The sequence below is a fragment of the Variovorax sp. ISS6 genome, assembly GCF_056523145.1.
Window position 1 is genome coordinate 1664692 of sequence record NZ_JAWRZC010000001.1, and the last position, 114850, is coordinate 1779541.

At 70.1% G+C, this 114850-nt stretch carries 90 protein-coding genes and 5 tRNA genes (2 of these 95 running past the window's edge); 62 read left to right on the forward strand and 33 right to left on the reverse strand.

The window, feature by feature from the left end:
- From tssM to AC1HIL_RS07790, 20 genes are all read left to right on the forward strand, one after another.
- Positions 1-2156, forward strand: partial view of a type VI secretion system membrane subunit TssM gene (tssM, locus tag AC1HIL_RS07695; protein WP_479671514.1) — the 3' portion only. Its footprint begins 1447 nt before the window's first position; 2156 of the gene's 3603 nt are visible here — the last part of the coding sequence; the start codon falls outside the window, past its left edge; its stop codon occupies positions 2154-2156.
- Positions 2153-2782, forward strand: coding sequence for a type VI secretion system-associated protein TagF (gene tagF / locus AC1HIL_RS07700; RefSeq protein WP_479671515.1), 630 nt, complete (start codon positions 2153-2155; stop codon positions 2780-2782). Before tssM ends, tagF begins: the two co-directional genes overlap by 4 nt.
- A 653-nt stretch (positions 2783-3435) precedes the next feature.
- A complete protein-coding gene (locus AC1HIL_RS07705) occupies positions 3436-5361 on the forward strand; it encodes a protein kinase domain-containing protein (protein WP_479671516.1) in 1926 nt (641 codons plus the stop codon).
- A 54-nt stretch (positions 5362-5415) separates the two neighbouring features.
- Positions 5416-7023 (forward strand): murein transglycosylase A, encoded by a 1608-nt coding sequence (gene mltA / locus AC1HIL_RS07710; RefSeq protein WP_057599026.1) that lies wholly within the window; start codon positions 5416-5418, stop codon positions 7021-7023.
- 52 nt (positions 7024-7075) lie between these two features.
- Entirely contained in the window at positions 7076-7825 is a 750-nt protein-coding gene (locus tag AC1HIL_RS07715) for a hypothetical protein (protein ID WP_057596830.1), read from the forward strand.
- A gap of 27 nt (positions 7826-7852) precedes the next feature.
- Positions 7853-8995, forward strand: a complete 1143-nt coding sequence (locus AC1HIL_RS07720; protein WP_479671517.1) for a hypothetical protein — start codon at positions 7853-7855, stop codon at positions 8993-8995.
- Positions 8992-11031, forward strand: coding sequence for a caspase family protein (locus tag AC1HIL_RS07725; protein WP_479671518.1), 2040 nt, complete (start codon positions 8992-8994; stop codon positions 11029-11031). Before AC1HIL_RS07720 ends, AC1HIL_RS07725 begins: the two co-directional genes overlap by 4 nt.
- A 25-nt stretch (positions 11032-11056) precedes the next feature.
- A complete protein-coding gene (locus AC1HIL_RS07730) occupies positions 11057-11620 on the forward strand; it encodes a type VI secretion system tube protein Hcp (RefSeq protein ID WP_057596833.1) in 564 nt (187 codons plus the stop codon).
- A complete protein-coding gene (locus tag AC1HIL_RS07735; protein ID WP_479671519.1) occupies positions 11617-12474 on the forward strand; it encodes a type VI secretion system accessory protein TagJ in 858 nt (285 codons plus the stop codon). The genes AC1HIL_RS07730 and AC1HIL_RS07735 overlap by 4 nt, the downstream gene beginning before the upstream one ends.
- Positions 12467-12982 carry a type VI secretion system baseplate subunit TssE gene (gene tssE / locus AC1HIL_RS07740; protein WP_296735959.1) on the forward strand — a complete coding sequence of 172 codons (516 nt, stop codon included), beginning with the start codon at positions 12467-12469 and terminating at the stop codon, positions 12980-12982. Before AC1HIL_RS07735 ends, tssE begins: the two co-directional genes overlap by 8 nt.
- 2 nt (positions 12983-12984) lie before the next feature.
- Positions 12985-14880: a type VI secretion system baseplate subunit TssF gene (tssF, locus tag AC1HIL_RS07745; protein WP_413761585.1), complete on the forward strand. Its 1896-nt coding sequence runs from the start codon at positions 12985-12987 to the stop codon at positions 14878-14880.
- 26 nt (positions 14881-14906) lie between these two features.
- Complete coding sequence (gene tssG / locus AC1HIL_RS07750) at positions 14907-15959, forward strand: type VI secretion system baseplate subunit TssG (protein WP_261217127.1); 1053 nt, start codon at positions 14907-14909, stop codon at positions 15957-15959.
- A 40-nt stretch (positions 15960-15999) separates the two neighbouring features.
- A complete protein-coding gene (gene tssH / locus AC1HIL_RS07755; RefSeq protein WP_479671520.1) occupies positions 16000-18684 on the forward strand; it encodes a type VI secretion system ATPase TssH in 2685 nt (894 codons plus the stop codon).
- A 22-nt stretch (positions 18685-18706) separates the two neighbouring features.
- Positions 18707-21523: a type VI secretion system Vgr family protein gene (locus AC1HIL_RS07760; RefSeq protein WP_082322073.1), complete on the forward strand. Its 2817-nt coding sequence runs from the start codon at positions 18707-18709 to the stop codon at positions 21521-21523.
- A 26-nt stretch (positions 21524-21549) separates the two neighbouring features.
- The gene (locus tag AC1HIL_RS07765) at positions 21550-24144 is read left to right on the forward strand and encodes a DUF2169 family type VI secretion system accessory protein (protein WP_479671521.1); all 2595 of its coding nucleotides are present in this window, start codon (positions 21550-21552) and stop codon (positions 24142-24144) included.
- A 13-nt stretch (positions 24145-24157) separates the two neighbouring features.
- Positions 24158-25210 (forward strand): pentapeptide repeat-containing protein, encoded by a 1053-nt coding sequence (locus tag AC1HIL_RS07770; protein WP_057596839.1) that lies wholly within the window; start codon positions 24158-24160, stop codon positions 25208-25210.
- 60 nt (positions 25211-25270) lie between these two features.
- Positions 25271-25966 (forward strand): DUF3540 domain-containing protein, encoded by a 696-nt coding sequence (locus tag AC1HIL_RS07775; protein ID WP_057596840.1) that lies wholly within the window; start codon positions 25271-25273, stop codon positions 25964-25966.
- A 6-nt stretch (positions 25967-25972) separates the two neighbouring features.
- Entirely contained in the window at positions 25973-26368 is a 396-nt protein-coding gene (locus tag AC1HIL_RS07780; protein ID WP_057596841.1) for a DUF4150 domain-containing protein, read from the forward strand.
- 128 nt (positions 26369-26496) lie between these two features.
- Positions 26497-28194: a type VI secretion system-associated FHA domain protein TagH gene (gene tagH, locus AC1HIL_RS07785; protein WP_479671522.1), complete on the forward strand. Its 1698-nt coding sequence runs from the start codon at positions 26497-26499 to the stop codon at positions 28192-28194.
- Between the two features lie 64 nt (positions 28195-28258).
- Complete coding sequence (locus tag AC1HIL_RS07790; protein ID WP_479671523.1) at positions 28259-29080, forward strand: PP2C family protein-serine/threonine phosphatase; 822 nt, start codon at positions 28259-28261, stop codon at positions 29078-29080.
- Here the strand turns inward: AC1HIL_RS07790 and AC1HIL_RS07795 are convergent.
- The 5 genes from AC1HIL_RS07795 to tssA form a co-directional block, all read right to left on the reverse strand.
- Positions 29077-29673 (reverse strand): hypothetical protein, encoded by a 597-nt coding sequence (locus AC1HIL_RS07795; protein WP_261217092.1) that lies wholly within the window; start codon positions 29671-29673, stop codon positions 29077-29079. The two genes, AC1HIL_RS07790 and AC1HIL_RS07795, sit on opposite strands and share 4 nt — an antisense overlap.
- Positions 29674-29761: 88 nt before the next feature.
- Positions 29762-30244, reverse strand: coding sequence for an Hcp family type VI secretion system effector (locus AC1HIL_RS07800; RefSeq protein WP_057596788.1), 483 nt, complete (start codon positions 30242-30244; stop codon positions 29762-29764).
- Between the two features lie 133 nt (positions 30245-30377).
- Positions 30378-31871 (reverse strand): type VI secretion system contractile sheath large subunit, encoded by a 1494-nt coding sequence (gene tssC / locus AC1HIL_RS07805; protein ID WP_057596789.1) that lies wholly within the window; start codon positions 31869-31871, stop codon positions 30378-30380.
- Positions 31872-31921: 50 nt separating this feature from the next.
- Entirely contained in the window at positions 31922-32440 is a 519-nt protein-coding gene (gene tssB / locus AC1HIL_RS07810; protein WP_057596790.1) for a type VI secretion system contractile sheath small subunit, read from the reverse strand.
- 83 nt (positions 32441-32523) lie between these two features.
- Positions 32524-33558, reverse strand: coding sequence for a type VI secretion system protein TssA (tssA, locus tag AC1HIL_RS07815; protein ID WP_057596791.1), 1035 nt, complete (start codon positions 33556-33558; stop codon positions 32524-32526).
- Positions 33559-33671: 113 nt separating this feature from the next.
- Here tssA and tssJ point away from each other — a divergent pair, with 113 nt between their 5' ends.
- Entirely contained in the window at positions 33672-34172 is a 501-nt protein-coding gene (tssJ, locus tag AC1HIL_RS07820; RefSeq protein WP_479671524.1) for a type VI secretion system lipoprotein TssJ, read from the forward strand.
- Positions 34173-34201: 29 nt separating this feature from the next.
- Here tssJ and AC1HIL_RS07825 read toward each other — a convergent pair whose 3' ends face one another.
- Both AC1HIL_RS07825 and AC1HIL_RS07830 read right to left on the reverse strand, forming a co-directional pair.
- Positions 34202-35398 (reverse strand): type VI secretion protein IcmF/TssM N-terminal domain-containing protein, encoded by a 1197-nt coding sequence (locus tag AC1HIL_RS07825; RefSeq protein ID WP_422098167.1) that lies wholly within the window; start codon positions 35396-35398, stop codon positions 34202-34204.
- Between the two features lie 16 nt (positions 35399-35414).
- Positions 35415-36746, reverse strand: a complete 1332-nt coding sequence (locus tag AC1HIL_RS07830; protein ID WP_057596794.1) for a DotU family type IV/VI secretion system protein — start codon at positions 36744-36746, stop codon at positions 35415-35417.
- 248 nt (positions 36747-36994) lie between these two features.
- On the opposite strand from AC1HIL_RS07830, the gene AC1HIL_RS07835 reads away from it, so the two are divergent.
- A complete protein-coding gene (locus AC1HIL_RS07835) occupies positions 36995-37684 on the forward strand; it encodes a response regulator transcription factor (RefSeq protein WP_057596795.1) in 690 nt (229 codons plus the stop codon).
- Between the two features lie 36 nt (positions 37685-37720).
- On the opposite strand, the gene AC1HIL_RS07840 is transcribed toward AC1HIL_RS07835, so the two are convergent.
- Entirely contained in the window at positions 37721-39532 is a 1812-nt protein-coding gene (locus tag AC1HIL_RS07840; RefSeq protein ID WP_479671525.1) for an acyclic terpene utilization AtuA family protein, read from the reverse strand.
- A gap of 154 nt (positions 39533-39686) precedes the next feature.
- On the opposite strand from AC1HIL_RS07840, the gene AC1HIL_RS07845 reads away from it, so the two are divergent.
- From AC1HIL_RS07845 to AC1HIL_RS07875, 7 genes are all read left to right on the forward strand, one after another.
- Positions 39687-40862, forward strand: coding sequence for an acyl-CoA dehydrogenase family protein (locus AC1HIL_RS07845; RefSeq protein WP_479671526.1), 1176 nt, complete (start codon positions 39687-39689; stop codon positions 40860-40862).
- 24 nt (positions 40863-40886) lie between these two features.
- Positions 40887-41720, forward strand: coding sequence for a TIGR03084 family metal-binding protein (locus tag AC1HIL_RS07850; protein ID WP_479671527.1), 834 nt, complete (start codon positions 40887-40889; stop codon positions 41718-41720).
- Entirely contained in the window at positions 41717-42610 is an 894-nt protein-coding gene (locus AC1HIL_RS07855; protein WP_479671528.1) for a phosphatidylglycerol lysyltransferase domain-containing protein, read from the forward strand. The genes AC1HIL_RS07850 and AC1HIL_RS07855 overlap by 4 nt, the downstream gene beginning before the upstream one ends.
- A gap of 67 nt (positions 42611-42677) precedes the next feature.
- The gene (locus tag AC1HIL_RS07860) at positions 42678-43586 is read left to right on the forward strand and encodes an amidohydrolase family protein (protein ID WP_479671529.1); all 909 of its coding nucleotides are present in this window, start codon (positions 42678-42680) and stop codon (positions 43584-43586) included.
- A 70-nt stretch (positions 43587-43656) separates the two neighbouring features.
- Positions 43657-45279: an acyl-CoA carboxylase subunit beta gene (locus AC1HIL_RS07865; protein WP_479671530.1), complete on the forward strand. Its 1623-nt coding sequence runs from the start codon at positions 43657-43659 to the stop codon at positions 45277-45279.
- Between the two features lie 17 nt (positions 45280-45296).
- The gene (locus AC1HIL_RS07870; protein ID WP_479671531.1) at positions 45297-47270 is read left to right on the forward strand and encodes an acetyl/propionyl/methylcrotonyl-CoA carboxylase subunit alpha; all 1974 of its coding nucleotides are present in this window, start codon (positions 45297-45299) and stop codon (positions 47268-47270) included.
- A complete protein-coding gene (locus AC1HIL_RS07875) occupies positions 47267-48043 on the forward strand; it encodes an enoyl-CoA hydratase/isomerase family protein (RefSeq protein WP_479671532.1) in 777 nt (258 codons plus the stop codon). The genes AC1HIL_RS07870 and AC1HIL_RS07875 overlap by 4 nt, the downstream gene beginning before the upstream one ends.
- Before the next feature lie 25 nt (positions 48044-48068).
- Here AC1HIL_RS07875 and AC1HIL_RS07880 read toward each other — a convergent pair whose 3' ends face one another.
- Entirely contained in the window at positions 48069-48962 is an 894-nt protein-coding gene (locus AC1HIL_RS07880; RefSeq protein WP_413761574.1) for a LysR substrate-binding domain-containing protein, read from the reverse strand.
- A 109-nt stretch (positions 48963-49071) separates the two neighbouring features.
- Here AC1HIL_RS07880 and AC1HIL_RS07885 point away from each other — a divergent pair, with 109 nt between their 5' ends.
- Together AC1HIL_RS07885 and AC1HIL_RS07890 are read left to right on the forward strand one after the other, a co-directional pair.
- The gene (locus AC1HIL_RS07885; RefSeq protein WP_479671533.1) at positions 49072-50061 is read left to right on the forward strand and encodes an ornithine cyclodeaminase family protein; all 990 of its coding nucleotides are present in this window, start codon (positions 49072-49074) and stop codon (positions 50059-50061) included.
- A 55-nt stretch (positions 50062-50116) separates the two neighbouring features.
- A complete protein-coding gene (locus tag AC1HIL_RS07890; protein ID WP_479671534.1) occupies positions 50117-50845 on the forward strand; it encodes a phosphoglycolate phosphatase in 729 nt (242 codons plus the stop codon).
- A 15-nt stretch (positions 50846-50860) separates the two neighbouring features.
- Here AC1HIL_RS07890 and AC1HIL_RS07895 read toward each other — a convergent pair whose 3' ends face one another.
- Positions 50861-51490, reverse strand: a complete 630-nt coding sequence (locus AC1HIL_RS07895; protein WP_479671535.1) for a chalcone isomerase family protein — start codon at positions 51488-51490, stop codon at positions 50861-50863.
- 340 nt (positions 51491-51830) lie between these two features.
- On the opposite strand from AC1HIL_RS07895, the gene trpE reads away from it, so the two are divergent.
- The 27 genes from trpE (at position 51831) to AC1HIL_RS08030 (ending at position 78834) form a co-directional block, all read left to right on the forward strand.
- The gene (gene trpE, locus AC1HIL_RS07900) at positions 51831-53333 is read left to right on the forward strand and encodes an anthranilate synthase component I (protein WP_479671536.1); all 1503 of its coding nucleotides are present in this window, start codon (positions 51831-51833) and stop codon (positions 53331-53333) included.
- Positions 53330-53722, forward strand: coding sequence for a GxxExxY protein (locus tag AC1HIL_RS07905; protein WP_209542402.1), 393 nt, complete (start codon positions 53330-53332; stop codon positions 53720-53722). Before trpE ends, AC1HIL_RS07905 begins: the two co-directional genes overlap by 4 nt.
- Positions 53719-54303, forward strand: coding sequence for an anthranilate synthase component II (locus tag AC1HIL_RS07910; protein WP_057597579.1), 585 nt, complete (start codon positions 53719-53721; stop codon positions 54301-54303). Before AC1HIL_RS07905 ends, AC1HIL_RS07910 begins: the two co-directional genes overlap by 4 nt.
- Before the next feature lie 4 nt (positions 54304-54307).
- On the forward strand, positions 54308-55366 hold the full coding sequence (ltaE, locus tag AC1HIL_RS07915; protein WP_479671537.1) for a low-specificity L-threonine aldolase: 1059 nt from the start codon (positions 54308-54310) through the stop codon (positions 55364-55366).
- Between the two features lie 27 nt (positions 55367-55393).
- Positions 55394-56053 carry a LysE family translocator gene (locus AC1HIL_RS07920; RefSeq protein WP_479671538.1) on the forward strand — a complete coding sequence of 220 codons (660 nt, stop codon included), beginning with the start codon at positions 55394-55396 and terminating at the stop codon, positions 56051-56053.
- 21 nt (positions 56054-56074) lie between these two features.
- Positions 56075-57097 (forward strand): anthranilate phosphoribosyltransferase, encoded by a 1023-nt coding sequence (gene trpD / locus AC1HIL_RS07925; RefSeq protein ID WP_261217018.1) that lies wholly within the window; start codon positions 56075-56077, stop codon positions 57095-57097.
- A 32-nt stretch (positions 57098-57129) separates the two neighbouring features.
- Positions 57130-57930 carry an indole-3-glycerol phosphate synthase TrpC gene (trpC, locus tag AC1HIL_RS07930; protein ID WP_057597585.1) on the forward strand — a complete coding sequence of 267 codons (801 nt, stop codon included), beginning with the start codon at positions 57130-57132 and terminating at the stop codon, positions 57928-57930.
- Entirely contained in the window at positions 57927-58634 is a 708-nt protein-coding gene (locus AC1HIL_RS07935) for a uracil-DNA glycosylase (RefSeq protein WP_057597588.1), read from the forward strand. Before trpC ends, AC1HIL_RS07935 begins: the two co-directional genes overlap by 4 nt.
- Positions 58635-58744: 110 nt before the next feature.
- Positions 58745-58830 (forward strand) — tRNA-Tyr (locus AC1HIL_RS07940).
- Between the two features lie 65 nt (positions 58831-58895).
- Positions 58896-58969 (forward strand) — tRNA-Gly (locus AC1HIL_RS07945).
- 31 nt (positions 58970-59000) lie between these two features.
- Positions 59001-59075 (forward strand) — tRNA-Thr (locus tag AC1HIL_RS07950).
- A gap of 77 nt (positions 59076-59152) precedes the next feature.
- Entirely contained in the window at positions 59153-60346 is a 1194-nt protein-coding gene (gene tuf / locus AC1HIL_RS07955) for an elongation factor Tu (protein WP_093356177.1), read from the forward strand.
- 18 nt (positions 60347-60364) lie between these two features.
- Positions 60365-60440: transfer RNA gene (locus AC1HIL_RS07960), tRNA-Trp, on the forward strand.
- Positions 60441-60575: 135 nt separating this feature from the next.
- A complete protein-coding gene (gene secE, locus AC1HIL_RS07965; protein ID WP_057596631.1) occupies positions 60576-60959 on the forward strand; it encodes a preprotein translocase subunit SecE in 384 nt (127 codons plus the stop codon).
- Positions 60960-60965: 6 nt separating this feature from the next.
- Positions 60966-61568: a transcription termination/antitermination protein NusG gene (gene nusG / locus AC1HIL_RS07970; RefSeq protein WP_064262260.1), complete on the forward strand. Its 603-nt coding sequence runs from the start codon at positions 60966-60968 to the stop codon at positions 61566-61568.
- 137 nt (positions 61569-61705) lie between these two features.
- A complete protein-coding gene (rplK, locus tag AC1HIL_RS07975) occupies positions 61706-62137 on the forward strand; it encodes a 50S ribosomal protein L11 (RefSeq protein ID WP_479671539.1) in 432 nt (143 codons plus the stop codon).
- Entirely contained in the window at positions 62138-62836 is a 699-nt protein-coding gene (gene rplA / locus AC1HIL_RS07980) for a 50S ribosomal protein L1 (protein ID WP_057596630.1), read from the forward strand.
- A gap of 298 nt (positions 62837-63134) precedes the next feature.
- The gene (gene rplJ / locus AC1HIL_RS07985; protein ID WP_057596629.1) at positions 63135-63668 is read left to right on the forward strand and encodes a 50S ribosomal protein L10; all 534 of its coding nucleotides are present in this window, start codon (positions 63135-63137) and stop codon (positions 63666-63668) included.
- A 50-nt stretch (positions 63669-63718) separates the two neighbouring features.
- The gene (rplL, locus tag AC1HIL_RS07990) at positions 63719-64096 is read left to right on the forward strand and encodes a 50S ribosomal protein L7/L12 (RefSeq protein ID WP_057596628.1); all 378 of its coding nucleotides are present in this window, start codon (positions 63719-63721) and stop codon (positions 64094-64096) included.
- Between the two features lie 301 nt (positions 64097-64397).
- A complete protein-coding gene (gene rpoB / locus AC1HIL_RS07995) occupies positions 64398-68522 on the forward strand; it encodes a DNA-directed RNA polymerase subunit beta (RefSeq protein ID WP_057596627.1) in 4125 nt (1374 codons plus the stop codon).
- A 19-nt stretch (positions 68523-68541) separates the two neighbouring features.
- Positions 68542-72771 (forward strand): DNA-directed RNA polymerase subunit beta', encoded by a 4230-nt coding sequence (gene rpoC / locus AC1HIL_RS08000; RefSeq protein ID WP_057596626.1) that lies wholly within the window; start codon positions 68542-68544, stop codon positions 72769-72771.
- A 136-nt stretch (positions 72772-72907) separates the two neighbouring features.
- On the forward strand, positions 72908-73528 hold the full coding sequence (locus AC1HIL_RS08005; protein WP_261216429.1) for a LemA family protein: 621 nt from the start codon (positions 72908-72910) through the stop codon (positions 73526-73528).
- A gap of 71 nt (positions 73529-73599) precedes the next feature.
- Positions 73600-74970: a 16S rRNA (cytosine(967)-C(5))-methyltransferase RsmB gene (gene rsmB, locus AC1HIL_RS08010; protein ID WP_409976594.1), complete on the forward strand. Its 1371-nt coding sequence runs from the start codon at positions 73600-73602 to the stop codon at positions 74968-74970.
- On the forward strand, positions 74951-75589 hold the full coding sequence (locus tag AC1HIL_RS08015) for a DUF4390 domain-containing protein (RefSeq protein ID WP_057596624.1): 639 nt from the start codon (positions 74951-74953) through the stop codon (positions 75587-75589). The genes rsmB and AC1HIL_RS08015 overlap by 20 nt, the downstream gene beginning before the upstream one ends.
- Positions 75586-77901, forward strand: coding sequence for a sensor histidine kinase (locus tag AC1HIL_RS08020; protein WP_479671540.1), 2316 nt, complete (start codon positions 75586-75588; stop codon positions 77899-77901). The genes AC1HIL_RS08015 and AC1HIL_RS08020 overlap by 4 nt, the downstream gene beginning before the upstream one ends.
- Positions 77902-77973: 72 nt before the next feature.
- Positions 77974-78675 carry a response regulator gene (locus AC1HIL_RS08025; protein WP_057596622.1) on the forward strand — a complete coding sequence of 234 codons (702 nt, stop codon included), beginning with the start codon at positions 77974-77976 and terminating at the stop codon, positions 78673-78675.
- Positions 78676-78758: 83 nt separating this feature from the next.
- Positions 78759-78834, forward strand: a tRNA-Phe gene (locus AC1HIL_RS08030).
- Positions 78835-78900: 66 nt separating this feature from the next.
- Here AC1HIL_RS08030 and AC1HIL_RS08035 read toward each other — a convergent pair.
- Entirely contained in the window at positions 78901-79191 is a 291-nt protein-coding gene (locus AC1HIL_RS08035) for a hypothetical protein (protein WP_057593228.1), read from the reverse strand.
- A gap of 266 nt (positions 79192-79457) precedes the next feature.
- Here AC1HIL_RS08035 and chrA point away from each other — a divergent pair, with 266 nt between their 5' ends.
- Positions 79458-80702 carry a chromate efflux transporter gene (gene chrA, locus AC1HIL_RS08040; protein WP_479671541.1) on the forward strand — a complete coding sequence of 415 codons (1245 nt, stop codon included), beginning with the start codon at positions 79458-79460 and terminating at the stop codon, positions 80700-80702.
- Between the two features lies 1 nt (position 80703).
- On the opposite strand, the gene AC1HIL_RS08045 is transcribed toward chrA, so the two are convergent.
- The 3 genes from AC1HIL_RS08045 to AC1HIL_RS08055 all read right to left on the reverse strand — a co-directional run bounded on the left by AC1HIL_RS08045 (position 80704) and on the right by AC1HIL_RS08055 (position 82811).
- Positions 80704-81132, reverse strand: a complete 429-nt coding sequence (locus AC1HIL_RS08045) for a DUF1810 domain-containing protein (protein WP_479671542.1) — start codon at positions 81130-81132, stop codon at positions 80704-80706.
- An 89-nt stretch (positions 81133-81221) separates the two neighbouring features.
- Positions 81222-82202, reverse strand: coding sequence for an alpha/beta fold hydrolase (locus AC1HIL_RS08050; protein ID WP_479671543.1), 981 nt, complete (start codon positions 82200-82202; stop codon positions 81222-81224).
- 132 nt (positions 82203-82334) lie between these two features.
- On the reverse strand, positions 82335-82811 hold the full coding sequence (locus tag AC1HIL_RS08055; RefSeq protein WP_479671544.1) for a MarR family winged helix-turn-helix transcriptional regulator: 477 nt from the start codon (positions 82809-82811) through the stop codon (positions 82335-82337).
- Between the two features lie 237 nt (positions 82812-83048).
- On the opposite strand from AC1HIL_RS08055, the gene AC1HIL_RS08060 reads away from it, so the two are divergent.
- Positions 83049-83489 carry a hypothetical protein gene (locus AC1HIL_RS08060; RefSeq protein WP_057593223.1) on the forward strand — a complete coding sequence of 147 codons (441 nt, stop codon included), beginning with the start codon at positions 83049-83051 and terminating at the stop codon, positions 83487-83489.
- A 64-nt stretch (positions 83490-83553) separates the two neighbouring features.
- Here the strand turns inward: AC1HIL_RS08060 and AC1HIL_RS08065 are convergent, their stop codons facing one another.
- The 10 genes from AC1HIL_RS08065 to AC1HIL_RS08110 form a co-directional block, all read right to left on the reverse strand.
- Positions 83554-84534 (reverse strand): PA2169 family four-helix-bundle protein, encoded by a 981-nt coding sequence (locus tag AC1HIL_RS08065; RefSeq protein WP_057593222.1) that lies wholly within the window; start codon positions 84532-84534, stop codon positions 83554-83556.
- Between the two features lie 124 nt (positions 84535-84658).
- A complete protein-coding gene (locus AC1HIL_RS08070) occupies positions 84659-85111 on the reverse strand; it encodes a response regulator (protein ID WP_057593221.1) in 453 nt (150 codons plus the stop codon).
- A gap of 104 nt (positions 85112-85215) precedes the next feature.
- Positions 85216-90363 carry a malto-oligosyltrehalose synthase gene (locus tag AC1HIL_RS08075; RefSeq protein ID WP_479671545.1) on the reverse strand — a complete coding sequence of 1716 codons (5148 nt, stop codon included), beginning with the start codon at positions 90361-90363 and terminating at the stop codon, positions 85216-85218.
- Positions 90353-92227, reverse strand: a complete 1875-nt coding sequence (treZ, locus tag AC1HIL_RS08080; RefSeq protein WP_479671546.1) for a malto-oligosyltrehalose trehalohydrolase — start codon at positions 92225-92227, stop codon at positions 90353-90355. Before treZ ends, AC1HIL_RS08075 begins: the two co-directional genes overlap by 11 nt.
- Positions 92224-94368 (reverse strand): glycogen debranching protein GlgX, encoded by a 2145-nt coding sequence (gene glgX / locus AC1HIL_RS08085; RefSeq protein WP_057593219.1) that lies wholly within the window; start codon positions 94366-94368, stop codon positions 92224-92226. The genes treZ and glgX overlap by 4 nt, the downstream gene beginning before the upstream one ends.
- 70 nt (positions 94369-94438) lie before the next feature.
- Positions 94439-95296: a mechanosensitive ion channel family protein gene (locus AC1HIL_RS08090; RefSeq protein WP_479671547.1), complete on the reverse strand. Its 858-nt coding sequence runs from the start codon at positions 95294-95296 to the stop codon at positions 94439-94441.
- A 30-nt stretch (positions 95297-95326) separates the two neighbouring features.
- The gene (treS, locus tag AC1HIL_RS08095) at positions 95327-98674 is read right to left on the reverse strand and encodes a maltose alpha-D-glucosyltransferase (RefSeq protein ID WP_413761560.1); all 3348 of its coding nucleotides are present in this window, start codon (positions 98672-98674) and stop codon (positions 95327-95329) included.
- 11 nt (positions 98675-98685) lie between these two features.
- Entirely contained in the window at positions 98686-100872 is a 2187-nt protein-coding gene (locus tag AC1HIL_RS08100) for an alpha-1,4-glucan--maltose-1-phosphate maltosyltransferase (protein ID WP_479671548.1), read from the reverse strand.
- Entirely contained in the window at positions 100869-102827 is a 1959-nt protein-coding gene (glgB, locus tag AC1HIL_RS08105; RefSeq protein ID WP_479671549.1) for a 1,4-alpha-glucan branching protein GlgB, read from the reverse strand. Before glgB ends, AC1HIL_RS08100 begins: the two co-directional genes overlap by 4 nt.
- A gap of 217 nt (positions 102828-103044) precedes the next feature.
- Positions 103045-103521 (reverse strand): response regulator, encoded by a 477-nt coding sequence (locus AC1HIL_RS08110; protein WP_172705410.1) that lies wholly within the window; start codon positions 103519-103521, stop codon positions 103045-103047.
- A 431-nt stretch (positions 103522-103952) separates the two neighbouring features.
- Between AC1HIL_RS08110 and AC1HIL_RS08115 the strand changes: the two genes are divergently transcribed.
- Complete coding sequence (locus AC1HIL_RS08115; protein WP_057593235.1) at positions 103953-104585, forward strand: response regulator; 633 nt, start codon at positions 103953-103955, stop codon at positions 104583-104585.
- Between the two features lie 10 nt (positions 104586-104595).
- On the opposite strand, the gene AC1HIL_RS08120 is transcribed toward AC1HIL_RS08115, so the two are convergent.
- The 8 genes from AC1HIL_RS08120 to AC1HIL_RS08155 all read right to left on the reverse strand — a co-directional run bounded on the left by AC1HIL_RS08120 (position 104596) and on the right by AC1HIL_RS08155 (position 113233).
- A complete protein-coding gene (locus tag AC1HIL_RS08120) occupies positions 104596-105357 on the reverse strand; it encodes a sulfite exporter TauE/SafE family protein (RefSeq protein WP_057593215.1) in 762 nt (253 codons plus the stop codon).
- Between the two features lie 53 nt (positions 105358-105410).
- Positions 105411-106019 (reverse strand): AraC family transcriptional regulator, encoded by a 609-nt coding sequence (locus tag AC1HIL_RS08125; protein ID WP_261216395.1) that lies wholly within the window; start codon positions 106017-106019, stop codon positions 105411-105413.
- Positions 106020-106051: 32 nt separating this feature from the next.
- Complete coding sequence (locus tag AC1HIL_RS08130) at positions 106052-108295, reverse strand: hypothetical protein (protein WP_261216393.1); 2244 nt, start codon at positions 108293-108295, stop codon at positions 106052-106054.
- 14 nt (positions 108296-108309) lie between these two features.
- On the reverse strand, positions 108310-108810 hold the full coding sequence (locus tag AC1HIL_RS08135; protein ID WP_057593212.1) for a pyridoxamine 5'-phosphate oxidase family protein: 501 nt from the start codon (positions 108808-108810) through the stop codon (positions 108310-108312).
- 185 nt (positions 108811-108995) lie between these two features.
- Positions 108996-109199 (reverse strand): hypothetical protein, encoded by a 204-nt coding sequence (locus AC1HIL_RS08140; protein WP_057593211.1) that lies wholly within the window; start codon positions 109197-109199, stop codon positions 108996-108998.
- A 59-nt stretch (positions 109200-109258) separates the two neighbouring features.
- Positions 109259-110272 carry a helix-turn-helix domain-containing protein gene (locus tag AC1HIL_RS08145; protein WP_479671550.1) on the reverse strand — a complete coding sequence of 338 codons (1014 nt, stop codon included), beginning with the start codon at positions 110270-110272 and terminating at the stop codon, positions 109259-109261.
- 35 nt (positions 110273-110307) lie between these two features.
- Positions 110308-111867, reverse strand: coding sequence for a gluconokinase (gntK, locus tag AC1HIL_RS08150; protein WP_479671551.1), 1560 nt, complete (start codon positions 111865-111867; stop codon positions 110308-110310).
- 13 nt (positions 111868-111880) lie between these two features.
- Positions 111881-113233 carry a GntP family permease gene (locus AC1HIL_RS08155; RefSeq protein WP_057593209.1) on the reverse strand — a complete coding sequence of 451 codons (1353 nt, stop codon included), beginning with the start codon at positions 113231-113233 and terminating at the stop codon, positions 111881-111883.
- Between the two features lie 186 nt (positions 113234-113419).
- Between AC1HIL_RS08155 and gntR the strand changes: the two genes are divergently transcribed.
- Positions 113420-114457, forward strand: a complete 1038-nt coding sequence (gene gntR, locus AC1HIL_RS08160; protein ID WP_479671552.1) for an HTH-type transcriptional regulator GntR — start codon at positions 113420-113422, stop codon at positions 114455-114457.
- A 15-nt stretch (positions 114458-114472) separates the two neighbouring features.
- On the opposite strand, the gene AC1HIL_RS08165 is transcribed toward gntR, so the two are convergent.
- Positions 114473-114850, reverse strand: the 3' portion of a protein-coding gene (locus AC1HIL_RS08165; protein ID WP_479671553.1) for a YbhB/YbcL family Raf kinase inhibitor-like protein. It continues 168 nt past the right edge of the window; the window shows 378 of its 546 coding nt (coding positions 169-546); its start codon lies beyond the right edge, outside the window — the gene reads right to left on this strand; the stop codon is at positions 114473-114475.

Sequence of the window (114850 nt, forward strand, 5' to 3'; positions counted from 1 at the left end):
ACAGCACGCTGCGCAACATGGACTACCTGAAGTCGGTCGAGGCGCGCGTCGATCCGGCCAAACAGAACCTGGCCGCGCTGCCGGCGCGGGTGCAGAACCTGGTCGAGGTGGCGCCGGTGCTGCAGAACCTGCGCGACATCTGGCGCACGCCCGAGAACCGCCTGGGCGACGAGCCGCTGGCCATGACCCTGGGCCTCTACCAGGGCGACAAGCTCGATGCCGCCGCCATGCTGGTGCACCAGCGCGCGCTCAACGAGGCCTTCCTGCCGCAGATCGCCAAGCGGCTGGAAGACCAGCTGCGCACCGCGCAGAAGGACAACCTCGAGTACACCTACGAGGCTTTGAAGAGCTACCTGATGCTCTACCAGCCCGAGCACTTCGATGCCGAGGCGCTCAAGGCCTGGATCACGCTCGACTGGTCGCGCAGCCTCGACCGCGGCATTCCCGAGGAGCAGCGCAAGCAGCTCGAGGACCAGCTCGACGTGCTGATCGCGCAGGGCCCGCCGCGCTCGCCGCTGAAGATGGACGAGAACCTGGTGCGCAGCGTGCGCGCGGTGCTCGCGAGCTATCCGCTCGAGCAGCGCGTGTTCAGCCGCCTCAAGCGCCAGCGCGCCTCGCGCGACATCCCGGCCTTCAGCGTGGCGCAGGCCACCGGTCCCTCGGGCCCGCTGGTGTTCGAGCGCATCAGCGGCAAGCCGCTGACCGAGGGCGTGCCCGGCATGTTCACCTACGACGGCTACCACAAGCGCTTCCAGAACGAGGTGGTGGTGCTGACCGGCCTGCTCGCGCAGGAGGACCCGTGGGTGCTGGGCCAGGACCGCAACACCGCCGACCGGCTGCGCGACGTGGCCGCGCTCGGCGAGCTCACCGACCGCGTGCGCCGGCTCTACCTGGCCGAGTACGTCAAGCAGTGGGAAGCGCTGCTGGCCGACGTGCGGCTGATCCGCGTCACCGGCCTCGACAAGAACATCGAGACCGCGCGCATCCTCTCGGGCGTGGATTCGCCGCTCGCGAACTTCCTGCGCGCGGTGGTCAAGCAGACCACGCTGATCCCCGCCGCCGATGCCAACAAGGACGTGGTGAGCAAGGCGACCGAGACCGTGCGCAACACGCGCAAGGGCCTGGAGGACCTGTTCGGCGGCGACCCCGGCCGCCAGGTCGCGCCGGGCAAGCGCATCGAGAGCATCGTCGACGACCGCTTCGAATCGCTGCGCCGCCTCGTCACCGCCGGCGGCCCGAACCAGCCGGCGCCGATCGACGACGCGCTCAAGCTGTTCAACGAGGTCTACGTCTACCTCAACGCGGTCGACACCGCGGTCAAGGGCCGCACCTCGCCGCCGCCCGGCGACGTGGCCGGCAAGCTCAAGTCCGACGCCGGCCGCCTGCCCGAGCCGGTGCGCAGCATGATCGAGAACCTGAGCCAGACCGGCGCCACGCAGGCCCAGGTGGCCGAGCGCGGCAACCTGAGCCAGGACCTGCGCCCCGTGGCCGAGTTCTGCGCGCGCGCCATCGCGGGCCGCTATCCCTTCGTGCAGAACAGCAAGCGCGACGTGCTGCCCGAGGACTTCGGCCAGATGTTCGGCGCCGGCGGCCTGATGGACGACTTCTTCCAGAAGCGGCTGGCCGCGCTGGTCGACACCAGCACGCGGCCGTGGCGCTACAAGCCCGTGGCCGAGCGCGGCGCCATCACCACGCAGGCGCTGGCGCAGTTCGAGCGCGCGGCGCGCATCAAGGAGATCTTCTTCCGCGGCGGCGGGCGCGGTCCGTCGATGCGGCTCGATTTCAAGCCGGTGGAGATGGACGCGAGCATCACGCAGTTCATCCTCGACGTCGACGGCCAGCTCGTGAAGTACGCGCACGGCCCGGTGGTGCCGATGGCGGTGCAGTGGCCCGGACCGAAGGGCAGCAACCAGGTGCGCGTGCAGGTGAGCCCGCCCTCGGCGACGGGCAGCTCGGGTTCGGCGGTCGATGGGCCGTGGGCGCTGTTCCGCACGCTCGACGACGGCCAGCTCGAGGCCGGCGACGCGCCCGAGAAGTTCTTCATCACCTTCCAGGTCGGCAACCGGCGCACCCGCTTCGAGGTGACGACCAACAGCGTGCAGCACCCGATCCGGTTGAAGGAACTGCGCGAGTTCTCGTGCCCGGAGGGCTTGTGAACCTCGCCTCGTCCCCGTTGTTCGCTTCCACGCAATTGCCGGGATGGTTCGGCAAGTTGCCGGGGATGGGGGACTTCGCGCATCGCCGCTTGCCCGAATCGTTTCGGGAGGTGTGGGATGCGTGGCTGCAGCGCGGGCTGGCGCGGTTGCGGGATCGGCATGCGGACTGGACTTCGCACTACCTCGAGGCGCCGGTGTGGTGCTTCGTGCTGGGGCCTCGGGTGGCGGGGGAGCGGGGGTGGATCGGGGTGTTGATGCCTTCGGTCGATGGGGTGGGGCGGTACTTTCCTTTCACCGTGGCTGTGGAGCTGGAAGACCCGTTGCTCTCTGAGCTCGAGGGGGCTGCGTTGGTGGCTGCCTTGCGGTGGTGGGGGGTGGCTACTCAGGCTGCTCTGGAAGGGCTGGAGCTGGATCTGGATGCGGCGCGGTTCGATGCGGCGCTGGCTCGGTTGTTCGGTGCTTCTGGTTCGGATGCTTCGTCCTCTGAAGGTGCGTTGGCTTTGCCTTTGGAAGGGGCCTCCTTGTGGATCGGGGATCCTGCCGTTGAAAGCGGGCTGCGGATGGTTTGCGTCGGGCTTCCGATGGATCTGCAGTTCGAGGCGCTGTTTCTTGGGGGAGGGGAGTGAGCTTTGTCTTCCTCTGATTGTTTTGCTGAGGCTGTCGGCCGGGAATTCGCCCCGGCGGGCGAGTCACTTTCTTTTGTCTCGCCAAAAGAAAGTAACCAAAGAAAAGGCGACCCCACTGTCTGTGTCCCTTCGCTTCGCTACGGGCAACCTGCGGTGCTCGGGGAAAGCGGGGGTCCGCAGAACTCGCTGCGCTGCGCTCCGCTCAGACAGCTGCGGCCCTTATCCCGCTTTCCCCTGCGCTCCTCGGCACAGCCAGAGGGGAGTGGGTCGGGCCATCGCTGCGCTCGGCCCCGCATGCCCAACGGGCCTTCGCTTCGCTCGGCCTTGGCTATCGGGCGTAGCGGTCGTGCTCGCACCCCCCACACAAGGACGCGCCATGGCGCGTTGACCCTGATCCCCTCTGGCTGCGCCGAGGAGCGCAGCGTTTCGCGGATCAGGGCTCGCAGCTGTTTGAGCGAAGCGAGTTCTGCGAGACCCCGCGAAACGCGAGCACCGCAGGTTGCCCGGAGCGAAGCGGAGGGTCGCAGACAGTGGGGTCGCCTTTTCTTTGCCTACTTTCTTTTGGCGAAGCAAAAGAAAGTAGGTCGCCCGCCGGGGCGAGACCCGGCCAACAGCCTCCCGCAGGGAGCAAGCCACCTCGAGGCCCCTATCCCATGACCGAGGAAATCAAGCCCGAAGGCAACGACGACCGCACCCGAGTCGTCCCCCGAACCACGCCCCTGGACGACAGCGCCACAGTCATCACGTCCGGCCAGCCCACGCGCACCAACAGCCCGTTGTTCGCCCCCACGAACCCCCCGACAAATCCAGCCACGGGCCCATCCCAAGGAACACCCCACGAAGCCGGCCTCCTCCCCGTAGGCAGCCGCCTCGCCGAATTCGAGATCACCCGAGTCATAGGCCAGGGCGGCTTCGGCGTCGTCTACGAAGCCTGGGACCACACCCTCGAACGCGTCGTAGCGATCAAGGAATACCTCCCCTCGTCCCTCTCCACCCGCCAGAACGACGGCAGCGTCGTCCCCCTCTCCGAACGCCACCGAGAGACCTTCGACCTCGGCATGCGCAGCTTCATCAACGAAGCCCGCCTGCTCGCCCAGTTCGACCACCCCTCGCTGCTCAAGGTCTACCGCTTCTGGCAGGAACGCGGCACCACCTATATGGTGATGCCCTTCTACCGCGGCGACACCCTGCGCCAGGCGCTGGTGTCGATCCCCGCGGGCGTCGACGAGGCCTGGCTGGTGCGCATCATGGACGGCGTCACGCAGGCGCTCGGCGTGATGCATGGCGCCAACTGCTACCACCGCGACATCGCGCCCGACAACATCATCCTGCTCGAAGGCTCGGGCCGGCCGGTGGTGCTCGACTTCGGCGCGGCACGGCGCGTGATCACCGACAAGACGCAGGCGATCACGGTGATCCTCAAGCCGGGCTATGCGCCGATCGAGCAGTACGCCGAGATGCCCGACATGTCGCAGGGCGCATGGACCGACGTCTACGCGCTCGCGGCCGTGATGCACGTGGCCGTGTGCGGCCGCGCGCCGCCGCCGTCGGTGGCGCGCCTCCTGTCCGACAGCTACGTGCCGCTCGCGGGCAACGAGATCCTGCGCCAGCGCTACAGCCCGCAGTTGCTCGAGGCGATCGACGCCGGGCTCGGCGTGCGGCCCGAGGCGCGGCCGCAGTCGATGGCCGAACTGCGCGCGGCGCTCGGGCTCGAGACCAGCCAGAGCATCGCGCCGCCCGCGCATCCCTCGCAGCACGCGCGCGCCACGTCGGCGGCGCCGGGGCCCAACAGCCGCAGCGGCGGTGGCGGCAAGACGGTGGTGCTGCCGCCCGCGCCGGCACCCTCGGCGGGTGCGCGCGCCGGTGGCAACAAGACCGCCGTGGCGCTGGTCTCGGCGGCGCTGCTCGCGGCCGCGGCCGGCGGCGGCTGGTGGTGGTTCCAGGGACGCGGCCATGGCGACACGCCGCCGATCGCGAGCGCGCCGCCGCCATCCGGTGGCGACACGCAGCAGGTCGCGCAGACACCGCCGCCTCCGCCACCCCCTCCGCCCGCGCCGCCCCCGGCACCGCGCACGGCGCTCGAATCGCTGCAGTCGCTGGCCGGCGGCGCCGCGGCCGGCTTCGATGTCACGGCCTCGGCGAAGAAGCCAGAGGTCGCGATCGGCAAGGACAAACTGGCCTTCGAAGTGCGCAGCAAGCGCGACGGCTACGTCTACGTGTTCCTGCTATCCAGCGGCGGCGAGATGTTCCTGCTGTTCCCGAACCTGCTCGACAAGTACAACAAGATCACCGCCGGCAGCCCCCTCGCGCTGCCGCGTGCCTCGTGGCCGATGGAGGCCGGCGGGCCCGCCGGGACCAACCAGTTCGCGGTGCTCGTCAGCGAGCACGAGCGCGACTTCGGCGCCTCGGGCGTGCAGAACGAGGGCGTGTTCCCGCAGTTCCCGCTGCCGGTGCTCGCGGCCCTCGAAGCCACCCGCGGCAGCGGGCCTTCACCGCTGCTGGGCAAGCCTGTGTGCGCGCCCGGCACGCCCTGCGACGACGTCTATGGCGTCGCCAATTTCAAAATCGTCGAGAAGTAATCGTCTGTAGAGCGTGACCCGACGGGCCACCTTTCCACGAAGGAGATCTTCACCATGAACAAGCACCTTCCGGCCCTCGCGCCGACGCCCGCGCCGGTCCTGCACCGCGCCGCCGTGGCCGCCGCGACCGCCGCCGCCGCCTTCCTCGCGGGCTGCGCCGTGCCGCCGCCCGCCGCCGCCCCGGCCCCCGCCCCCAGCACCGACACGGCCGCCGCGGCGCCGGCGCCCGCGCCGGCACCGCGCCCGCCCGCCAGCGGCAGCGTGGCCGGCCAGGCGCGCACCTTCTCGACCCAGCTCGCGACCTACACCGCGGTCGGCTTCGACGCGGTGCCGGGCTGGACCCGCGACGACTTCGCCGAGACCTGGCCCGCCTTCCTCGGCAGCTGCAAGGTGCTCAACGGCCGCGGCACCGAATGGAAGTCGGTCTGCGACCGCGCGACCAAGGTCGACGGCAAGAGCAATCCCTCGATCCGCAACTTCTTCGAGACCGAGTTCTCGGTCTACCAGATCCGCGACGACGACCGCCGCCCCGACGGCGTGGTCACCGGCTACTTCGAGCCCGAGATCCAGGGCAGCCGCAGCTACGCGCCGCCGTTCATCTACCCGGTGTACGGCCAGCCCGAGGACATGCTGTTCGCCGACGCGCGCAAGCTGCCCGCGGGCGACGGCACCGTGGCCGCGCGCGTGCAGGGCCGCAACGTGGTGGTGCAGACCGGCCTGAGCACGCGCGACATGGGCGCGCCGGGCCTCTACGCGCTCGACCTCTCGGGCATCGTGCGCGACACGCTCGACCGCAAGGTGCGCCTGCGCATCGAGGGCAAGCAGCTGCTGCCGTACTACACGCGCGAGGAGATCGAGACCAAGGGCGCGCCCAACGCCAAGGTGCTGGCCTTCGTCTCGAGCGCCACCGCGCTCTACGAGATGCAGATCCAGGGCTCGGGCCGCATCCGCCTGGCCAGCGGCGAGATGATCCGCGTCGCCTACGCCGAGCAGAACGGCCAGCCGTTCCGGCCCACGCTGGCGCAGGCCGCCAACGGCAAGCCGCGCAGCCCGGTCAAGGTGCGCGGCTCGTCGATCGAGCTCGACCTCGACGACGGCGACGACGACGATTCGGGCAACGTCTCGACCACCATCCGCACGCGCGGCTTCACGCTGGCGCGGCCCGCCGCGAGCGGAGCGGTGGTGGTGCCCGGGCGGCGCGCGGCCGGCCCGGTGGCCGGCACCGGCATCAAGGACCCGAGCTACGTGTTCTTCAAGGAGGCGGCCACGCCCGGCGGCCCGGTGGGCGCCTTCGGCGTGCCGCTGTCGGCCGGCCGCTCGATCGCGGTCGATCCGCGCAGCACGCCGCTGGGCTATCCGGTGTTCGTCTCGACGCGCACGCCCGGCAGCGGCGCGCCGATGCAGCGCCTGACCATCGCCCAGGACACCGGCGGCGCGATCCGCGGCGCGGTGCGGGCCGACTATTTCTTCGGCAACGGCCAGCAGGCCGCGACCAACGCGCGCCGCATGAAGGAACGCGGCCAGCTCTGGATCCTGCTGCCGCGCGGTCTGGCGGTGGCGAGCGCCGCGGCGTCCTCGGCGATCCGCACGCGCGGTGGGCCGGTGGGCGCCGGCCTCGCGCAATGCCTGGTGCCGACCGAGGGCGTCTGCGAGGACGACTGAGGAGACGACAGCGTGAATGCCGCCACGAGGCCCGGCCCCGGCCGTTGAATCCATGCAGGAAACGCTGTCGTCCGAGGAAAGCGGCGAACTCGTGCGCCTGTGGCGCCGGCGCCAGACGCTCACGTCGAACGACATGGGCCGCATGTACCGCATCGTCGGCGACGCGCTGGTGGCCTGCAATCCGCCCGAGCTGCAGGTGCTCGGCGAAGGGCGCCAGGAACTGGTGGCGCAGTTCATCTACGTCAAGGTGCTGCGGCTCGATGCCGATCCCGACGAGGCCGAGGAGCGCGCGGGCCACAGCGCCCCCTCGACCGCCTTCGCGCTGTGCGCCTATTTCCGCCGCTACCTGATCGACTGCACGCGCTCGGCCGCCTTCAAGCGCAAGCTGTCGATCGGCGACCAGATCACCGAGGCCCAGCTCGAGGACGAACTGGGCGCCGACGAGGACCTCGAGGGCTGCCTGGCCGAGCACGGCCTCAGCAGCCTCGCGGTGCAGCAGGCGGCGCGCGCCTTCATCGCCGAGCTGCCCGAGCCCGAGCGCATCCTGCTGTGCGAGGGCTTCGGCAAGGAGGCCGAGGGCGGCCTGTCGGGCATCGCCTCGCGCCATGCCATCGCCTCCTACCACTACCGCGCGGGCCGGCTCGGCCTGGTGCACAAGCGCGAGGGCCTGACCGCCGACTACGCCAGGACCCGGCTCGGCGGCTGGATCCAGGGCACCCTGGGCATCGCCATCGAGGCCGACAACATGGCGGCGATCCTGCAGGTTTTCAAAATCCTGGGCGCTGAAGCGTCTTATGCCTGAAGACATAGCCATTCAGGAACAGACGCCATGACCACCCATCTCTGGCCACCGCTCAGCGCGATCCGCAGCGCCTTCGAAACCGGGCCCGGCGCGGCCGCGGCCTTCGCGCCCGAGACGCCCGGGCTCGCGACCGTCGCCATGCCCGGCACGCGCGCCGCGGCACCCGAAGCAGCCTCGCCGCCGGTGGACCTGCTGCTGCCGCTGGCCGAGCTCGCGCGCCGCCGCGAGGCCGTGGCGCAGCGCAGCTTCGGCGCGCGCTGGGCGCCGGGCCGGCTGGTCAGCGTGGTGCACGAGGGCCGGCTGCTCGGCGTGCTGCTCGACCGTTGCATCCACGGCGAACTCTGGCAGGGCTGGATGGCGGCCGGCGAGGCCGACTGGGCCTCGGCCTTCGACGTGCTGCTCGAGCCCGACGACGAACCCTTCGAGCCGGCCTTCGGACTGATCCAGGCCTGGAACGTGCTGACGCTCGAGCCGAGCCCGCAACTCGCCGCGCGCGTGCTCGGCGAGGTCTCGGCCACGCGGCTCGCCGCCATCCGCGCGGTGCACGACGAGTGGGCCGCGCAGGCCGCGCCCGCCATCGCGCCCGAGCCCGGCCGCATCGCGCTGCGCACCGTGGGCGGCGTGTTCGCCGTGCTGTCGGGCACGCCGCTCGGCCCGAAGGATCCGCGCGTCGACTACCAGTCGCTGTACCGCGACGCGGCGTCGCAGCTCGGTGCCGCCTGGCTGCCGGCCGCGCGCAACGCATCGGGCCCGGCCGCCGCGCCGCGCGCGCGGCCCCAGCCCGGCCCCGAGGGCGGCTGGTGGGGCAGCGTGCGGCGCTGGCTCGGCGCCGACGGCTGGATGCGGCCCGCGTTCGCGGTGCTGGCCCTGTGCGTGGTGGTGCAGAACGTGGGCCTGTTCGGCGGCCACGAGGCGCAGGACGAGGTGCGCTTCCGCTCGGTGCCCACGGCCCCGGTCGCGGCCGCTGCCGATCTCACGGTGCGCTGGAAGGACGGCGTGCGCGTGGACGAGGCCGACCGGCTGCTGCAGGCGATCTCGGCCGACGTGGTCGGCGGCCCCGGCAGCAACGGCGTGTGGCGGCTGCGCGTGCCCGACGTGGAGAAGAGCCTGCAGGTGCTGGCGGCCTCGCCGCTGGTCGAGGCGGCGGGACGGGCGTCGGAGCGGCCATGAGCCCTGTCGCGCGGCGGTCGATGGCGACGCGGGAGGCCTGGCTTTCGTGGCTCCTGCTGCTCGCGCTCGCCTGCCTCGCCCCGCGCGCCTTCGCCACCCAGCGCGCGCTGCTGGTGGGTGTCTCCGAACTCGTCAACCAGCCGCAGTCGCTGTGGCTGCAGGCGCCGCGCAACGACGTGGCGCTGATGCGCGACGCACTGCTCCGGCAGGGCTTCGGCGCGGGCGACATCACGACCCTGGCCGACGGCGTGAGCGGCGCCGCGCTGCCCGAGTCGCAGGCCATCCATGACGCGCTGTCGCGGCTGCTCGCGCAGTCGCGCAGCGGCGACTTCGTGCTGCTCTATTTCTCGGGCCACGGCACGCGCTGGCGCGATGCCACCAAGCGCTACCAGGAGCCCGACGGGCTGGCCGAGAACTTCCTCGCGCGCGACGTGCGCGGTGCCGTCGGCGTCGACAGCGCGCTCGCGGGCGGCGTGCGCGACGTCGACTTCGACGGCTGGGTGCAGGCCTTCCTCGCGCGCGGCGTGTTCGTCTGGTCGGTGTTCGACACCTGCGCCGCCACCTCGATGACGCGCAACGCCGGCGCCGCCGTGCCCGCGGTCGCCGAAGGCCCGGCCGACGACGAGGTGCGCTGGCGCGGCCTGCGCGCGGGCCAGCTGCGCGCCGCGCCGGCGGCCGTGCCGCCTGCCGCCCCGGCCGCGCCGCCGGTGGCCGAGCGCGTGGCGCGCGCGCGCTACGTCGCCTTCTTCGCGTCCGAGAGCCACCAGATCACGCCCGAGCTGCGGCTGCCGCGCCAGGGCCGCAACGCGCGGCCGCAGGGCCTGCTGACCTGGGCCGTGGCCGGCGCGCTCGAACGCCGACCCGCCACCTGGCGCGAGCTGTTCGACGGCGTGCTCGCGCTCTACCCGCCGGTGATCGACGAACTGGCGCAGCGCTTCCCGACCCGCGAGCTGCCCTCGCCGGTGGCCGAGGGCAACCTCGACGCGCCGCTGTTCGCCAACAGCGCCGGTGCCGTCTCCACCTTGCCGGCCTGGCGCGCGCAGCGCAGCGGCGACAGCCTGGTGCTGCAGGCCGGCCTGGTCGACGGCCTGCAACCGCAACAGGAACTGCGCATCAACGCCACGCTCGAGGACGGCACCGTGCGCAGCGCACCGGCACGGGTGCCGCAGGTCGATAGCGACAGCGCGCGCCTTCCCGTGCCCGCGGCGCTGCGCGAACTCTCGGGCGGCGCGCTGTGGAGCGCCTCGCCGCTGGCCGCGCCGGCCGCGTTCGCGTTGCGCGTGCGCGGCAACGAGCGTGGCCTGCCGCAGCGGCTGAGCCTCGACTATCCGGCCTCCGTGCTCGCGCTCGGCACGGGCGACACCGCAGCGGCCGATGTGCGCTGGACCGACCTCGGCGCCGCCGGCCAGCGCATCGAGGTGCTGTCGGGCGCGCTCGGTGCCGGCACCCAGCTGCTCGCCGACGTGGCCGCCGCGCGGCGCCGCATCGAGACGCTGGCGCGCCTGAAGTGGTGGAACCAGCTGCTGGCGATGAGCCAGGCCAGTGCCTCGCCGATCGAGGGCTTCGAGGCCGTGTTCGAGGTCTGGCGCGGCGACCGCCTGCTGCGCAGCGAACCCGCGCAGCGCGCCGCCGCCGGCCAACTGCTGCCGCTGCGCGAAGGCGAGCGCGCGGCGCTGCAGGTGCGCAATGCCAGCGGGGCCTCGGTCGACATGGTGGTGGTGGGCATCGATGGCCAGGGCGGCCTGCGTCCCGTCTATCCGGACGACCCCGGCGAGACCAACCGCTTCGAGCGCGGCACGCGCGAAGCGCCCGCGGCCAAGCGCTTCGAGCTGCCGTGGCTGGAGGCGCCCGGCGGCCGGTTGCTGGTGCTCGCCACCGCGGCCAGCCCCTACACCACGCCGCGGCTGTTCGGTGCCGCGCCGCTCGAAGCCGCGCTGCCCGAGGTGCGGGTGCGCGGCCAACTGGCCCCCGACAAGGCGCGGCAGACCTATGCCGCGATGGTGCGCTGGACGGGCGAGGGCCCGTCCGCGCGATGACTGTTTCTGTTCTCAGGAGATCGACATGAGCTGGACATACGACGGAAGACTGGACCCCGATGAGGCGCTGCGCCTGCTCGATCACCTCTCGGGCGAATCGGGCAACGACTTCGCGATGATGATCGAGAGCAAGGGCTCGCCCATCGAGGGCGAATCCCAGCGCACCTACGAGGACGGCAAGCAGCGCATGGAGATCGGCGGCTACTCGTACAAGACCGACGTGATCGTTCCGCCGGGCTCGAGCAAGGGCAAGCTGCGCAACTATCCCTTCATCGTCATCCGCGACTGCGATGCCGCCACCGCGTCGATCGCGAGCCTGCTGAAGAACCAGGACGCGGACCTCAAGGTCACGGTGTCGGTCTTCAAGGCCGGCGGCGACAGCTCGAAGGACCAGCAGTCGCACCTGGAGTTCGTGATGGAGGGCGCGCGCGTGCATTGCCACGCCATCGTCACCGGCGGCATGCCCAAGCGGCCCTGCGACATCATCTTCTTCAGCTACCGCAAGCTCGAGATCCGCTCGGCGCCGCAGCAAAAGAGCGGCGCGCGCGGCGCGGTGCGCACCTGCACCTTCGTCGAGGCGGCAGCATGAGCACCGCCGCCGAACTCCTCAAGGGGGCCGATCCGGCCGCCGCCCTCAAGGCGCTCAGCGACGACGTGCGCGCCAGGCCCGCCGACAGCAAGCCGCGCGTCTTCATGGCCCAGCTGCTGTGCGTGCTGGGCCAGTGGGAGCGCGCGCTCAACCAGCTGACGGTCGCGGCCGAGCTCGATGCGCTCGCCGTTCCGATGAAGCAGGTGTACGGCGAGGCCGTGCGCTGCGAAGGCCTGCGCGCCGAGGTGTTCGCCGGCACGCGCACGCCCATGATCTTCGGCCAGCCCGACGAATGGCTGGCGCTGCTCATCGAGTCGCTGCTGCGGCAGGGACGCGGCGAGTTCGAGCTGGCCGAAGACCTGCGCCGGCGCGCCTTCGAGGCGGCGCCGGCCATCGGCGGCAGCATCGACGGCGTGCCCTTCGAGTGGCTGGCCGACGCCGACATGCGGCTGGGCCCGGTGCTCGAGGCCTTCGTCAACGGCAAGTACTACTGGATTCCCTATGCACGGCTCGCGCGCGTGAAGATCGAGCCACCCGAGGACCTGCGCGACTGCGTGTGGATGCCCGCGCACCTGGACTTCGAGAACGGCGGCCAGACGCTGGCGCTGATCCCCACGCGCTACGAGGGCAGCGAGAAGTGCGAGGACGGCGAGCTGCAGCTCGCGCGCAAGACGGCGTGGCGGGAACTGCGCCCCGAGGTCTGGGCCGGTCACGGCCAGCGCGTGCTCGGCAGCGACCAGGGCGAATACGCGATCATGGACGTGCGCGAGATCGTCTTCGCGTCGCGGCCCGCCGAGGCCGGGGACGAGACGGACGACGGCGCGGCGACGGCGCAGGGCCGCGACGGTGGCTGAGCTCGGCGCGCAGGAGCGGCTGCAGCCCTCGCTGCTCGACCGGCTCGTCGACAACGCGCCCGACGAGAAGCGCGAGGGCGACGAGAAGCGCACGCTGACCAAGCAGGCGTTGCGCGCGGCCGTGCTGCGCGACCTGAGCTGGCTGTTCAACGCGACCGGCTACGGGCTCGCGATGGACGATCGCCAGTACCCGAACGCCGCGCGCTCCGTCATCAACTACGGATTGCCTATGCTGTCTGGCCAGTTCACCTCGTCGGTTCAGCGTGTCAGCATGGAACAGGCTTTGAAGAACGCAATCCTGCAGTTCGAGCCTCGCATCTTGTCACGCACCCTCGAAGTGGAACTGGTCATGGAAGGCCCCGCCCTGGACTCGCACAACAGCATCGGCCTGCAGATCCGCGGCATGCTGTGGGCGCAGCCCGTGCCGCTGGAGTTCCTCATGCGCAGCCGGGTCGACCTGGAGGAAGGACGCATCGAGATCGAGGACATGGCGCACCCGCAAAAGTAGTCATGGATCCACGGCTGTTGAACCTGTACGAGCAGGAACTGCGCTACTTCCGCGAAAGCTCGTCCGAGTTCGCCCGTGCCTTCCCGAAGATCGCGCACCGCCTCGGCATCGAGGGCCAGGAGGTCGCCGATCCCTACGTCGAGCGCCTGATCGAGGCCACGGCCTTCCTCTCGGCGCGCGTCAACCTCAAGCTCGATGCCGAATACCCGCGCTTCACCGGGCATCTGCTCGACATCGTCTATCCGCAATTCCTCGCGCCCACGCCGGCCATGGCGGTGGTCGCGTTCTCGCACGATCCCGACGATGCCAACCTCGCCACCGGTCCGACGCTGCCGCGCGGCGCGGGCCTGCGCGCTCGCCATGCGGTGGGCCAGAACACCTATTGCGAGTTCCGCACCGCCGGCGCGATGCGCCTGTGGCCGCTCGAGGTGCAGCGAGCCCAGTACTTCACCTACGCGCCCGACCTGCCGCTGACGACGCATGCGCAGGCGCGCGCGATCCGCGGCGGCCTGCGCCTGGTGCTGCGCACCACCGCGGGCCTGAACTTCAGCCAGATCGCGCTCGACGAGCTGGTGCTGCACCTGGGCGGCGCCGAGGACGTGGCCTGGCAGTTGCAGGAATGCGCGCTGGGCCAGCCCATCGGCGTGATGGTGCGGCCGCTGGGCGCCGGCGGCGCGCTGCAGGGCGAGGCGCGCAGCCTGCCGCCGAGCGCCATCGGCATGGTCGGCTTCGAGGACGACGAGGCGCTGCTGCCGGTCACGGCCACGGGCTTCTCGGGCTTCCGGCTGCTGCAGGAGTACTTCGCCTTTCCGCAGCGCTTCCAGTTCCTCAAGATCGCGGGCCTGCAGTCGGTGCTGCCCTCGATGCCGGTGACGCAGGTCGAGATCGTGCTGCTGTTCTCGCGCGGCGATGCCGCGCTCGAGAAGCTGGTGAGCGCCGAGAACCTGCAGCTGCACTGCGTGCCGGCCATCAACCTGTTTCACAAGCGGCTCGACCGCGTGCCGCTCGGCGAGGGCGTGAGCCAGTTCCACCTGGTGCCCGACCGCACGCGACCGCAGGACTTCGAGGTGCATACCGTGACCGAGGTGATCGGCCACGGCGCGCCGGGCGCCGACCGGGGCGCGGCCACCGAGCAGCCGTTCCGCCCCTTCTATTCGGCCTTCCACGGCACGCGCCACAGCCATCCGGCCTACTACACGACCACGCGCGAGCCGCGCATGCTGTCGGTGCGCCAGCGCACCGAGGGCAATCGCAGCAGCCACATCGGCTCCGAGGTCTACATGCAGATCGTCGATCCGCAGCAGGCGCCGTACGCGGCCAGCCTGCGCCAGCTCGCGGTGTCGGCGCTGTGCACCAACCGCGACCTGCCGCTGTTGCTGCCGATGGGCCGCGACAACGACTTCGACTGCGTCGACTCCTTCCCCGCGCAGCGCGTGCGCATGGTGCGCGGGCCCTCGCGGCCGGTGTCGCCGGTGGTGAGCCAGGGGCTGGGCTGGCGCGTGCTCGACCACCTCGCGCTCAACTACCTGTCGATCTCCGACAGCACGCCGCAGCAGGGCGCGGCCGCCCTGCGCGAGACGCTGATGCTCTATGCCTCGCATGCCGACGAGATGCGCCAGGGCCAGGTGCGCGGGCTGCTGTCGGTCACGAGCAAGCCGGTGGCGCGCCGCCTGCCGATGAAGGGGCCGATCGCCTTCGGGCGCGGCCTGGAGGTCACGCTCGAGGTCGACAAGGACGCCTTCCACGGCCATAGCGTGTTCCTGTTCGGCGCCGTGCTCGCGCGCTACCTGGCGCGCCACGTCGAGGTCAACCATTTCGTCGAGACCGTGGTGCGCATCGCGGGCAAGGGCGAGAACATGCGCTGGAGGCCGCTGTGCGGGACGCGCCAGATCCTCTAGCCGCGCCCGCGGCGCCCGAGGGAACGGTGGCAGCGCGCGTCGATGCCGCGCTGCGCCAGTGGTCCGACCAGCCCTGGGCCTACGACTACTTCGCGGTGCTGCGCCGGCTCGAGTCGGCCGCCGCGACCACGCCGCGCTGGGGCCGCGCGCTGCTGCCGAGCGCCGAGCCGGTGCGCGTGGGCCAGGAGCCCTCGCTGTCGTTCGCGCCCGCCGCCTTCAGCCGCTTCGAGCCGGCCGGCGCGCATTCGCCGCCGCGGCTGCGCCAGCATTTCTTCGCCTACATCGGCCCCAACGGGCCGCTGCCGGTGCACCTGAGCGACTTCATCCGCGAGCGCAGCCTGAACCATGGCGACCCGACCTGGCTCGCCTTCCTCGACAGCTTCCTGCACCGCTTCTCGCTGCATTTCTACCGCGCCTGGGCGCAGGCGCGGCCCGCGGTCGCGCTCGACCGGCCGGGCGAGGACCGCTTCCGGCTGCAGATCGGCGCGCTGGTGGGCATCGGCACGCCGGGGCGCATCGGGCGCGACGAGATCCACGACGACGCGCGGCTGCACTTCTCGGGCTGGCTCGCGCGCCGCGTGCACAGCGCCGAGGGCGTGGAGTCGGTGCTGTGCAGCTACTTCGGCGTGCCGGTGAAGCTCGAGCGCTGGGTCGGCCACTGGATGAGCCTGCCCGATGCCGAACTCACGCGGCTGGGCCGCGGCGAGAGCTCGCGCGCGATGGGCCTGGGCGCGATGCTCGGCACCCGCGCCTGGGACCGCCAGCACCGCGTGCGCCTGCATGTCGGGCCGCTCGATCTCGCGCGCTACCGCATGTTCCTGCCGATCGGCGATGCGCAGCCGGTGCTGCAGCGCTGGATGCTGCAGCTGCTGGGCGGCGAGCTCGAGTGGGACGCCGAACTGGTGCTGCGCAAGGAGCAGGTGCCGCCCACGCGGCTCGGCCAGCAGCGCGGCAACGCGCCGCGGCTGGGCTGGATCTCGTGGCTCGGCGAGCGGCCGCGTTCGCGCGACGCGAGCGACGTGCGCATCGCGAGCCGGCCCGGCGGCGAGGCGCATCCGCGCGCGCCGGCTTTTCAATAAAAAACCCTTTCGTTCGTCTTGAAGAGATACGGAGTCCTCCATGAGTGAAATCAGCCGCACCGCCCTGTTCGGGAAACTCAATTCGCTGGCCTACAAGGCCATCGAGGGCGCGACCGTGTTCTGCAAGATGCGCGGCAATCCGTACGTCGAGCTCGAGCACTGGTTCGCCCAGCTGCTGCAGGCGCAGGACTCCGACCTGCACCGCGTGATCCAGCACTACGGCCTCGACGTCTCGGTGATCGCCAAGGACATGACGGCCGCGCTCGACCGCCTGCCGCGCGGCGCCACCGCCATCAGCGACTTCTCGCCGCACATCGAGAACGCGATCGAGCGCGCCTGGACCTACGCCACCCTGCAGTTCGGCGAGGCGCAGGTGCGCACCGGCTACCTGCTGGTGGGCATGCTCAAGACGCAGAGCCTGCGCAACCCGCTGTTCGGCCTGTCGAAGCAGTTCGAGAAGGTCAAGGTCGAGGACCTGGCCGAGAACTTCGTGAAGATCTGCGATGCCTCGCCCGAGGCCCAGATGCGCGCGCAGGACGGCACCGGCATGGGCAGCGGCGCGCCCGGCGAGGACGCGGGCGCGATGGCGCCGGCCGCCATGGGCAAGGGCGATGCGCTCAAGAAGTTCGCGGTCGACCTGACCGAGAAGGCGAAGAAGGGCGAGATGGACCCGGTGACGGGCCGCGACGAGGAGATCCGCCAGATCGTCGACATCCTGATGCGCCGGCGCCAGAACAATCCGCTGCTGACCGGCGAGGCCGGCGTCGGCAAGACCGCCGTGGTCGAGGGCTTCGCGCAGCGCCTCGCGCGCGGCGACGTGCCGCCGCAGCTCAAGGACGTGAAGCTGCTCACGCTGGACATCGGCCTCTTGCAGGCCGGCGCGAGCATGAAGGGCGAGTTCGAGCAGCGGCTGCGCCAGGTGATCGACGAGGTGCAGAGCTCGCCCACGCCGATCATTCTCTTCATCGACGAGATCCACACCCTGGTGGGCGCGGGCGGCGCTGCCGGCACCGGCGACGCGGCCAACCTGCTCAAGCCCGCGCTGGCGCGCGGCAACCTGCGCACCATCGGCGCCACCACCTGGGCCGAGTACAAGAAGTACATCGAGAAGGACCCCGCGCTGACGCGGCGCTTCCAGGTCGTGCAGGTGCCCGAGCCCGACGAGACCAAGGCCATCCTGATGCTGCGCGGCGTGGCCAGCGTGCTCGAGAAGCACCACCGCGTGCAGCTGCTCGACGAGGCCATCGAGGCCGCCGTGAAGCTGTCGCACCGCTACATTCCCGCGCGCCAGCTGCCCGACAAGGCCGTGAGCCTGCTCGACACCGCCTGCGCGCGCGTGGCCGTGAGCCAGCACGCGACGCCGCCCGAGGTCGAGGACTGCATGCGCCGCATCGAGGGCCTGACGGTCGAGCAGGAGATCATCGGCCGCGAGGAGGCGATCGGCATCGACGTCACCAGGCGCGCGGCGCAGGTGTCGGCGCTGCTGGCCGAGTCGAAGGCGCAGCTGGAAGTGCTCAATGCACGCTGGCAGGAAGAGAAGGGCCTGGTCGACCGGCTGCTGGAACTGCGCGCGAAGCTGCGCACGGGGAACAAGCCGGTGGATGCGGAGGCCGCGCCCGCCGAGGCCGCGCCCGACCGCGCCGCATTGCTCGCCGAACTGCACGAGCTGCAGGCGAAGATCCACGCGGTGCAGGGCGAGTCGCCGCTGATCCTGCCCTCGGTCGACGAGCAGGCCGTGGCCTCGGTGGTCGCCGACTGGACCGGCATTCCGGTCGGGCGCATGGTCAAGAACGAGGTCGAGGCGGTGCTCAAGCTCGCCGACACGCTCAACCAGCGCGTGATCGGCCAGAAGCACGGCCTCGAGATGATCGCGCGCCGCATCCAGACCTCGCGCGCGCGGCTGGACAACCCGCAGAAGCCGATCGGCGTGTTCATGCTGTGCGGCACCTCGGGCGTCGGCAAGACCGAGACCGCGCTGGCGCTGGCCGAGGCCCTGTACGGCGGCGAGCAGAACATCATCACCATCAACATGAGCGAGTTCCAGGAGGCGCACACCGTCTCCACGCTCAAGGGCGCGCCTCCGGGCTACGTGGGCTACGGCGAGGGCGGCATCCTGACCGAGGCCGTGCGCCGCCGGCCCTACAGCGTGGTGCTGCTCGACGAGGTCGAGAAGGCGCACCCGGACGTGCACGAGATCTTCTTCCAGGTCTTCGACAAGGGCTGGATGGAGGACGGCGAGGGCCGCATGATCGATTTCAAGAACACGATCATCCTGCTGACCACCAACGCCGGCAGCGAGCTCGTCATGAGCATGTGCCGCGATCCCGAACTGCTGCCCGATCCGAACGCGCTGGCCGATGCGCTGAAGGCGCCGCTGATGAAGGTGTTCCCGCCCGCGCTGCTGGGCCGCATCGTCACCATTCCCTACTACCCGCTGTCGCCCGAGATGATGAAGAAGATCGTGCGGCTGCAGCTGGGCCGCATCAAGAAGCGCGTCGAGACCAACCACGGCGTGCCCTTCGAGTACAGCGACGCGGTGGTCGACCAGGTGGTCGCGCGCTGCCAGGACCCGGAATCGGGCGGCCGCGTGATCGACGCCATCCTGACCAACACCGTGCTGCCCACGATCTCGGTCGAGTACCTGCAGCGCCTGGCCGCCGGCGGCGAGATCCGCCGCGTCGCGCTCGACGTCAAGGACGCCGATTTCACCTACGCCTTCGATTGAGGCTCCCCGAAGAGATCCACCCATGGCCGACCACGAGTTCCGCATCGAAACCGATTCGCCCGCCAAGGACGACCTGATGTTCTGGCGCATCGTGGGTCACGAGGCGCTGGCGCGCCCTTCGACCTACGAACTCACGGTGCTGTCGGAGAACAGGGCCATCGATGCCACGGACATCCTCGGGCGCGCCTTCGACCTGGTCGTCGAGTTCGAGGACAAGGATGGCGGCAAGCACGAGCGGCACTGCCAGGGCCATGCGGTGCGCTTCGTGCGCGCGGGCCACGTGGGGCGCCACTTCGAGTACCGCATCACGCTGCGATCGTGGTTCTGGCTGCTGAACAAGCGCATCAACTCGCGCATCCTGCAGGACAAGAAGGTGCTCGAGGTGCTCGACGCGGTGTTCGAGGACAGCCCGATCAAGCGCTTCAAGAAGACCAAGACCGGCAACGTCATCGGCACCCACAACCCGCGCCGCTACTGCGTGCAGCACCAGGAGAGCGACTACCAGTTCCTTTCGCGCCTGATCGAGGACGAGGGCATCTACTACTGGTTCGACGCGCACGATGCGCCGGGCACCATGCACCTGTCGGACGCGAGCGATCTCGCGCACGAGAAGCTGCCCGTGGCGGCGACGCTGCGCTACGTGCTCGGGGGCGCGAGCGAGGCGCGCCACGAGGAGATCTGGCACTGGACCCACGCGCGCCAGTTCGACACCGGCAAGCAGGCCTCGCGCGACAGCGACTTCAAGGCGATCCGCAAGAAGCTGGGTGCCGCCATCGATGCCTCCGACAGCCACGAGCTGGCCGATTTCGAGGCCTTCGAGTTTCCCGGCGGCTACTTCAAGGGCGACGAGGCCGAGAACCGCACCAAGCTGCGCGGCGAAGAGCTCAACGCGCGGCGCGACCGCCACTGGGCGCTGACCGGATGGCCCGACGTGGCGGCGGGCCGCAGCTTCAAGTTCGAAGGCGATCCCGACGGCACCCGCGACGGGGACTACCTGATCGCGGCCTGCACCTTCATGCTCAGCCACCCCGGCTACGAGAGCGCGAGCGCCGACGCCACCGCGCCGCGCAAGCTCTACACGGCGCTGGCCGAGGCACTGAAAGACGATGCGGTGAACGCCGACACGCTGCAGGAACTCGAGAACCTGATCGCCGAGACGCCGATGCTCGAGGGCTCGCAGCCCGGGACCAGCGTGTTCCTGATCACCGCGATTCCGCTGGAGCGCAGCTACCGGCCGCCGCGCCTGACGCCGCGCGTGACCATGCCGGGGCCACAGACGGCCATCGTGGTCGGCCCGGCGGGCGACGAGCTGCACGTGGACGACCATGGCCGCGTGAAGGTGCATTTCCACTGGGACCGCTACGACGAGAGCAACGAGAAATCCACCTGCTGGGTGCGCGTGTCGCAGCCCTGGGGCGGCAAGGGCTGGGGCGGCTACTTCATCCCGCGGATCGGCCAGGAGGTGATCGTCGACTTCCTCAACGGCGACCCCGACCGGCCGGTGATCGTGGGCCGCGTCTACAACGACGACCAGCCCATCCCCTACAAGTCGCCCACGCAGAGCGGCTTCCGCACCCGGTCCACGCCCGGCGGCGGCGCGAACAACTACAACGAGATCATGTTCGAGGACAAGAAGGGCGAGGAGAACATCACCATCCACGCCGAGCGCAACATGAGCCGCAGCGTGGAGCTCGACGATTCGACCTCGGTGGACCGCGACCAGACGGTGACGGTGAAGCGCGACCAGACCTCCACCGTCGTGCGCGACCGCAAGACCACCGTGGAGAACAACGACACCACGATCATCCAGCAGTTCCAGAAGCTGACCGTCGGCAAGAACCAGGACAACCACGTGGTCGGCTACCAGACCACGAACGTCGACATCGACCACGCGCTGCTGGTGAAGGGCCACCACAAGATCCACGCGGACGGCAACCGGACCGATTCCACCGGCGGCAACGAAACGCGCTCGGTCACGGGCACGCAGACCATCACGGTCAAGGGCGGCGTGAAGTACAAGGCGCCGACCATGCTGTTCGAGGCCGGGCACATCGAGTTCAAGGTGACCGGCGGCAACTCGATGAAGATCGATGCCAACGCCGCGCCTTACGCGGCGGCGTTCCAGAAGTACACGCTGGTGAGCAACACCGAGCTCAACATGGTGGCGATCGGGAACATCAATACCGTGTCGGTGGGCTCGAACACCACGGTGCTCGGCCCGAACACCAGCGGCTACATCGGCAACAACACCGACTTCAACCTCGGCGTCGCCCGCTCGACCTTCATGGGGCTGAGCATGGAGAACGCGCTGGGCGTGGCGATGTCGAACTTCCTCGGATTGAAGATCGAGAACACGCTGGCCGTCACCATGGAGTCGACCGCGGGCCTGAAGATCGAGCGCGACGGCACCTCGGTGCGCCAGGCGCCGCTGCATTCGATCATGCCCGGTGCGGGCGCCGGCGCCGGCACCGACGCCACGGCCGCGATGGCGAACGCCGGCACGGTGGGCGCCGTCGCGGGCCTGGGCTACGGCATCGTCTCCATGCTCAGCGGCGCCGCGTCCCTGGGCTCCCAGTACGGCGATGCGCGCAAGATGCTCAACGAGATCCTGTCGAGCCCGGACGTCGACAAGATCCCCGGCATGCGCGGGCGGCTCGAGCGCATGCGCAATCTGGTGGGCACCAATGTCAGCGACGGCCTCGCGCTGATCCTGACGGGCGGTGCCGCCGGGCCGGTCCTGGGCCTGCTGGGCATGGTGCCTGGCGTGGACGCGGTCGGCAGCGAGCGTGGCGCCAACGAGCTGCTGGAGCGGGACGACAGCGGCAATCCCAAGAACTGAACGGGCAGGCAGCCGCGCGAGCCACCATGCAAGTCGTCAAACCCCAGGCGCTGTGCCTGAGCACCCGACCGATCGAGTACCGCAAGCGCTTCGGCCTGTGCGTCACGGCCATGCTGCACGTGCCGTTCGCGCAGGCCGAGGGCGGCACGGTCTGGGGCGAGCAGTCGGCCTGGAACTTCATCGGCCGCGAGATGCCGGTACCGCTGGTCGACGAGGGCGTGGCCAAGCTCACGTCCGAGTTCCTGGTGCACGGCAAGGCCTTCGCACCGGCCGCGAACCCGCAGGCCTGCGCCGTGCGCGCCCGGCTCGGCGACCGCAGCAAGACCCTGCTGGTGTTCGGCGACCGCCGATGGGACGGCGCCCAGGCGACCCGGCCATCGGCCTTCGAGGCGATGCCCATCGACTGGGCACACGCCTATGGCGGTCCTTCGGTGCCGGCCAATCCCGAGGGCATCGGCGCGGCGGCCGAGAACGGCGTGCACCGGCTGCCCAACGTGGAGCGGCCCGACCAGCCGCTGCGCGATCCGGCGCAGGCCGTGGCGCCCGCGGGCTTCGGCCTGCGCGGGCCGATGCATCCGGAGCGCGCGCGCTTTCGCGGCACCTACGATGCGGACTACCTCAAGGAGCACGCGCCGGGCTTCGCCCCCGATCTCGACTGGCGCTACTTCAATCTCGCGCCCGAGGACCAGTGGTTCGACGCGCCGCTGCGGGGCGACGAGACCTTCCAGTTCGACCACATGCACCCGGACAAGCCCTCGATCGAGGGCCGGCTGCCCGGCCTGCGCGCGCGCGTGTTCGCCGACTACCGTGCCGCGGGGGCGGCCGAGCCGCGCCTGCGCGAAGTGCCGCTGCGGCTGACGACGGTCTGGTTCTTTCCGCATGCGGAGCGGGCGTTGCTGCTGTTCCAGGGACTGGCGGAGGTCGCCACCGACGACGGCTCCGACGTGCATGGGCTGCTCGGTGCGATCGAGCGGCTCGATGCAGCGCGCTCCGATGCCCACTACCTCGATGCGCTCGCGCGCCGCGCCGATCCGCGCTGGGGCGGGGTCGAGAGCCTGGACGACGGCGACCTGCTGCCCGAGGGCATCGACGCCAGCGACCCCGAGGCCGAACGCGCCGCCGAGGCCTTCGCGAGCCAGGGCCTGCAGGCGCAGGCGCAGTACCGCCGCGCCGAGATCGACGTGGCGCTGGCGCGCGAGGAACTGCGTGCCAGCGGCCGCGATCCCGACGCGCTGGGCGTCGTCATGCCCCCGCGCGAGCAGCCGCCCGCGCCCGCGCAGCGCGTGGCCTACCTCAAGAAGAAGACGCTCGAGGCCGAGCAGCAGAAGCTGGCGGCCATCGACGACGCGCTCGATGCGCTCGAGAAGGCCGTGGCCACGCACAAGGCGAACAAGGCGATGAAGCCGCTGGAACATCGCGGCCCGCCGGTCTTCAATGCCGACGTGGCGCTGGAGCGCCTGAAGGCCGCGAACGCCGGCGCCACCGGCGGCTTCGACCTCGCGGCCACGCATGCCCAGTTGCTGCGACAGGAGGCGATGGAGCGGATCGGCTACCTGCAGGGTGCGCACGAACAGCTGGCCGCGCCCGCGATGCAGGCCGCGCAGGCCGCGACCTTGAAGGAGGGCATGCGGCAGGCGCTGGCCGGCGGCTTGCGCTTCTTCGTCGGCATGGACTTCACGGGCGCCGATTTCTCTGGACTCGACCTGCGCGACGTCAACTTCACCGGCGCCTGGCTCGAGGCCGTGGACTTCAGGCAGGCCAATGTCTCGGGCGCGAACTTCTCGGCCGCCGTGTTGGCCCATGCCTGCCTCGAGGGCGCGATCGGCATCAAGGCCACGCTGCGCACCGCGAACCTGGGGCGCTCGCGCTGGAAGGGGGCGGTGTTCGACGAAGCCGACTTCACCGACGCCCAGCTCTCGCATGCCGACCTCGGCGGGGCGTCCCTGCGCCGCGCGCGGATCCAGGGCGCGATGCTGATCGGCACCCGCTGGGAGGGCGCCGATGCGCATGGGCTGCAGGCGACCGAGCAGCTGTTCTACCGGCTGTCGCTCAAGGGCCTGTCGTTCGCCGAGGCCGCGCTCGCGGCCTGCCAGTTCGTCGAATGCGAGCTCGCGGGGGCCGACTTTCGCGAGGCCGACCTGACCCAGGCCAACCTCGTGTCCTGTGCGCTGGACGGCGCCAGGTTCGGCGGCGCGCAGGGCAAGGGCATGGTGTTCGCCCGGAACTGCAGCCTGGTCGAGGCCGATTTCTCGGGGGCCCGGATGCAGGGGGTCAATTTCGGCGCGGCCGACATGTCGCGCGCGCGCCTGGTGGGCAGCGTGCTGGACGGCGCCAACCTGTGCGAGGCTGGCCTGTCCGACAGCGATTGGCGGCTGGCCAGCGCCAAGGGCGCGCTGCTGCGCCGTACCGTGCTGCGGCGCGCCCGGCTGGCCGGCGTGAACTTCAGCGAGGCGATCCTGCAGCATGCCGACCTGCGCGGCTGCGACCTGCGCAACAGCAACCTGTTCGCGGCGGACCTGTCGCGCGCGCGGCTCGACGGCGACGTGCGCCTCGACGGTGCGCTGCTCAAGCGCGCGCGCACCTGGCCGCGGCTCACGCCCGAGCAACAGGCGGCCGCATGAGGAGCGCGACGCCATGAATGCCACCACGCTCGCGCTGGCCGTGCTGCTCGGCGAATCGATCCCCGGCCTGGACCTGTCGGGCGGGCACTACGCGCAGGCGCAACTGGCCGGGGGCCTGTTCGACCGCGTCGATTTCTCCAAGGCCGACCTGCGCGGCGCCGACCTGCGCGAGGCGGTGTTCAACCAGTGCGACCTGCGCGGCGCGCTGCTGGGCGGCGCGCGGCTGCAGCGCGCCGTGTTCAGCCAGTGCCGCATGGACCACGTCGACCTGAGCGCGGCCGCGCTGCATGCGGCCGTGCTGAGCGAATGCCAGGCGCCGCATGCCGATCTGCGCGAGGCCGACCTCAGCATGCTCGCCTGCACCAAGACCCGGCTCGACCATGCCACGCTGCGCGGCGCGCTGCTCGATGCCTGCGTGCTGAGCGACAGCAGCCTGCTCGACCTCGGTGCGGAGTCGACGCGCTGGGTGCATGCGACCGTGGCCGGCTGCGACCTGCGCCACGCGGCATGGCGCGGCGCCAGCATGTTGCGCGTGGCCTTCTCGACCACCCGGCTCGCGGGGCTGTCCTTCGACGGCGTGACGCTCGAGGGCTGCCAGTTCGCGGGCGCCGACCTGCGCGGCGCGCAGTTCAGCGGGGCGCCGCTGCGCCAGTGCAATTTCCAGGGCGCCAAGCTCGACGAGGCCCGCTTCGACCGCATCGACGCGCCGCTGGCCCTGTTCTGCGAGGCCGAGGGCGCCGGCGTCGATTTCTCCGATGCGACCTTGACGCAGGCGCTGTTCACCGGCGCCAGGCTGCCGCAGGCGAAGTTCGGCGGCGCGCGCCTGCATCAGGCCCATTTCGCCGGCGCCGTGCTCGATGGCGCGCACTTCGCGGGCGCCGACCTCGGCTATGCCGACCTGCGCCACGCGCGCCTGCACCGCGCCGACCTGCGCGGCGCGACCCTCGTGCGCGCCTGCCTGCACCGCGCCATGACCGAGGAGGCGCAGATCGACGATCGCGCCCGCGCGCTCGAGACCGACCCCCAGCTGGCGCAGTCCGAGGACTGGCGCCCGGTGCCGGTCTGACCGGCGGCCGGCACCGGCTTTCTCCCTTTCCACCGATTTCCCCGCAACGGAACTCCCGCCATGAAGACCACCGCCCACCACTCCGCGCGCCGCCGCACGGCCGCCGCGCGCGGCACCCGACCGACCGAGACCGAGACCGAGACGCCGTCGCCGGCCGCGCTCCCCGAGCGCTGCTGGACCGCGTTGCTGGAGGCCGGGCCCGATGGCGCGCCGTGCATCCGCGAGGGCGGAACGCTCCGGCCGGTGCGCGCCGCCGCGGGCTGCCTGCTGGTGCCGATGGCCGGCGACACCGTGCTGTGCTTCGGTGCGGCCACCGGCGAGCGCTGGGTGCTCTCGGTGCTCGAGCGCGGCGCGGGCGCGCGGGAGCGGGTGCTGCGCTGCGAGGGCGACACGCGGCTCGTGGTCGAAGGTGGCCGGCTCGCCCTGGAGGCCGAGCGGCTGCAACTGGGCGCGGACCACCTGGCGCTGCGAGCGAAGACCGCCGCGGTTTCGCTCGACGCGACGGAGTTCGTCGGCGAGCGCGTGCGCATGGTGGCGAGCACCTTCAAGCTCGTGGGCAGCGTGCTGAGCACGGTGATGGACCGTGTCAACCACTTCAGCCAGCACTACCTGCGCACGACCAAGGGGCTGGACCGCGTGCACGCGGCCCACATCGAGCGCGATGCGTCCGAGCTGCTGCACCTGCGCGGCGAGCACGCGCTGATCAATGGTGCCAAGCTCGTGAAGACGCGCGGCGCGCAGATCCACTTCGGCTGAAGCGCCATGTTCGCCAACTGCCAGCTGATGGGCATGGACATGGGCTTCCCCGATGTCTGCATCACGCCCGCCGCGCCGTCGCCGATCCCGGTGCCGTATCCCAACATCGCGATGGGCCCGATGGCCATTCCGAACTGCCCGACGATCCTGTTCATGGGCATGCCGGCCCACAACCTCGGAACCACCATTCCCATGACCAACGGCGACAACGCGGGCGTGCTGCTGGGCGTGGCGTCGGGCACGGTCATGGGGCCCAGCCGCCATCTGACGGGGGCCTTCACGGTGCTCCTCAACAGCATGCCGGCCACGCGGCTGACCAGCAGCTCGCTGCAGAACAGCACCAACTGCCCGGGCGTGCGCACGGTGCCGAGCCAGACGCTGGTGCTGCTGCTGGCGCCCTGAGCGCCGCGGCGGGAACGGCCTATCTCTTAAGGCGAGATTGCCAAGGCGTCTTGCGGAATGAATACTCCTCGCGAGATTCTTCGCGTGCTCGTGCGCAGTTGTATGGGCGTCGCCCTGGGGGCCGGTTCATGATCCAGATCACTGTTGTCACCCGTCAAGGCGTCCCGGCGGGACCGTCGCTGTCGGCGGACTTCGGCCCCAATGGCGGCACCATCGGCCGCGCCGACACCAACACGCTGGTGCTCGACGATCCCGACCGCACGGTTTCGCGCGTGCACGCGCAGGTGCTGTGCCGCGACGGCCGGTACTTCGTGATCGACCGCGGCAGCAACCCCATGCAGTGCAACGGCGTGTCGCTGGGCGCGGGCAAGGAGGCGGCGCTCGCCGATGGCGCGCGGCTGGTGGTCGGCAGCTTCGAGCTCGTGGTGCGCGCGCAGGCGGCCGCGAGCGCGCCGGTGCCGGCCGCGGCGCCGCTCGCGATTCCCGAGACGATCATGGGCCTGTCGGGCGCGAAACCCGCGGCGGCCGCGAGCGACGATCCCTTCGCCGACCTGCTCGCTGGCCTCGCGCCGCCGGCGGCACCGGCCGCGTCGCCCGCGCCTTCCCCGGCCGCGCCGGCCGCCGCGGATCCGCTGCTCTTTCCCGATCCGATGGCCACCGGTTCGCGCAACGCGCAGGCCGCGCAAATCGATCCCTTCGCCAACCTGCTCGGCCCCGACCCGTCGTCGGCGCCCGCGGCCGGCCTCGGCGCGCTCGACGACTTCTCCGACCTGGGCCGGCCGCCCGCGCACGGCAAGGCCGCGAGCATCGACGACCTGTTCGGCGGTGCGCCGGGCACCGGAGGCATCGGCGGCGATCCGCTGGCGCTGTCGCCGCTGGCCGATCCGCTGTTGCAGCCCAACACCGCCGCCGATGCCGATCCGCTCGCCGCGCTGCAGCGCGCGGCGCCGTCCACGCCGCTGCCGCGGCCGGACCACCTGCCGATCGAGCAGTTCGGCTTCACGCCGCCGCGGGCCGTCACGGCGCCGCCCGCGCCCGCGCTGGCACCGCCGCCGCCGGCCGCGCCGCCACGCCCGGTGCCCGTGGCCGAGCTGCCGGCCTTCGACGACATGACCGGCCTGCCGATCCGCATCAGCGGACCCGACACGCCGGCGCGCGAAGCGCCGCCGCTGCCGCCGCCGCCCGCGCCGCCCTTCGCGTCCCAGGCCGCGGCGCCGGCCGCGCGCAGCGCGAGCGACGACGAGCTGCTGGCCGCGTTCCTGCGCGGCCTCGGCGGCACGCACCAGCCGCCCGAGATGCTCACGCCGGGGCTGATGGAGCGCATCGGCGCGATGCTGCGCAGCGCCACCGAGGGCACGCTGCAGCTGCTGCTCACGCGCCAGGAGTTCAAGCGCGAGGTGCGCGCCGAGGTCACGATGATCGCGGCGCAGGCCAACAACCCGCTGAAGTTCTCGCCCACGGTCGAGGTCGCGCTCGCGCACCTGCTGGGGCCGGGCGTGCGCGGCTTCATGCCGGCCGAGGCCGCGATGCGCGATGCCTTCGACGACCTGCGCGCGCACCAGTTCGGCGTGATGGTCGGCATGCGCGCGGCGCTGGCGCACGTCATCGCGCGCTTCGAGCCCGACGAGCTCGAGAAGAAGATCAGTTCGAAGTCGGCGCTCGACGCGCTGTTCTCGGCCAACCGCAAGGCCAAGCTGTGGGACCAGTTCGTGGCGCTGTACGGCGGCATCGCGACCGAGGCCGAGGACGACTTCCACAACCTGTTCGGCAAGGCCTTCCTCGAGGCCTACGAGGCCCAGATGGCGCGCCTGAAGTCCGACGCCTGAGGCGCGCCTTCGCACCCGACGACACCCGATCCCACGACAAGAACGCCCGACGCGAGGAGCCCGCTTGGAAATCGAAATCGTCACGCTGTCCCGCCAGGGCGGCCGCAGCTACAACGAAGACGTTCATGGCCACTGGCACGACGATCGCCACGTCGCCTGCCTGGTGGCCGACGGCGCCGGCGGCCATGGCGGCGGCGACGTGGCGGCGGCCACGGTGCGCGCGAGCGTGCTCGGTGCCTTCTCGGCCGGGCCCAGCCTCGACGAGGGTGTGCTGCGCGGCCTGATCGAACAGGCCAACCGCGACGTGGTGGCGCGCCAGGCCGAGGGCGGCACGCTCGCGGGCATGCGCTCCACCGTGGTGTTCGCGGCCATCGACCTCGAGGCCCATGCACTGGCCTGGGTGCACAGCGGCGACAGCCGGGCCTACCTGTTCCGCGGCGGCGCGATCGTCGCGCGCACCACCGACCACAGCCTGGTGCAGCAGATGGTGGCCGGCGGCATGCTCGACGAGGAGGGCGCGCGCCTGCATCCGCAGCGCAACATGCTGCTGTCGGCGCTGGGTTCGCTCGAGGAAGCACCCGACATCGCGGTGTCGGACCGCATGCGGCTCCTGCCGGGCGACGTGCTGCTGCTGTGCAGCGACGGCGTGTGGGAACCGCTGGGCGACGAGTGCCTGGTCGAGACCCTGCATGCCTCGCGCACGCCGAGCCAGTGGACCGAGCAGCTCGACGGCCAGATCAAGGCGCGCGCCAAGCCCGGCCACGACAACTACACGGCGCTCACGCTGTGGGTCATCGCCGATCCCGAGGACGACGAGGCCACGCGTCTGATGCCCGAACTGCTGCCGGCGCAGGGGCCGGCAGCGGGTTCCCGGGACGACGGCTAGAAGCCGTAGTCGAACCAGCTCTGCGGCAGGATGAATTCCCAGTACTCCTTGAACAGGGTCTCGGGAATGCCGTTCTTCTTGGGGCTGTTGCTGCGCGCGTAGTTGAGGGCGCGGATGTAGGCCGCGCGGTCGTTGGCGTCGAAGGCATCCTCGAGCATCGAGGCGCCGGTCATGAACAGCGGCTTGTACTGCACGTGCCGCCCGACCTGCGCCGACAGGCAGCCGTCGAGCCGCAGGCCCTTGACCTCGGTGAGGTACTGGAAGTACTGGCAGTGCACGCCGAGCGAGAACTCGCGGTCGCCGAGCATTTCCTTGGCGAGCCGGTGGTAGTCGGTCTCGACGCCGGCCCACTCGTAGAAGTCCTTCTTCTCGGGATTCTTCACCTCGAGCTGGCCGAAGCCAACGCCCAGGCCGCTCGGCGTCTCGGCCTGCTGGATGTTGCAAAAGCCCGTCTCCTCGAAGCAGATCACGGCGATCATGAAGTAGGAGACCGGGTGTTCCCCGGGATGCACGCGCTGCAGCGTGCTCCAGAACGTGGGGAAGTCGTAGGCCGCGACCTGGTTCCAGGCGAACGGCGTCTTGCTGACGTGCATGGGGTACTCGCTTTCCTGAAATGAAAAACGGCGGCCGGGAAACGAATCCGCGGCCGCCGCCTGGGGAGAGGAGGAGAGGAGCTTGCGCTCAGACCTTCTTGTTGGCGGCGATGTCCCAGCCGGTTTCCTTGGTGCCGTCGCCCGAGCCGTCGGCCTTCTGCGGGGTGTATTCGTACTTGAACTTCGAGAAGTTCAGCGTGATGGTCTCGGTCAGGCGGTCCTCGCCGCCGCTGCCGCCGGTGCTGATGTGGGTCACCAGGATGTCGTCCATCGACAGCTTGATGTACTCGAGCGGAGTGGCGCCGGCCTTGCGCACCGTGAGCACGCCCTTCTTGATGTGGGCGCCGTTGCAGCAATCGAGAAGCAGCAGGTGCGAGGACGAGTCGACGTACTTGGTGATCGACAGATCCTGCACGCTGACCTTGCCGGCGCCCGAGCCGCCACCGACGTGGCCGGTGCCCGACTGTGCGGCACCCCAGCTCCACGACAGCACGTCGATTTCCTTCTTGTGCGAATCGTCCTTGGATTCGCCGTCGACGCCTTCGAGCTTCAAAAACATGTCTGCAGCCATGATGCTTACCTTTCAGTTGTGTGAGAGTCGGAAAAAAGGGCTTCCGTGCGGTGCCTAAGCGTTGGTGCCCGGGAGCTGTCTTGAGAACGAGCGAGCGGCGTTTTTTTCAAAAGGCCGCGCACCCGTTTTTTTCTTACTTGCCGCCCTTGGCGGACGGCAGCTTCGACACCAGCCGCAGCGAGACCGTGAGGCCCTCGAGCTGGTAGTGCGGGCGCAGGAAGAACTTCGAGCTGTAGTAGCCCGGGTTGCCCTCGACTTCCTCGACGACCACCTCGGCGGCCGCCAGCGGCTTGCGCGCCTTGGTCTCCTCGGAGGAGTTGACCGGGTCGCCGTCGACGTAGTTCATGATCCATTTGTTGAGCCAGCGCTCCATGTCGCTCTTCTCCTTGAAGCTGCCGACCTTGTCGCGCACGATGCACTTGAGGTAGTGCGCGAAGCGGTTGCAGGCGAACAGGTAGGGCAGGCGCGCGGCCAGGTTGGCGTTGGCGGTGGCGTCGGGGTCGTCGTATTCGGCCGGCTTGTGCAGCGACTGGGCGCCGATGAAGGCCGCGAAGTCGGAGTTCTTGCGGTGGATCAGCGACAGCAGGCCGGCCTTCGAGAGCTCGGCCTCGCGCCGGTCGCTGATCGCGATCTCGGTCGGGCATTTCTGGTCCACGCCGCCGTCGTCGCTCGGGAAGGTGTGCAGCGGCAGGTTCTCGACCGCGCCGCCCGACTCGATGCCGCGGATGCGCGAACCCCAGCCGTAGAGCTTGTACGAGCGGTTGATGTTGGTGGCCATCGCATAGGCCGCGTTGGCCCAGGCGTACTTGCCGTGATCGGCACCGGCGGTGTCTTCCTCGAAGTCGAACTCCTCCACCGGGTTGGTGTTGGCGCCGTAGGGCGTGCGCGCCAGGAAGCGCGGCATGCACAGGCCCAGGTACTTCGCGTCGTCCGAGTCGCGCAGCGAGCGCCAGCCGGCGTATTCGGGCGTGAGGAAGATCTTGGTGAGGTCGCGTGGATTGGCGAGCTCCTGCCACGACTCCATCTGCATCAGGTTCGGGCTCGCGCCCGTGATGAAGGGCGCGTGGGCCGAAGCGGCGATCTTGGCCATCTCGCCGAGCAGCTCGACGTCGGGCGGGCTCTGGTCGAAGTGGTAGTCGCCCACCAGCGCGCCGAAGGGCTCGCCGCCGAACTGGCCGTACTCCTGCTCGTAGATCTTCTTGAACATCGGGCTCTGGTCCCAGGCCGCGCCCTTGAACTTCTTCAGCGTCTTGGCCAGCTCCTGCTTGGAGATGTCCATCACGCGGATCTTCAGGTGCTCGTCGGTCTCGGTGTTGTTCACCATGTAGTGCAGGCCGCGCCATGCACTCTCGAGCTTCTGGTAGTCGGGGTGGTGGATGATCTTGTTGACCTGCTCGGTGAGCTTGGCGTCGATCGCCGCGATCATCGACTGGATCGACTTGGTCACGTCCTTGCCGATGACCTCGGTGTTGGCCAGCGCCTGCTGGGCCAGGGTGAGCACGGCGGCTTCGACCGCGCTCTTGGCTTCGTCGCTGCGCGGCTTGAATTCCTTCTGCAGCAGCGACGAAAAGTCGCTGCCCGCGTACGCGACGTCTTTCAACGCGCTCTGTTCGAGTGCTTCGGCCATGGTGGGTTACTCCTCGTGAACCGGATGTGGATGGCGGGGTGTGGAAGGGGTCAGGCGGCCGGCGGGGTGGCGCCGTCCTCGGGCTTCTTGGTCGCGGCCAGCGACTGCAGCAGCGCCGGGTCCTCGAGCACCTTGGCCAGCAGCTCCTCGGCGCCGTTCTTGCCGTCCATGTAGGTGACGAGGTTCGACAGCTGGGTGCGCGCCTCGAGCAGCTTGTTGAGCGCGCCGACCTTGCGCGCCACGGCCGCGGGCGAGAAGTCCTCCATGTTCTCGAAGGTCAGCTCGACCTTGAGCTCGCCCTCGCCGGTCAGCGAGTTGTCGACCGCGAAGGCCGCGCGCGGCTTCATGGCCTTCATGCGCGAGTCGAAGTTGTCGACATCGAACTCGAGGAACTTGCGGTCGGCCACGGGCGCCAGCGGGTCGGCGGGCTTGCCCGACAGGTCGGCCAGCACGCCCATCACGAAGGGCAGCTGGATCTTCTTCTCGGCGCCGTAGAGTTCGACGTCGTATTCGATCTGCACCCGGGGCGCCCGGTTGCGGGCGATGAATTTCTGACTGCTCTTGGCCATGGCGATGCTCCTTGCGGGGGTGAAACGGGGTGGGTCGATCCAGGGATGGAAAGGGGAGGGGACGAGGAAGAAGAGGCGCGGCCTTATTCCGAAGCGCGGCGGCCGGTCACGTTCTCGATCGTGTCGAGCGCGTTCGGCGCGAGGTTGGCCATGATCTCGAGGAAGCTCACGCCGATCAGCTTCTTGGCGCGCTCGATCAAAAGCGGCGCGGGATTGCCGGGCTCGGTGGTCTCGAGGAAGCGGATCACGCGGTCGAGCATCTGCAGCGCGTCCTGGCGGGTCTGGATCTCGCCGCGCGCCGCCGCGGGACGCGCCCCGCCGCCGCCGCCCGCGGCGCCGTCGACGCCTTCCTCGGTGCCTGCCTCGCCGGCCTCCTCGGGCGCGCCGAGGGCGGCGCTGCAGGCTTTCTGCAGCGTGCGGGCGATACCGCGCAACGCGGCCAGGTCGATGGCGTCGGCGCGGCCGGTGCGTTCCACCAGCAACGCCTGCAATTGGTCGATCAGTGCCGGCGCGCCGATCGCGGCTTCGATGCGCTCGGGCTGCTCGGCCTGCAGCGCCTCGAGGCCGCCCTGGATCTGCGCCGTGGAGTAGGCGGGATCGCCGCTGGCGGCGAGCGCGCCGGTGGCCACCGCGATATCGCGCACGCGGATCGGGCCGACGCCCGGCGCCATGCCGACCTGGGCGTCGTAGAGGTCGCGCAGCACCATGCTTTCGTCGCTCAACGGCGCGAGCGCGTTCAGGCGCATCGTCGGGTCGTTGTCGTCGTCGGCATCGAGCATTGGATGTATGCCGTCCCAGAAGCGGTCGAGCAATCCGGTCAGCAGGCGCAGGCCGGCGACGAAGCCCGTCACGCCCTGCAAGCGCGTGGAGGCGCGCAGCAGCAGCACCGCCGCGCGCACGTCCTTGCTGCGGCGCAGGATCGCGTCGGACTGCTCGGCCACCTCCCGCCATTCCGGCTCCACCGCGGGAATGACGGTGTCGCCGAACTGCTGTTCGGGCTTGCCCTGCGACGCGGTCACGAGCGCGGTGAAGTCCGCGTCGTACTCGAGGTCGGCTCCGCTCGGCGCGCTGTCGCCGATCGGTGTGAGCAGTGCATCTGCGAGTTCGTTGGTGAGCATGTTGCCTGTTGAATGTGGCTGGTGATAATCAAAGATGCCTCTCAACCGGTCAATGCAACGAAGGGAATAGCATGCGAGCGCTCGGTACACACCATTCGTCCTATGGAGGCCTGTTGGCCACGGCTTCGCGCCGGCACGTGGCGGCCTTCGGCCTCGCTGCCGCGGGGCTCTTTCTCGCGGGCTGCGCGAGCAAGCCGCCACCCGAGGTGAAGACGCCGGTGTCCCTGACGCTGGTGGCGGGGCCCGATGCCAATCCCGACGCGCGCGGCCGCGCATCGCCGCTCACGGTGCGGGCCTACATCCTCAAGACGCCAGGCGCCTTCGAGGGCGCCGACTTCTTCTCGCTGTTCGAGAAGGACCAGGCCACGCTCGGCGCCGAGATGGTGCAGCGCGAGGAAGCGCTGCTGCGCCCCGGCGAGAGCCGCAAGTTCGATTTCGTGCTGCAGCCCGACGCCAAGACGATCGGCGTGATGGGCGCGTTCCGCGACCTCGACCGCGCGCGCTGGCGCGAGGTGCGGCCGCTCGAGGTCGGCAAGATCAACACCATCACCGTGACCTACGGCGCGCGCCAGATCCGCATCGACCAGAAGGCGGAGCCGACCAAGAAGGAATAGCCGTCGCGCACCGTGCGCGCGGGCGGCGTTCACATCGCTTCCAGTCCCGCGTCGCGGTCCTCCGGCGGCAGCCGCCCCGGCCGCGCGAGCGACTGGTCCGCCGGCAGGAAGCGATCGAACAGATCTGCGACGAAGGCCCCGTTGCCGCCCGACGTGCCGGCCGCCGCGCTCAGGTAGAGGCCGCGCCAGCGCAATCCCCTCGCTTCGCGCGCCTTGCGGCCATGGCTTTCGAACAGGGCCTCGGCCGCGAGCCGCAGGCCCGGCCGCAGCGAGCGCACCCCCTCCACGAATGCATGCACCGCGAGCCGGCCCGCCGCGCCGGGCTGCTCGCGCTGCAATCCCATGCGCAGCGCATGCAACCGGGTGGCGATCGGCTCGAACACCGCATCGAGCCTGGCGCCGCCGTCGGCCTCGGGTGCCGCGTTTTCCAGCGGCAGCCGGTGGCCCAATGCCTGCGCCAGCACCTCGGGCGGCAGCGCGCCGCGCAGCGCGCCATAGCCTTCGAGTCCTTCGAGGCCCGTGACCACGAGGTAGAACGGCAACTGCAGCCGCAGCGTGCGGCCGATCTCCTCGACCAGCCGGCGCAGCCGCGCGATGCGCATGCGGAAGGCGACCGCGTCGGCCGGGGCCTCGCGCAGCGCCTGCGCGCCGATGCAGGCCACGATGCCGTGCAGTGGAATGCGTTCGCGGCGCTCGGCCAGCGCGAGCAGCGACGCGAGCCACAGCGCGCGGGCCTGCGGCGCGTCGGCCACGTCCTCGAGCACGCGTGCGTCGATCTCGATGGCGGCCATCGCGCCGCCGGTCCACCAGCGCCAGCCGTCGCGCACCGGGCCGGCCGGTGCGTCGTCCGACGGGTCCGCATCGAGCGGCGACGCCGCGAGCAGCCCCGGCAGCCCGGCGGCCGCATCGCCGAGGAACAGCAGCCACGGCGCTCTCGGCGCCGTGCCGCCGCCGAAGTCCCCGTCGTCGGCGTTCTCGCCGGCGGCACGCGGGCGCGGCGCCAGCCGCAGCCGCTGCTGCGCGCGCGCCATCGCCTCGTGGAGGCGCTCGACGGCCTGCGCATCGGCCGCGCGCGCGGGCGGCCGCAAGGTGGCGATGCGCTGCTTCAGCGCACGCTGCCGCGCGCCGCGCCCGGCGTCGCGCACCACGGCGCAGAGCACCGCGAAGCCGAGCGCGCACAGCGCGAGCAGCGGCCAGAAGAGGTGGGCGGGCGGCAGGGTGTGCATGGCGGCGGCGCGGTCCTCAGCGCGCCTCGGTCTCGAGAAACACGAAGTCGGCGATCAGCCGCTCGCCGCCCTTGTTGGCCGCGAGCGCCTCGCGCAGCTGCAGCAGGTAGGCCGAGGCCAGTTCGAACGGGGGCCGGTCGGCGGTCTCGTGGAAAGGCATCGGCGAGGAGATCACGGTCACCAGCACGCTGCCGAAGGGCGGGCTCACGAGCCAGCTCGAGGGGATGTCGCGCCCGAGCTCCAGCTTCTCGCCGGCGCGCAGCCGGGTCGGCGCCTGGCCCGCGTTGAGGTGCATCACCGAGCCGTCGGCGGTGTAGTAGTCGACCCACAGCACGCTGTCGTGGCGCGGCGCCGTCACCTCCACGCGCACGGCGTCGCCCTCGCGCAGGCGGCCCTGCCGCGCGGAGGGCAGGGCCAGCCCGAGGCCGTAGGCCTTGTCGGCATTGCGCGCCTGGTAGGGCTTGAGGATCGCGAACACCTCGCAGTGCGGCCACACGCGCACGCCGAGCTCGAAGCGCGGCGCCTTCACGCCCGGCAGCCGGCCCACGTCGTGCTGCACGTTGGCGACGTCGGCCGGCAGCGAGACGAAGCCGCTGACCTTGAGCGCGCCCTCGGCATCGACCGTCACCGCGAGGTCGGCGCAGGCGTAGCTCTGGAGCTGCTGCTCGACGCGCTGCGCGAGGTCGGCCTCGGGCCGCGGCGCGCCGGCCAGCCAGGCCCACAGCAGGTAGAGCAGCGGCACCAGCAGCGCCAGCGCCGCGCTCGCGCGCAGCAGCGAGCGGTCGCGCCGCCGCATGTCGATCGGGGCGGGCGGATCGGGCTCGGCATAGGGCTGCGGCGTGATGCGCTGCTGCGCGAGGCTGCCGAGCGCGAGCGGCGCAAGCCGCAGCTGGCGCCCGTGCAGCTCCTTGAGCTTGCCGAGCTCGCCGCGGTCGCCGTGCTCGAAGTAGTACTGGCCCTTGAAGCCCAGCGCCAGCGCATGCCAGTAGACCTCGCGCACCTCGTCGTCGCGCGCGCCCAGCGCCGACAGGTGGTGGAAGAACTCGCTGTGGGCGTTGTTCGAGGCGAACAGCTGCACCTGCAGCGGCGCCGCGCCCCGGGCCGCGCCCGGGTGGCGCGCGAGGATCTCGTCGATCCAGGCGACCATCGCGAAGGCGGCCGATTCGAGTTGCGCGGGCGACAGCGGTGTCGCGTTCGCCCGCGCGCATGCGCGCGCCTCGTCGAGCAGAAGGCGGGCCTGGCGCTGCGCGGCGTCGTGGTCGAGCGTGGGGCGGTTCGCGGCGATCGCGGCATCGAGCGCGAGCCCGAACGAGACGAAGGCCGAATGGCAGTCGATCAGGCGGGCCATGAAGACACGCGCGCCGGCTCAGGCCGCGGCGAGCCGCCGCGCGAGAGCTGCCCTGCACCGGCGCCTGCTTCGTTGGCACATGCCCATGTCTCGCTTCCTTCGGGTTGGCGATCATTCTTCTCAGCGGCCCCGGGGCGCGCCATATCGCTTGGGGCCTATGCCGTTCGGGCAGCGCGCCAGCCTTGCTGCGCGGGGCATTCGCCGGTATCGTCGGCGGTCGCTGAGTCAATGCACGCTGGGGTTAAGCCATGAAAATTCTGATCGCCGACGACCACCGGCTCGTCATCGAGGCGGTCAAGGCCAAGTTGTCCGAGCTGGAGCCCGGCATCGAGTTCGTGCTGGTCATGAGCGTGGACGAGCTGCTGGCCGGTGCCACCGACGACCTCGACCTGGCATTGATCGACCTCAACATGCCCGGCGCCGACGGGCAGGCCCACATCGACGAGATCCGCCGCCGCCACCCGGCCGTGCCGGTGATCGTGCTGTCGGGCTACGAGGATCCGGCCATCATGCGCGCCGCCCTCGAGCGCGGCGTGCTCGGCTTCATTCCCAAGGCCTATTCGCCCGAGGTCATGCTGTCGGCCGTGCGGCTGGTGCTGGCCGGCGGCGTCTACGTGCCGCCGATGATGCTGACCGCGCTGCCGCCCGGCATCGTGGCCGGCGTGGCGCCGCAGCCCGGCGCCGACGCCGCGCGCGCGCCCGGTGCCCCGGCCGCCTCGCAGACGCTCGAGCACCTGCGCAACGTGCTGACCGAACGGCAGGTGGAGGTGCTGCAACTGCTGTCGCAGGGCAAGCCCAACAAGCTGATCGGCCGCAGCCTCGGCATCAGCGAGGGCACGGTCAAGATCCACCTCGCGGCGATCTTCCGCGCGCTCAACGTGCGCAACCGCACCGAGGCGGTGGTCGCGGCGCAGGCCTTGACCGAAGCGCAGGCCTGACACAGACCCGAGACCGTTCGGGCCGCCCCTCTCGTTTCAGCGCCGTTGCGCCGCCTGCGCCACCGCGCGCGGCACCTTCACCCGCATGTCGAGCAGCATCTGCCCCATGCCCTTGCCCAGCGGGTCCATGCGCATCGACGAGGGCCCGCCGCCGTCGAGCGCCCCGTGCAGCAGCAGGTTCATCGCCGCGATGCCCGGCAGGTGGAAGCGCTCGACCTTGCCCCGCACCAAGTGCGCGAAGTAGGCGCCCACCGCCTCGGGCGTGACGCGCGACCACAGCAGCGGCAGCCATTCGGGCCGGCGCGCCACCAGGCCGATGTTCGAGAGGTCGCCCTTGTCGCCGCTGCGGGCCCAGGCCAGGTCGATGAGCCGCAGTTCGACCTGTTCGCCGTCGTCGTCGGCGAAGGGCGGCGGTTCCGCCACCGGCGGCGCGGTGCCATCGCCCTCGCCGGACGGGACCGCCACCGCCCGCCGCTCGCCGTCGATCACGAAGGACACCGGCACCTGCGCCTTGGCGAGCAGGAAGGCGAAGGGCTTGACCAGCGGCGACACCGAGGGCCGGCCACCCCCGGGGCCGGTGGTGCCCGGCGACCACGAGGTGCCCGCGGGCGCGATCTCGCGCGCGAAGATCTCGAGCGCGGCCTTCTGCGGATGGTCGACCGCCACGCGCATCATCGCCTCGCGCACGCCATGGGTGCGCGCATGCGGGCCGTAGAGCGTCTCGGCGCCGATCGCCTCGATGTGGCTGCGCGTGAAGGGCGCGAGGCCCAGGCGCGCGAGGATGCCGCCGGTGCGCTCGAGGATCGCCTCGGCCGTGCGCCGTGCCTTGCGCTCGGCATCGATGCCCACGATCACCAGGCTGCCCGCGCAGCGGAAGCCGTCGAGCTGGGTGGCCGAGACCTTGTAGGCCGGCGTCGGCGCGCGGCCGCGCGCGGGGCTCACGCGCACGCGGTCGGGGCCCTCCTGCTCGATCGTCACGGCGCGGAAGTCGCAGCTCACGTCGGGCAGCAGGTAGGCGCCCGGGTCGCCGATCTCGTAGAGCAGCTGCTCGGCCACCGCGGCACGGATCACCTTGCCGCCCGTGCCCTCGGGCTTGGTCACGACGAAGCTGCCGTCGGCCTGGCATTCGACGATCGGGTAGCCGATGTTCGCCCAGTCGGGGATCTCTTCCCAGTCGGTGTGCAGGCCGCCCGTGGCCTGGCAGCCGCATTCGATGATGTGGCCCGCGAGGCTGCCCGAGGCCAGCCGGTCGAAGTCGCCGGGCTGCCAGCCGAACTCGTGCATCAGCGGGCCGAGCGTGACCGCGCTGTCGACGCAGCGACCCGTGATCACCACGTCGGCGCCCGCGGCCAGCGCGGCGGCGATGGGCAGCGCGCCCAGGTAGGCGTTGGCGCTCAGCACCTTCTCGGGCAGGGCCTCGCCCGTGAACATGTCGCGCGTGCCGGCGGCACGCAGTTCGGCCATGCGCGCGCCGAGGTCGTCGCCCTCGACCACCGCGATGCGCAGCGGCACGCCCTGGGCCTCGGCCAGCGCGCGCAGCGCGGCGGCGCAGCCCTGCGGATGGATGCCGCCCGCGTTGCTCACCACCTTGATGCCCTGGCGCTTGATCTCGGCGAGCACCGGCTTCATCGCGATCTCGACGAAGTCGGTGGCATAGCCCTGCTCGGGCTTCTTCGCGCGCGCCGCGGCCAGGATCGCCATCGTGGTCTCGGCCAGGTAGTCGAACACCAAGTAGTCGAGCCGGCCGTGCTGCACGAGCTGCGGCGCGGCCACCATGCTGTCGCCCCAGAAGCCCGAGGCGCCGCCGATGCGGACGGTCTTGGTCGGTGCGGCGGTGGATGAAGGCATGGCGGTCCTCGGGTGGCGGATGGAAGGGCCAGCTTAGCGAGGCGGCCGCGGCGCGGCTTGCGTCGAGTCGCTGCGCCTCGCGTCGCCGGGCGCAGCCTGTTGGCGCAAGACCCGACCGGCGCCCGCCGCTAGCCTCGTGCGCCAAGGAGACACCATGGAATTCCTCGACGCCCCACCGCTGCCCTTCTACTTCTCCGCCGAGCACGAAGCCTTCCGTGCCGGCCTGCGCGCCTTCGTGGCACGCGAGATCGCGCCCTTCGTGACCGAATGGGACGAGGCCGAGACCTTCCCGCGCGAGCTGTACCGGCGCGCGGCCGGGCTCGGCGTGCTGGGCCTGGGCTATCCCGAGGCGCTCGGCGGCACGCCGGCCGACCTGTTCCACCAGCTGATCGTGGCCGAGGAGTTCGCGCGCTGCGGCGCGGGCGGCGTGCAGGCCTCGCTGAACTCGCACAGCATCGCGCTGCCGCCGATCCTCAAGGCCGGCAGCGAGGAACTCAAGCAGCGCGTGATCCCGCCGGTGCTGGCCGGCGAGAAGATCGCCGCGCTCGCGATCACCGAGCCCGCGGGCGGCTCCGACGTCGCGGCGCTTCGGACCACCGCGGTGCGCGACGGCGACCACTACGTGGTCAACGGCGAGAAGACCTTCATCACCTCGGGCGTGCGTGCCGACTTCATCACCACCGCCGTGCGCACCGATCCCGCGAACAAGGGCGCGGGCGGCATCTCGCTGCTGGTGATCGAGGGCGACGCGCCGGGGCTCGCGCGCACCTCGCTCAAGAAGATGGGCTGGTGGAGCTCCGACACCGCGCACCTGCGCTTCGAGAACTGCCGCGTGCCCGCGCGCAACCTCGTGGGCACGGAGAACCAGGGCTTCAAGCTCGTGATGAACAACTTCAACGGCGAGCGCCTGCTGATGTCGGCCCTGGCCTGCGGCTTCGCCGAGGTCTGCCTCGAGGAAGCGGTGGACTGGGCGCGCCAGCGCGTGACCTTCGGCGTGCCGCTGGCCGAGCGCCAGGTGGTGCGCCACAAGCTCATGGACATGACCCTGCGCGTCGATGCCGCGCGCACCCTGGTCTACGACCTGGCCTACCGCATCGAGCACGGGCTGGCCGATCCGGCGAAACTCGTGGCGCGCGTGTGCCTCGCGAAGGTGCAGGCGACCCAGGCCATGCAGTTCTGCGCCGACCAGGCGGTGCAGTTGCTGGGCGGCATGGGCTTCATGCGCGGCACGCGCAGCGAACGCATCTACCGCGAGGTCAAGGTGATGATGATCGGCGGCGGATCGGAAGAGATCATGAAGGACCTGGCGGCCCGGCAGCTCGGGCTCTGAAGAACGAGAAGGACGACACCCACGATGAACGATTCGACGAACGGCCCCAACGCGGAGACCGCGCGCGACCTGCGCGACGAATACGCCGAGCTCGCCGCGCTGTGCGCCACGCTCACGCCCGAGCAGTGGCGCGCGCCCAGCGTGTTCTACGGCTGGTCGCCCTGGGACGAGATCGCCCACCTGTGCTTCTTCGACGAGACCTCGATGCTCGCGCTGAACGATCCCGATGCCTTCGTGCGCGATGCCGCGGCGCTCAATGCGCAGTTCGCGCAGGGCCGCGAGATCAGCTCGCTGGCACGTGAGAAGTACGGCTCGCTCGACGGCCCCGCGATGCTCGCGCTGTGGCGGCCGATCTCGATGCAGCTGGCCGACGCGCTCGCGGCGCTCGACCCGAAGGCGCGGCTGCCCTGGTACGGGCCGATGATGAGCGCGCGCTCGTTCGCGACCGCGCGGCTGATGGAGACCTGGGCCCATGGCCAGGACATCTGGGACCTGATGCGCCGGCGTCGGCCGGCCAGCGCACGGCTGCGCCACATCGCCCACATCGGCGCCACCACCTTCGGCTGGACCTTCGTCAACCGCCAGCTGCCGGTGCCCGAGCCCGCGCCCTTCATCGAGCTCGACGCGCCCGGCGGCCAGACCTGGCGCTGGGGCGATCCGGCCTCGGCGGAATCGGTGCGCGGCAATGCGCTCGACTTCTGCCTGGTCGTGACCCAGCGCCGCCACCTCGCCGACACCGCGCTGCGCTGCACGCCGGGCAGCGCCACGCAGTGGCTGTCGATCGCCCAGTGCTTCGCGGGGCCGCCGGCCGATCCGCCGGCGCCGGGCGTGCGCGCGGTGGCCTACGACGCTGCATGAAGGTGGGGCAGCCGCTGTCGCTGGCGCTGCGCGAGGCGATCGAACCGGCGCTCGCGCGGCTGCGCGCGGGCAGCGCCGAGGGCTGCCTGTCGGACCTGACGTTCTCGAACCTCTGGCTGTTCCGCGAGGCCCACGACTACCGCTACATCGGGCCCGAAGACGACGGCTGGCCGCGCATCTCGGGCCGCACCTACGACGGCACGCGCCACCTGGTCCCGCTGTTCGCGCTGCCGCAGGCGCCGCCCGAGGCGCTGGCCACGATGCTCGAGGACCACGACTGCTTCTACCCGCTGTCGCGGCGCGACATCGAAGGCCTGAGCGCCGACCGCTTCGCGCTGAGCGCCTCGCCCGACGACGCCGACTACCTCTACGACGCCAGCCGCTTCGCCGACTACGCCGGCCGCGCGCTGGCCTGGAAGCGCAGCCAGGTGCGGCAGCTGCTCGCGCAGTGCACGCCGCGCGCCGAGGCCTTCGGTCCCGCCTCGGCCGGCGCCGCGCTGCGCGTGCTCGAGGCCTGGATGGCACAGAAGGGCAAGGCCGCGGGCGAAGCCGACGAGGCGCCATGCCGCGCAGCCATCGCCGACGCGGCGGCGCTCGGGCTCGAAGGCTTCGTGCATTTCGCGCACGACGAGCCGCTGGGCTTCGTGCTCGCGCAGGAACTGCAGCCCGGCGTGTTCGCGATGCGCTTCGCCAAGGGGCTCGACAGCCACGCGGGCATCTACCCGCACATGTTCCAGCACTTCTGCCGGCAGTTCGAGGCCCGGTTCGGCCGGCCGGTGCGCTGGCTCAACTTCGAGCAGGACATGGGCATCGCGGGCTTCCGGCGCAGCAAGCGCTCGTACGCGCCGGCGGCGATGGTGCAGAAGTTCAGGGCACGGTTATTGCGCTGAGCCGGCGTGGCGGCGGGTATTCTTCCGCCGCCCACCGTACCGACCGCATCCGCCGCGAGGAGCCCGCATGACCCGGACCACCGATTCCCTTCATCGACGCTGGACGCGCGCCGAGCTGGTCGCTGTCGCCGCCGGCTTCGCATTCGCGGCCCAGGCCGCCGACTACACCGGCCCGCTGTTCGACACCCACCTGCACTACAACGAAGAGGCCTGGAACGGCAGCAGCGGCCCGTTCCCGCCGGCCGAGGCGCTCGCGCGCATGCAGCGCAACGGCGTGCGTGCCATCGTCGGCAACTCGCGGCCCAACGACGGCACGCGCACGCTCGCGGCGCTGCGCGAGACCCGCGAGGCCGGCGTCACCGTGGTGCCCTTCGTGCGGCTGTACCGCAACCGCGCCGACTACAGCAACTGGTTCCGCGACGAGAGCATCCACGAGATGGTGCTGGCCGAACTCGAGCGCGGCACCGCGAGCGGGCCCTACCGCGGCATCGGCGAGTTCCATCTCTACGAGAGCGCCAATGCCAACGGCCCGGTCGCGAAGAAGCTGATGGCGCTGGCCGAGCGCAGGCAGCTCGCCGTGCTCGCGCACGTGGACGACGAGGCGGTCGACCTGCTGATGGCCAACACGCCGAGCCAGGGCCGCGACACGCGGCTGATCTGGGCCCACACCGGCATCGGCGGCACGCCGGTGGCGCGCGTGCGCCAGATGCTAGAGCGCTATCCGAAGCTGATGGGCGAGCTGTCGTACCGCCCGGGCCTGGTCTGCGAGGGCGGCACGCTGTGCGCGCCGTGGCGCGAACTGATCCTGGCCTTTCCCGATCGCTTCCTGATCGGCTCCGACACCTGGGTCAACCAGCGCTGGAGCGCCTACGACGAGCTGATGCGCGGCTACCGCGGCTGGCTCGGCGAGCTTCCGCCCGCGGTGGCGCAGCGCGTGGCCTGGGACAACGCGGCCGGGCTGTTCGGCGTGCGCTGATCCCCAGCCACTGGGCACAAGACGCCCCGGGGGGCGCTGCCTAAGCTGCCATGGACTCTTCCGCAGACCCATGGCCACCATCGAATCGACCCTCTCCCCCCACGGCGAAGCCTTCCAGGCCAATCGCGCCCACATGCTCGCGCTGCTCGAGCGCGTACGCGGCTGCGAGCAGCGCGCCGCCGCCACCTCGGAGCGCTCGCGCGAACGCTTCGAGAAGCGCGGCCAGCTGCTGCCGCGCGAGCGGCTGTCGCTGCTGCTCGACCCCGGCACGCCCTTCCTCGAGCTGTGCTCGCTGGCCGGGCTGGGCCTGGACAACCCCGACCTCGACAAGAGCGTGCCCGGCGGCGGCGTGATCGCGGGCATCGGCCAGGTCTCGGGCCTGCGCGTGATGGTCAATGCCTCCGACTCGGGCATCGACGCCGGCGCGCTGCAGCCCATGGGCATTCCGAAGCAGTTGCGCATCCAGGAGCTCGCGCTCGAGAACCGGCTGCCCTACGTGCAGCTGGTCGAGAGCGCGGGCGCCAACCTCATGACCTACAAGGTCGAGGAATTCGTGACCGGCGGCAGCCTGTTCCGCAACCTCGCGCGGCTGTCGGCCGCCGGCCTGCCGGTGCTGACCGTCACGCACGGTTCCTCGACCGCGGGCGGTGCCTACCAGACCGGCTTGTCGGACTACATCGTGATGGTGCGCGACCGCTCGCGCGCCTTCCTCGCGGGGCCGCCGCTCTTGAAGGCCGCCACGGGCGAGATCGCGACCGAGGAGGAACTGGGCGGCGCGCTCATGCACAGCTCGGTGTCGGGGCTCGGCGACTACCTGGCCGAGGACGACCGCGACGCGATCCGCATCGCGCGCGAGATCCTCGCCCACATCGACTGGAACCGCGAGCTGCCGGCAGCGCCGCCGCGTCGCTTCAAGCCGCCGCGCTTCGACGCCGAGGAACTGCTGGGCATCATGCCGGCCGACCTCAAGCGGCCGGTCGACATGAAGCAGGTGATCGCGCGCATCGCCGACGACTCCGAGTTCCTCGAGTTCGGCGCCGGCTACGGCAGCGCCACCGTGGTCGGCCACTTCAAGATCGAGGGGCTGCCCGTGGGCGTGGTCACCAACAACGGCCCGATCGACAACGCGGGCGCCACCAAGGCCGCGCACTTCATCCAGGCCTGCTGCCAGTCGCGCACGCCGATCCTCTACCTGCAGAACACCACCGGCTTCATGGTGGGGCGCGCGCACGAGGAGGGCGGGATGATCAAGCACGGCTCGAAGATGATCCAGGCCGTGACCAACGCGACCGTGCCGCAGATCACCATCCATTGCGGCGCTTCGTTCGGCGCCGGCAACTACGGCATGTGCGGGCGCGGCTTCCATCCGCGCTTCTGCTTCTCGTGGCCCAACGCGCGCACGGCGGTGATGGGCGGCGAGCAGGCGGCGCAGACCATGGTCAACGTGACCGAGGCCGCGATGCGGCGCAAGGGCGGCGAGATCGACCGCGCGAAGCTTGCCGAGATGGAGCGCCGCATCGTCGAGCGCTTCGACAGCCAGATGAGCGTGTTCACCACCAGCGCGCACGTGCTCGACGACGGCGTGATCGATCCGCGCGACACGCGCGCCGTGCTCGCGAAGCTGCTGGCCGTGTGCCGCGAGGCCGAGCTGCGCGAGCCGCAGCCGATGCAGTTCTCGGTGGCGCGGCCATGAGCGAGGGGACGCAGTCCATGACCTTCCACAAGATCCTGATCGCCAACCGCGGCGAGATCGCGCTGCGCGTGATGCGCAGCGCGCGCGCCCTCGGCTACCGCACGGTGGCGGTGTATTCGAGCGCCGATGCCGGCGCGCGCCATGTGCGCGAGGCCGACCAGGCCGTGTGCATCGGCGAGGCGCTGCCCGCGCAGTCCTACCTGCGCATCGAGGCCATCGTCGAGGCCGCGCGCCGCACCGGCGCCGACGCGGTGCACCCGGGCTATGGCTTCCTGGCCGAGAACGCCGCCTTCGCGCGCGCCTGCGAGGAGGCCGGGCTGGTCTTCATCGGCCCCTCGGCCGAAGCCATCGAGGCCATGGGCCACAAGGCCGGCGCCAAGGCGCTGATGCAGGCCGCGGGCGTGCCCTGCATTCCGGGCTACCAGGGCGAGGACCAGGGCGAGGAGCGGCTCGCGCGGGAAGCCGCGCGCATCGGCTTCCCGGTGATGATCAAGGCCACGGCCGGCGGCGGCGGGCGCGGCATGCGGCTGGTGCCGTCGGCCGAGGAGTTCGCACCCCTGCTGCGCAGCGCGCGTTCGGAGGCGCAGAGCGCCTTCGGCGATCCCGAGGTGATCCTCGAGCGCGCGATCGCGCAGCCGCGGCACATCGAGATCCAGGTCTTCGCCGACCGCCACGGCCATGCGATCCACCTGGGCGAGCGCGACTGCTCGGTGCAGCGGCGGCACCAGAAGCTGATCGAGGAGGCGCCTTCACCGGCGGTGGACGCCGCGCTGCGCGAGCGCATGGGCGCGGCCGCGGTGGCGGCCGTGAGGGCGATCCGTTACGAGGGCGCGGGCACGCTCGAGTTCCTGCTCGATGGCGACGGCCATTTCTACTTCATGGAGATGAACACGCGGCTGCAGGTCGAGCATCCGGTGACCGAGGCCGTGACGGGCCTCGACCTGGTGGAACTGCAGCTGCGCGTGGCCGCGGGCGAGCCGCTGCCTCTCGCGCAGCAGGACGTGCGCTTCGAGGGCCATGCGATCGAGGTGCGGCTGTGCGCGGAAGATGCGGCGCAGGGCTTCGTGCCGCAGAGCGGCACGCTCGCGCTGTGGCGGATGCCGCCGCAACTGCGCGCCGAGCATGCGCTGCATTCGGGCGCCGAGGTGCCGCCGTATTACGACTCGATGATCGCCAAGCTCGTGGCCCATGGCCGCACGCGCGAGGAGGCGCGGCGCAAGCTGGCCACGGGGCTCGAGGATGCGGTGGCGCTGGGCGTGACGACCAACCAGGCCTTCCTGCGCGCCTGCCTCGTGCATCCGGTGTTCGCGGCGGGCGGTGCCACCACGGCCTTCATCGGCGAGCATCAGGCGGCGCTGCTGCAGGCCGACGAGGCCGCGGCCGCACGCGCGGCCGCGCTCGCGGCGGTGCTGCTGTACGAGCGCGCCGACGACGCGCAGGCGCGGCGGCTGCCGCACAAGCTGCCGATCTCGCTGCGCTTCGAGCTCGCGGGGCAGACGCGGCATGCGAGCGTGGTGCTTACCGGGTCGCGCCAGTTCCGGGTCACGCTCGATGCGCAGCCCTTTGCGATCGAACTGATCGAGCACGGCGGCGACAGCGTGCGCTTCGCCTGCGATGGCGTGCACGAGAGCGCCGCGTACTGGCGCGACGGCACCCAGCTGTGGCTGCAGTACCGCGACCGTGCGCTGCGCATCGAGGACACCACGCGCGCGGCTTCCGCACGCCAGGGCGGCGCGGGCGGCGGCGACGGCAAGCTGCGCGCCTCGATGAACGGCCGCGTGGTCGCGGTGCTGGCCGAGCCCGGCCAGGTCGTGCGCGCGGGGCAGCCGCTGCTCACGCTCGAGGCGATGAAGATGGAGCACGTGCATGCCGCGCCGGTCAGCGGCCGGCTGGCCGCGCTGCATGTGCGCATCGGCGACCAGGTCGAGGCGCGCCGCGTCGTGGCCGAGATCGAGGTCGATGCCCCCGTTGCCGAAGGAGTCGCGCCATGAGCACCGCCGCCGTATTGCACGAGAAGCGCGACCGCGCCTTCTGGATCACCATCAACCGTCCCGACAAGCGCAATGCGCTCAACGCCGAGGTGGTGGCCGGCCTGCGCGAAGGCTGGCGCCTCGCGCATGCCGATCCCGAGGTGCGCGCCATCGTGCTGACCGGCGCGGGCGAGAAGGCCTTCTGCGCCGGCGGCGACCTGCAGCCCGGCGCGGGTTTCGCGTTCGACCTCGCGCAGCCCACGCTGGACTACGCCGACCTGCTGCGCGAGACGCAGGCCGGCACCCTGCCGAGCATCGCGCGCATCAACGGCACCTGCATGGCCGGCGGCATCGGCCTCCTGTGCATGACCGACCTCGCGGTGGCCGCGGACACGGTGCAGTTCGGCCTGCCCGAAGTGAAGATCGGCCTGTTCCCGATGCAGGTGCTGAGCCTGCTGCAGCGCATCGTGCCGCGCCGCATCCTGCGCGAGTGGTGCCTGAGCGGCGAGCCCTTCGGCGCGGCCGAGGCGAAGGACGCCGGCCTGCTGAACCACGTGGTGTCGGCCGACGCACTCGATGCCAAGACGCAGTGGCTGCTCGCGCGCCTGACCGACAAGTCGCCGACCGCGATCCGCCGCGGCAAGTACGCGATGCGCGCGCTCGAGGCCATGTCCTTCGACGAAGGCATCGCCTTCACCGAGGGGCAGATCGCGCTGCTCGCGGGCACGCAGGATGCGAAGGAAGGGTTGGCCTCGTTCAACGAGAAGCGCCGGCCGGTCTGGACCGGGCGCTGAGCGCGGCGGGCAGGCTCACACCTTGTCAGGCGAAGGGCGCGCTGGCGACCTCGTCCATGAGCCACTGCGTGAACGACTGCAGCGCCGCGCTCGGCGCGCGGTCCGCGGGACGCACGAGGTAGTAGGCGCTCCCCGGATCGACGGTGTGCGCGAACGGCGCCACCAGCAATCCGGCATCGAGGTCCTCGCGCACCAGCGCCGTGAAGAACAGCGCGAAGCCATGGCCGTCGAGCGCGGTGCGGCGCAGCGCGTGGGAGTCGTCGATGCGGGTGGTGTCGAGCGGGCCAGCCTCCACTCCCGCCGTTGCGAACCAGGCGCTCCAGTGCGCGGCATCGAACTCGTGGAACAGGCGGCGGCCGCGCAGGTCGCGCGGCCTGGGCTTGCGCGGCAGCGTGGCCAGGAGGGCAGGGCTGCACACGGGCGCGAGCGTGCCCGGCACGACCAGCCGGGCCTCGACGCCGGGCCAGCGCCCGTCGCCCCAGCCGATGCCGGCATCGACCGGATCGCGCAGGAAATCGGCGGGCTGGTAGGCATGGTGCAACTGCAGGTGCAGCCGTGGATGCCGCGCCCAGAGCCGCCCGAGGCGCGGCGTGAGCCAGCGCGCCGAGAAGTACGGGGCGACGCTCAAGGTCAGCGTGTCGGGCCGCGCGGCGCGGCGCAGCCGGTCGATCGCGGCCTCGAGGCCCTGGAAGCCCTGGGCGCAATCGGCGCAGAGCTGGCGTCCCTCGGCCGTGAGCTCGATGCGGCGGTGCGAGCGCAGCACCAGCGGCATGCCGAGCTCGGTCTCGAGATGGCGCACGTGGTGGCTCAGGGCCGACTGCGTGACGTGCAGCTCCTCGGCCGCGCGCTTGAAACTGCCGTGGCGGGCCACCGACTCGAAGGCGCGCAGCTTCGTGAGCAGGAACAGGGGCAGCGGCATGCCGGCGATCCTAGAAGTGAGTTTGCTTCACGTCAATGCAGAACGAATCAATTGAACGAAGCAAGGCGGCTTCGCAGAATTCCCCTTCACATCAATGAAGGAAATTCACATGAGCAACCAGCCTGCGGCGTTCGAGATCGCGAAGGGACCGCGCCGCGTCATGACGCTGAGCGAAGCCGAGGTGGCGCGCCTGCTCGATCCGCGCGCACTGCTCGACGGCCTCGAGGATGGCTTTCGTGCGCTCGCGCGCGGCGAGGTGCAGTCGCCGGCGCGGCCCGAGCTCACGGTGCCGGGCCAGGGCTTCTCGCTCGCGATGCCCGCGTGGCGCCCGGGGATGCAGATGGCCATCAAGGTGGTCAACGTCTTCGACGGCAACCTCGCGCTCGGGCTGCCGAACCACCTCGCGATGATCCTGCTGTTCGAGCCCGAGACGGGCATGGCCTCGTGCGTGATGGACGGCACCTTCATCACCGGCATCCGCACGGCCGCTTCGGCGGTGCTGTCGGCGCGGCTCTTGGCGCGCCCGGACGCGCGCGTCGCGACCATCGTGGGCGCGGGCGTGCAGGCGCGCGAGCACCTGCGGCTGCTGCCGCTGGTGCGCGACCTCGAGCGCATCCATGTCTGCGCGCTGCATCCCGAGGAGGCGCGGCGGCTCGCGGCGCGGCATCCGCTCGCGCAGGCCGGCGAGGACATCGAGGCGGCCGTGCGCGACTCGGACATCGTCTGTCTCGCGAGCCACAGCGCCCAGCCGGTGATCCGGCCCGAGTGGCTCAAACCCGGGGCCCACGTGTCCTCGGTCGGCTACCACCCGCCGGCGGGCGAACTGCCGGTGGCGCTCGCGCGCGAGGCGCGCCTGTTCGTGGAGACGCTCGATGCCTTCGAGCCGGTGCCCGTGGGTTGCGCCGAGCTCGCGGGCTGCGACCGCCGGCGCGCGACCACGCTCGGCGAAGTGGTGCTCGGCACTTCGCCGGGGCGGCGCGATGCGCGAGAGATCACGGTCTACAAGGCCATGGGCATCGCGATGGAGGACATGGTGGCGGCCAACCTGGCCCATGCGGCCGCGCTGCGCGAAGGCGGCGGCGCGGCGATGGCGTGGTGAGCCACGTCATCCGCCAGCGGGGCTCTGTAAAGTCGCGGGCAGTCTTCGCAACGCCATGAGCCCCTCTTCCTTGAACTCCATCGATTTCGACTCCACCCGCTTCGACGCCGCCATCGTCGACCTCGACGGCACCACCATCGACACGCTCGGCGATTTCGCCGTGGCCCTGAACCGCATGCTCGAGGACCTCGGCCTCGCCACGCTGCCGCGCGAGCGCATCGAACTGATGATCGGCAAGGGTTCGGAGCACCTGATCCTGTCGGCGCTGCAATACGTGGCCGCGGCGGACGGTGCCGACGCACCCGCCGCCCTGGCACGCGCGCAGGCGCAGTTCGAGCGCGGCTGGGAGCGCTACCAGCACCACTACCTCGCGATCAACGGCCAGCATGCGGCGGTGTATCCGGGCGTGGTCGAGGGGCTGCGGGCGCTGCGCGACCGGGGGTTGAAGCTGGCCTGCCTCACGAACAAGCCGACGGCCTTCGCGAAGCCGCTGCTGGCCCAGAAGGGGCTCGATGGCTTCTTCGAACTCGTGTTCGGCGGCGATGCCTTCGAGCGCAAGAAGCCCGATCCGCTGCCGCTGTTGAAGACCTGCGAGGCGCTGGGCACGCAGCCCGCGCGCACGCTGATGATCGGCGACTCGAGCAACGATGCGCGTGCCGCGCGCGCGGCCGGCTGCCCGGTGGTACTGGTCACCTACGGCTACAACCACGGCGAGCCGGTGCGCGCGGTCGATGCCGACGGCTTCGTCGATTCGCTGGCCGAACTGGCGGCGCCGCGCGACTGAAGCTTCGGCCGCCGCTCAGGATGGCTTGCCGAGCAGCGCGTCCTTGAGCTTCCAGTCGGCCGGGCTCGGGCCGAGCCAGATGCGCAGCAGCGCGTTGAAGAAGGCGGGCTCCTTCACGGGATCGGGCTGCGGCACGCCGCGCACCGTGATCAGCGTGCCGGTGCCGGGCAGCCAGTCGATGGTGAAGGTGTCGCCGGCCTTGAGCTGCTTCTGGTCGGCGAACATCTGGCCCATGCGCAAGAGGCCTGGGATCAATTGGCCCATCTCGCTCTTGGGCGAGTTGTCCTCCACGCCCTTGATGAAGAGCTTGCCGAGCTCGTTGGCGTCGATGTCGCGCAGCATGGTGATCGCCACGCGCTTCGGGCCGGGCACGGCCAGCGCTTCCTCGGGGGTCGAGGCCTTGCGGCCCAGGTAGAGGCCGGCCGTGTAGACCTTGAGGATGGCCTTGTAGCGCACGCCGGCGCCATTGAGCTGCAGCGGCGTGCCGCGCAGATCGAGGCTGTCCTCGAGCTTGACGCCCGCGACATCGACCGGGGCGGCGCGCGCCGGAGAGGCGATGGCCAGCGCCGCGGCGAGACCGGCCAGCAGGCACAGGCGCGCGAGCGGTCGTGACACGAGCGGAAGTGCGGTCGAGCGTGCGGACAAGGCGGCCTCCTCTGGAATTTGCGAACGGTCGTGCGAATGTATCTTTTCGTTTTATCGCTTCGGCTCCGGGGGAACCCTGAAGCCCGGCCTTGCGCGTGCTGTCGTTTTCGTGGGCTAAACTCCGGCCCTCATGTTCGTTCATCACATCCATCAAACAGGTGAAGGCAGCCGGGGAGCCTGGCCCTGGCGTACGCCATCGACGCTGCCTGTTTGATTGCACGGCGCACGCCGTGCGCCCGCGGTTCCGGACGCATCGACGCCGAACCACCTCCTCTGTTTGTGAATGAGACCGCTCCCGGCCGATGAAAGCGCGCCGGGCCGGCTTTCCGGAGAACGACACGTGATCACCGAACTCGAATTCAAGAGCCTCAGCGCCCAGGGCTACAACCGCATCCCGCTGATGGCCGAGGCCTTTGCCGACCTCGAAACCCCCCTGTCCCTGTACCTCAAGCTGGCCCATTCGCAGGGCGGCGGCAAGCACAGCTTCCTGCTCGAATCGGTCGTGGGCGGCGAGCGCTTCGGCCGCTACAGCTTCATCGGCCTGCCGGCGCGCACCCTGCTGCGTGCCAGCGGCTTCGGTGCCGAGGCCGTCACCGAAGTCGTGACCGACGGCCAGGTGGTCGAGACCGCCGCGGGCAATCCGCTCGACTTCGTGGCGCAGTACCAGAAGCGCTTCAAGGTCGCGCTGCGGCCCGGGCTGCCGCGCTTCTGCGGCGGGCTGGCCGGCTACTTCGGCTACGACACCGTGCGCCACATCGAGCGCAAGCTCGAGCAGAGCTGCCCGCCCGACACGCTCGGCTGCCCCGACATCCTGCTGCTGCAGTGCGAGGAACTGGCGGTCATCGACAACCTCTCGGGCAAGCTCTACCTGATCGTCTATGCCGATCCCAAGCAGCCCGAGGCCTATGCCAACGCCAAGCGCCGGCTGCGCGAGCTCAAGGAGAAGCTCAAGTACTCGGTGAGCGCGCCGATCGTGAAGCCCACGCAGCCGCATCCGGCCGAGCGCAGCTTCGCCAAGGCCGACTACCTCGCGGCGGTGGAGCGCGCCAAGGAGATGATCGCCGCCGGCGACTTCATGCAGGTGCAGGTGGGCCAGCGCATCAGCAAGCGCTACACCGAGTCGCCGCTGTCGCTGTACCGCGCGCTGCGCTCGCTCAATCCCTCGCCCTACATGTACTACTACCACCTGGGCGACTTCCACGTGGTGGGCGCCTCGCCCGAGATCCTGGTGCGCCAGGAGCACACCGGCGAGGGCGAGCAGAAGATCACCATCCGCCCGCTGGCCGGCACGCGCCCGCGCGGTGCCTCGATCGAGCTCGACAAGGCGGCCGAGGTCGAGCTGATCAGCGATCCCAAGGAACGCGCCGAGCACGTGATGCTGATCGACCTCGCGCGCAACGACATCGGCCGCATCGCCAAGACCGGCACGGTGAAGGTGACGGAAGCCTTCGCGGTGGAGCGCTACAGCCACGTGATGCACATCGTGAGCAACGTCGAGGGCACGCTGAAGGACGGCATGACCGCCATCGACGTGCTCAAGGCCACCTTCCCGGCCGGCACGCTGACCGGCGCGCCCAAGGTGCATGCGATGGAGCTGATCGACCAGCTCGAGCCCACCAAGCGCGGCCTGTACGGCGGCGCCTGCGGCTACATCAGCTACGCGGGCGACATGGACGTCGCGATCGCGATCCGCACCGGCATCGTGAAGGACCAGGTGCTGCACGTGCAGGCCGCGGCCGGCGTGGTGGCCGATTCGGTGCCCGAGCTCGAGTGGAAGGAGACCGAGGCCAAGGCGCGCGCGCTGCTGCGTGCGGCCGAACTGGTCGAGGAAGGCCTGGAATGAGCAACGCACCCGATATCCAGAACGATTTCTCGCACGAGATCATCGGCGCCGCCGTCGAGGTGCAGCGCGTGCTCGGCACGGGGCTCGACGAACGCGCCTATGCCGCGGCGCTGGCCATCGAGCTCGCCGAGCGCGAGATCGGCTTCGCGCGCGATGTGCCGCTGTCGGCGAGCTACAAGGGCCGTTCGCTCGGCGAGGTCTATCGCGCGGGCTTCGTGATCGAGCAATCGGTCATCGTCGAACTCAAGGCGGTCGACGCGCTGACCGACCTGCATCGCGCGCAGGTGCTCGCCGCGCTGCGCCTGTCGGGCCTCAAGCTGGGCCTCCTGATCAACTTCAACGTGTTCCCCGTCGTCAAGGGCGTGCACCGGATTGTGAGCAAGCCATGAAACTGCTGATGATCGACAACTACGATTCGTTCACCTACAACATCGTCCAGTACTTCGGCGAGCTGGGTGCGGATGTGCAGGTGCATCGCAACGACGAGATCACGGTCGCGCAGATCGGCGAGCTGATCGCCTCGGGCGTGACGCGGCTGGTGGTGTCGCCCGGGCCGTGTTCGCCGGCGGAAGCGGGCGTGTCGGTGGCGGCCATCGAGGCCTTCGCGGGCAAGCTGCCCATTCTCGGCGTGTGCCTCGGCCACCAGGCCATCGGCGCGGCCTTCGGCGGCAGGATCGTGCGCGCGCAGCAGCTCATGCACGGCAAGACCAGCGAGATCACGACCACGCAGGAGGGCGTGTTCGCGGGGCTGCCGAAGACCTTCGTCGTCAACCGCTACCACTCGCTGTCGATCGAGCGCGCGAGCTGCCCCGAGGCGCTGGCCGTCACGGCCTGGACCGACGACGGCGAGATCATGGGCGTGCGGCACACCGGGTATGCGCACGACGTGCGCATCGAAGGCGTGCAGTTCCACCCCGAATCGATACTCACCGAGCACGGCCACGCCATGCTCAAGAACTTCCTGGACTGAAGCCATGACCGACCGCAGCGCCATCGTCGACCTTCGCAGCGACACCGTCACGCAACCCACGCCGGCGATGCGCGACGCCATGATGGCGGCGCCGCTGGGCGACGACGTTTTCGGCACCGATCCGAGCGTGAACGCGCTGCAGGAGAGGATCGCGGCGCTGCTGGGCTTCGAGGCGGCGCTGTTCGTGCCGACCGGCACGCAGAGCAATCTCAGCGCGATCCTCGCGCACTGCGGGCGCGGCGACGAGTACATCGTCGGTCAGATGGCGCACTGCTACCGCTGGGAAGGCGGCGGCGCGGCGGTGTTCGGCAGCGTGCAGCCGCAGCCGCTGGACCACGCGGCCGACGGCACGTTGCCGCTCGCGCAGATCGAGGCGGCGATCAAGCCCGACGACGCGCACTTCGCGCGCACCCGGCTGCTGGCGCTCGAGAACACGCTGGGCGGCAAGCTGCTGCCCTTCGACTACGTGCAGGCGGCGACCGAACTCGCCGCGCGCCACGGGTTGCAGCGACACCTGGATGGCGCGCGGCTCTTCAACGCGGCGACCGCGCAGGCGGCGAAGAACGGAAGCACCGACGTGCGCGCCGAGGCGCGCCGCATCGCGCAATGCTTCGACAGCGTGTCGGTGTGCTTCAGCAAGGGCCTGGGCGCGCCGATCGGCTCGGCGCTGGTCGGTTCGCGCGACTTCATCGCGCGCGCCCACCGCATCCGCAAGATGGCGGGCGGCGGCATGCGCCAGGCCGGGCTGCTCGCGGCCGCGGCCGCGCATGCGCTCGAGCACCACGTCGACCGGCTGGCCGACGACCATGCGCTGGCGCTGCGCCTCGCGCAGGGGCTCGCGGGCATCGAGGGGCTGAAGCTCGAGATGCCGCACACCAACATCGTCTTCGTCGACCTCGAGGGCGAGGCCAGGGCGCGCTCGGCGGGGCTGATCGAGAGCCTCGAGCGCCAGGGCATCCTGGCCACGGGCCTGTACCGGCTGCGCTTCGTGACGCACCTCGATGTCGATGCCGCCGGTGTCGACCGCGCGGTGGCCGCGATCCGGGCCTACTTCGCCGCCTGATCCGTCGTTCGAGGAGAGGAGAACGCCATGCCCGATCTTCCCCATCTGCTGGCCTTCATCGCCGCCGGCTGGCTGCTGAACCTGACGCCGGGGCCCGACGTGCTCTACGTGGTCACCAACTCGCTGCGCTCGGGCGTGCGAGCCGGCATCGTCGCCGGGCTCGGCATCACCGCCGGCTGCTTCGTCCACATCTTCGCGGCGGCCATTGGCGTCGGCACGCTGATGGCGACCTCGGCCGCGGCCTTCGCGGTGCTCAAGTACATCGGCGCGGCCTACCTGCTGTACCTGGGCGTGCGCATGCTGCTGTCGCGCGCCGCGCCGCCGACCGACCTGGCGCAGGCCGCGGCGGCCACCGGGGCGCGCAGCCTGGAGGCGATCTTCCTCGGCGGCTTCTGGACCAATGTGCTTAACCCCAAGGTGGCGCTGTTCTTCCTGGCCTTCGTGCCGCAGTTCATCGCGCCCGGGGCGGAAAACAAGGCGCTGTATTTCGTGCTGCTCGGCGTGCTGTTCAACCTCAACGCGATCCCCGTCAACGTGGGCTGGGCGCTGGCGGCGGGCTGGATGGCGCGCCGCGGTGCCGTGCAGAAGGGCATGCACTGGCTCGACCGCGCCGCCGGCGTTCTTTTCATCGGCTTCGGCCTCAAGCTCGCGTTCACCGACGCCCCCGCGGCGCGCATCGGCCGCTGATTCATCCCGAGGAGACTTTCCATGATCACCCCCCAGGAAGCGCTGCAGCGCACCATCGAGCACCGCGAAGTCTTCCACGACGAGATGCTGCACATCGTGCGGCTGATCATGAGCGGCGAGTGTTCGCCCGTGATGATGGCCGCGCTGATCACCGGGCTGCGCGTGAAGAAGGAGACCATCGGCGAGATCACCGCCGCCGCGCAGGTGATGCGCGAGGTGTCGACCAAGGTGCCGGTGTCCGACAGCACGAACCTGGTCGACATCGTGGGCACCGGTGGCGACGGTTCGCACACCTTCAACATTTCGACCTGCTCGATGTTCGTCGCGGCCGCGGCCGGCGCCAAGGTCAGCAAGCATGGCGGGCGCAGCGTGTCGAGCAAGTCGGGCAGTGCCGACGTGCTGGAGTCGCTGGGCGTCAACATCAACCTCAAGCCCGAGCAGATCGCGCGCTCGATCGAGCAGTCGGGCATCGGTTTCATGTTCGCGCCGAACCATCATCCGGCCATGAAGAACGTGGCGCCGGTGCGCAAGGAACTCGGCATCAAGACCATCTTCAACATCCTGGGCCCGCTGACCAACCCGGCCGGCGCCCCCAACATCCTGATGGGCGTGTTCCATCCCGACCTGGTGGGCATCCAGGTGCGCGCGCTGCAGCGCCTGGGCACCGAGCATGCGATGGTGGTCTACGGCCGCGACGGCATGGACGAGATCTCGCTGGGCGCGGCCACGATGGTGGGCGAGCTCAAGAACGGCGAGATCAGCGAGTACGAGCTGCACCCCGAGGACTTCGGCTTCCAGATGTCGAGCAACCGCGCGCTGCGCGTGGAGACGCCCGAGCAGTCGAAGGCGATGCTGCTCGGCGTGCTCGACAATCAGGCCGGCCCGGCGCTCGACATCGTGCTGCTCAACGCCGGTGCGGCGCTGTACGCGGCCAACGTGGTCGACTCGGTGGCCGCGGGCGTGACGCGTTCGCGCGAGGCCATCGCTTCGGGCGCGGCCAAGGCGAAGCTCGCCGAACTGGTGCGGGTCACCACCTCGGTCTGAGCCAGGAATCCAGCAGGAGCAAGAGAGAAGCCATGTCCGACATCCTCGACAAGATCGTCGCCGTCAAGCACCAGGAAGTGGCCGCCGCGAAGCAGCGCAGCCCGCTGGAGGCGGTTCGCTTCGACGCCGAAAGCCGCGTGCTGACGCGCGATTTCGAAGGCGCGCTGCGCGCCAGGATCGCGGCCGGCCAGGCCGCCGTGATCGCCGAAGTCAAGAAGGCCAGCCCGAGCAAGGGCGTGCTGCGCGCCGATTTCATTCCGGCCGACATCGCGCAGAGCTATGCCGAAGGCGACGGCAAGATCAGCGCGGCCTGCCTCTCGGTGCTGACCGACAAGCAGTTCTTCCAGGGCGGCATCGACTACCTGAAGCAGGCGCGCGCCTCGTGCGAGCTGCCGGTGCTGCGCAAGGACTTCATCGTCGATGCCTACCAGGTGTACGAATCGCGCGCGATCGGCGCCGATGCGATCCTGCTGATCGCCGCCTGCCTCGACGACGCGCAGATGAAGGACTTCGAGGCCATCGCGCACGGGCTGGGCATGGCTGTGCTGGTCGAGGTGCACGACGCGGCCGAGCTCGAGCGCGCGCTGCGCCTCAAGACCCCGCTGGTGGGCGTCAACAACCGCAACCTGCGCAATTTCGAGGTCTCGATCCAGGCCACCATCGGCCTGCTGCCGGGCCTGCCGAAGGAGCGCCTCGCGGTGACCGAATCGGGCATCGCCACGCGCGAGGACGTCGCCACGCTGCGCGCCGCGGGCGTGCATGCCTTCCTGGTCGGCGAGGCCTTCATGCGCGCCGAGGAGCCTGGCGAAGCCCTCGCGGCGTTGTTCAAATGAGCCGCGCGGATCAGCTGTCGAGCAGCGATCCCGCCGACTGGCCGGTGGCGCCGGGCTGGCAGCCGCTGGTCGATGGCTTCTTCGGCGGTGCCGTGGGGCAGAAGCTGCAGGCCTTCCTGCGCGAGCGTCTCGATGCGGGCACCGTGATCTTCCCGCCGCAGCCGCTGCGCGCGCTGGAGCTCACGCCGCCCGAGGACGTGCGTGTCGTGATCCTGGGGCAGGACCCGTACCACGGGCGCGGCCAGGCCGAGGGGCTGGCCTTCTCCGTGGCGCCCGGCGTGGCGCTGCCACCCTCGTTGCGCAACATCTTCAAGGAGCTTCAGCGCGACCTCGGCACGCCGCCGCCGCCGTTCCCGAACCCGGGCGGCAGCCTGGTGAAGTGGGCGACGCATGGCGTGCTGCTGCTCAACACCTGCCTCACGGTCGAGGAGGCCCAGCCGGCCAGCCATTCGGGGCGCGGCTGGGAGGTGCTGACGGACGCCGTGATCCGCCATGTCTCCGACGGCCCGAAGCCTGTTGTTTTCATGCTATGGGGCTCGCACGCGCAGAGTAAGCGTGCGTTGATCGACGTTGGCCGCCATAAGGTGCTGATGTCGAATCATCCGTCGCCGCTCTCAGCCTTGCGCCCGCCCGTTCCGTTCATCGGATGCGGACATTTCGGCGAAGCGCGCGCCTGGCGCGAGGCGCACCAGAAGGGGGCCTGAAAATTCGCGGATAATCGCCCGCAGTTCATTCCTCGAACGGTTTCCTTCGCTCCTTTCGGTGCTCGGGTTTCTGCATAGTCACAAAACCGTGCTATATTTCGAGGTTCGCCGGAGAGGTGGCCGAGTGGTTAATGGCAGCAGACTGTAAATCTGCCCTCTAACGAGTACGCTGGTTCGAATCCAGCCCTCTCCACCAGCGATGAATTTGGTTTCTAAGAGCGATTGGATCTAGCGCTTTGGGTGCCTTGAAGTGCCCCCGATGCGGGAGTAGTTCAATGGTAGAACCCCAGCCTTCCAAGCTGATGACGCGGGTTCGATTCCCGTCTCCCGCTCCAGAGACCGAGTTTGATGCAGGTTATGGCAAATGCCCTTTTGGCTCAGTGGTAGAGCACTCCCTTGGTAAGGGAGAGGTCGCGGGTCCGATTCCCGCAAAGGGCACCAGTTTTTCCCAGGGGTTGCAAGAGCAGCGTTGCGACCTTATCTGCGTACGTTGATATCGTTTTTTTCGGAGTCGAAAAATGGCAAAAGGTAAATTCACCCGCACGAAGCCGCACGTGAACGTGGGCACGATCGGTCACGTTGACCATGGCAAGACGACGCTGACGGCCGCGATCGCGACGGTGCTGTCGTCGAAGTTCGGCGGCGAAGCCAAGGCCTACGACCAGATCGACGCTGCGCCCGAAGAGAAGGCTCGCGGCATCACGATCAACACCGCGCACGTCGAGTACGAAACGGCCAACCGCCACTACGCACACGTCGACTGCCCCGGCCACGCCGACTACGTGAAGAACATGATCACCGGCGCCGCCCAGATGGACGGCGCGATCCTGGTGTGCTCGGCCGCCGACGGCCCGATGCCCCAGACGCGTGAGCACATCCTGCTGGCTCGCCAGGTGGGCGTGGGCTACATCATCGTGTTCCTGAACAAGTGCGACATGGTCGACGACAAGGAACTGCTCGAGCTGGTCGAAATGGAAGTCCGCGAACTCCTCGACAAGTACGAATTCCCCGGCGACGACACCCCGATCATCCACGGCTCGGCGAAGCTGGCCCTGGAAGGCGACAAGGGCGAGCTCGGCGAAGGCGCGATCATGAAGCTGGCCGAAGCCCTGGACACGTACATCCCGACGCCCGAGCGCGCCGTGGACGGCACGTTCCTGATGCCCGTGGAAGACGTGTTCTCGATCTCGGGTCGCGGCACGGTGGTGACCGGCGCTGTCGAGCGCGGCGTGATCAAGGTCGGTGAAGAAATCGAAATCGTGGGCATCCGCCCGACGGTCAAGACCACCTGCACCGGCGTGGAAATGTTCCGCAAGCTGCTGGACCAGGGTCAAGCCGGCGACAACGTGGGCGTGCTGCTGCGCGGCACGAAGCGCGAAGAAGTCGAGCGCGGCCAGGTGCTGTGCAAGCCCGGTTCGATCAAGCCGCACACGCACTTCACCGCCGAGGTGTACGTGCTGTCGAAGGATGAAGGCGGCCGTCACACGCCGTTCTTCAACAACTACCGCCCGCAGTTCTACTTCCGCACGACGGACGTGACCGGCGCGATCGAGCTGCCGAAGGATAAGGAAATGGTCATGCCTGGCGACAACGTCAGCATCACCGTGAAGCTGATCAACCCGATCGCGATGGAAGAAGGCCTGCGCTTCGCCATCCGCGAAGGCGGCCGTACCGTGGGTTCGGGCGTCGTGGCCAAGATCCTCGACATCTAAGTCGGGCAAGAGTAGCGGAGGGGTATAGCTCAATTGGCAGAGCGTCGGTCTCCAAAACCGAAGGTTGTAGGTTCGATTCCTACTGCCCCTGCCACCTAGGGTGGCCTCCGAAAACGACCCGCCGGCCTCCGGCGGGAAGGCAAAAAAGCCCGTCGAGACCCGACGGGCTTCGCCGTCTCAACGCGGCGACATGAATTGAGGCCGAAGGGCCGCAGGAAATCAGCCGAACATGGCCACTTCTCAAATCGAAACCGTGAGCACCGGTGCCGACAAGGCCAAGCTGGCCGTGGCGGCGCTGCTGGCCGTGGGCGCCATCGTGGCGTTCTACCTGCTGGCGCGCCAGGGCTCGCTGGTGCAGTGGGCCGCGCTGCTCGTGGGCCTGGCCGCCGCCGTGGCGACCTTCGGCAGTTCCGAGAACGGCCGTCAGCTCTGGGCCTTCGGCCGCGATTCGTGGCGCGAGGTCAAGAAGGTCGTCTGGCCGACCCGCAAGGAAGCGATGCAGATGACGGCTTATGTGTTCGCCTTCGTGGCGATCATGTCCGTCTTCCTCTGGCTCACCGACAAAACGCTCGAATGGGTGTTTTTTGACCTCATCCTGGGCTGGAAAAAGTAAGAACCAATGACCGACGACGCTGTTGAAACCACGCCGCCGGAGGAAAACGCCTCCGTCCTTGCGCCTGCTGCCAATCCCGATCTGCGTTGGTATGTGGTGCATGCCTATTCGGGCATGGAGAAGGCCGTCGAGCGGAACATCACCGAGCGCATCAACCGCGCCGGCATGCAGGACAAGTTCGGCCGCATCCTGGTTCCGACCGAGGAAGTGGTCGAGATCAAGAACGGCCAGAAGCGCACCACCGAGCGCCGCTTCTTCCCGGGCTACGTGCTGGTCGAAATGATCATGGACGACGAGAGCTGGCACCTGGTGAAGCACACCAACAAGGTGACGGGCTTCGTGGGCGGCGCCAAGAATCGTCCGGCCCCGATCTCGCAGAAAGAGGTCGAGGACATCGTCAGCCAGATGCAGCAGGGCACCGAGAAGCCGCGCCACAAGGTCGAGTTCACCGTGGGCGAACTCGTGCGCGTCAAGGAAGGTCCGTTCACCGACTTCAACGGCTCGGTCGAGGAAGTCAACTACGAGAAGAGCAAGGTGCGCGTCTCGGTCATGATCTTCGGCCGCGCCACCCCGGTGGAACTCGAATTCAGCCAGGTCGAAAAGACCTGATGCCCGCCCGGTCTTCGGATCGGGCCATATTCCGGCAGCGCGCTATCCGACTCGGCGCGCGGCCTTGATCGAAGAGTCGTTCACCCCGGGGAGCCCAGGCCACAGGCCTCGGCGATATCACCCGCAAGGAGTAAAGCATGGCGAAAAAAATCGTCGGCTTCATCAAGCTGCAAGTGCCAGCTGGTAAGGCCAACCCGTCCCCGCCGATCGGTCCCGCACTCGGTCAGCGCGGTCTGAACATCATGGAGTTCTGCAAGGCGTTCAACGCCCAGACGCAGAGCTACGAGCCGGGTCTGGCGCTGCCGGTGGTCATCACCGCTTTCGCCGACAAGAGCTTCACCTTCATCATCAAGTCGCCGCCCGCTGGCGTGCTGATCAAGAAGGCCATCAAGCTCGACAAGGGCTCCAAGCGCCCGAACACCGAGAAGGTCGGCAAGATCACGCGCGCCCAGCTCGAAGAGATCGCAAAGACCAAGATGAAGGACCTGACCGCTGCCGACATGGACGCCGCGGTTCGCACCATCGCTGGTACGGCCCGTTCCATGGGCGTGAATGTGGAGGGCGTGTAAATGGCCAAGATCACCAAGAAGCAGAAGTCGCTCGAAGGCAAGGTCGACAGCACCAAGCTGTACCCGCTGACTGACGCGATCACCATCGTCAAGGAAGCCGCCACCGCCAAGTTCGACGAATCGATCGACGTGGCCGTGCAGCTCGGCATCGACGCGAAGAAGTCGGACCAGGTCGTGCGTGGCGCCGTCGTGCTGCCCAACGGCACCGGCAAGACCAAGCGCGTGGCCGTGTTCGCCCAAGGCGCCAAGGCTGAAGAAGCCAAGGCCGCCGGCGCCGACATCGTCGGCATGGACGACCTGGCTGCCATGGTCAAGGCGGGCGACATGCCCTTCGACGTCGTGATCGCCGCTCCCGACGCGATGCGCGTGGTCGGTACGCTCGGCCAGATCCTCGGCCCGCGCGGCCTGATGCCGAACCCGAAGGTCGGCACCGTGACGCCCGACGTCGCGACCGCCGTGAAGAACGCCAAGGCCGGCCAGGTGCAGTTCCGCGTCGACAAGGCCGGTATCGTGCACGGCACGATCGGTCGCCGTTCGTTCGACAGCGACAAGCTGCAAGGCAACCTCGCCGCGCTGATCGATGCCCTGGTCAAGGCCAAGCCGGCCTCGAGCAAGGGTGTCTACCTGCGCAAGGTCGCCGTGTCGTCGACGATGGGCGTGGGTGTCCGCGTGGACACGCAGACCATCGCCGCTGCCTGATCCCAGGCAGGAGCGAAGGCAAAAGTAGATTGGCCCGGCTCCGGTTCCGCAAGGGACGGGGCAGGGCGAATGTGGTGGGTCGCGGCGGCTTCGGTTGCCGCGGGCCATCCAAGACCGCTGGTGTGCAGGTCGCCTGCACTTAATCGCCCGGCCCCCGCCGGGCAGCCAGCGCAGATGGCGATCCCGCTGCAAGGAATTCGAGTTTTCCGACGAATGGGTTCCGAACAGTTGGTCGCTGCATGAGGCGCGGTCCGAGGTTCATGAAACAGCCGAAGACCGCATTGAAAAGGAGTAGACCTTGAGTCTGAATCGCAGTGAGAAAGAAGCGGTCATCAATGAAGTGACCAGCCTCGCCGCAAAAGCTCAAACGCTCGTGATGGCGGAATACCGTGGCATCACGGTGGCCGACATGACCAAACTGCGCAGCGAAGCTCGCAGCAAGGGTGTGAGCCTGAGTGTTCTGAAGAACACCCTGGCCCGCCGTGCTGTGGCTGGCAGCGCGTTTGAGATCGTCGGCGACCAGATGACCGGTCCGCTGATCTATGGCTTCTCCGAAGACGCCGTGGCCGCCGCGAAGGTGGTGGCCGATTTCGCGAAAACCAACGACAAGCTGGTGATTCGCGGTGGCGCATTCGGTGGCAAGGCCCTGGACGTCGACGGCGTGAAGCAACTGGCCAACATCCCTTCCAAGGAAGTGCTGCTGGCGCAACTGCTGGGCTTGATGCAATCGCCGATCTCTCGTACCGCCCGCGTGCTCGCGGCGCTGGCCGAGAAGCGCGGTGGTGGCGAAGCTGCACCCGCCGATGCACCGGCAGAAGCGCAAGCGGCTTGATCGCCAAGCCTTGCGTTTGAAAAATTCAACCCAATTGTTAGGAAACCAAAATGGCATTCGATAAAGACGCATTTCTGACCGCGCTGGACAGCATGACGGTCCTCGAGCTCAACGACCTGGTCAAGGCCATCGAAGAGAAGTTCGGCGTGAGCGCCGCTGCAATGGCTGCTCCGGCTGCCGGTGGTGGCGGTGCCGCCGCTGCCGCGGTCGAAGAGAAGACCGAATTCAACGTCGTGCTGGCTGACGTCGGCGCGAACAAGGTGTCGGTCATCAAGGCCGTGCGCGAAATCACCGGCCTGGGCCTCAAGGAAGCCAAGGACCTGGTGGAAGCCGCTCCCAAGGCCGTCAAGGAAGGCCTGTCGAAGGCTGACGCCGACGCTGCCAAGAAGAAGCTGGAAGAAGCCGGCGCCAAGGTGGAACTGAAGTAATTCGGTCCCCCTCGAGGGCTGGAGGTGCCTGAAAAGGCCCTCCAGCCTTTGCCGCTTTCAGAGCGCACTCAAAAGTCGGCTCGATGCCGGCTTTCCCGGAGACCGAAGGGTCGAAGGAAAAGCCAAATCAAGACGTTTTTTGAGTGTCTTCTGACCCCGACTGCAGAAGACCCCTTGGTTCGGGCGATGTGCAACGCATCGCTGTCCGCCAACGGCTGGTAGTGGCCAGCCGCCAAGCAGTGGTGCCGTTCGTCCCGGCATTGCTGACAAGTCGCTGAAGATCTCAAGCACCGGAGCTCTCATGGCCCAATCGTCCGCGTACAGTTACACCGAACGCAAGCGCATCCGAAAAAGTTTCGGCAGCCGCGACAGCGTCGTCGAAATTCCCTACCTGCTGCAGATGCAGAAGGACGCGTACACCGCGTTCCTGCAAGCGGGCATCGCTCCGCAAAAACGCACCGTCGAAGGCCTGCAGGCCGCGTTCGACGCCGCCTTCCCGATCGTCTCGCACAACGGTTTCGTCGAGATGAAGTTCCTCGAGTACAACCTGGCGAAGCCGGCGTTCGACGTGCGCGAGTGCCAGACCCGTGGTCTGACCTTCGCCTCGGCGGTGCGCGCCAAGGTCCAGCTCATCATCTATGACCGCGAGTCGTCGACCTCGCAGTCGAAGGTGGTCAAGGAAGTGAAGGAGCAGGAGGTCTACATGGGCGAAGTGCCGCTCATGACCGAGAAGGGCTCGTTCATCATCAACGGCACGGAACGCGTGATCGTTTCGCAGCTGCACCGTTCGCCGGGCGTGTTCTTCGAACACGACAAGGGCAAGACGCACAGCTCGGGCAAGCTGCTGTTCTCGGCCCGCGTGATTCCCTACCGCGGTTCGTGGCTCGACTTCGAGTTCGACCCGAAGGACATGCTGTACTTCCGCGTCGACCGTCGCCGCAAGATGCCGGTCACGATCCTGCTGAAGGCCATCGGCCTGAACCCGGAATCGATCCTCGCGAACTTCTTCGTCAACGACAACTTCCGCCTCATGGACAGCGGCGCGCAGATGGAGTTCGTCTCCGAGCGCCTGCGCGGCGAGGTCGCGCGCTTCGACATCACCGACAAGTCGGGCAAGGTCGTGGTCGCCAAGGACAAGCGGGTCACCGCGCGCCACACGCGCGAACTCGAGCAGGGCGGCACCACGCACATCAGCGTGCCGGAAGACTTCCTGATCGGCCGCGTGATCGCGCGCAACATCGTCGACCCCGACTCGGGCGAGATCCTGTCGAAGGCCAACGACGAGCTGACCGAATCGCTGCTGAAGAAGCTGCGCGGCGCCGGCGTGCAGGACATCCAGGTCATCTACACCAACGAACTCGACCAGGGCGCGTACATCTCGCAGACCCTGCGCATCGACGAGACGGTGGACGAGTTCGCCGCGCGCGTGGCGATCTACCGCATGATGCGCCCCGGCGAGCCGCCGACGGAAGACGCGGTGCAGGCCCTGTTCCAGCGCCTGTTCTACAACCCGGACACGTACGACCTGTCGCGCGTCGGCCGCATGAAGTTCAACGCCAAGGTCGGCCGCGACGAGTCGACCGGCCCGATGGTGCTGACCAACGAGGACATCCTGGCGGTCGTCAAGATCCTGGTGGACCTGCGCAACGGCAACGGCGAAGTCGACGACATCGACCACCTCGGCAACCGCCGCGTGCGTTGCGTCGGCGAACTGGCCGAGAACCAGTACCGCACCGGCCTGGCCCGTATCGAGAAGGCCGTGAAGGAGCGGCTGGGCCAGGCGGAGCAAGAGCCGCTGATGCCGCACGACCTGATCAACAGCAAGCCGATCTCGGCCGCGCTGAAGGAGTTCTTCGGCGCCTCGCAGCTGTCGCAGTTCATGGACCAGACGAACCCGCTGTCCGAGATCACCCACAAGCGCCGCGTGTCGGCCCTTGGCCCGGGCGGTCTGACGCGCGAGCGTGCCGGCTTCGAAGTGCGCGACGTGCACGTGACCCATTACGGCCGCGTCTGCCCGATCGAAACGCCCGAAGGCCCGAACATCGGCCTGATCAACTCGCTGGCCCTGTATGCCCGCCTCAACGAGTACGGCTTCATCGAGACGCCGTACCGCCGCGTGGTCGACAGCAAGGTCACGAACGAGATCGACTACCTGTCGGCCATCGAGGAAGGCAAGTACGTCATCGCCCAGGCCAACGCGGCGCTGGACAAGGACGGCAAGCTGACCGGCGACCTGGTGTCGGCGCGTGAAGCCGGCGAATCGATCCTGGTCGGCGCCGAGCGCATCCAGTACATGGACGTGTCGCCCGCGCAGATCGTGTCGGTGGCCGCTTCGCTGGTGCCGTTCCTCGAGCACGACGACGCGAACCGCGCGCTGATGGGCGCCAACATGCAGCGCCAGGCCGTGCCCGTGCTGCGTCCCGAGAAGCCGATGGTCGGCACCGGCATCGAGCGCGTCTCCGCGGTCGACTCCGGCACCGTGGTCACGGCCACCCGCGGCGGTATCGTCGACTACGTCGACGCGACCCGTGTCGTGGTGCGCGTGAACGACGACGAGGCCGCGGCCGGCGAAGTCGGCGTGGACATCTACAACCTGATCAAGTATCAGCGTTCGAACCAGAACACCAACATCCACCAGCGTCCGATCGTCAAGCGCGGCGACAAGATCGCCAAGGGCGACGTGGTGGCCGACGGTGCATCGACCGACCTCGGCGAACTGGCCCTGGGCCAGAACATGCTGATCGCGTTCATGCCCTGGAACGGCTACAACTTCGAAGACTCGATCCTGATCTCCGAACGCATCGTGGCCGACGACCGCTACACCTCGATCCACATCGAGGAACTGGTGGTGATGGCCCGCGACACCAAGCTCGGCGCCGAGGAAATCACGCGCGACATCCCGAACCTGGCCGAACAGCAGCTCAACCGCCTCGACGAGTCCGGCATCATCTACGTGGGTGCCGAAGTCATGCCCGGCGACACGCTGGTGGGCAAGGTCACGCCGAAGGGCGAGACCACGCTGACGCCGGAAGAGAAGCTGCTGCGCGCCATCTTCGGCGAGAAGGCTTCGGACGTGAAGGACACCTCGCTGCGCGTGGACCAGGGCTCGCAAGGCACCGTGATCGACGTGCAGGTGTTCACCCGCGAAGGCATCCAGCGCGACAAGCGCGCCCAGCAGATCATCGACGACGAGCTCAAGCGCTTCCGCCTCGACCTGAACGACCAGCTTCGCATCGTCGAGGCCGATGCCTTCGACCGGATCGAGAAGCTGCTGACCGGCAAGGTCGCCAACGGCGGCCCGAACAAGCTCGCCAAGGGCACCAAGCTCGACAAGGCCTATCTGTCGTCGGTCGAGAAGTTCCACTGGTTCGACATCCGTCCGGCCGACGAGGAAGTGGCCTCGCAGCTGGAGTCGATCAAGAACTCGCTCGAGCAGACGCGCCACAGCTTCGACCTCGCGTTCGAAGAAAAGCGCAAGAAGCTCACGCAGGGCGACGAGCTGCCCGCGGGCGTGCTCAAGATGGTCAAGGTCTACCTGGCCGTCAAGCGCCGCCTGCAACCCGGCGACAAGATGGCCGGCCGCCACGGCAACAAGGGCGTGGTGTCGAAGATCGTTCCGATCGAGGACATGCCGCACATGGCCGACGGCACGCCGTGCGACATCTGCCTGAACCCGCTGGGCGTGCCCTCGCGGATGAACGTGGGTCAGGTGCTCGAGGTGCATCTGGGCTGGGCCGGCAAGGGCATCGGCCAGCGCATCGGCGACCTGCTGCAGCAGGAGGCCAAGGCGGCCGAGCTGCGCCAGTTCATGGAGCAGCTGTACAACGGCTCGGGCCGCGAGGAGAACATCGCCTCGCTGAGCGACGCCGACGTGCTCGAGATGGCAGCGAACCTGCAGAACGGCGCGACCTTCGCGACGCCCGTGTTCGACGGTGCCTCGGAAGAGGAAATCCGCGGCATGCTGAAGCTCGCCTACCCGGACGACATCGCCAAGGCCAAGGGCCTGACCGAGAGCCGCACGCAGGCCTACCTGTTCGACGGCCGCACCGGCGACCAGTTCGAGCGTCCCGTCACCGTCGGCTACATGCACTTCCTGAAGCTGCATCACCTGGTGGACGACAAGATGCACGCGCGCTCGACCGGCCCGTACTCGCTGGTCACGCAGCAGCCGCTGGGCGGCAAGGCGCAATTCGGCGGCCAGCGTTTCGGGGAAATGGAAGTGTGGGCGCTGGAAGCCTACGGCGCTGCCTACGTCCTGCAGGAAATGCTGACCGTGAAGTCCGACGACGTGCAGGGCCGGACCAAGGTCTACGAAAGCATCGTCAAGGGCGAGCACTCGATCGAAGCCGGCATGCCGGAATCGTTCAACGTGCTGGTCAAGGAAATCCGTTCGCTGGGTCTCGACATCGAGCTCGAGCGTTCGTAAACGAAGGGGATAGAGTCTTATGAAATCGCTACTCGACCTGTTCAAGCAGTTCACCCCGGATGAGCATTTCGATGCCATCAAGATCGGCATGGCTTCGCCCGAAAAGATCCGCTCGTGGTCTTTCGGCGAGGTGAAGAAGCCCGAGACGATCAACTACCGCACGTTCAAGCCCGAACGCGACGGCCTGTTCTGCGCCAAGATCTTCGGCCCGATCAAGGACTACGAGTGCCTGTGCGGCAAGTACAAGCGCCTCAAGCACCGCGGCGTGATCTGCGAGAAGTGCGGCGTCGAAGTCACGCAGACCAAGGTCCGCCGCGAGCGCATGGGTCACATCGACCTGGCCGCTCCCTGCGCGCACATCTGGTTCCTGAAGTCGCTGCCGTCGCGCCTGGGCCTGGTGCTCGACATGACGCTGCGCGACATCGAGCGCGTGCTGTACTTCGAAGCCTACGTGGTGACCGACCCCGGCATGACCCCGCTGAAGAAGTTCAGCATCATGTCCGAGGACGACTACGACACGAAGCGCAAGGAATACGGTGACGAGTTCATCGCCAAGATGGGCGCCGAAGGCATCAAGGACCTGCTGGAGGGCATCGAGCTCGACAGCGAGATCGAGAAGCTGCGCGGCGACCTGACCGGTTCCGAAGTCAAGGTCAAGAAGAACTCCAAGCGCCTGAAGGTGCTCGAGGCCTTCCGCAAGTCGGGCATCAAGCCCAACTGGATGGTGCTCGACGTGCTGCCCGTGCTGCCGCCGGACCTGCGTCCGCTGGTGCCGCTGGACGGCGGCCGCTTCGCGACCTCCGACCTGAACGACCTGTACCGCCGCGTCATCAACCGCAACTCGCGTCTGCGCCGCCTGCTGGAGCTCAAGGCTCCGGAAATCATCGCGCGCAACGAAAAGCGGATGCTGCAGGAAGCCGTCGACTCGCTGCTGGACAACGGCCGCCGCGGCAAGGCCATGACGGGCGCCAACAAGCGCGCGCTCAAGTCGCTGGCCGACATGATCAAGGGCAAGAGCGGTCGCTTCCGCCAGAACCTGCTGGGCAAGCGCGTCGACTACTCGGGCCGTTCGGTCATCGTGGTGGGCCCGACGCTCAAGCTGCACCAGTGCGGCCTGCCGAAGCTGATGGCGCTCGAGCTGTTCAAGCCCTTCATCTTCTCGCGCCTCGAAGCCATGGGCATCGCGACCACGATCAAGGCTGCCAAGAAGGAAGTCGAATCGGGCACGCCGGTGGTCTGGGACATCCTGGAAGAGGTGATCAAGGAGCACCCGGTGATGCTGAACCGCGCACCGACGCTGCACCGCCTGGGCATCCAGGCCTTCGAGCCGATCCTGATCGAAGGCAAGGCGATCCAGCTGCACCCGCTGGTCTGCGCGGCCTTCAACGCCGACTTCGACGGCGACCAGATGGCCGTCCACGTGCCGCTGTCGGTGGAAGCGCAGATGGAAGCCCGCACGCTGATGCTGGCCTCCAACAACGTGCTGTTCCCCGCTTCGGGCGAACCCTCGATCGTTCCCTCGCAGGACGTGGTGCTGGGTCTGTACTACACGACCCGCGACCGCATCAACGGCAAGGGCGAAGGCCTGATGTTCTCGGACATCGGTGAAGTGCAGCGCGCGCTCGACGCCAACGTGGTCGAGCTGACCGCCAAGGTCGCCGTGCGCATCACGGAGTACACCAAGAACAAGGAAACCGGCGAATTCGTGCCGTCGACCTCGCTCGTGGACACCACCGTGGGCCGTGCCCTGCTGTCCGAGATCCTGCCGAAGGGCCTGCCGTTCTCGAACATCAACAAGGCGCTGAAGAAGAAGGAAATCTCCAAGCTCATCAACGTGAGCTTCCGCAAGTGCGGCCTGAAGGAGACCGTGGTCTTCGCCGACAAGCTGCTGCAGAACGGCTTCCGCCTCGCGACCAAGGCCGGCATCTCGATCGCCATCGACGACATGCTGGTGCCGGCCGAGAAGCACGGCATCATCGACCGCTCGGCCAAGGAAGTGAAGGAGATCGAGCAGCAGTACGTCTCCGGTCTCGTGACCTCCGGCGAGCGCTACAACAAGGTGGTGGACATCTGGGGCAAGGCCGGCGACGAAGTGTCGAAGGTGATGATGGCCAAGCTGTCGAAGCAGAAGGTCATCGACCGCCACGGCAAGGAAGTCGAGCAGGAGTCCTTCAACTCGATCTACATGATGGCCGACTCGGGTGCCCGCGGTTCCGCGGCCCAGATCCGCCAGGTGGCCGGCATGCGCGGCCTGATGGCCAAGCCGGACGGCTCGATCATCGAGACGCCCATCACCGCGAACTTCCGCGAAGGCCTGAACGTGCTGGAGTACTTCATCTCCACCCACGGTGCCCGAAAGGGTCTGGCCGACACGGCGCTGAAGACGGCGAACTCGGGCTACCTGACCCGCCGTCTGGTCGACGTGACGCAGGATCTGGTCGTGATCGAGCAGGATTGCGGCACGCACGACGGCGCGCTGATGCGCGCGATCGTCGAGGGCGGTGAAGTCATCGAATCGCTGCGCGACCGTATCCTCGGCCGTACCGCGGCCGAAGACGTGGTGCACCCCGAGACGCGCGCCGTGCTGGTCAAGGCCGGCGACATGCTCGACGAGGACACGATCGAGGCCATCGAGGCCGACGGCGTGGACGAAGTCAAGGTCCGCACCGCGCTGACCTGCGCCACGCGCTTCGGCATCTGTGCCAAGTGCTACGGCCGCGACCTCGGCCGCGGCGGCCTGGTGAACAACGGCGAAGCGGTCGGCGTGATCGCGGCGCAGTCGATCGGCGAACCGGGCACGCAGCTCACGATGCGTACCTTCCACATCGGTGGTGCGGCTTCGCGCGCGGCTGTCGCTTCGAGCGTCGAGGCCAAGTCCAACGGCGTGATCGGCTTCAACGCCACGATGCGCTACGTGACCAACAGCAAGAACGAGCTGGTGGTGATCGCACGTTCGGGCGAGATCGTCATCCATGACGAGCACGGCCGCGAGCGCGAGCGCCACAAGGTGCCGTACGGTGCGACGCTGACGGTCAAGGCCGACCAGCAGATCAAGGCCGGCCACGTGCTCGCCAACTGGGACCCGCTGACGCGTCCGATCATCACGGAATTCGCCGGCAAGACCCAGTTCGAGAACGTCGAGGAAGGCCTCACGGTCGCCAAGCAGGTGGACGACGTGACCGGTCTGTCGACCCTGGTCGTGATCGACCCGAAGCGCCGCGGCGCCGCCAAGGTCGTGCGTCCGCAGGTCAAGCTGATCGACGCCTCGGGCGCCGAGGTGAAGATCCCCGGCACCGACCACTCGGTGACGATCGGCTTCCCGATCGGCGCGCTGATCCAGGTGCGCGACGGCCAGGACGTGGGCCCCGGCGAAGTGCTGGCGCGTATTCCGGTCGAAGGCCAGAAGACCCGCGACATCACCGGCGGTCTGCCGCGCGTGGCCGAGCTGTTCGAAGCCCGTTCGCCGAAGGACAAGGGCATGCTGGCCGAGATGACCGGCACCGTGTCGTTCGGCAAGGAGACGAAGGGCAAGATCCGCCTGCAGATCACCGACCCGGAAGGCAAGGTCTGGGAAGAGCTCGTGCCGAAGGAAAAGAACATCCTGGTGCACGAAGGCCAGGTGGTGAACAAGGGCGAGAGCGTGGTCGACGGTCCGGCGGACCCGCAGGACATCCTGCGCCTGCTGGGTTCGGAAGAACTCGCGCGCTACATCGTGGACGAGGTGCAGGACGTGTACCGCCTGCAGGGCGTGAAGATCAACGACAAGCACATCGAGGTGATCGTTCGCCAGATGCTGCGCCGCGTCGTGGTCGACAACGTCGGCGACACCAACTACATCTCGGGCGAACAGGTCGAACGCAGCGAAATGCTCAACACCAACGACGCCCTGCGCGCCGACGGCAAGATCCCCGCGACGTACACCAACCTGCTGCTCGGTATCACGAAGGCCTCGCTGTCGACCGACTCGTTCATCTCCGCCGCTTCGTTCCAGGAAACGACGCGCGTGCTGACCGAGGCCGCGATCATGGGCAAGCGCGACGAGCTGCGCGGCCTGAAGGAAAACGTCATCGTCGGCCGCCTGATTCCCGCGGGCACCGGCATGGCGTACCACCAGGCACGCAAGGCCAAGGACGAGATGGACGAGGCCGAGCGCCGCGCCATCGCCGAGTCCGAAGCCGCCGAACTGGCTGGTTCGTCCAGCGATGCCACCACCACGGCCGACGCCAGCGAAGGCGCCGCGACCGAATAACTGGTTAGCATCGCCCGGCCATGACCGGTCGTGAACGCCTCCCGGCCCTCGCGGTCGGGAGGCGTTTTTTCATGGGGGCGCCGGTTTTCCGCCGGCCTTCCCGTCCTTCGTTTCCGCTTTTCCTGGAGTGCCGTCGATGAGCGTGTTGCCCGATTCGCTGGCCGGCTGGGTCGTCGTGGCCGTGCTGCTGTTCTGGTTTGTCGGCGCTTACAACCGGCTGGTGCGGCTGCGGGCCGCGGTCCTGCAGGCCTATGCCACGCTGGACGCCGCGCTGGCGCGCCAGCTCGACTTCGTGCAGACCAGCCTGAGCGCGCCGTCGGCCGCCGAGGAATCGACCGATACCGCGGCAGGCGCCGCATCGCTGCAGGCCGCGACCACGCAGATGGCCACCCTGCTCGGCGCGACTCGGCAGCGCCCGCTCGAGGCCGGCAGCATGTCGGCGCTCGCGACCGCGCTGCAGGTGCTGCTGACCGCCTGGCAGCGCCGGCATCCGGATGCGGTGACCTCCTTCCATCCCGACGGCACGCTGTCGCGTCCCGCGGGGCAGGCCTCGACGGCGAACGCGCTGGTGCCGGTGGCGGCCGCGGGCGCGATCGCGGTCGAGCCGATGGCCTGGCCCGAGCCGTCGGCCGCCGCCGAGATCGCGCGCACCCAGTTCAACCTCGCGGTCGCCAGCTACAACGCGGCGATCGCCCAGTTCCCGGCGCTGCTGGTGGCATGGGCCGTGCGTCTGAGGCCCGCGGCGCCGCTGCACTGAACTTCGGCCGCCCGTTTCGTTCTTCATATTGCCCGGGTGGCGGACATCCGGGCCCTTTAACATCGCCCGCATTGCCTGCTCTTCCTTCTGACCCCTCGCACGGCGGCGCTTCGCCGCTGCAACCGCCGCTCTGGCGCCAACTGCAATTGACCGCGGGGGCGCTGGCGTCGATCCGCGCCGGCACCTCGGGCTCGGTCGCTTTCGAGGCCGTCGAACCGGCGTTGCGTCCCGGCGTCCAGGCGCTGGGCTTCCAGGTGCTGCGCTGGCTCGGCCGCGCCGAAGCCCTGCGCCGCCATCTCGCCAAGCGCACGCCGCCGCCGCTGCCCGATGCGCTGCTGTGCACCGCGCTCGGCCTGGCCTGGGACGCGGCGCAGTCGCCCTACGAGCCTTTCACGCTGGTCGACCAGACCGTGGAGGCCGCCAAGCGCAACCCGGCCACGCGCGCGCAGGCCAGCTTCATCAATGCCTGCCTGCGGCGCTTCCTGCGCGAGCGCGACGAGCTCGTGGCCGCCACCGATGCCGAACCGGTGGCGCACTGGAACCATCCGCGCTGGTGGATCGAGAAGCTCAAGCGCGACCATCCGCGCGACTGGCAGCGTGTGCTGCAGGCCGACAACGCCCAGGCGCCGATGACCCTGCGCGTGAACGTGCGCAAGACCGCCGCCGGCCCCTATCGCAACGAGCTCGCGGCGCTCGACATGCCGGCCACGCCGGTCGCCCTCAACGGGCTGCAGCTCGCGCGCGCGCGGCCGGTGCAGCAACTGCCCGGTTTCGCCGATGGCGCCTGCTCGGTGCAGGACGCCGCCGCCCAGCTCGCCGCGCCGCTGCTGCTCGACGGGCTCGCGGCGCCGTCCGGCCGGCGGCTGCGCGTGCTCGACGCCTGCGCCGCGCCCGGCGGCAAGACCGCCCACCTGCTCGAGTTCGCGGGCCCCGATGCCCTCGAGCTGACCGCGCTCGAGGTCGACGCCGTGCGCAGCCGCCGCATCGACGAGACCCTGGCGCGCCTCGACCTGCAAGCCAAGGTGGTGGTGGCCGACGCGGCGCGGCCCGCCGACTGGTGGGACCGGACGCCGTTCGACGCCATCCTGCTCGATGCCCCCTGCACCGCCTCGGGCATCGTGCGCCGCCATCCGGACGTGCGCTGGCTGCGCCGCGAGAGCGACACCGCCCAGCTGGCGCTGCAGCAGGCCGCGCTGCTGGCGGCGCTCTGGCCCCTGGTGCAGCCCGGCGGACGGCTGCTTTACTGCACCTGTTCGGTGTTTCGGGAAGAGGGTTCGCAACAGATCGATGCGTTTCTTGCACACAACACCGACGCCCGATTGCGGCCATCGCCGGGGCATTTGCTGCCTCAAAGCGGGGCGAATGCCCGTGGCGTCCAGGACAATCCCCTGGGTGACCACGACGGCTTTTTCTACGCCCTGCTTGAAAAGCACCCGGGTTGAACCGCGCAAGCCCCGGTGGCTGGTGCTGCTGGCGCTGGTGGTCGTGCTGCTCGTCACGGTGCTGGCGCCGCCCGTGCTGGCCCAGACGCGCAATGCCGCCGCCGTCACCCAGATGCGGCTCGAGCAGTCCGACGATGCCGTCTACCTCAATGCCGCCGTGCAGTTCGAGCTGCCCGCGCTGGTCGAGGACGTGCTCGACAAGGGCATCGCGATCTACTTCGTGGCCGAGGCTGAGATGTTCCAGGAGCGCTGGTACTGGACCGACCGCAAGGTCGCGCAGGCCACGCGCCACATGCGGCTGGCCTACCAGCCGCTGACCCGCCGCTGGCGGCTCAACGTCTCGCCCCTGCCGCTGTCGGGCTCGGCCAGCTTCAGCCTGTCGCTGAACCAGAACTTCGACAGCCTCGCCGATGCGCTCGAGGCCGTGCGGCGCGTGGGCCGGCTGCGCATGGGCGACTCGGCCGAGATCGGCGACGACCCGCTGCACCAGGTCACCTTCCGCTTCCGGCTCGACACCTCGCAGCTGCCGCGGCCGTTCCAGATCGGCGTGGCCGGCCAGGCCGACTGGAACATCTCCGCCGAGCGCAGCGCGCGCCTGGCGGTGGAGAAGCAGCGGTGAGTTCCAAGCCGCGCAGCGGTGCCGCGGCCACGCCCGCCGCGCGCCGCTCGCGCGCGATGCGCTGGGCCGTGGGCGTCGGCGCCGCGCTGGTCACCGCCATCGGCCTGGTGCTGATGTTCCTGCTGGCCCAGGCCACCAACAACCGCGAGCTCTACGAGCGCTACTACGTGCGCCTCTTCGGCATCAACGTCGTGGTGGCGGTGGTGCTGGTGCTGGTGATCGGCTGGGTCGCGTTCCGGCTGCTGCGCCGGTTGCGGCAGGGCAAGTTCGGCAGCCGCCTGCTGATCAAGCTCGCCGCCATCTTCGCGCTGGTGGGCGTGGTGCCGGGCGCGCTGGTCTACGTCGTGTCCTACCAGTTCGTCGAGCGCTCGATCGAGAGCTGGTTCGACGTCAAGGTCGAGGGCGCGCTGAACTCGGGCCTGAACCTCGGGCGCGCCACGCTCGACGCGCTGTCCGACGATCTCGCGGCCAAGACCCGAGCGGCCGGCGGCCAGCTCGCGCAGGTGTCCGATGCGAGCGCGGGCCTCGCGCTCGAACGCATCCGCGACCAGCTCGAGGCGACCGACGTGGTGCTGTGGACCAACGCGGGCCAGCTCATCGCCACCGCGGGCGCGTCGCGCTTCCAGCTCAATCCCGAGCGGCCCACGCCGCAGCAGCTGCGCCAGGTGCGCGCCGACCGCGCCATCGCCCATGTCGAGGGACTCGACGAGCCGCCACCGGGCATCCTGCTGCCGCCGGCCACCGTGCGCGCGCTCGCGATGGTGCAGCGCCCGGGTTTCGACCTCGATGCCGCGCCGCGCTTCCTGCAGGTCACGCGGCCGCTGCCGCCCAACGTGGTGGCCAACGCGCTCGCGGTCGACAAGGCCAACCGCGAGTACCAGGAGCGCGCGCTCGGGCGCGTGGGCCTGCGCCGCATGTACATCGGCACGCTCACGCTGAGCCTGTTCCTCGCCGTGTTCGGCGCCGTGCTGCTCGCGGTGCTGTTCGGCAACCAGCTCGCGCGGCCGCTGCTGGTGCTGGCCGACGGCGTGCGCCAGGTGGCCGCGGGCGACCTGCGGCCCACGGCCGTGTCGCAGGGCAAGGACGAGCTCGGCGGCCTCACGCGCTCGTTCGCCGTCATGACGCAGCAGCTGGCCGAGGCGCGCACCGCGGTCGAGAAGACCATGGGCCAGCTCGATGCCGCGCGCGCCAACCTGCAGACCATCCTCGACAACCTGACCTCGGGCGTGATCGTGCTCGATGCGGCCGGCACCGTGCTGTCGACCAACCCCGGCGCCACGCGCGTGCTGCGCGCGCCGCTGGCCGCCTACGAAGGCCAGCCGCTCGCCGAGGTCCCGGGCCTGGCCGACTTCGGTGGCGCGGTGCAGCAGCAGTTCGAGGACTTCCTCGTCGAGCGCATGCAGCATGGCCTCGACCACTGGCAGCATGCCTTCGAGCTGCATGCCACCGGCACCGACCTGCCGCAGCAGGAGGGCGCCATCAACATCGTGGCGCGCGGCGCCGAGCTGCCCGGGGCCGCGCGGCTGCTGGTGTTCGACGACATCTCCGAGATCGTCTCGGCGCAGCGCGCGCAGGCCTGGGGCGAGGTCGCGCGGCGCCTCGCGCACGAGATCAAGAACCCGCTCACGCCGATCCAGCTCTCGGCCGAGCGGCTCGAGATGAAGCTTTCGGGCAAGGTCGCCGCGCCCGAGCAGGCGGTGCTGGTCAAGTCGGTGAAGACCATCGTCGACCAGGTCGATGCGATGAAGCGGCTGGTCAATGAATTCCGCGACTACGCGCGGCTGCCGGCCGCCGACCTCAAGCCCGTCGATCTCAATGCGCTGCTGGTCGACGTGCTCCATCTCTACAACGCCGAGACCATGCCGATCGCGCTGCGCTTCGAGCCCGACGAGCGCTGCCGTCCGATCCGTGGCGATGCGCAGCAGCTGCGGCAGGTCATCCACAACCTGCTGCAGAACGCGCAGGATGCCGCCGAGGCCGCGGCCGGCGCCACCGGGCAGCGCGGCGAGGTCGTGATCCGCACGCGGCTCGGCGATTCGGGACAGCGCGTGCGGCTCACCGTGCAGGACAGCGGACCGGGCTTCGCCGAGAACATTCTCAAGCGCGCGTTCGAGCCCTACGTCACGACGAAAACAAAAGGTACAGGTTTGGGCCTCGCGGTCGTCAAGAAGATCGCCGACGAGCATGGCGCGCGCATCGAGCTGTCCAACCGCGTCGTCGACGGGGCTATAGCGGGGGCGCAAGTCTCGCTATCATTCGCGCTGGCAGGCGAGCCGCAGGCAGCGGCCGCTCACACCGAAGATTCCAAGTAAGTCTTCCGCCGCGCGGCGCGACCGAAAGAGGCCGTCGCACCAACACACCAGCGCACACAACAAGCAGCACTCATGGCAAACATTCTCGTGGTCGATGACGAGCTGGGCATCAGGGACCTGCTCTTCGAAATTCTCAATGACGAAGGCCACAACGTCGAACTCGCGGAGAACGCGGCCGAGGCACGCGCCGCGCGCCAGCGTGCGCGTCCCGACCTCGTGCTGCTCGACATCTGGATGCCCGACACCGATGGCGTGACCCTGCTCAAGGAGTGGTCCACCGCGGGCCTGCTCACGATGCCCGTCATCATGATGAGCGGCCACGCCACCATCGACACCGCCGTCGATGCCACGCGCATCGGTGCCTTCGCCTTCCTCGAGAAGCCGATCACCCTGCAGAAGCTGCTGAAGGCCGTCGAGCAGGGCCTCGCGCGCGAGAGCGCACGCCGCGCCGCGGCCGGTGTCGTGCCCACGCCCACCGGCCATGGCCAGCCCAGCGCCATCACCACCACGGGCGACAGCCTGCTGATGGCCTCGCTCGCGTCGGTGCCCGTGCCCGACCAGGGCCCGCAGTCCACGCAGAGCTTCGATCTCGATCGTCCGCTGCGCGATGCGCGCGACGGTTTCGAGAAGGCCTACTTCGAGTTCCACCTCGCGATGGAGAACGGTTCGATGACGCGCGTGGCCGAGAAGACCGGCCTCGAACGCACCCATCTGTATCGAAAGCTCAAACAACTTGGCGTGGATCTTTCGCGGGGCCGCAGAAGCGCTGTATAATCGCAGGCTCCACACTGCAACACAGTGGTTGAACAGGCCTTCAAGGCCAGGTTCTTCCGGTGAATCGGTGAGGTGCCATCCCAGGCCCGGTAGCTCAGTTGGTAGAGCAGCGGATTGAAAATCCGCGTGTCGGTGGTTCGATTCCGCCCCAGGCCACCAAATTGCAAGGCGCTGCAACTTTCCAGGTTGCAGCGCCTTTTGCTTTGGGCCGTCGCCCGAGGTGGTTCAGCGATAGGCCACGAGCAGCAGCAGAACCAGCGTCAGCCCCGCGGCGAGCATGCCGGCCTTCAGCAGTCGGGCGCCCAGTCCCTGGTGCGGCAGAAACTGCCGGTCCGCCAGCGAACGCAGGTCCAGGGCTTCGGGATCGAAACGCGCCAGGCCGACGCGGCGCCGGGCCTCGGTCTCGAGCAGATGGGCCGTGCCCCGGGCGTGCAGCTCGCCCTCCAGCGCGCGCTTGCGCCAGACACGGGCCAGCTCCTCGAGCTCGCGGTCGGACAGTCCCTCTACGTTTCGCATGCCCCGGATTTTGCCTACGGAATTCCGTCGGCGTTGTCGCGCGCGCTTTCAGGCCCCGGGGCGGCAGGGGCGCGCGGGCCGAAAAAAAAGCCCGCACGAGGCGGGCCGAAGGGTCCGTACTCGCATCGGACCGGGAGGAAAGCCCACCCCCGAGGGAGGAGGAGAGAGAGGTGGGCAGGCGGATTCTGGCGGGCGATCTGGGAGACATCTTGTCGTTGCGAGACGCGTCGAACTTGCACGGCCGTGACCGATACTGCCGCGCCGCCATGAACGCCCAGCAGCCACCCGACCCCGACCTTCGCGCCGACGAAGGCCGCGACACCGCCCGCGCACGCGGCTCGGTGCTCGAGGTCTTTTTCGCCTTCCTCCAGCTCGGCCTCACGTCCTTCGGCGGCCCGGTGGCCCATCTGGGCTACTTCCGCGCGGCCTTCGTCGAGCGCCGCGGCTGGCTCGACGACCGGAGCTATTCGGACCTGGTGGCGCTGTGCCAGTTCCTGCCCGGGCCCGCGAGCAGCCAGGTGGGCATCGCGCTCGGGCTGGGGCGCGCGGGCTGGGGCGGGGCGATCGCGGCGTGGATCGGGTTCACGCTGCCTTCGGCTGTCGCGCTCGTGCTGTTCGCGGCCGGTGTCGCGCAGTGGTCCGCGCTCTCGCAGTCGGGCGCCGTGCATGGGCTCAAGGTGGTCGCGGTGGCCGTGGTCGCGCAGGCGGTCTGGGGCATGGCCAGGACCTTGTGTCCCGATCGCTTGCGCGCGGGCGTGGCGATCGTCGCGGCGCTGCTGGTGCTCGCGGTGCCCTCGGCATGGGGGCAGATCGCGGCCATCGTCGCGGGTGGCGTGGTGGGACGATGGGCGCTGCAGCTGGTCCCTCCGCCCGCGGCCCGGCATCGCGACTACGGCGTGGGCAAGACGACCGGCGCCGTGCTGCTCGGGCTGTTCGTCGTGCTGCTCGTGGCACTGCCCTTCGTGGCCGCCGCATGGCACTCGCCAGGGCTTGCCGTCGTTGCCGACTTCTACCGGGCCGGTGCTCTGGTGTTCGGCGGCGGGCACGTCGTGCTCCCTCTGCTGCAGGCCGGGGTGGTGCCAAGCGGGCTGGTCTCGAACGATGTCTTCCTCGCGGGCTACGGCGCCGCGCAGGCGGTGCCGGGGCCGCTGTTCACCTTCGCCGCGTTCCTCGGCGCCGTCATGCCCGGCCCCTTCGGCGGCTGGCTCGGTGGACTGGCCTTGCTGCTCGCGATCTTCCTGCCCGCGTTCCTGCTGGTGGCGGGTGCGCTGCCGTTCTGGGAGACGCTGCGCCAGCGCGATGGCGTGCAGCGCGCGATGGCCGGCGTCAACGCGGCCGTGGTCGGCGTGCTGGCGGCGGCGCTCTACGACCCGGTGTGGACCAGCGCCATCCACACGCGCGCCGATTTCGGATTGGCGCTCGCGGCCTTCGGGTTGCTGGTCTGGGCGCGCATGTCGCCGGTGCTGGTGGTCGCGCTGGCGGCTGTCGCCGGCGGGTTGATGGCGCTCTGAATCAGGCGCCGAGCAGCGCGAGCGTCGCTTCGTCGCGCACCCCGCCGTAGTAGCGCGCGAGCACCTCGCCGAAGACCGGCTCGCCGCGCGCGGCGACCTCGAACAGCGTCATGCACGAACACAGCTTCAGATCGTCGGGCGAGCCGAAGATCTGGTGCGCGCTCTTGCCTTGCACGTCGAGCACGAGCTGCGTGCACTGCCGCAACCGTTGCGAGAGCACCGGATGCGCCCAATAGGCCACCGCCTCAGCTATGCCCTCGAGCCCGAAGAAGCGCGCCGTCGAACTGCGGCCCAGCGCCGCGAGCTGCGGGAACACGAACCAGATCCAGTGGCTGCGCTTGCGCCCCGCGGCGAGTTCGGCGCAGACCTCGGCGTACACCGGGTCCTGCGCGTTCACGAAGCGTTCGAGGTCCCAGGGGGTCGATGTCATCTCGAGGTCCTTGGTGGATGCGGCGTGTGCATGCCCGCATCAGACGCAAGCCCGGCGCGCGCGTCAACCCCGCGCGCCGGATGTCCCGCTCAGGACTTGATGAACGCGAGCAGGTCCGCGTTGAAGCGATCCTTGTGCGTGTCGGTCAGGCCGTGCGGCGCACCGGGATAGACGATCAGCTTGTTGTTCTTCACGAGCCTGGCCGAGGCCAGGCCGGCGGCGCCGATCGGCACGATCTGGTCGTCGTCGCCGTGCACGATCAGCGTGGGCACGTCGAACTTCTTCAGGTCTTCGGTGAAGTCGGTTTCCGAGAAAGCCTTGATCGAGTCGTAGGTGTTCTTGTGGCCCCCTTGCATGCCCTGCGCCCACCACGAGTCGATCAGGCCCTGCGAGGGCTTGGCACCGGGCCGGTTGAAGCCGAAGAAGGGACCCGAGGGCACGTCCTTGTAGAACTGCGAGCGGTTCGCGAGCTGCGCCGCGCGCAGGCCGTCGAATACCTCGATCGGCAGGCCACCGGGGTTGGCGGCCGTCTTGAGCATCAGCGGCGGCACGGCCGAGATCAGCGCGGCCTTGGCCACGCGCTTCGTGCCATGGCGGCCGATGTAGCGCGCGACTTCGCCGCCACCGGTCGAGAAGCCGACCAGCACCACCTTCTTCAGGTCCAGCGTCTCGATGACGGTGGCGAGGTCGTCGGCGTAGGTGTCCATGTCGTTGCCGTTCCACGGCTGGCTCGAGCGGCCATGGCCGCGGCGGTCGTGCGCCACGGCGCGGAAGCCCTGCGAGGCGAGGAACAGCATCTGCGATTCCCAGCTGTCGGAATTCAGCGGCCAGCCATGGCTGAAGACCACGGGCTGCCCGCTGCCCCAGTCCTTGAAGTAGAGCTGCGTGCCGTCCTTGGTGACGATGGTGTTGCCCGAGCTGCGCTGGCCCTTGGCCGCGCGCGCGGGCGCGGCCTCGGCGTTGCGCGCGAGGCCCGCGCCGGCGAGGGCACCGGTCGCGAGCGTGGCGGCGCTGCCGGTCAGCAGGCTGCGGCGCGTGGTGGAAGAAGAGGGGGTCTGGTTCGAGGACATGGTGATTTCCTTTGGCTGGAGGGGTGGGAACGGGTGGACGGGAGAACTAGCGGATGAATGAATATCGCATGCGATATAAATGCCTTGAAAAAAGGCAGCCGGCAACGACTGCCTCGCGAGAGATGGTGGTGGTCATGCGTTCCTGTCGAGGCTGGCGCGCAGCGTCTGCAGTTGTTCGCGCAGGCCGTCGATCTCGTCGCCCGACAGCTCCATCGCCTGCGCGACGCAGGCCGGGATGGCCTTGGCCTTGGTGCGCAGCGCGCGCCCTTCGGCCGTGAGCGACACGATGACCTGGCGCTCGTCGAGGGCCGAGCGTGCACGCGCGATGAACCCGCGGGCCTCGAGCCGCTTGAGCAGCGGCGTGAGCGTGGTGGTCTCGAGCGAGAGGCGGGTGCAGATCTCGGACACGTTGAGGCCGTCGCGCTCCCACAGCACCAGCATCACGAGGTATTGCAGGTAGGTGAGATCGAGATCGCGCAGCAGGCCGCGGTAGACCTTGTTGAGGCTCAACATGGTCGAGTAGACGGAGAAGCACAGCTGCTCGTCCAGCGTGAGCCGGTCGGCACTGGGGGCGACGGCTCGGGCGGAGGTGCTTCTCTTGGCTGGCATGGGCCGAATATTAGATCGCATGCGATTCAATTGCAAGCGCTTTGTTTGCCGGGGTGCGACGCGGTCCACGAACAGGCACGCCCGCCTGCGACGGCGCCGCGCGCCTTTCTCCTACGGCATCGCGCCGCTCGGCCGCTATCTTGAAGCTTCGCGGCGCAGGCCTTCGGCCCTTCGAGCCAGGCGGATCCTCGATCCGCCCGCCGGCGCCATTCCCCGATCCCAGCCCTTGCATCCATCATGAAGACTTCCCGCACCCTCTGGCCCCTGGGCCTCGCCGCCGCGCTCGCGCTCGGCGCCTGTTCCACCGGCACGCCCAAGGTCTCGGCCGTCGACAACCAGGCCGAGCCCACCGTGCTGCTCGTGCCGCTGCGCGTCGAGGACCCGGCGCACGGCTCCGGCTGCTGGGCCCAGTTCTATTCGAAGCGCGACTTCCAGGGCGATGTCGTGACGCTGGTCGGCCCCGCCACCCTGCAGAGCCTCGACAAGGGCACGGCGCGCCAGCTGCAGCGCGACATCGATAGCGTGACCGTGGGCCCGCGCGCCACGCTCGAGGTCTACCAGCACGCGATGTTCCGCGACCGCACCGTGAGCTTCCCGGCCAACAGCCGCGAAGGCGGGCTGATCAGCCGGCTCGGCTTCGGCGGCCGCATCGAGGCGATGAAGCTCAACTGCAAGTAGCCGCCACGCGGCCGCAAAAAAAGAGCCCGGCATGCCGGGCTCTTCGTCGTTCAGGGCACCGCGATCAACGCGCCGCGCGCTCCGCGTTGCGCAGGTCGCGGATCTGGTCATGGTTGCGCTGCGCCCCGCGCGCCTGCGCCTCGACGATCTCGCGCACGCCGGCCGGCAGCATCTGCTTGAGCGCCTTGCGGTAGCGCGCCACGGCCGTGTCCTCGCCGCGTTCGCTCTCCTCGAGGATCGAGAGCCGGCTGTTGGCGCCGACCGCGCCCTTCACATGCACCCAGCCGCGATGCATCGCACCGCTGGCCGTGCCGCCCGCGGCCGGTTGCCCGCCATAGGACTCGACGATGCGCACCAGTTGCGCCGCCGCGCTGGCGCACTCGGCGGAGCGCGCCGCGAACATCCGCTGGAGCTGCGCATCCTCGATCTCCTCGGCGCAGACACGGAAGCCGTATTCGCCATCGCGGCTGGTCTCGAGCAGGTCGTTGATCACGTCGACCACGTCGTCGTTGGCCAGCGGCGGGCCGTCCACCGCGGGAATCGCGCTGTCCTCGTCGCTGTAGTAGAGGCGGTCGGCGCGTTCCCAGGCGGCCTGCGACGCAGGCCGGGCACGCGTCCAGTCGAGCGTCGAAGCACCGCGGCGCGCTTCCCATTCGCGTGCGAGCGTGGGCTCGACGGACGCGAACTCATCGTGGCCCGCGGCACGTCCGCTCCAGCCCAGCTCGTAGGCCGGCGCATAGTCGTCGTAGCTGCGGCCCGCCTCGTAGTAGGGCTCGCGCTCATAGGCCGATGCCCAGTGCGCGCGCTCGACGCTCGGGTTCACGCGTTCCGCGACGGCCTTGCCGCCCATGCCGCCGAGCACGGCGCCGGCGATCAGGCCGGCCGCCGCGCCCGCGGGGCCACCGACCGCGCCGACCGCCGCGCCGGCCAGCGCGCCACCGGTGGCGCCGACGCCGGTGCCCACCGGGTGCGAGCCGGGCTCGCCGGTGATCGGGTCGCGGTGCAGGTTGTTGTTCGTGTCGAGCAGATGCTTTTCCTTGGCCATGTCTGACTCCTTTCGGTGAGTGAGGTGTGTGGATGAAGTGGGAAAGAAACTTCATCCTGGGACCGCACCGGGCGCGCATCGTCGGTGCGCCACCTGCATCGCTGTAGGCGATGGCGCGCGCCGCTCAGGCGCGTTTGGCCGCGGGCAGCGCCGCGGGCGAGCCCATCGATGCGTTCTCGCAGAAGCTCAGGAACTCGTTGATCTCTTCGGACTTGTCGAACACCGCGTCGGCGCCGAGCTGCAGGCATTGCGCGCGGTTCGCGCGCGTGGCCGCGTTGGTCAGCGCGATCACCGTGCGGCCGTTCTTCAGCGGCGCGAGCCACGACAGCACGCCCAGTCCGGTGCCTTGTTGCAGGAACAGGTCCACCACGGCGAGCCGCCAGGCATCGTCGTGCGCCTGCAGCCACGAGATCGCCTCGGCCTCGCTGTTCGCCGACCCCACCACCTCGGCGCCAAGGAAACCGCCGAGCACCACGCGCAGACTGTCCTGCACCAGCGGCTCGTCCTCCACCATGAAGATGGAGATCGGGCCGCGCGGCGGGCGCGCGCGGCGAGTCGTATCGGGTGCGGTGGGCATGGCGAAGGGCGTGGAGCGGTGTGATGGCACTGTGCGGCCGCGCCCCCGCGCAACGACAAGCCCTTCGTCGCGACAGCACGTAGGACCGCGCCGCCGCGCGCGCCTCAGTCGCCCGGTGCGCCGCGCCACAGCGCGGCCCATGGCAGGCGCGCGAACAGCAGCGCGAGGTCGACCTCGCTGTCCGAGTCGAACGGCGCATCGGTCAGCAGCTCGGTGAAGCCCGCGCCCGCATCGACCGCGCCTTCATCGGACAGCCACACCCGCGTGCCGCGCCAGGCCTCGCCCACCGGCAGCTCCGGCGCGGCCTCGTCGGCCATGCCGCCGCACAGCCCCGCGAAGAAGCGCGCGGCCACCACCACCAGCGTGCGTCCCTCGTGGCGCCGCTCGAACGCGACCACGTGGCGCGCGAGCGGTCCTTCCACGCGCAGCCCGCGGTAGCCGGCATCGCGGAAGAACGCGTCCTGCGCACGGCGCAGCGCCAGCAGCCGCCAGGCGAACCAGAGCTTGGCGCGGCCGTCGTGCGGTGCGCGCGCGAACGCGTCCACGCTCTCGGCGGACCGCGCGCCCGCCGCGCGCTGCTCGAAGTCCTCGAGCAGGTCTTCGCGGCACCCATAGTCCACGGGCCGCCGGTTGTCGGGGTCCACCAGCGTCAGCGGCATCAGCTCGGTGCCCTGGTAGACATCGGGCACGCCCGGCGAGGCGAACTTCAGCAAGGTCAGCGAGAGGCTGTTCCAGGCCCCGAACAGCGCGATGCGCGACGCGAAGGCCCGCAGGTCCGCCCACCAGGCGGCCGGCTGCGCCGCATCCAGCGTCAGCGCCACGAAGCGCCGCAACGCGTCCTCGTAGCCCGCGTCGGGCCGGGTCCACGCGGTGCGCATCTTGGCCTCGCGCGCGGCCTTGTGCATGTACTGCACGATGCGCTCGCCGTAGTCGGCCAGCGCTTCGCCTTCGAGCCCTTCGGCGGGCAGCGTGCCGACCAGCGTCTGGCACAGCAGGTAGAGATCGGCGCCCGAGGGCGCGTCGGCCGGCGCGCCCTCGGCGGCCATGCGCTCGCGCAGCGGCTGCTGCAGCCGGCGCCAGCGCATCAGCGCGGCGCGCCATTCGCGCGGAATCTCCGACAGCACGTCGATGCGCGTGCGCACGTCCTCCGAACGCTTGTTGTCGTGCGTCGAGGTCGCGAGCATGGTGTGCGGCCAGCGCGCGGCGCGGTCGGCGCTCGCCGCGTGGAAGTCCTCCACGTCGACGCCGAACACGTCGGGATCGCCGCCCACCTCGTTGAGCGCGGCGAGCGGGAAGTAGCGGTAGAAGGCCGTGTCCTCCACGCCCTTGGCGGCCACCGGCGCGCTGAACTGCTGGAAGCGCACCGCGAAGCGCCGCACCCGGTCGCGCAGCGCGGGGCCGGCCGTGGGCACGGCCTCGCCGCTCAGCGTCTGGCGCAGGAACTCGTAGACCGAGGTGTCGCCGTCGCCGTAGTGCCGCTCGGCCTCGGCCACCGCCTGGTCGATGAAGCGGCGGTCCTGCGCCGAGGGCAGGTCGACGATGTAGCTGCGGTAGACCGGCAGGCAGGCCACCACCGCCGCGAGCGCGCGGCGCAGCGTGTTGAGCGTGTGGTCGCGCGTGTCGCGGTCGGCGCGCGCGATGCGCAGCAGCGCGTTCGACAGCACCGAGAGCTCCGAGGCCAGCGCATGGCGCATCACGGCCGCCTTGCCGTCGCGCACATGGGCCTCGAAGTGCGCGGGCGATCCGGTGAAGCGATGCCACAGCACCGCGAAGCGCCCGGCCGCGGCGGTGTCGATCAGCACGCCGTTGGCCACGTTCGCGAAGCGGTAGCCGGTGGTGCCGTGCACATGCCAGTCCTCGGGCACCTCCTCGCCGCGCGCCACGATCTTCTCGGCCACCACGTACAGCGGCCGCGCCGGGCGGCCTCGCGCATCGTCGCCGGCCAGCGGCAGGCCGGCGCGGCGCGCATAGCCTTCCTGCAACTGCAGGAAGTAGCGTGCCGGGTCGTGCAGGCCGTCGGGATGGTCGATGCGCAGCCCGTCGACGATGCCCCGCGCCGCGAGGTCCAGCGCCATCGATTGCGTGGCCTCGAATACCTCGTCGCGCTCCATGCGCAGCGCCGCGAGGTCGTTGATGTCGAAGAAGCGCCGGTAGTTGATCTCGTCGGCCGCCACGCGCCAGTAGGTCAGGCGCCAGTGCTGGGCCTCGATCAGCGCATGCAGCGCATCGCGCGCGGCGCCGTCGTTGAAGCCGGCCGTGGCCTGCGCCAGTGCCCGCGCTACCTCGGCATGCGTGTCGGCGAGTTCGCCCAGGCGTGCCTTCAGCAGCGAATGTTCGCGCGCGCGCGCCTCGCGCTCTGCGGAATCGGTCGCCTCGTCGGTGCCGGCATCGTCGGCCGGCCACGGCGCCCAGGCTTCGGCCAGCGCCTGCAGCCGCGCGCGCGGCCCGGCGTCCGACACCGCCTCGACGGCGCGCGCCAGCACGCTGGCATGGCTGCGCGGCGCGAGCGGGAAACGGTGCTCGTAGTAGCGCAGCGCGAAGCCGGCCTCGCCGCGCGCCGTGCCTTCGCCGCGCTCGAAGTGCAGCACCAGTTCGCCCTTCGAGAGCGCCTCGCCGTAGGGCACGCCGAGCACCGGCAGCAGCACCTTGCCGCGCAGCTCCGGGTTCAGCGGCTCCCAGTCGATGTCGAAGTGCTGCGCGTACACCGAGGCCGGCCCATGCTCGAGCACGTCCATCCACCAGCCGTTGTCGGCGCCGAACACGCCCATGTGGTTGGGCACCATGTCGAGCAGCAGCCCCAGGCCTTGCGCGCGCAAGGTGCGCGTGAACCGCTCGAAGCCCTCGGCCCCGCCGAGCTCGGGATTGATCTGGTCGTGCGCGACCACGTCGTAGCCGTGCATGCTGCCGGCGCGCGCGCGCTGGATCGGCGAGCAGTAGACGTGGCTGATGCCCAGCCGCGCGAGGTAGGGCACGATCGCCGCCGCGGCATCGAAGCCGAAGTCGCGGTGCAGCTGCAGCCGGTAGGTGGCGCGCGGAATGCGCGCCTCGGGCACGCGCTGCCCGACGTCCTGCGCGGGGTTCGCGCGCGGCCGTTCGGCGGCCAGCCGCGCCGCCACCGCGCGCACCGTCTCGCGCGTGGCCAGGGTCTCGAGCTCGGCCTCGAGCTTGCGCCGCCAGTTGGGCTGCAGCTCGTCGGTGGTGCCCGGCAGGTTCGCCTGGTCGAGCGTGCCCAGGAGGTCCTCGGGCTGCACCATCGCCAGCGCGCAGGGCGTCGCGCCGATGTAGGCATGCACGGCGGCCGTCAGCGCGGCATCGGGCTGCGTGGCCGTGGCGGCCGCGGCCATCTGTTCGGTCGACAGCAGGCCCTGCCGGTGCAGCGCGTGCAACAGGCCCACGCGCTGCGCCGCGCGGTCGGCCTGCTGCTTCTCGAACAGCTCCTGCGAGGGGAACAGCCCGAGCTGCGCGCGCAGCCGCAGGTCGTGGCCCGACCACCAGCCGGCCAGGGTCGCGAGGTCGTGCGTGCCGAAGGTCGCGAGCGCCGCGCCCGGGTAGTCGCCGGGCGGCAGGAACTCGCTGCCGCGCGTCTCGAAGACGAGCACGCGGTACGACAGCACGTCGGCCTGCGCCAGTGCCTCGCGCACGCGCGGCGCCACCGTGCCCAGGTCCTCGCCGATCACCATGCAGCGGTGGCGGTGGCTCTCGAGCGTGAGGATCGCGAGCATCTCCTCGAGCGGGTACTGCACGTAGGCACCGTCGCGCGGCGAGCTGCCCTCGGGAATCCAGAACAGCCGCATCAGCCCCATCACGTGGTCGATGCGCAGCGCGCCGCCGTGGCGCATGTTGGCGCGCAGCGTGTCGGCGAACAGCCGGTAGCCGCTCGTGCGCAGCCGGTCGGCGCGCAGCGGCGGCAGGCCCCAGCCCTGGCCCTGGGGATTGAACTCGTCGGGCGGCGCGCCCACGCTCGCGCCGAGCGCGAACACCGACTGGCCGCCCCAGGCGTCCGAGCCCGCGCGGTCGACCGAGATCGCGAGGTCGAGGTACAGGCCCACGCGCATGCCGAGCGCTCGGCAGCGCGCGCCGGCCTCCGCCAGCTGCATCGAGGCCAGCCACTGCAGGTACTGGTGGAAATGCAGCTCGCTCGCATGCGTGCGCTCGAACTGCGCCACCGCCTCCGAGGCCGGATCGCGCCAGGCCTCGGGCCAGCCGGTCCAGCCATGCACCGAGGCGTCGGCGGCATGAAAATGCGCCTGCAGCGCCTCGAACAGCGCATGGCGGTGCAGCGCCTCGCCGCGGTCGGCCACGAAGGAACGGAAGATGCGCGCGCGGTCGCTGCCGGGCTCGGTGTCGGGGCCCAGGTGCGCGCGCTCGAAGTGCGCGAACAGGCAGCGCAGCACCTCGTGCTTGGCCCGGGCCACGCCCGCGCGGTCGACCAGCGGCGCGGCGCGCAGCGCCTTCAGCCGGGTCTGGAACGCGGGTTCGGCGACCATGCGCCGCGCCTCCTCGCATTCGGCGAAGTCGGGCACCGCTTCCACCGCGATGTAGAGCGCGTCGATCTGCTGCCGCGTCGACGGGCTGTAGGGGCTCGCATGCAGCGGGTTGTGGGCGAACAGCGCATGCAGCGGATTGAGGCCGATCGCATCCACGCCCAGCGGCGCCATGCGCGCGGCCAGCTCCGAGAGATCGCCGAAGTCGCCGATGCCCCAGTTGCGCCGCGAGCGCAGCGCGGGCAGCTGCACCGCGAGGCCCCAGGCGCGGCCGCCGCCTTCGGGCGCGAGCGAGGGCGGCCGGTAGCAGCGCCCCGGTGTCGCGATCAGCAGCGTCTCGCCTTCGGCGCCCTCGATCGAGAGGCGGTGGTAGCCCGGTTGCAGCTCGACGTCGAAGGCCAGCGAGCCATCGGTATCGACCCGCGCATCGCCCGTGCTCGGCTCGCCGTATTCGTCGCGCAGGTGCCAGCGGTGGTGGCCGTCGGCCGCGGGCGGCAGGATCGTCGGATCGAGCGCCAGCGACCACGGGGCCTGCTCGGCGCGCACCACGTGCACCGCGGGCAGCACGGCGCCGGTCTCGGGCGGCACCGTGGCCGGGGTGTCGTCGTCCTCGCCGTGCCAGGCCACGCCGAAGGCGGCCAGCAGCGCGCGCAAGGTGGCGCGCGGCACCCGGTGCTCGTGGCCGAAGACGTCGTGGTAGCGGGTGTCGATGCCGAAGCGCGCACACAGCGCATCGATCGTGGGGTGCTCGCGGGATTCACTCGACATCGGACACCTGCAGGCTCAGATGCACCGCGCCGCGCGCGAGGCGCAGCCGTTGCGGATGTTCGTCGGGTGCGCTCGCGGCATCGACCGCCTCGCCGAGCGCGCCGACCGAATGCAGCGTCTCTCCCGGTGGCGCATCGACCGCATGTCGATGCTCGCCGAAGCAGGCCAGCAGATGCAGCACCGCGCCGTCCGACAGCGTCCAGCGCACGCGCAGCAGGTCGTCCTCGACGTCGTATTCGCCGCCGTGCTGGCGGCCGCCGAAATGCGGCACCAGCCGCTCGCGGCGCAACTGCAGCAGCTGCCGCACGCCCTCGAGGGTCTCGCGGTGCGGCGAGCGCTCGCGCTCGCTCCAGTCGAGCTTGGCGAGCGCGAAGCTCTCGGGCGCGTTGCAGTCGGGGATCGCCGCGCGCGCGGCCTCGTCGGCGAAGGCGGCGAAGCGGCCGAACTCGTCGCGCCGGCCTTGCGACACCGCGGCCGCGAGCTCGGGCCCGAAGTCGCAGAAGTAGGGGAAGGGCGTGGCGGCCGCGTACTCCTCGCCCATGAACAGCATCGGCGTGTGCGGCGACAGCAGCAGGCAGGCGCGCGCGGCGCGCACCAGCACCGGGTCGGCCAGCGCGTCGATGCGTTCGCCGAAGGCGCGGTTGCCGACCTGGTCGTGCGTCTGCAGGTAGGACACGAAGGCGCCCGAGGGCAGCGCCGCGCTCGGCTCGCCGCGCGTCTCGCCCTCGCGGAACACCGAGGCCTGGCCCTGGTAGACGAAGCCCTCGGCCAGCGCGCGCGCGAACAGCTCGAGCGGCCGCTGCGCATAGTCGGCGTAGTAGCCGTCGCGCTCGCCGGTCAAGAGCACGTGCGCCGCATGGTGCAGGTCGTCGTTCCACTGCGCGGTGGCGATGCGTGGCCGGCCTTCCTTGTCGCGCTCGAGCAGGTGCGCGAGGTTGCGGTCCTCTTCCAGCACCACGTGCACCTCGCGCGTGCGGCCCGGGCCTTCGCGCAGCGCATCGCAGATGGCCTGCACGATGCCCACGGGCGAGTCGTCGCGGATCGCGTGCACCGCGTCCATGCGCAGGCCATCGGCATGGAACTCCTCGACCCAGTAGAGCGCGTTGTGGATGAAGAAGTCGCGTACCGTCGCGCTGTCGGGGCCGTCGTAATTGATCGCGGCGCCCCAGGGCGTGCGGTGCGCGTCGTTGAAGAACTGCGGGCAGCAGGCATGCAGGTAGTTGCCTTCGGGCCCGAAATGGTTGTAGACCACGTCGACCAGCACCATCATGCCCAGGCCGTGGGCCTCGTCGATCAGCGCCTTGAGCGCCTCGGGCCGGCCGTAGGCGGCATCGGGCGCGAAGGGCAGCACGCCGTCGTAGCCCCAGCCGCGCCGGCCCGGGAAGTCCGCCAGCGGCATCAGCTCGATGGCCGTGATGCCCAGCGCCGCGAGCTCGGGCAGCCGCGCGCGCGTGGCGTCGAACGTGCCCTCGGGCGTGAAGCTGCCCACGTGCAGCTCGTAGATCACCGCCTCGGACCACGGTCGGCCGCGCCAGCCGCCGTCGCGCCAGGCGTAGGCGGCCGGGTCGATCACCTCGCTCGGGCCGTGCACGTCCGCGGGGTTGAAGCGCGAGGCCGGGTCGGGCACCTGCAGCCCGTCGGGCATGCGGAAGCGGTAACGGTCGCCGGCGCGCGCCTGCGCGAGCCGCAGCCGGTGCCAGCCCTCGGCATCGCGCACCATCGGATGCGCCTGCGTGCCGAGCTCGAGCAGCACCTGCGGCGCATCGGGCGCCCAGAAGCGGAAGTCCACGCCGCCGGCGGGATTCGGCAAGGCGCCGAAGGGCATCGCGTGCGTGCGTGGCAGCGTGAGGATCGCGTCGTTCATGCAGTGGCTCCCGTGTTGTCGCGGCCCAGCAGCACCAGCGAGCGGCTCGGCAGCGCATAGGCCGGGCCCTCCAGCTTGCCCGCCTCGCCGGCGCCATCGTCCTGGGTGGTGTCGAGCAGCACGCGCCAGGGCGCGGCGCTCGGCGGCAACCGGAACGGGATCGCGTCGTGGTGCGCGTTGAGCAGCAGCAGGAAGTCGTCGTCGCGCAGCGTCTCGCCGCGCGGCCCGCGGTCGGGCAGGGCGCTGCCCGAGACCAGCGCCGCGAGGCAGCGCACGTGGTCGGTGTTCCAGTCCTCGGAGCTCATCTCGTCGCCGTCGGGGCGCAGCCAGCAGATGTCCTTGGCCGACTGCCCCTCGGGCACGCGGCCCTCGAAGAAGCTGCGGCGGCGGAACGCCGGGTGCCGGCGCCGCAGCGCGATGGCGCGCTGCACGAAGCGCGTGAGCGCGGTGCGCTCGGGCGTGTCGCTCCAGTCGATCCAGCTCAGCGCGTTGTCCTGGCAGTAGGCGTTGTTGTTGCCGTTCTGGCTGTGGCCGCGCTCGTCGCCCGCCAGCAGCATCGGCACGCCCTGCGACAGCAGCAGGGTGGCCAGCAGGTTGCGCTTCTGCCGCGCGCGCAGCGCGTTCACCTCGGCATCGTCGGTCGGGCCCTCGGCGCCGCAGTTCCACGACACGTTGTGGTTGCTGCCGTCGCGGTTCTCCTCGCCGTTGGCCTCGTTGTGCTTGTCGTTGTAGGAGACCAGGTCCTCGAGGCAGAAGCCGTCGTGCGCGGTCACGAAGTTGATGCTCGCGAACGGCCGCTTGCCCGACCAGCCGTAGAGGTCCTGCGAGCCCGTGAGCCGCTGCGCCATCTCGCCGGTGACGCCCGCGTCGCCCTTCCAGAAGCCGCGCATGCCGTCGCGGTAGCGGTCGTTCCACTCGGCCCAGCCGAGCGGGAAGTTGCCGACCTGGTAGCCGCCGTGGCCCAGGTCCCAGGGCTCGGCGATCAGCTTCACGCGGGCGAGGGTCGGGTCCTGGCGGATCGCGTCGAAGAAGCCGCCGAGGTTCTCGACCCGGCCCGACTCGCGCGCCAGCGCCGAGGCCAGGTCGAAGCGGAAGCCGTCGACGTGCATCTCCTCGACCCAGTAGCGCAGCGAGTCCATCACCAGCTGCAGCGCGCGCGGATGCTCGAGGTTGACGGTGTTGCCGCAGCCCGTGAAGTCGTCGTAGTAGCGGCGCTGCTCGGCGTTGAGGATGTAGTAGGAGGCGTTGTCCACGCCGCGCATCGACAGCGTGGGCCCGAGCTGGTTGCCCTCGCAGCTGTGGTTGTAGACCACGTCGAGGATCACCTCGATGCCGGCCGAGTGCAGCGTCTTCACCAGCGTCTTGAACTCCTTCACCTTGCCCGAGGCGCTGTAGCGCATCTCGGGCGCGAAGTAGGTCAGCGTGTTGTAGCCCCAGTAGTTCTGCAGGCCGCGCTCGGCCAGGTGGCGGTCGTTGAGGAAGCCGTGCACCGGCAGCAGCTCGACCGTGGTCACGCCCAGGCGGCGCAGGTGGTCGATCACCGGCGCGCAGCCCAGGCCCGCGTAGGTGCCGCGCAGCTGCGGCGGCACCTCGGGATGCTGCATCGTGAAGCCGCGCACGTTCAGCTCGTAGATCACCATGTCCTGCCAGGGGATCGACGGCCGGCGGTCCTCGCCCCAGGTGAAGGCGGTCTCGAGCACGCGGCTCTTGGGCATCAGCGGCGCGCTGTCGCGGCGGTCGAAGGACAGGTCCTCGCGCCGGCCGCCCACGGTGTAGCCGTAGAGCGCGTCGCCCCAGCGCAGCGAGCCCACGAGGTCCTTGGCATAGGGGTCGACCAGCAGCTTGTGCGGATTGAAGCGGTGGCCCTCCTCGGGCTTGTAGGGGCCGTGCACGCGGTAGCCGTAGGCCAGGCCGGGGCGCGCCTCGGGCAGGTAGCAGTGCCACACGTCGTCGGTGCGGTCGCGCAGCTCGATGCGCTGCAGCTCGCGCCGGCCGCTCTCGTCGAACAGGCACAGCTCGACCTTGTGCGCATGCTGCGTGAACAGCGCGAAGTTCACGCCCTGGCCGTCCCAGGTCGCGCCGCGCGGATAGGGCTGGCCGGGCCAGACGGCCGAGATGGGGCTGTAGGTGGCCTTCTTCATGAATGGGTCAATGCGAGGAATCGGTCGGGGTCGGGAAACACGAAAAAGGTCGGAGTGCCGATGGCGGCGTTCAGCGCGGCGGCGGCCAGCGCTCGCCGCTGTCGTACGGGCCCGGCGCGTGGTCGCTGCGCGGCGCCACGGGCTGGCGCACGGCGGGCGCGGGGGCGCTCTCGGTGCCGGCGGCGGGCGTCGTCGGCGTGGCCGGCGTGACCGGTGCCGGCGTCACCGGCGTGCGCGCCGGCGCCACCGCGTGCCCGCGCGGGCGCTCGCGCGGCCACCAGTGCTCGATGCGCTCGGCGGCCCAGTCCTTGCCCGCGAGGCCGAAGGCCAGTGCAAGGGCGAGGACGATGCCGGCGAGCATCACGAGGAAGGTCTCGCGCACGATGTCGCCGCCCACCTTCACCTGGTCGAGCGCGATCAGCACCACGAACACCATCACCGCGTACTGCGCGGCCTTGCCCAGCAGCTGGCCGTCCTGCATGCCGGCGTTGCGGCAGTAGGTCTGCACCGCGCCGCCGACGAAGCGCGCGAAGTAGGCGCCGAAGGCCAGCACCAGCAGCGCGATGAAGATGTTGGGCACGAACCAGACCGCGCGCCCCAGCAGGTCGGCGATGTAGCTCAGTCCCAGCCCGTTGAAGGCGATCAGCAGCGCGGCCAGGATCACCACCCAGTAGAACAGCGCGCCCACGATCGCCGAGGTGTCGCTCATGAGCCCGCCCTGGCGCCAGAAGTTGTCCAGCCCCGAGCGCTCGGTCAGCACGTTGAAGTTGAACGCGCGCAGCGCCTTGATGACCGCGAAGCGCACCACCTTGGCGATCAGCCAGCCCGCGAACACGACCACCAGCGCCACCAGCAGCCGCGGCAGGAAGGCGCCGATCTGGTAGAGGATCGCGCGCAGGGGTTCCAGGTGGAAGCCGAAGTTGTCCATGATGAGTTCCTCCTTCTGTGGACCGTCGCGTCAGCGCGCGGTGGGATGGTTCGGCGCAACGAGGGCGAGCAGGCCGTGCAGCGGCACCTCGACCCAGTCGTTGCGGTTGTTGAGCTCGTAGCGCAGCTCGTAGAGCGCCTTCTCGATCTCGAACAGGCGCAGCAGCCCGGCATCGGCCGGCACCGCCTCGGCCGCGCCGGCCAGCGTGCCGGTGTAGGCCGAGAGGAAGGCATCGCGCGTCACGCGCTCCCATTCGCGCACCGCGGCGTCGAGGCGCACCGCCTCCTCGGCGTTCTGCGCCACGCGCCGCAGCGCGGTCCAGCGCGCGTAGTTGAACGAGCGCAGCATGCCCGCCACGTCGCGCAGCGGCGAGGCCTTGGCGCGGCGCTCCTCGAAGTCGCGCGCGGGCTCGCCCTCGAAGTCGATGATCACGAAGTCGTTGCCGCTCACCAGCACCTGGCCCAGGTGGTAGTCGCCGTGGTAGCGGGTCTTGCGGCCGCCGCCCTGCGCGGGCACGCTGGCGGCCACCGCCGCGTGCAGCGCCTCGCGCAGGCCCAGCAGCTGCTGCGCCTGCTCGCGCACCGGGTCGCTCAGCTGGCCCAGCCGCTGCTGCAGCAGCGCCAGCGTGGTGTCGACCTCGGCCTGCGCATGCGTCTGCAGCGCCGTGGCGTCGGCCGCGCTGGTGGGCTCGGGATCGAAGGCCGGGTCGCCGGTGGGGCGCGCCAGCGCGAGGTGCAGCTCGGCGGTGCGCTGGCCCAGGGTCGCGGCCAGCGCCATGAAGCCGCCGTGCGCATCGGCGGGCGCCGGGGCGTCGGGCAGGTCGGCCGGCGCGGTGCGCAGCTCCTCGAGGTAGCGCTCGACGTAGTCGCGCGTGAAGGTCCAGCCGTCACCCTGGTTCGTCACGTACGACTGCACCATCGCGAGCGCCATCACCTGGCCGTCGTTGCCCACGTACTCGAGCGCGCCGAGCACCGGCACGCAGTTCGCGTACTGCACCACGTCGGTCAGGAAGCGGCCCATCTCGAGCTCGGGATTGATGCCCTTGCGCGCGCGGCGGTAGCCCTTGAGGAACAGCGTGTCGTTGAGCGTCACCACCGTGTTGCTGCTCTGCGCGCTCGGACGGCCCACGGGCATGGCTTCGATGTCCAGGCCCAGCTTCGCGAACGCGGCCGTGGGCCGGAACTGCAGCCGGCCCGCGGCCGTCGGCAGCTCCATGCCCTGCTGGATGGCGCGCACCAGCGCGCGGCAGAAGGGTTCGTCGTAGAAGGCATCGCCCATCAGTCCCACCTGGGCCTGCTGGCGCACCTTCGCGAGGCCGGCCTGCGCGAGCCGGTTCATGCGTTCCTCCTCGCGCTCCTCCCAGGCCAGCGTCAGCGGCATGAAGTAGGTGGCGCTCTCGCGCGGGCCCTCGAGATCGAACAGCGGCAGCAGGTAGCGGTCGGCGCCGTCCTCCCACACCGCATGGTCGGCCAGCCGCGCGCGCGCGATGGTCTCGCCCTTGGAGGCGTACCAGCGCTGGATCTCGATGTGGCGCGGCAGCGTGTCGGTCTCGAACTGCGTGCGCATGCGCTCGGCCATGCCGATGCGCCACGGCATCACGCGTTCGCGGAAGAAGCTGTCCCAGCCGTCGAACAGCACCAGCGTGGGCTGCTCCTGCAGCGACACGCCCTCCTGGTGCCACACCGGCATCTCGGCGTCGAGCGTGAGCTTGAACCAGTAGAAGCCGTACGAGGCCAGGGTGAGCAGGTAGGGCAGCTCGCCGATCGGCGGGAAGGGCGCGCGCCCGAGCATCTCCACCGGCACCCGGCCCTTGAAGGCCGAGAGGTCGAGCTCGACCGGCTGCGCCGCGCGCGAGAGGTTGAACACCGTCAGGATGATGTCGTCGTCGTACTCGCTGACATAGGCCAGGATCTTGCGGTTGCCGGGCTTGAGGAAGCGGCGCCGGCCGCGCCCGAAGGCATGGCTGGTCTTGCGCACCGCGAGCATGCGGCGGGTCCAGTTCAGCAGCGAGCTGGCGTCGCGCGCCTGCGCCTCCACGTTGAGCGCCTCGTAGCCGAACATGGCGTCCATGATCGGCTGCAGGTACAGGCGCTGCGGGTCGGCGCGCGAGAAGCCGGCGTTGCGGTCGGGGCTCCACTGCATCGGCGTGCGCACGCCGTTGCGGTCGCCCACGAACACGTTGTCGCCCATGCCGATCTCGTCGCCGTAGTAGATGATCGGCGAGCCCGGCATCGACAGCAGCATGCCGTTCATGAGCTTCACGCGGTCGAGGTCGTTCTCCATCAGCGGCGCCAGCCGCCGGCGGATGCCGAGGTTGATGCGCGCGCGCTGGTCGGCCGCGTACATGTTGTACATGTAGTCGCGCTCCTTGCTGGTCACCATCTCGAGCGTGAGCTCGTCGTGGTTGCGCAGGAAGATCGCCCACTGGCAGCCCTCGGGGATGTCGGGCGTCTGCTGCAGGATCTCGACCACCGGATGCCGGTCCTCCTGCGCGATCGCCATGTACATGCGCGGCATCAGCGGGAAGTGGTAGGCCATGTGGCACTCGTCGCCGTCGCCGAAGTACTCGCGCACGTCCTCGGGCCACATGTTGGCCTCGGCCAGCAGGAAGCGGTTCCTGTACTCGGCGTCGATCGCCGCGCGCAGCTTCTTGATCACCGCGTGCGTCTCGGGCAGGTTCTCGTTGCTGGTGCCGTCGCGCTCCACCAGGTAGGGAATCGCGTCGAGCCGGAAGCCGTCCACGCCCATGTCGAGCCAGAAGCGCATCACCTTGAGCACCGCCTCGAGCACCGCCGGGTTGTCGAAGTTCAGGTCGGGCTGGTGGCTGAAGAAGCGGTGCCAGTAGTAGGCCTTCGCCACCGGGTCCCACGACCAGTTCGAGGTCTCGGTGTCGGTGAAGATGATCCGCGTGCCCTGGTAGAGCTGGTCGGTGTCGCTCCAGACGTAGAAGTCGCGCTCGGGCGAGCCCGGCGGCGCCTTGCGCGCGGCCTGGAACCACGGGTGCTCGCTCGAGGTGTGGTTGATGACCAGCTCGGTGATCACGCGCAGCCCGCGCTTGTGGGCCTCGTCGAGCATCTCGCGGAAGTCCTCGAGCGTGCCGTACTGCGGGTTCACGTCCTCGTAGGCCGAGATGTCGTAGCCGTCGTCGCGCAGCGGCGAGGGATAGAAGGGCATCAGCCAGATCGTGTTGACGCCCAGCTCCTTCACGTAGTCGAGCTTCGCGGTCACGCCCTTGAAGTCGCCGACGCCGTCGTTGTTGGTGTCGAAGAAGGCCTTGACGTTGAGCTGGTAGATCACCGCATCGCGGTACCACAGCGGATCGTCGCTGTTGTCGATCTCGACGGTTTCCAGCGCGATGCGCGAGACGGGTGCATTCATCGCTCTCTCCCTCAGAGGAAGTAATCGAAATCGCGCTCGCTGCGCACGCGCCGGCGCACCACGAGGATGTGGGCGGGCACGCTGTGCGGATCGAGCTTCACGTAGTGGTGGTGGCCGCGCCAGGTGAAGCGCTGGTTGGTCAGCAGGTCGTGCACCTGGAACTCCTCGTCGGGGCCGACGCCGATGCTGGCCGGGTCGAGGTGGATCCAGCCCCACTGCGCGTGGTGCGGATCGAGGTTGACCGCGACGATCACCACGTTGGCCTCGAGCGCGTCGTTCTCGGGCGCCGACTCGCGCGCATAGGCCAGCAGCATGTCGTTCTCGACCGGCAGGAAGCGCACGCCGCGGTGCGTCTGCAGCGCGGGGTTGTCGTGGCGGATGCGGTTCACGCGCGCGATGAACGGCGCGAGGCTCTCGGGGTCGTCGTGGTTCCAGTGCCGCAGCTGGTACTTCTCGGAGTCGAGGTACTCCTCGCTGCCGTGCTCGCGCGGCCGGTGCTCGCGCAGCTCGTAGGCCGGCCCGTAGATGCCGTAGCTGCCCGAGAGCGTGGCCGCGAGCACCAGCCGCGCCATGTAGGTCGGCGCGTCGCCGGCCTGCAGCTGCTCGTGCAGGATGTCGGGCGTGTTGGGCCAGGCGTTGGGGCGGAAGTAGTCGGCGCCCGGGCCGCTCGACAGCTCGGTGAAGTACTCGACCAGCTCGGCCTTGCCGGTGCGCCAGGTGAAGTAGGTGTAGGACTGCGTGAAGCCCAGCTTCGCGAGCCGGTGCATCACCTTCGGCCGCGTGAAGGCCTCGGCCAGGAAGATCACCTCGGGATGCTCGCGGTTGACCTCGCCGATCGCCCACTGCCAGAACGCGAAGGACTTGGTGTGCGGGTTGTCGACGCGGAAGATGCGCACGCCCTCGCCGATCCAGTGGTCGAGCACGCTCTTGAGCTCGGCCCACAGCGCGCGCCAGTCATCGCTCTCGAAGTGGAAGGGATAGATGTCCTGGTACTTCTTCGGCGGGTTCTCCGCGTACTGCACGCTGCCGTCGGGGCGGCGGCGGAACCACTCGGGGTGTTCCTTCACGTAGGGATGGTCGGGCGCGCACTGGAAGGCGATGTCGAGCGCGATCTCGATGCCCTGCGCGTTCGCGGCCTGCACCAGGTGGCGGAAGTCCTCGGGCGTGCCGAGCGCGGGAAGGATGGCCTTGTGGCCGCCTTCCTTCGCGCCGATGGCCCAGGGGCTTCCCACGTCGTCGGGCCCGGCCACCAGCGTGTTGTTCGGGCCCTTGCGCTGCTCGCGGCCGATCGGATGGATCGGCGGCATGTAGAGCACGTCGAAGCCCATCGCGGCGATCGCGGGCAGCCGCGTCTCGACGTCGCGGAAGGTGCCGTGGCGGCCCGGCTCGGGCGAAGCCGAACGCGGGAACAGTTCGTACCAGGTGCTGAAGCCCGCGCGCGTGCGCTGCGCCCACAGCGGCAGCTCGGCCGAGGTCACGGCGAGACTGCGGTCGGGATGGCGGCGCGCCACCTCGGCCAGCGTCGCGTCGAGCGCCAGCGCCTGCACCGCGCGCAGCTCGGTTGCGCCATCGGCCGCGGCGCGTGCCAGCTCCTCGCCCCAGCGCGCCAGTGCTTCGCGGTCGGCGCCGTCGGCGCGGCCCGCGGCGGCCACGATGTCCTTGGCCGCGGCCAGCGCGGCGATGCGGATGTCCTCGCCCACGCGGCGCGCCATCTCGTGGCGCCACGACTCGAAGGAATCGACCCAGGTGCTGACGCTGTAGAGGTAGCGCCCGATCGCGGGCGGCGAGAACGCGGCCTCCCAGACATCGTTGCCGAGCGCGCGCATCGGCAGCTCGCGCACCTCGTCGCTCGCTTCGGGGCGCCAGCGCAGCATCACACGCAGCACGTCGTGGCCGTCGGTGAAGCAGTGCGCCGTGATCGTCGTGCGCTGGCCCACGATGGCCTTGACCGGGAAGCGGCCCTCGTCGACCGAGGGCAGCACCGCGCCGATCACCGCGCGGATGCGGCCGTCGGAGCCGTCGGCGGGCGCGGGTGCACCGGGTGCCGGCGCGAAGCTCAATGGCGGCTCCGGCGGCGGCAGCGAGCGCTTGCGCGCGGGGGCCTTGGTCTCGCTGCGGGGGATGGGGGTGCTTTCGCTCGCGGTCTGGGTCTTGCCCTTGGGCGCCTTGGCGCCGATCGGGGTGGTTTCACGCTTCATCGTTGGCCCTCGGATTGCAGGATCACGGTGGACAGCGGCGGCAGCGTGAGGCTCAGCGAGTGGCGCCGGCCGTGCGAACGCACGGGCGATGCCTCGACCCCGCCGAAGTTGCCCCAGCCGGCGCCGCCGAATTCGGTGGCGTCGGTGTTGAGCACCTCGCGCCAGGTGCCGCCGCACGGCACGCCCACCAGCAGGTTGGTGCGCGGCACCGGTGTCATGTTCACGGCCACCAGCACCGGCGGGCCGTCGTGCGCGGGCTTGCGCAGGAACAGGAACACGCTGCGCTCGGCATCGTCGGCATCGATCCATTCGAAGCCCGCGGGCGTGAAGTCCTGGCTGTGCAGCGCCGGCTGCTCGCGGTAGACGCGGTTGAGCTGGCGCACCATGCGCTGCAGCCCGGCGTGGGCCGGCAGGCCGCAGACCCACCATTCGAGCTCGCCGTCGTGGGTCCATTCGCGGCGCTGGCCGAACTCGGCGCCCATGAACAGCAGCTTCTTGCCCGGATGCGCCCACATGAAGGCCAGCAGCGCGCGCAGGTTGGCGAACTGCTGCCAGTCGTCGCCCGGCATCTTGTTGATCAGCGAGCCCTTGCCGTGCACCACCTCGTCGTGCGAGAGCGGCAGCACGAAGTTCTCGTGGAAGGCATAGACCAGCGAGAAAGTCAGCGCATGGTGGTGGTGGCTGCGATGCACCGGGTCGTGGCGCATGTAGTCCAGCGTGTCGTGCATCCAGCCCATGTTCCACTTGAGGCCGAAGCCCAGGCCGTCCATCTCGGTCGGGCGCGACACGCGCGGCCAGGCGGTCGATTCCTCGGCCACGGTGAAGGTGTCGGGATGGTCGCGGTAGACCGCGCGGTTGAGCGTCTGCAGGAACTCGATGGCCTCGAGGTTCTCGCGCCCGCCGTGGCGGTTGGGCACCCAGCCACCGGGGCCGCGCGCGTAGTCGAGGTAGAGCATCGAGGCCACCGCGTCCACGCGCAGGCCGTCGATGTGGTACTTGTCGAGCCAGAACAGCGCCGACGAGACCAGGAAGCTGCGCACCTCGGGCCGGCCGTAGTTGAAGATCGCCGAGTTCCATTCGGGATGGAAGCCCTGGCGCGGATCGGCATGCTCGAACAGGTGCGTGCCGTCGAAGAAGGCGAGGCCGTGCGCGTCGGTCGGGAAGTGCGAGGGCACCCAGTCGAGCACCACGCCGATGCCGCGCTGGTGCAGGTGGTCGACGAAGTACATGAAGTCCTCGGGCGTGCCGTAGCGCGCCGTGGGCGCGAAGTAGCCCGTGGTCTGGTAGCCCCAGGAGCCGTAGAACGGATGCTCGGTCACGGGCATCAGCTCCACGTGCGTGAAGCCCATGTCGCTCACGTAGTCGGCCAGCGCATGGGCCAGCGCGCGGTAGCCCATGAACTGGCCGTCCTCGCGCCGCCACGAGCCCAGGTGCACCTCGTACATCGCCATCGGCGCATCGAGCGCGTTGCGCGCATGGCGCGTGGCCATCCACTCGCCGTCCGCCCAGTCGTGGCCCTCGCCGAGGCGGTGCACGCGCGAGGCGGTGGCCGGCGCGAGCTCCGACGAGAAGGCGAAGGGATCGGCCTTGTCCTCGACATGGCCGCGCAGGCGCGAGCGGATGCGGTACTTGTAGGTCTGGCCCGGCCGCACGTCGTCGACGTGGCCGTGCCATACGCCGCTGTCGCCGGGCACGGGGCTCAGGGCATCGGCATCGCCGTTCCAGCCGTTCCAGTCGCCCACCACCGAGACCGACTCGGCATTGGGCGCCCAGACCGCGAAATCGGCGCCGCCGTCCTCATGCGGATGGCAGCCGAGCTTGTCGAACAGGCGGGCGTGGGTTCCTTCGCGAAAAAGATAGGCGTCGGTGTCGTCGAAGACGGCGAGGGGGTGGACAGCAAGCACGGTATTTCCTTGGAGCGGTGTCCAGGGCGCGGACCTTCTTTGCGAGGCCATGGCCGAAGACCGTTAAGGCGGGGAGAAATGCATTTCCCCCGATGCGCGCGGGCTTGCGTCGAAGCGTTCACCGCTTCGATTTGTCGGAGAAGAAGCCGTCCGAAAAAATGGAACACCGGTGCGGCGCGCGGGCGCCGCGAAGCAGAGGCTTCGCTCGCGCGACGGCGAGCGGGAAAGGAGGAAAGAGGAAGCGCGCCGCGCGGGCCCGCTCGACCGATCAGGCCGCGTCGCGCACCGGGCCCGAGCAGGCGCGCGCCAACGCGCGGTCGAGATCCTCGAGCGCATAGGGCTTGCGCAGCCACACGCTGCCGGCCGGCGGCTGCGCGGGCTCGGGTTCGCCCGAGGCGAAGATCACCGGGATGCGCTCGATCGCCATCAGCTTGGCCGCGAGGTCCTTGCCCGAGAGGCCCGGCAGGCCCACGTCGAGCATCAGCAGGTCGAAGGCGCCGCGCATGTAGCGCGTGATCGCCGACTCCGCGCTGCGCACGCCGGTGGCCCAGTGACCGAGTGCGCGCAGGGCCTCGAGCGAGGTGGCCATCGCGTCCGCGTCGTCCTCGACCACGAGGATGCGCAATCGGTTCGGGTCGGCGGACGGGGGTGTATCGGAGGACAAGGAGGAAGGGCGGTCGACGAAGCTCGGTGCGTTCGCGGAGGGTGCCGAAGGTGCGGAGGGCGTGCTGGCGTTGGGGTTCATGTCGGGATGACGGAAGTACCGTGAGCCCGGGGCTTCGGCGCGGGACGTCGATGCGACAGGCGGCAGGGCTGTGCCGAATGAATGTGTGCGGTGGATGAAGGGATTGCATCCCAAGCTAACCAGCGTAAGTAGATGCGTCTGTCGGACGGCACCGCGTGCCCGCGCGGGGAATGCGCCGCGCGCCCGAAGGCCGGGCACAGGCGAGAGGCCGTGTCGACAGCCAAGGAATCCCGCCTTTCCCACCCTTTTCGCAGCCGCGGGCGGTGCCGTGTCGGCGCAGTCCGTCGATCGCGCAAGACGCCGTTCCATTCCCGTGCAGGACAAGGGCCCGTGTTGGTCCCGGGGCCTGCCGGACCGGCCTTCGCTATGGCATCGTTGCGCCCTGCCCGAATTCCGGGCGCCTTATGTGAATGGACCAGGAGAAACGCATCATGATCAAGATCGGAATAGTGGATGACCATGCCGTGGTTCGCGAGGGCCTCAAGGCGCTGTTCTCGGGCTTCGTCGAATTCCGCGTCGCCGGCGAGGCCTCGTCGGGCCGCGAGGCGATCGACCTCGTGCGCACCACCGAACTCGACGTGCTGCTGATGGACCTGTCGATGCCCGGCCAGAGCGGCATCGACGCGCTGGGCATGATCCGCGCGAAGGCCCCCGACCTCGGCATCCTCGTGCTCAGCGCCTACCCCGAGGAACATTACGCGGTGAACCTGATCCGCCAGGGCGCCTCGGGCTACCTCAACAAGGACTGCGAGCCCGAGGAGATCGCCAACGCGATCCGCACCGTGGCGCTGGGCCGGCGCTACATCACGCCCTCGGTGGCCGAGATCCTCGCCAACCAGCTCGACCGCAAGGACGACGCACCGCCGCACAAGCACCTGTCGGAGCGCGAGTTCCAGGTGTTCCTCAAGCTGGCCAAGGGCGAGTCGGTGGGCAGCATCGGCGACGCGCTGTCGCTGTCGGTCAAGACCGTGAGCACCTACCGCACGCGGCTGCTCGAGAAGCTGCATCTCAACACCAACAGCGATCTCACCTATTACGCGATGAAGGCGCAGCTGATCGACTGAAGCGCGGGCTTCAGAACCAGATGCGCGCCGCGTAGTAGGCGCTCATGAAGAGGCCGGCCGCGATCACCGCGCGCCGCACCGCCCGCGCTGGCAGCACCCGCACCAGGTGACCGCCGGCCCAGCCGCCCGGCAGCGCGCCGGCCAGCATCGCGAGCGTGGCGCCCCAGTGCACCGCGCCCTGTACCACGAAGATGACGATGGCCGCCAGGCTCACGGCGGTGGCCAGCAGGTTCTTCATCACCTTCACGCGCCGGATGTCGTCGGGATCCTCGATCGCCAGCAGCGCGCTGAGCATCACGCCGAGTCCCGCGCCGAAGAAGCCGCCATAGACCGAGACGGCGGCCAGCGCGGCCGTGCCCGCGAGCGCGTTCGGCGCCGCACCCTCGCGCCGCCGCGCGGCCCGGGCCTGGATCCGCGGCGCGAACGCGAACAGCGCGGTCGCGAGGCCGATCAGCAGCGGCACCGGCTGCAGGAACGCGGCCGCGGGCAGCGCGAGCAGCAGCAGCGCGCCCGCGATGCCGCCCAGCGTGGCGGCCGCCAGCGAGAGCGCGAGCCGGCGGTCGGCCGCTGGCAGCCTCTCGCGGTCGGCCACCGCGGCGAGCAGATGGCCCGGCGAGATCGCGACCGCGTTCGATGCATTGGCCACCACCGGCGGCAGGCCGGCCGCGAGCATGGCCGGAAAGGTGATCAGCGTGGCGCCGCCCGCGATCGCGTTGACCGCGCCGCCCACCGCGCCGGCCGCGAACAGCAGCGCCATGACCCTCGGTTCCATCGCCCACCTCCCGTGCGAAAAGACGGGATGCTAGGAACGCGCGCGGCGCCGATCTAGGACGTTTGTGCGCGGGGCCGCATGCCGCGCCGGTAGCGGCCCGGCGACACGCCGAACACGCGGCGGAAGTGGCGGCCCAGGTGACTCTGGTCGGTGAAGCCCAGCTCGAGCGCGAGATCCGCCAGATCGGCATCGCCGCGCAGCCGCTCGCGCGCGACGTTGAGCCGGTCGACCAGCCGCCAGGCATGCGGCGGCAGCCCGGTCTGCGCGGCGAAGCGGCGCGTGAAGGCCTCGCGGCTCAGCCCGAGCCGGCGCGCGATCCCCGACACCGGCCCGTGCCACTCGAGCACGCCGGCCGTGCCCGCGCTCGCGTTTTCGGCCGGCATGTAGACGTTGAGGCAGACCGTGCCTTCGTGCGCATGCGCGAGGCCGCGGTGCGCCACGCCCGCCGGGATCGCGAGGCAGTCGCCCGCGCGCAGCTCGAAGCGCTGGCCGCCGGCCTCGACGACGCGGCTGCCGCGCAGCACGAAGCTCAGCTGCGTCTCGCGATGGAAGTGCGCCTGCAGCAGCGGCACCTGCGTGCCCCGCCAGCGGGCGAGCTCGACGCCGCCGTGCGGCGCCGGCGCGTAGTGCCAGCAGGGCGGGGCGGCATCGGGCCTGGTCATGGCCCGATTATTGGCTCGACTCTCGGCGCGGCTCAGGCGCCCGGCGCGCTCGCCGCGGCCGGATCGTGCTGCAACCGGGGTGGCAGCCGCTCGTCGAGCCAGTCCATGCGCCAGGCCAGCACCGCCACCGCGCCGACGATGCAGGCGGCGGCCACCGCGCCCGTGAGGCCGTGCCGCTCGCGGTAGGGATCGGGCGCGATCCGCCGTGCGCCCGGCGGCACGTGCGCGGTCTGCGACAGCATGCCGCCGAGCCGCACGTTGACCTTCATGCGGCCGTTGATGGCCCAGCCGCTGGCGTCGAGGATCGGGCCCAGGCTGCGCTGGCGCAGCTTGAGCCAGGCGATCAGCATGCTCGGACCCGAGATCGCGATCACGATGCCGACCAGCGCCACCGGGATCCACTGCCCCAGGTCGATGAACTTGCCGAAGATGCCGACCAGCACCGCGCTGATGCTGCCGAGCGCCACGCCGATCGCGGCCACCGTGCCGACGTCGACGCGGCTGGTGGCGGGCAGCGGCGGCTTGGCCGGCGCCTTCGCGGGATCGGCGCCCGCGGCCTGGTCGGCGGTCGCGACCTTGCCGGCCAGCGACTGCAGCGCGGTCTGCGAACCGGCCTCGCTCGCGGCCGCGCGCTTGGCCACCTGTTCCTCGATCATGCGAACGAACTTCTTGTAGGGCGCGAAGAAGGCCTGCGCCACGCTGGTCGGGTTCTCGATCAGCTTGGTGATGGTGGCGTCCCAGTCGCGGCCCTGGCGGTCGTAGAACACGCCGTTGCGGCCGACGAACAGGAAGTCCACGTCGCCCGCGGTGAAGGCCGCGACGATGCTCATCTTCTGCCCCTGGCGCGTGCAGTCGCAGTAGGCCAGGCAGGTCTTCGCGAGGCCCGCGAGCACCGCGTGCTTGGCCGTGTCCTGCACCTGCACCGTGAGCTCGCAGCTGCGCCCGTCGAGGTAGAGCGTGCCGGCCTGGAAGATCGCGCCCTCGCGCCGGTAGAAGGCCTTGAACGAGACGAAGTTGTCGAGCAGCAGCTTGAGGTCGCGCTGCAGCCGCAGCAGCTTCTCGAGGTCGACCAGCAGCTTGTTGTGGGTCTCGGCCGCCTCGTCCTCGGCGATCAGCGCGAGCAGCGCCTCGCGCGTGGCGAGCAGCGCCTCGATGCGCTCGCGCGGCAGGGCCGCGAGCGCATTGGCCGGCCGCGACGCGATCCAGCCCTCGCAGGCGCCGAGCTGCTGGCGCAGCGCCTGCCATTGCTCGTCCTCGAGGCTGTCGCGCTCGCCCAGCAGCGGCGCGACCGCATCGCGCGCGAAGGCCGCGATGGCCTCGGCCCAGGCCGGATTGAGGCTGGTGCCGCGCAGCGGCAGCGAGCGGTGCGGCGTGATCGGCGCCAGCGGCAGCTCGGCGATCGGGTGCGCGTTGGCATCGAGCGTGTGGCCCGCGAGCGCGTCGTAGGCCTCGGGCGAGGGGTTGAGCGCCGTCACGGCCTGCACGTCGTAGGCCGCCACGCGGCAGCGCGCGAAGAAGTCGTCGACCTTGGCCGCCACCTTGCGCATGGCCTCGGCCGCGGCCAGGGTGCGGTCGCCCAGCGCCAGCAGCGCGGCATCGCTGCCCTTGGCGTACCAGTCGCGCATCGCGGCCGCGTCGGCCATGAAGGCCTCGGCGCGCGCGCGGTCGATGCCGGCGGTCTGCTTGTGGCGATCGGGCGTGCTGCCGTGGCTGCGCATCGCCTCGGCGATGGTCGCGCGCAGCGCCTCGTCCTCGGCGGTCTCGGGCGTCACCACGCCGTCGCCGTTGAAGCGCATCGAGGCCAGCCATTCGCCGCGGTCGGAGATGTCGGCCAGCGTGAGGGTGTTGGTGCCTTCCTTGCCGAGCAGGTCGAGGATGCGCCGGCCCTCCTTCGCGAGCTCGGCGCCGGGCGCCTTCGCGCCATCGAGGTCGTCGAGCGACAGCGTGCCGCCGCCCGAGAGCAGCACGTCGGCGCTGCGCAGGCGCTCGCAGGCCCACTGGCAGGCCGCGATCACCTCGGGCGGGCGCACGCGGCCGTCATGGTCGGTGTCGATCAGGTCCAGCGTGCGAGGATCGAAGTCGATGCCGCGCGTGGGGCAGGCCAGCGCGACCCAGAGCTTCTGGTCGAGCTCGGCGATGCGCGCGATGTCCTCGCCGTTGCGGAACACCACCTGGTCGACGCCGCCGGCGCGCATGAACTGCCAGCGATGCGGCGCTGGCGCGGGGGCCGTGGCGCCGGGCGTGCCGGCGGCTTGTGCGGTCGTTGCCTCCGTCATCGTTCCGGCTGCCCTCAGACCGCGACCTTCTTGTGCTCGCCGAGGTTCTTCGGCGGTTCGCCGGTGAGGGCGGCCTTGGCCATCTTGTAGAGCTGGACCATCTTGCTGTCGTCCACGTCCCAGTACTCGGCCTCGACCACGTTCACGGCCAGCAGGCCGAGGTTGGGATCGTCCACGCCCTTCGGGAACCAGGCCTCGACCATCTTGCTGAAGAGGGCGCGCTTCTTGGCCGCGTCCTCGCGCAGCTCGGCGCGGCCCGACACCGACACGTAGCTGTCGCTGTCGGTGTTGGCATAGGCGATGTTCACGACCGGATCGCTCGCGACGTGGCGCGCGATGTCACCGTTCTTCGGCACGAAGAAATAGAGCGTGCCGGCCTCGTCGCCGTCCTTGTTCTGCGTGGTCAGCGGATGGCTGTGCAGCTGGCCGTCGCCGTGGCGGTGCGTGAGCATGCCGAAGCGCGTGTCCTTGATCAGGTCCCAGAGCTTGCTTTGGTCGGTGGTGGTGGCGGTCATGGGGTCTCCTTCAAGACGAAAGGGATGGAAGAAAAAAGCGGGGCTCGATCGGCGGAATGCCGAGGCCTGTGGAGCACCGTAAGGTGCGGGCCGGCACGGTCGCGCGGTCACACGGCGCACGGCCGTGTCATCCGATGCCGACAGCGGGCAGGGTGCGATGGAGAACCGGCGCGGGACAGCGGCGCTCAGGCCGCGGTGGCCGTGCGCTGGCGTATCTCGCTGTGCAGCGCGCGTTCGCCGCTGGCGAGCGCCACTTCGTAGCTGTCGGCAGGGTCGAAGGCGCTGCGCAGCACGCGGGGATGGCCCCCGCCGTCGTCGGTCTCGAGCAGGCGCCAGACAAAGGATCCGGGTGCCGGCTCGTCCACGATGAGTTCGATCGGATGTGTCATGGCCCGACCTTGATCCGATCGGCGGACCGTGTCTGTAGGCCGTGAGCGACGAATCTTCCTCAGCCGCGCGCCGCGGCGCGGAACTCGCCCGGCGTCATGCCCTTGATGCGCCGGAAGTGCCGGTTGAAGTTCGAGATGTTGTTGAAGCCCACCTCGTAGCAGATGCTGCTCACGTGCTGGCGCGTGGAGGCCAGCAGGCGGCAGGCGCGCGCCACGCGCAGGCCGATCACGAAGTCGGTGAAGGTCTGGCCGGTGGCGCGGCGGAAGCTGCGCGAGAAGGCGTTCTCGCGCATGCCGACGATGGCGCCCACCTCGGCCAGCGACAGCCCTTCGGCATAGTTGTCGCGGATGTGGTCGAGCGCCTTGTGGATGCGCAGCGCGGCGCCATGCTCGCCGAGCGAATCGTCGGTGAAGGCGGCGTCGGCCAGCAGCCGGTACTCGGACCATTGCGAGAGCTCGTTGAGCAGCACGGTGAACTCGGCGAAGCGCGCCAGGCCCTGCAGCATCTCGATGCGCCGCAGCCGCGAGACGATGCCTTCGCCCAGGCCCACGAAATGCACGCCCTGCCGCGCGCGCGCCAGCAGCGGCGCGGCGTCGCGCAGTTCGGGAAAGAGCTCCATGCCGCGGCGCAGCGGCTCGTCGCCGAAGCGCAGCACCAGGCCGCCGGCATTGCCGCCGCCGTGCAGCGGATGGTGCTCGAAGGCGAGGCTGTGCGGCAGCCGCGGCCCCAGCAGCACCAGGCTGCCGGGCGCGAAGCGATGGGTTTCCTCGTCGAGGCCCTGGCCCACGCGCAGGCGCGCGGGCGCGGCGCCGATCAGGTGCAGCTCGTGCTCGTGCAGGCAGTTCGTTTCCTGGCCGCGCGCCGACGAGGTGGGCGAGCTTTCGCAGTGGAGGGTGACGCGCGTGTCGGCCGGCTCGGGCGTGGCGGCGGCCGCGTTGCGCCGCGCATCGAGCGCGCGGGCGCGCGCGCCGCCGCGCGGGCGCGGTGCCACCGCGGGCAGCGGCAGCTTGGGGCGCGGCGCGCTGGGCGTGTGGGGCCGGGAGGCGGAGGCCGGGGGGATCGTGTTCAGCAAGACCGAATCTCCAACGGACGAATGGGAATGGCGCCTCAGCTGCGGCGCGGCGGCGGCGGCGCGGCCGTCTGCTGCTGGAACGCGGCCAGCAGCCGGTATTCCTCGCCGAGCTTGCGCGGCAGCGAGAGGTACACCGGCAGCAGCTGCCGGTAGAGCGCGGCGTTGCGCGCGTTGGGCGTATGGCGGTGCGTGGCGCCGACCATGCCCGCCACCACGTCGAGCGAATCGACATGGCCCAGCGCATAGAGCCCGAGCACCGCGGCGCCGAGGCAGGAGCTCTCGAAGCTCTCGGGCACGACCACCTCGCGGTCGAACACGTCGGCCATCATCTGGCGCCACATGCCAGAGCGCGCGAAGCCGCCCGTGGCCTTGATGTGGGCGCTGCGGCCCGCGATCGCCTCGACCGCCGGCAGGATGCTGTGCAGGTTGAAGATCACGCCCTCGAGCACCGCGCGGATCATGTGCTCCTTGCGGTGGTGGATGCCCAGGCCGAAGAAGGAGCCGCGCAGGTTGGCGTTCCAGTAGGGCGCGCGCTCGCCGGTGAGGAAGGGATGGAACACCAGCCCCTCGCTGCCGGCCGACACGCGTTCGGCGATGCGCGTGAGCACCTCGTAGGTGTCGATGCCCAGGCGCTTGGCCGTCTCGGCCTCGGCCGCGGCGAACTCGTCGCGCACCCAGCGCAGGATGATGCCGCCGTTGTTCACCGGACCGCCCACCACCCAGCGCCGCTCGGCCAGCGCATAGCAGAAGGTGCGGCCCTCGGGGTCGGTCATCGGATGGTCGACCACTGTGCGCATCGCGCCGCTGGTGCCGATGGTCACGGCCACCTCGCCGGGCGACACCGCGTTGACGCCGAGGTTCGACAGCACGCCGTCGTTGGCGCCGATCACGAAGGGCGTGTGCTCGGCCAGGCCGAGCTTGGCGGCCACGTCGGCCTCCAGGCCCTCCACATGCCAGGTGGTGGGCACCGGCCGCGAGAGCTGCTCGGCGCGCACGCCGGCCAGCGCGAGCGCGCCCTCGTCCCAGGCCAGCCGCTCGATGTTGAAGAGGCCCGTGGCCGAGGCGATCGAGTGGTCGACCTGCCACTGGCCGAACAGCCGGAAGAACACGTACTCCTTGATGCCGACGAAGCGCTCGGCGCGCGCGAACAGCTCGGCGCGCTCGTGGCGCAGCCAGACCAGCTTGGCCAGCGGCGACATCGGGTGGATCGGCGTGCCGGTGCGGCGGTAGATCGCCAGGCCGTCCCATTCGTCGCGGATGCGCTCGGCCCAGGGCGCGGCGCGCTGGTCGGCCCAGGTGATGCTGGGCGTGAGCGGCGCGCCCGCGCCATCGACCAGGATCAGGCTGTGCATGGCCGCGCTGAAGGACACGGCGAGCACGTCGGCAGGCGCGGCCTTGCTCTCCTGCACGCAGCCCGCGATGGCCGCGAGCACGGCCTGGAAGATCTGCTCGGGATCCTGCTCGGCGGCGCCGGCCTCGGGCGCGAGCAGCGGGTAGCCGACCGCGTGATGGGCCAGCACGCGCCCGGCGGGGGTGAAGGCCACGGCCTTGGTGCTGGTGGTTCCGATGTCGACGCCGATGACGGTGCGGCCCATGGGTGCTTCCTCCTCAGACCACCATGCTCAGCAGCATGATGAAGACGATGCCGACGACCGAGATCAGCGTTTCCATCACGGTCCAGGTCTTGAAGGTCTCGGCCACCGTCATGTTGAAGTACTGCTTGACCAGCCAGAAGCCCGCGTCGTTGACGTGCGACAGGATCAGCGAACCCGCGCCCGTGGCCAGCACCAGCAGCTCGCGGTTCACGCCCGGCACCATGGTGGCCAGCGGCGCGACGATGCCCGCGCCCGTGATGGTGGCGACCGTGGCCGAGCCGGTGGCGATGCGGATCAGGCCCGCGACCAGCCAGGCCAGCAGGATCGGCGAGACCTGCGCGTTCAGCGCCATGTGGCCGATCGCGTTGCCCACGCCGCTGGCCACCAGCATCTGCTTGAAGCCGCCGCCCGCGCCGATGATCAGCACGATGGCCGCCGTGGGCGCCAGGCTGTCGTCGACGAACTTCATGATCTGCTTGCTCGTGAAGCCGCGCGCATAGCCGAAGGTGTAGAGCGACAGCAGGAGCGCCGCCAGCAGCGCGGTGATCGGATGGCCGATGAAGTCCATCCACTGGCGCACGATGTTCTTCTCGTCGAGCGCCACGTCGGCGAAGGTCTTCAGCAGCATCAGGCCCACGGGCAGCAGCACCGTCAGCAGCGTGACGCCGAAGCCCGGCAGCTCGCGCGCCTCGGGCTCGCGCGCCAGCTGCTCGAGCAGCTCGGGCGAGGCCTCGCCGGGCACGTACTTCGAGATGAACTTGCCGAAGATCGGGCCCGCGATCATCGCGGTGGGCAGGCCGACGATCAGGCCGTAGAAGATGGTCTTGCCGATGTCGGCGCCGAACACGCCGATGGCCAGCAGCGGCCCCGGATGCGGCGGCACCAGGCCGTGCACCACCGACAGGCCCGCCAGGAGCGGAATGCCGATGCGGATCAGCGACACGCCGGTGCGCCGCGCCACGATGAACACCAGCGGGATCAGCAGCACGAAGCCGATCTCGAAGAACAGCGGGATGCCGACCAGGAAGGCCGCGAACATCATCGCCCAGTGCACGCGCTCCTTGCCGAAGGCGTCGATCAGCGTGCGCGCGATGCGGTCGGCGCCGCCCGACTCGGCCATCATCTTGCCGAGCATGGTGCCCAGGCCGAGCACGATGCCCACGAAGCCCAGCACGCCGCCGAAGCCGTCCTGGAAGGACTTCATCACCAGGTCCACCGGCATGCCCGAGGTCAGGCCGAGGAAGCCCGCGGCCAGGGTCAGCGCGATGAAGGGGTGCACGCGCCAGCGCGTGATCAGAAGGATGAGCCCGAGGATCGCCACCAGGGCGTCGACGAGCAGGAACACCTCTTTGCTCATTCCGAACATGTCTGTCTCCTGAAGCCGGGCGCTGCAAAGGCGGCCGGCGGGGTCGGGATAGCGCTATCCTGCACAACCCAAAAAAACCAGCCTCTGAAGCATCCTCGGGTTTTTCCGAGGCGGCAAGGGCCGGGACAGCGCTATCCTAGGACAGCGCTGTCCAATTCCGGATCGGTAGTAACCCTAGATTTCGCCATGGCCGATGTCCCCGAGCGCCCGCGCTCCCGTTCTTCCAGCCGCGTGACCCTCGACGACGTGGCGCGCGTCTCGAGCGTGAGCCCGATCACCGTCTCGCGCGCGCTGCGCGGCGCGCGCAACGTGGCGCCCGAGCTGAAGGCGCGGGTGCAGGCCGCGGTCGACGAGCTCGGCTACGTGCCCAACGTGGCGGCGCGCGCGCTGGCCTCGGCGCGCAGCTCGCACGTGGCGGTGCTGATCCCGTCGCTGACCAACCAGCTGTTCGTGGAGCTGCTCGAGGCGGTGCAGGACACGCTGGCGCCGCATGGCTTCCAGTCGCTGATCGGCGTGACCCACTACGACCCCGCGCAGGAGGAGGCGCTGCTGCGCAGCTATCTCTCGCAGCGGCCCGCGGGCCTCTTGCTGACCGGTTTCGACCGCAGCGCGGGCGCCACCCGCCTGCTCGAGGCCAGCGACGCGCCCTGCGTGCACCTGATGGAGACCTCGGAGGCGCCCGGCATCCACAGCGTGGGCTTCTCGCAGCAGGACGCGGGCCGCGCCATCGTCGAGCACCTGCTCGCGCGCGGCCGCCGCCGCATCGCCTATGCCGCGGGCCAGCTCGATCCGCGCGTGCTGCAGCGCCTGGCCGGCTACCGCGAGGCGCTGCGCGCGGCCGGCTGCCACGATCCGGCGCTCGAGTTGCTGACGCCCGGGCCCACCTCGCTCGCGCTCGGCGGGCGCCAGTTCGAGGAACTGCTCGCGCGCCATCCCGACCTCGACGCGATCTTCTATTGCAACGACGACCTGGCCCAGGGCGGGCTGCTGGCCGCGCTGCGCACCGGCGTGCCGGTGCCCGAGCGCGTGGCGATCGCGGGCTTCAACGACCTCGGCGGCAGCGACCAGATGCTGCCGCCGCTGACCACCGTGCGCACGCCGCGCCGCGAGATCGGCGAGCGCGCGGCCGGCATGCTGCTCGCGCTGATGCGCGACGAGCCCGTGGCGGACGCGCGGCGCACCGTGGACCTGGGCTTCGAACTGGTGGTGCGGCAGAGCAGCTGAGCCGCGCCCCGTTGCTCACTGCCCGTAGAGGCCCACCACGCTCTGTCCCATCAGCGTGCGGCCCTTGAGCGCCGCCAGCAGTTCGTCGCGCGTCAGGCCCTCGGGCAGCGAGCCCGGCTCGACCTCGGTGGCGATCACCGTCAGCACATAGTGGTGCGGCAGGTCGCCGGCCGGCGGGCACATGCCGCGGTAGGCGGTGGCGCCGGCCACGTTCTTGCCGACGCTGAACTCGGCGTTCGCCGCCTGGCCCTCGCCCTGTCGCAGTTGCCCCTTGGCGGCCGGGATGTTGTAGGCCACCCAGTGCGAGACGCCGAGGCCCTTGCCGCCATCGGGATCGCTCATCAGCACCGCGACCGAGCGCGTGCCCGCGGGCAGGTCGCTCCAGGCCACGGG

What these genes read in the sequence shown, in the direction of transcription:
- AC1HIL_RS08140 (WP_057593211.1), bottom strand. Translation starts at nt 109,199, where the DNA reads ATGACACATCCGATCGAACTCATCGTGGACGAGCCGGCACCCGGATCC.
- AC1HIL_RS08070 (WP_057593221.1), bottom strand. Translation starts at nt 85,111, where the DNA reads ATGCCCACCGCACCCGATACGACTCGCCGCGCGCGCCCGCCGCGCGGC.
- AC1HIL_RS07765 (WP_479671521.1), top strand. Translation starts at nt 21,550, where the DNA reads ATGCAAGTCGTCAAACCCCAGGCGCTGTGCCTGAGCACCCGACCGATC.
- ltaE (WP_479671537.1), top strand. Translation starts at nt 54,308, where the DNA reads ATGACCGACCGCAGCGCCATCGTCGACCTTCGCAGCGACACCGTCACG.
- trpD (WP_261217018.1), top strand. Translation starts at nt 56,075, where the DNA reads ATGATCACCCCCCAGGAAGCGCTGCAGCGCACCATCGAGCACCGCGAA.
- gntR (WP_479671552.1), top strand. Translation starts at nt 113,420, where the DNA reads ATGGCCGATGTCCCCGAGCGCCCGCGCTCCCGTTCTTCCAGCCGCGTG.
- glgB (WP_479671549.1), bottom strand. Translation starts at nt 102,827, where the DNA reads ATGGCCTCGCAAAGAAGGTCCGCGCCCTGGACACCGCTCCAAGGAAAT.
- AC1HIL_RS07875 (WP_479671532.1), top strand. Translation starts at nt 47,267, where the DNA reads ATGAGCACCGCCGCCGTATTGCACGAGAAGCGCGACCGCGCCTTCTGG.
- AC1HIL_RS07770 (WP_057596839.1), top strand. Translation starts at nt 24,158, where the DNA reads ATGAATGCCACCACGCTCGCGCTGGCCGTGCTGCTCGGCGAATCGATC.
- AC1HIL_RS08125 (WP_261216395.1), bottom strand. Translation starts at nt 106,019, where the DNA reads ATGACCAGGCCCGATGCCGCCCCGCCCTGCTGGCACTACGCGCCGGCG.
- AC1HIL_RS08110 (WP_172705410.1), bottom strand. Translation starts at nt 103,521, where the DNA reads ATGAACCCCAACGCCAGCACGCCCTCCGCACCTTCGGCACCCTCCGCG.
- AC1HIL_RS08035 (WP_057593228.1), bottom strand. Translation starts at nt 79,191, where the DNA reads ATGCGAAACGTAGAGGGACTGTCCGACCGCGAGCTCGAGGAGCTGGCC.
- AC1HIL_RS07780 (WP_057596841.1), top strand. Translation starts at nt 25,973, where the DNA reads ATGTTCGCCAACTGCCAGCTGATGGGCATGGACATGGGCTTCCCCGAT.
- AC1HIL_RS07865 (WP_479671530.1), top strand. Translation starts at nt 43,657, where the DNA reads ATGGCCACCATCGAATCGACCCTCTCCCCCCACGGCGAAGCCTTCCAG.
- AC1HIL_RS07825 (WP_422098167.1), bottom strand. Translation starts at nt 35,398, where the DNA reads ATGCACACCCTGCCGCCCGCCCACCTCTTCTGGCCGCTGCTCGCGCTG.
- AC1HIL_RS07880 (WP_413761574.1), bottom strand. Translation starts at nt 48,962, where the DNA reads ATGCCGCTGCCCCTGTTCCTGCTCACGAAGCTGCGCGCCTTCGAGTCG.
- AC1HIL_RS07720 (WP_479671517.1), top strand. Translation starts at nt 7,853, where the DNA reads ATGACCACCCATCTCTGGCCACCGCTCAGCGCGATCCGCAGCGCCTTC.
- rplK (WP_479671539.1), top strand. Translation starts at nt 61,706, where the DNA reads ATGGCGAAAAAAATCGTCGGCTTCATCAAGCTGCAAGTGCCAGCTGGT.
- AC1HIL_RS07885 (WP_479671533.1), top strand. Translation starts at nt 49,072, where the DNA reads ATGAGCAACCAGCCTGCGGCGTTCGAGATCGCGAAGGGACCGCGCCGC.
- rpoB (WP_057596627.1), top strand. Translation starts at nt 64,398, where the DNA reads ATGGCCCAATCGTCCGCGTACAGTTACACCGAACGCAAGCGCATCCGA.
- AC1HIL_RS07775 (WP_057596840.1), top strand. Translation starts at nt 25,271, where the DNA reads ATGAAGACCACCGCCCACCACTCCGCGCGCCGCCGCACGGCCGCCGCG.
- AC1HIL_RS08090 (WP_479671547.1), bottom strand. Translation starts at nt 95,296, where the DNA reads ATGGACAACTTCGGCTTCCACCTGGAACCCCTGCGCGCGATCCTCTAC.
- tssC (WP_057596789.1), bottom strand. Translation starts at nt 31,871, where the DNA reads ATGGCCGAAGCACTCGAACAGAGCGCGTTGAAAGACGTCGCGTACGCG.
- AC1HIL_RS08115 (WP_057593235.1), top strand. Translation starts at nt 103,953, where the DNA reads ATGATCAAGATCGGAATAGTGGATGACCATGCCGTGGTTCGCGAGGGC.
- AC1HIL_RS07890 (WP_479671534.1), top strand. Translation starts at nt 50,117, where the DNA reads ATGAGCCCCTCTTCCTTGAACTCCATCGATTTCGACTCCACCCGCTTC.
- AC1HIL_RS07735 (WP_479671519.1), top strand. Translation starts at nt 11,617, where the DNA reads ATGAGCACCGCCGCCGAACTCCTCAAGGGGGCCGATCCGGCCGCCGCC.
- nusG (WP_064262260.1), top strand. Translation starts at nt 60,966, where the DNA reads ATGACCGACGACGCTGTTGAAACCACGCCGCCGGAGGAAAACGCCTCC.
- AC1HIL_RS08065 (WP_057593222.1), bottom strand. Translation starts at nt 84,534, where the DNA reads ATGGCCAAGGAAAAGCATCTGCTCGACACGAACAACAACCTGCACCGC.
- AC1HIL_RS07705 (WP_479671516.1), top strand. Translation starts at nt 3,436, where the DNA reads ATGACCGAGGAAATCAAGCCCGAAGGCAACGACGACCGCACCCGAGTC.
- AC1HIL_RS07905 (WP_209542402.1), top strand. Translation starts at nt 53,330, where the DNA reads ATGAGCAACGCACCCGATATCCAGAACGATTTCTCGCACGAGATCATC.
- AC1HIL_RS07725 (WP_479671518.1), top strand. Translation starts at nt 8,992, where the DNA reads ATGAGCCCTGTCGCGCGGCGGTCGATGGCGACGCGGGAGGCCTGGCTT.
- AC1HIL_RS07920 (WP_479671538.1), top strand. Translation starts at nt 55,394, where the DNA reads ATGCCCGATCTTCCCCATCTGCTGGCCTTCATCGCCGCCGGCTGGCTG.
- AC1HIL_RS07840 (WP_479671525.1), bottom strand. Translation starts at nt 39,532, where the DNA reads ATGCCTTCATCCACCGCCGCACCGACCAAGACCGTCCGCATCGGCGGC.
- AC1HIL_RS07760 (WP_082322073.1), top strand. Translation starts at nt 18,707, where the DNA reads ATGGCCGACCACGAGTTCCGCATCGAAACCGATTCGCCCGCCAAGGAC.
- AC1HIL_RS07835 (WP_057596795.1), top strand. Translation starts at nt 36,995, where the DNA reads ATGAAAATTCTGATCGCCGACGACCACCGGCTCGTCATCGAGGCGGTC.
- AC1HIL_RS07910 (WP_057597579.1), top strand. Translation starts at nt 53,719, where the DNA reads ATGAAACTGCTGATGATCGACAACTACGATTCGTTCACCTACAACATC.
- AC1HIL_RS08120 (WP_057593215.1), bottom strand. Translation starts at nt 105,357, where the DNA reads ATGGAACCGAGGGTCATGGCGCTGCTGTTCGCGGCCGGCGCGGTGGGC.
- AC1HIL_RS07850 (WP_479671527.1), top strand. Translation starts at nt 40,887, where the DNA reads ATGAACGATTCGACGAACGGCCCCAACGCGGAGACCGCGCGCGACCTG.
- AC1HIL_RS07860 (WP_479671529.1), top strand. Translation starts at nt 42,678, where the DNA reads ATGACCCGGACCACCGATTCCCTTCATCGACGCTGGACGCGCGCCGAG.
- trpC (WP_057597585.1), top strand. Translation starts at nt 57,130, where the DNA reads ATGTCCGACATCCTCGACAAGATCGTCGCCGTCAAGCACCAGGAAGTG.
- tssA (WP_057596791.1), bottom strand. Translation starts at nt 33,558, where the DNA reads ATGCTCACCAACGAACTCGCAGATGCACTGCTCACACCGATCGGCGAC.
- rplL (WP_057596628.1), top strand. Translation starts at nt 63,719, where the DNA reads ATGGCATTCGATAAAGACGCATTTCTGACCGCGCTGGACAGCATGACG.
- secE (WP_057596631.1), top strand. Translation starts at nt 60,576, where the DNA reads ATGGCCACTTCTCAAATCGAAACCGTGAGCACCGGTGCCGACAAGGCC.
- mltA (WP_057599026.1), top strand. Translation starts at nt 5,416, where the DNA reads ATGAACAAGCACCTTCCGGCCCTCGCGCCGACGCCCGCGCCGGTCCTG.
- AC1HIL_RS08045 (WP_479671542.1), bottom strand. Translation starts at nt 81,132, where the DNA reads ATGACATCGACCCCCTGGGACCTCGAACGCTTCGTGAACGCGCAGGAC.
- treS (WP_413761560.1), bottom strand. Translation starts at nt 98,674, where the DNA reads ATGAATGCACCCGTCTCGCGCATCGCGCTGGAAACCGTCGAGATCGAC.
- tssH (WP_479671520.1), top strand. Translation starts at nt 16,000, where the DNA reads ATGAGTGAAATCAGCCGCACCGCCCTGTTCGGGAAACTCAATTCGCTG.
- AC1HIL_RS07715 (WP_057596830.1), top strand. Translation starts at nt 7,076, where the DNA reads ATGCAGGAAACGCTGTCGTCCGAGGAAAGCGGCGAACTCGTGCGCCTG.
- glgX (WP_057593219.1), bottom strand. Translation starts at nt 94,368, where the DNA reads ATGAAGAAGGCCACCTACAGCCCCATCTCGGCCGTCTGGCCCGGCCAG.
- AC1HIL_RS08155 (WP_057593209.1), bottom strand. Translation starts at nt 113,233, where the DNA reads ATGTTCGGAATGAGCAAAGAGGTGTTCCTGCTCGTCGACGCCCTGGTG.
- AC1HIL_RS07800 (WP_057596788.1), bottom strand. Translation starts at nt 30,244, where the DNA reads ATGGCTGCAGACATGTTTTTGAAGCTCGAAGGCGTCGACGGCGAATCC.
- tuf (WP_093356177.1), top strand. Translation starts at nt 59,153, where the DNA reads ATGGCAAAAGGTAAATTCACCCGCACGAAGCCGCACGTGAACGTGGGC.
- AC1HIL_RS07830 (WP_057596794.1), bottom strand. Translation starts at nt 36,746, where the DNA reads ATGGCCCGCCTGATCGACTGCCATTCGGCCTTCGTCTCGTTCGGGCTC.
- AC1HIL_RS07935 (WP_057597588.1), top strand. Translation starts at nt 57,927, where the DNA reads ATGAGCCGCGCGGATCAGCTGTCGAGCAGCGATCCCGCCGACTGGCCG.
- treZ (WP_479671546.1), bottom strand. Translation starts at nt 92,227, where the DNA reads ATGAACGACGCGATCCTCACGCTGCCACGCACGCACGCGATGCCCTTC.
- chrA (WP_479671541.1), top strand. Translation starts at nt 79,458, where the DNA reads ATGAACGCCCAGCAGCCACCCGACCCCGACCTTCGCGCCGACGAAGGC.
- tssB (WP_057596790.1), bottom strand. Translation starts at nt 32,440, where the DNA reads ATGGCCAAGAGCAGTCAGAAATTCATCGCCCGCAACCGGGCGCCCCGG.
- AC1HIL_RS08005 (WP_261216429.1), top strand. Translation starts at nt 72,908, where the DNA reads ATGAGCGTGTTGCCCGATTCGCTGGCCGGCTGGGTCGTCGTGGCCGTG.
- AC1HIL_RS07845 (WP_479671526.1), top strand. Translation starts at nt 39,687, where the DNA reads ATGGAATTCCTCGACGCCCCACCGCTGCCCTTCTACTTCTCCGCCGAG.
- AC1HIL_RS07870 (WP_479671531.1), top strand. Translation starts at nt 45,297, where the DNA reads ATGACCTTCCACAAGATCCTGATCGCCAACCGCGGCGAGATCGCGCTG.
- AC1HIL_RS08130 (WP_261216393.1), bottom strand. Translation starts at nt 108,295, where the DNA reads ATGACGGAGGCAACGACCGCACAAGCCGCCGGCACGCCCGGCGCCACG.
- tagH (WP_479671522.1), top strand. Translation starts at nt 26,497, where the DNA reads ATGATCCAGATCACTGTTGTCACCCGTCAAGGCGTCCCGGCGGGACCG.
- rplA (WP_057596630.1), top strand. Translation starts at nt 62,138, where the DNA reads ATGGCCAAGATCACCAAGAAGCAGAAGTCGCTCGAAGGCAAGGTCGAC.
- AC1HIL_RS07795 (WP_261217092.1), bottom strand. Translation starts at nt 29,673, where the DNA reads ATGCACGTCAGCAAGACGCCGTTCGCCTGGAACCAGGTCGCGGCCTAC.
- AC1HIL_RS08135 (WP_057593212.1), bottom strand. Translation starts at nt 108,810, where the DNA reads ATGACCGCCACCACCACCGACCAAAGCAAGCTCTGGGACCTGATCAAG.
- AC1HIL_RS07855 (WP_479671528.1), top strand. Translation starts at nt 41,717, where the DNA reads ATGAAGGTGGGGCAGCCGCTGTCGCTGGCGCTGCGCGAGGCGATCGAA.
- rpoC (WP_057596626.1), top strand. Translation starts at nt 68,542, where the DNA reads ATGAAATCGCTACTCGACCTGTTCAAGCAGTTCACCCCGGATGAGCAT.
- AC1HIL_RS08100 (WP_479671548.1), bottom strand. Translation starts at nt 100,872, where the DNA reads ATGAAGCGTGAAACCACCCCGATCGGCGCCAAGGCGCCCAAGGGCAAG.
- AC1HIL_RS08060 (WP_057593223.1), top strand. Translation starts at nt 83,049, where the DNA reads ATGAAGACTTCCCGCACCCTCTGGCCCCTGGGCCTCGCCGCCGCGCTC.
- AC1HIL_RS08075 (WP_479671545.1), bottom strand. Translation starts at nt 90,363, where the DNA reads ATGTCGAGTGAATCCCGCGAGCACCCCACGATCGATGCGCTGTGTGCG.
- AC1HIL_RS08050 (WP_479671543.1), bottom strand. Translation starts at nt 82,202, where the DNA reads ATGTCCTCGAACCAGACCCCCTCTTCTTCCACCACGCGCCGCAGCCTG.
- tssF (WP_413761585.1), top strand. Translation starts at nt 12,985, where the DNA reads ATGGATCCACGGCTGTTGAACCTGTACGAGCAGGAACTGCGCTACTTC.
- AC1HIL_RS07730 (WP_057596833.1), top strand. Translation starts at nt 11,057, where the DNA reads ATGAGCTGGACATACGACGGAAGACTGGACCCCGATGAGGCGCTGCGC.
- gntK (WP_479671551.1), bottom strand. Translation starts at nt 111,867, where the DNA reads ATGGGCCGCACCGTCATCGGCGTCGACATCGGAACCACCAGCACCAAG.
- AC1HIL_RS08055 (WP_479671544.1), bottom strand. Translation starts at nt 82,811, where the DNA reads ATGCCAGCCAAGAGAAGCACCTCCGCCCGAGCCGTCGCCCCCAGTGCC.
- AC1HIL_RS08025 (WP_057596622.1), top strand. Translation starts at nt 77,974, where the DNA reads ATGGCAAACATTCTCGTGGTCGATGACGAGCTGGGCATCAGGGACCTG.